This is a genomic window from Klebsiella sp. CN_Kp104 (genome assembly GCF_040064515.1).
Classification (GTDB): Bacteria; Pseudomonadota; Gammaproteobacteria; order Enterobacterales; family Enterobacteriaceae; genus Klebsiella; species Klebsiella aerogenes.
Window position 1 is genome coordinate 115,344 of sequence record NZ_JBEAII010000007.1, and the last position, 114,622, is coordinate 229,965.

105 protein-coding genes, 1 tRNA gene and 2 pseudogenes (2 of these 108 only partly in view) are annotated in these 114,622 nt (G+C 55.2%); 54 read left to right on the top strand and 54 right to left on the bottom strand.

All coding sequences use genetic code 11. The features are described 5' to 3' along the window. The 5 genes from eefB to nlpA all read left to right on the top strand — a co-directional run. Positions 1-1,458, top strand: the final stretch of a protein-coding gene (eefB, locus tag ABLU80_RS10485; protein WP_047048178.1) for a multidrug efflux RND transporter permease subunit EefB. Its footprint begins 1,650 nt before the window's first position; the window shows 1,458 of its 3,108 coding nt (coding positions 1,651-3,108); its start codon lies beyond the left edge, outside the window; its stop codon occupies positions 1,456-1,458. Positions 1,459-1,461: 3 nt separating this feature from the next. Further along, on the top strand, positions 1,462-2,826 hold the full coding sequence (eefC, locus tag ABLU80_RS10490) for a multidrug efflux RND transporter outer membrane subunit EefC (protein WP_348849956.1): 1,365 nt from the start codon (positions 1,462-1,464) through the stop codon (positions 2,824-2,826). A gap of 216 nt (positions 2,827-3,042) precedes the next feature. After that, positions 3,043-3,945 (top strand): N-acetylmuramic acid 6-phosphate etherase, encoded by a 903-nt coding sequence (gene murQ / locus ABLU80_RS10495; RefSeq protein WP_015369100.1) that lies wholly within the window; start codon positions 3,043-3,045, stop codon positions 3,943-3,945. 24 nt (positions 3,946-3,969) lie between these two features. Next, a complete protein-coding gene (gene murP, locus ABLU80_RS10500) occupies positions 3,970-5,403 on the top strand; it encodes a PTS N-acetylmuramic acid transporter subunit IIBC (protein ID WP_015369101.1) in 1,434 nt (477 codons plus the stop codon). A 188-nt stretch (positions 5,404-5,591) separates the two neighbouring features. Continuing rightward, complete coding sequence (gene nlpA, locus ABLU80_RS10505; RefSeq protein WP_015703853.1) at positions 5,592-6,401, top strand: lipoprotein NlpA; 810 nt, start codon at positions 5,592-5,594, stop codon at positions 6,399-6,401. Here nlpA and ABLU80_RS10510 read toward each other — a convergent pair whose 3' ends face one another. Beyond that, positions 6,402-6,944, bottom strand: coding sequence for an NUDIX hydrolase (locus tag ABLU80_RS10510; RefSeq protein WP_045362966.1), 543 nt, complete (start codon positions 6,942-6,944; stop codon positions 6,402-6,404). A gap of 167 nt (positions 6,945-7,111) precedes the next feature. Between ABLU80_RS10510 and ABLU80_RS10515 the strand changes: the two genes are divergently transcribed. Both ABLU80_RS10515 and ABLU80_RS10520 read left to right on the top strand, forming a co-directional pair. Beyond that, positions 7,112-7,891: an MBL fold metallo-hydrolase gene (locus ABLU80_RS10515; RefSeq protein WP_015703851.1), complete on the top strand. Its 780-nt coding sequence runs from the start codon at positions 7,112-7,114 to the stop codon at positions 7,889-7,891. A 21-nt stretch (positions 7,892-7,912) separates the two neighbouring features. After that, complete coding sequence (locus tag ABLU80_RS10520) at positions 7,913-8,866, top strand: helix-turn-helix domain-containing protein (protein WP_047048047.1); 954 nt, start codon at positions 7,913-7,915, stop codon at positions 8,864-8,866. Here ABLU80_RS10520 and ABLU80_RS10525 read toward each other — a convergent pair. The 3 genes from ABLU80_RS10525 to ABLU80_RS10535 form a co-directional block, all read right to left on the bottom strand. Then, positions 8,863-9,912 carry an NAD(P)-dependent alcohol dehydrogenase gene (locus tag ABLU80_RS10525; RefSeq protein ID WP_032709443.1) on the bottom strand — a complete coding sequence of 350 codons (1,050 nt, stop codon included), beginning with the start codon at positions 9,910-9,912 and terminating at the stop codon, positions 8,863-8,865. The two genes, ABLU80_RS10520 and ABLU80_RS10525, sit on opposite strands and share 4 nt — an antisense overlap. 157 nt (positions 9,913-10,069) lie before the next feature. Continuing rightward, positions 10,070-10,372 carry a putative quinol monooxygenase gene (locus ABLU80_RS10530; protein WP_015369108.1) on the bottom strand — a complete coding sequence of 101 codons (303 nt, stop codon included), beginning with the start codon at positions 10,370-10,372 and terminating at the stop codon, positions 10,070-10,072. Further along, on the bottom strand, positions 10,373-11,380 hold the full coding sequence (locus ABLU80_RS10535) for a zinc-binding alcohol dehydrogenase family protein (protein ID WP_348849957.1): 1,008 nt from the start codon (positions 11,378-11,380) through the stop codon (positions 10,373-10,375). It abuts the gene before it with no gap. A gap of 498 nt (positions 11,381-11,878) precedes the next feature. On the opposite strand from ABLU80_RS10535, the gene ABLU80_RS10540 reads away from it, so the two are divergent. Then, the gene (locus ABLU80_RS10540; protein WP_042893658.1) at positions 11,879-13,075 is read left to right on the top strand and encodes a hypothetical protein; all 1,197 of its coding nucleotides are present in this window, start codon (positions 11,879-11,881) and stop codon (positions 13,073-13,075) included. Between the two features lie 209 nt (positions 13,076-13,284). Here ABLU80_RS10540 and rhuM read toward each other — a convergent pair. The 4 genes and pseudogenes from rhuM to ABLU80_RS10560 all read right to left on the bottom strand — a co-directional run. Beyond that, a pseudogene (gene rhuM / locus ABLU80_RS10545) lies at positions 13,285-13,977 on the bottom strand (RhuM family protein); the annotation flags it as partial. A gap of 234 nt (positions 13,978-14,211) precedes the next feature. Continuing rightward, a pseudogene (locus ABLU80_RS10550) lies at positions 14,212-14,500 on the bottom strand (SymE family type I addiction module toxin). 71 nt (positions 14,501-14,571) lie between these two features. Next, positions 14,572-14,874: a DUF6680 family protein gene (locus ABLU80_RS10555; RefSeq protein WP_047079828.1), complete on the bottom strand. Its 303-nt coding sequence runs from the start codon at positions 14,872-14,874 to the stop codon at positions 14,572-14,574. Positions 14,875-14,991: 117 nt separating this feature from the next. Then, positions 14,992-15,086, bottom strand: a tRNA-Sec gene (locus tag ABLU80_RS10560). Between the two features lie 291 nt (positions 15,087-15,377). Between ABLU80_RS10560 and ABLU80_RS10565 the strand changes: the two genes are divergently transcribed. The 11 genes from ABLU80_RS10565 to ABLU80_RS10615 all read left to right on the top strand — a co-directional run bounded on the left by ABLU80_RS10565 (position 15,378) and on the right by ABLU80_RS10615 (position 27,110). Next, the gene (locus ABLU80_RS10565) at positions 15,378-16,772 is read left to right on the top strand and encodes a glycoside-pentoside-hexuronide family transporter (RefSeq protein ID WP_348849958.1); all 1,395 of its coding nucleotides are present in this window, start codon (positions 15,378-15,380) and stop codon (positions 16,770-16,772) included. A gap of 12 nt (positions 16,773-16,784) precedes the next feature. After that, entirely contained in the window at positions 16,785-19,103 is a 2,319-nt protein-coding gene (gene yicI / locus ABLU80_RS10570; protein WP_348849959.1) for an alpha-xylosidase, read from the top strand. 267 nt (positions 19,104-19,370) lie between these two features. After that, complete coding sequence (locus ABLU80_RS10575; RefSeq protein ID WP_348849960.1) at positions 19,371-20,942, top strand: transcription antiterminator; 1,572 nt, start codon at positions 19,371-19,373, stop codon at positions 20,940-20,942. Positions 20,943-20,952: 10 nt separating this feature from the next. Further along, complete coding sequence (locus tag ABLU80_RS10580) at positions 20,953-21,423, top strand: fructose PTS transporter subunit IIA (protein ID WP_015369118.1); 471 nt, start codon at positions 20,953-20,955, stop codon at positions 21,421-21,423. Between the two features lie 21 nt (positions 21,424-21,444). Next, positions 21,445-21,759: a PTS fructose transporter subunit IIB gene (locus ABLU80_RS10585; RefSeq protein ID WP_015369119.1), complete on the top strand. Its 315-nt coding sequence runs from the start codon at positions 21,445-21,447 to the stop codon at positions 21,757-21,759. Positions 21,760-21,782: 23 nt separating this feature from the next. Then, the gene (locus tag ABLU80_RS10590) at positions 21,783-22,874 is read left to right on the top strand and encodes a PTS fructose transporter subunit IIC (protein WP_348849961.1); all 1,092 of its coding nucleotides are present in this window, start codon (positions 21,783-21,785) and stop codon (positions 22,872-22,874) included. A gap of 11 nt (positions 22,875-22,885) precedes the next feature. After that, complete coding sequence (locus ABLU80_RS10595; protein ID WP_015369121.1) at positions 22,886-23,737, top strand: class II fructose-bisphosphate aldolase; 852 nt, start codon at positions 22,886-22,888, stop codon at positions 23,735-23,737. Between the two features lie 80 nt (positions 23,738-23,817). Further along, positions 23,818-24,678 (top strand): ketose-bisphosphate aldolase, encoded by an 861-nt coding sequence (locus ABLU80_RS10600; RefSeq protein ID WP_020077668.1) that lies wholly within the window; start codon positions 23,818-23,820, stop codon positions 24,676-24,678. Positions 24,679-24,727: 49 nt separating this feature from the next. Next, the gene (locus ABLU80_RS10605) at positions 24,728-25,645 is read left to right on the top strand and encodes an ROK family protein (RefSeq protein ID WP_045386569.1); all 918 of its coding nucleotides are present in this window, start codon (positions 24,728-24,730) and stop codon (positions 25,643-25,645) included. Beyond that, positions 25,642-26,316, top strand: a complete 675-nt coding sequence (locus ABLU80_RS10610; protein ID WP_015369124.1) for a D-lyxose/D-mannose family sugar isomerase — start codon at positions 25,642-25,644, stop codon at positions 26,314-26,316. The genes ABLU80_RS10605 and ABLU80_RS10610 overlap by 4 nt, the downstream gene beginning before the upstream one ends. Before the next feature lie 71 nt (positions 26,317-26,387). After that, complete coding sequence (locus ABLU80_RS10615; protein ID WP_047079833.1) at positions 26,388-27,110, top strand: SIS domain-containing protein; 723 nt, start codon at positions 26,388-26,390, stop codon at positions 27,108-27,110. A gap of 488 nt (positions 27,111-27,598) precedes the next feature. On the opposite strand, the gene ABLU80_RS10620 is transcribed toward ABLU80_RS10615, so the two are convergent. The 4 genes from ABLU80_RS10620 to ABLU80_RS10635 form a co-directional block, all read right to left on the bottom strand. Then, positions 27,599-28,978 (bottom strand): glycoside hydrolase, encoded by a 1,380-nt coding sequence (locus tag ABLU80_RS10620; protein ID WP_348849962.1) that lies wholly within the window; start codon positions 28,976-28,978, stop codon positions 27,599-27,601. Positions 28,979-28,991: 13 nt separating this feature from the next. Next, complete coding sequence (locus ABLU80_RS10625) at positions 28,992-30,551, bottom strand: PTS transporter subunit EIIC (protein ID WP_015703821.1); 1,560 nt, start codon at positions 30,549-30,551, stop codon at positions 28,992-28,994. Positions 30,552-30,743: 192 nt separating this feature from the next. Next, on the bottom strand, positions 30,744-32,453 hold the full coding sequence (locus tag ABLU80_RS10630) for an AsmA family protein (RefSeq protein ID WP_348849963.1): 1,710 nt from the start codon (positions 32,451-32,453) through the stop codon (positions 30,744-30,746). A 161-nt stretch (positions 32,454-32,614) separates the two neighbouring features. Beyond that, the gene (locus tag ABLU80_RS10635; RefSeq protein ID WP_015369129.1) at positions 32,615-34,006 is read right to left on the bottom strand and encodes a uracil-xanthine permease family protein; all 1,392 of its coding nucleotides are present in this window, start codon (positions 34,004-34,006) and stop codon (positions 32,615-32,617) included. Positions 34,007-34,293: 287 nt separating this feature from the next. On the opposite strand from ABLU80_RS10635, the gene gltS reads away from it, so the two are divergent. After that, on the top strand, positions 34,294-35,496 hold the full coding sequence (gltS, locus tag ABLU80_RS10640; RefSeq protein WP_015703819.1) for a sodium/glutamate symporter: 1,203 nt from the start codon (positions 34,294-34,296) through the stop codon (positions 35,494-35,496). A 114-nt stretch (positions 35,497-35,610) separates the two neighbouring features. Here the strand turns inward: gltS and glpK are convergent, their stop codons facing one another. Both glpK and ABLU80_RS10650 read right to left on the bottom strand, forming a co-directional pair. Next, positions 35,611-37,122, bottom strand: a complete 1,512-nt coding sequence (glpK, locus tag ABLU80_RS10645) for a glycerol kinase GlpK (RefSeq protein WP_015369131.1) — start codon at positions 37,120-37,122, stop codon at positions 35,611-35,613. A gap of 21 nt (positions 37,123-37,143) precedes the next feature. Further along, entirely contained in the window at positions 37,144-37,992 is an 849-nt protein-coding gene (locus tag ABLU80_RS10650) for an MIP/aquaporin family protein (RefSeq protein WP_015369132.1), read from the bottom strand. A 438-nt stretch (positions 37,993-38,430) separates the two neighbouring features. Between ABLU80_RS10650 and zapB the strand changes: the two genes are divergently transcribed. The 4 genes from zapB (at position 38,431) to ABLU80_RS10670 (ending at position 42,203) form a co-directional block, all read left to right on the top strand. Continuing rightward, on the top strand, positions 38,431-38,676 hold the full coding sequence (zapB, locus tag ABLU80_RS10655) for a septal ring assembly protein ZapB (RefSeq protein ID WP_020077673.1): 246 nt from the start codon (positions 38,431-38,433) through the stop codon (positions 38,674-38,676). A 152-nt stretch (positions 38,677-38,828) separates the two neighbouring features. Then, a complete protein-coding gene (locus tag ABLU80_RS10660; RefSeq protein ID WP_015369134.1) occupies positions 38,829-39,818 on the top strand; it encodes a sulfate ABC transporter substrate-binding protein in 990 nt (329 codons plus the stop codon). Between the two features lie 251 nt (positions 39,819-40,069). After that, positions 40,070-40,834, top strand: coding sequence for a CDP-diacylglycerol diphosphatase (locus tag ABLU80_RS10665; RefSeq protein WP_015369135.1), 765 nt, complete (start codon positions 40,070-40,072; stop codon positions 40,832-40,834). Between the two features lie 64 nt (positions 40,835-40,898). Beyond that, positions 40,899-42,203, top strand: coding sequence for an SLC13 family permease (locus ABLU80_RS10670; RefSeq protein WP_032709408.1), 1,305 nt, complete (start codon positions 40,899-40,901; stop codon positions 42,201-42,203). 97 nt (positions 42,204-42,300) lie between these two features. Here ABLU80_RS10670 and tpiA read toward each other — a convergent pair whose 3' ends face one another. After that, entirely contained in the window at positions 42,301-43,068 is a 768-nt protein-coding gene (gene tpiA, locus ABLU80_RS10675; protein ID WP_002922909.1) for a triose-phosphate isomerase, read from the bottom strand. 108 nt (positions 43,069-43,176) lie between these two features. Continuing rightward, complete coding sequence (locus ABLU80_RS10680) at positions 43,177-43,776, bottom strand: DUF1454 family protein (RefSeq protein WP_348849964.1); 600 nt, start codon at positions 43,774-43,776, stop codon at positions 43,177-43,179. Between the two features lie 112 nt (positions 43,777-43,888). Here ABLU80_RS10680 and ABLU80_RS10685 point away from each other — a divergent pair, with 112 nt between their 5' ends. Continuing rightward, complete coding sequence (locus ABLU80_RS10685; RefSeq protein WP_015369138.1) at positions 43,889-44,317, top strand: DUF805 domain-containing protein; 429 nt, start codon at positions 43,889-43,891, stop codon at positions 44,315-44,317. Here ABLU80_RS10685 and fpr read toward each other — a convergent pair whose 3' ends face one another. From fpr to gmk, 7 genes are all read right to left on the bottom strand, one after another. After that, the gene (gene fpr / locus ABLU80_RS10690; RefSeq protein WP_032709404.1) at positions 44,318-45,064 is read right to left on the bottom strand and encodes a ferredoxin--NADP(+) reductase; all 747 of its coding nucleotides are present in this window, start codon (positions 45,062-45,064) and stop codon (positions 44,318-44,320) included. Between the two features lie 95 nt (positions 45,065-45,159). After that, positions 45,160-46,170, bottom strand: a complete 1,011-nt coding sequence (gene glpX / locus ABLU80_RS10695) for a class II fructose-bisphosphatase (RefSeq protein WP_348849965.1) — start codon at positions 46,168-46,170, stop codon at positions 45,160-45,162. A 51-nt stretch (positions 46,171-46,221) separates the two neighbouring features. Further along, positions 46,222-48,303: an ATP-dependent DNA helicase RecG gene (recG, locus tag ABLU80_RS10700; RefSeq protein ID WP_015703814.1), complete on the bottom strand. Its 2,082-nt coding sequence runs from the start codon at positions 48,301-48,303 to the stop codon at positions 46,222-46,224. Positions 48,304-48,308: 5 nt separating this feature from the next. Then, a complete protein-coding gene (gene trmH / locus ABLU80_RS10705; RefSeq protein ID WP_015369142.1) occupies positions 48,309-48,998 on the bottom strand; it encodes a tRNA (guanosine(18)-2'-O)-methyltransferase TrmH in 690 nt (229 codons plus the stop codon). Between the two features lie 96 nt (positions 48,999-49,094). Next, entirely contained in the window at positions 49,095-51,215 is a 2,121-nt protein-coding gene (gene spoT, locus ABLU80_RS10710) for a bifunctional GTP diphosphokinase/guanosine-3',5'-bis pyrophosphate 3'-pyrophosphohydrolase (RefSeq protein ID WP_015369143.1), read from the bottom strand. Between the two features lie 18 nt (positions 51,216-51,233). Next, a complete protein-coding gene (gene rpoZ / locus ABLU80_RS10715) occupies positions 51,234-51,509 on the bottom strand; it encodes a DNA-directed RNA polymerase subunit omega (RefSeq protein WP_000135058.1) in 276 nt (91 codons plus the stop codon). A 54-nt stretch (positions 51,510-51,563) separates the two neighbouring features. Then, positions 51,564-52,187: a guanylate kinase gene (gene gmk, locus ABLU80_RS10720; protein WP_015369144.1), complete on the bottom strand. Its 624-nt coding sequence runs from the start codon at positions 52,185-52,187 to the stop codon at positions 51,564-51,566. Between the two features lie 256 nt (positions 52,188-52,443). Here gmk and ligB point away from each other — a divergent pair, with 256 nt between their 5' ends. Continuing rightward, a complete protein-coding gene (gene ligB, locus ABLU80_RS10725) occupies positions 52,444-54,123 on the top strand; it encodes an NAD-dependent DNA ligase LigB (protein ID WP_213796179.1) in 1,680 nt (559 codons plus the stop codon). A 1-nt stretch (position 54,124) separates the two neighbouring features. On the opposite strand, the gene ABLU80_RS10730 is transcribed toward ligB, so the two are convergent. From ABLU80_RS10730 to ABLU80_RS10740, 3 genes are all read right to left on the bottom strand, one after another. After that, positions 54,125-55,777 carry a phosphoethanolamine transferase gene (locus tag ABLU80_RS10730; protein WP_213796180.1) on the bottom strand — a complete coding sequence of 551 codons (1,653 nt, stop codon included), beginning with the start codon at positions 55,775-55,777 and terminating at the stop codon, positions 54,125-54,127. Between the two features lie 89 nt (positions 55,778-55,866). Next, a complete protein-coding gene (locus ABLU80_RS10735) occupies positions 55,867-56,484 on the bottom strand; it encodes a trimeric intracellular cation channel family protein (protein WP_015369147.1) in 618 nt (205 codons plus the stop codon). 206 nt (positions 56,485-56,690) lie between these two features. Continuing rightward, a complete protein-coding gene (locus ABLU80_RS10740) occupies positions 56,691-57,554 on the bottom strand; it encodes a YicC/YloC family endoribonuclease (RefSeq protein ID WP_015369148.1) in 864 nt (287 codons plus the stop codon). A 560-nt stretch (positions 57,555-58,114) separates the two neighbouring features. Here ABLU80_RS10740 and ABLU80_RS10745 point away from each other — a divergent pair. The 6 genes from ABLU80_RS10745 (at position 58,115) to pyrE (ending at position 64,470) form a co-directional block, all read left to right on the top strand. After that, entirely contained in the window at positions 58,115-59,815 is a 1,701-nt protein-coding gene (locus tag ABLU80_RS10745) for a lysophospholipid acyltransferase family protein (RefSeq protein ID WP_285178334.1), read from the top strand. A gap of 88 nt (positions 59,816-59,903) precedes the next feature. After that, a complete protein-coding gene (locus ABLU80_RS10750) occupies positions 59,904-60,869 on the top strand; it encodes an HlyD family efflux transporter periplasmic adaptor subunit (RefSeq protein WP_063446525.1) in 966 nt (321 codons plus the stop codon). After that, on the top strand, positions 60,862-61,779 hold the full coding sequence (locus tag ABLU80_RS10755) for an ABC transporter ATP-binding protein (protein ID WP_213796183.1): 918 nt from the start codon (positions 60,862-60,864) through the stop codon (positions 61,777-61,779). The genes ABLU80_RS10750 and ABLU80_RS10755 overlap by 8 nt, the downstream gene beginning before the upstream one ends. Then, a complete protein-coding gene (locus tag ABLU80_RS10760) occupies positions 61,766-62,905 on the top strand; it encodes an ABC transporter permease (protein ID WP_313902841.1) in 1,140 nt (379 codons plus the stop codon). Before ABLU80_RS10755 ends, ABLU80_RS10760 begins: the two co-directional genes overlap by 14 nt. Positions 62,906-62,999: 94 nt before the next feature. Continuing rightward, positions 63,000-63,716: a ribonuclease PH gene (rph, locus tag ABLU80_RS10765; RefSeq protein WP_015369149.1), complete on the top strand. Its 717-nt coding sequence runs from the start codon at positions 63,000-63,002 to the stop codon at positions 63,714-63,716. 112 nt (positions 63,717-63,828) lie between these two features. Beyond that, entirely contained in the window at positions 63,829-64,470 is a 642-nt protein-coding gene (gene pyrE / locus ABLU80_RS10770; RefSeq protein ID WP_015703811.1) for an orotate phosphoribosyltransferase, read from the top strand. Positions 64,471-64,562: 92 nt separating this feature from the next. On the opposite strand, the gene slmA is transcribed toward pyrE, so the two are convergent. The 3 genes from slmA to coaBC form a co-directional block, all read right to left on the bottom strand. Continuing rightward, positions 64,563-65,159: a nucleoid occlusion factor SlmA gene (gene slmA, locus ABLU80_RS10775; RefSeq protein ID WP_015369151.1), complete on the bottom strand. Its 597-nt coding sequence runs from the start codon at positions 65,157-65,159 to the stop codon at positions 64,563-64,565. Between the two features lie 124 nt (positions 65,160-65,283). Beyond that, positions 65,284-65,742, bottom strand: coding sequence for a dUTP diphosphatase (gene dut / locus ABLU80_RS10780; protein ID WP_020077682.1), 459 nt, complete (start codon positions 65,740-65,742; stop codon positions 65,284-65,286). Beyond that, positions 65,720-66,931, bottom strand: coding sequence for a bifunctional phosphopantothenoylcysteine decarboxylase/phosphopantothenate--cysteine ligase CoaBC (gene coaBC, locus ABLU80_RS10785; RefSeq protein WP_072205744.1), 1,212 nt, complete (start codon positions 66,929-66,931; stop codon positions 65,720-65,722). Before coaBC ends, dut begins: the two co-directional genes overlap by 23 nt. Before the next feature lie 177 nt (positions 66,932-67,108). Here coaBC and radC point away from each other — a divergent pair, with 177 nt between their 5' ends. The 4 genes from radC (at position 67,109) to mutM (ending at position 69,406) form a co-directional block, all read left to right on the top strand. Next, on the top strand, positions 67,109-67,774 hold the full coding sequence (gene radC / locus ABLU80_RS10790) for a DNA repair protein RadC (RefSeq protein ID WP_015369154.1): 666 nt from the start codon (positions 67,109-67,111) through the stop codon (positions 67,772-67,774). Between the two features lie 217 nt (positions 67,775-67,991). After that, a complete protein-coding gene (gene rpmB / locus ABLU80_RS10795) occupies positions 67,992-68,228 on the top strand; it encodes a 50S ribosomal protein L28 (protein ID WP_002436699.1) in 237 nt (78 codons plus the stop codon). A gap of 20 nt (positions 68,229-68,248) precedes the next feature. After that, a complete protein-coding gene (rpmG, locus tag ABLU80_RS10800) occupies positions 68,249-68,416 on the top strand; it encodes a 50S ribosomal protein L33 (RefSeq protein ID WP_002922510.1) in 168 nt (55 codons plus the stop codon). A gap of 180 nt (positions 68,417-68,596) precedes the next feature. Further along, on the top strand, positions 68,597-69,406 hold the full coding sequence (gene mutM, locus ABLU80_RS10805; protein WP_015369156.1) for a bifunctional DNA-formamidopyrimidine glycosylase/DNA-(apurinic or apyrimidinic site) lyase: 810 nt from the start codon (positions 68,597-68,599) through the stop codon (positions 69,404-69,406). A 78-nt stretch (positions 69,407-69,484) separates the two neighbouring features. Here mutM and coaD read toward each other — a convergent pair whose 3' ends face one another. The 7 genes from coaD to ABLU80_RS10840 all read right to left on the bottom strand — a co-directional run bounded on the left by coaD (position 69,485) and on the right by ABLU80_RS10840 (position 77,256). Then, complete coding sequence (gene coaD, locus ABLU80_RS10810; RefSeq protein WP_015703808.1) at positions 69,485-69,964, bottom strand: pantetheine-phosphate adenylyltransferase; 480 nt, start codon at positions 69,962-69,964, stop codon at positions 69,485-69,487. A 2-nt stretch (positions 69,965-69,966) separates the two neighbouring features. After that, entirely contained in the window at positions 69,967-70,737 is a 771-nt protein-coding gene (locus tag ABLU80_RS10815) for a glycosyltransferase family 2 protein (protein ID WP_020077684.1), read from the bottom strand. Then, a complete protein-coding gene (gene waaA, locus ABLU80_RS10820) occupies positions 70,737-72,011 on the bottom strand; it encodes a lipid IV(A) 3-deoxy-D-manno-octulosonic acid transferase (protein WP_015369159.1) in 1,275 nt (424 codons plus the stop codon). The genes ABLU80_RS10815 and waaA overlap by 1 nt, the downstream gene beginning before the upstream one ends. Positions 72,012-72,166: 155 nt before the next feature. Beyond that, positions 72,167-73,777, bottom strand: a complete 1,611-nt coding sequence (locus ABLU80_RS10825; RefSeq protein ID WP_348849966.1) for a sulfatase-like hydrolase/transferase — start codon at positions 73,775-73,777, stop codon at positions 72,167-72,169. Between the two features lie 6 nt (positions 73,778-73,783). After that, positions 73,784-74,755 (bottom strand): hypothetical protein, encoded by a 972-nt coding sequence (locus ABLU80_RS10830; protein ID WP_015369161.1) that lies wholly within the window; start codon positions 74,753-74,755, stop codon positions 73,784-73,786. 9 nt (positions 74,756-74,764) lie between these two features. Next, complete coding sequence (locus ABLU80_RS10835) at positions 74,765-75,748, bottom strand: glycosyltransferase (RefSeq protein ID WP_015369162.1); 984 nt, start codon at positions 75,746-75,748, stop codon at positions 74,765-74,767. Positions 75,749-75,885: 137 nt separating this feature from the next. Beyond that, positions 75,886-77,256, bottom strand: a complete 1,371-nt coding sequence (locus ABLU80_RS10840; protein WP_015369163.1) for an O-antigen ligase family protein — start codon at positions 77,254-77,256, stop codon at positions 75,886-75,888. A 239-nt stretch (positions 77,257-77,495) separates the two neighbouring features. Here ABLU80_RS10840 and ABLU80_RS10845 point away from each other — a divergent pair, with 239 nt between their 5' ends. Further along, on the top strand, positions 77,496-78,599 hold the full coding sequence (locus ABLU80_RS10845) for a glycosyltransferase family 4 protein (RefSeq protein WP_047079847.1): 1,104 nt from the start codon (positions 77,496-77,498) through the stop codon (positions 78,597-78,599). Here ABLU80_RS10845 and ABLU80_RS10850 read toward each other — a convergent pair. From ABLU80_RS10850 to rfaD, 5 genes are read right to left on the bottom strand one after another with little or no spacing between them, the layout of a single operon-like run. Further along, positions 78,578-79,687, bottom strand: a complete 1,110-nt coding sequence (locus tag ABLU80_RS10850; RefSeq protein ID WP_026612195.1) for a glycosyltransferase family 4 protein — start codon at positions 79,685-79,687, stop codon at positions 78,578-78,580. The genes ABLU80_RS10845 and ABLU80_RS10850 overlap by 22 nt on opposite strands. Continuing rightward, complete coding sequence (gene rfaQ / locus ABLU80_RS10855; protein WP_015369166.1) at positions 79,687-80,787, bottom strand: putative lipopolysaccharide heptosyltransferase III; 1,101 nt, start codon at positions 80,785-80,787, stop codon at positions 79,687-79,689. Before rfaQ ends, ABLU80_RS10850 begins: the two co-directional genes overlap by 1 nt. Beyond that, positions 80,780-81,766, bottom strand: a complete 987-nt coding sequence (gene rfaC / locus ABLU80_RS10860) for a lipopolysaccharide heptosyltransferase RfaC (RefSeq protein ID WP_047079848.1) — start codon at positions 81,764-81,766, stop codon at positions 80,780-80,782. The genes rfaQ and rfaC overlap by 8 nt, the downstream gene beginning before the upstream one ends. 3 nt (positions 81,767-81,769) lie before the next feature. Beyond that, positions 81,770-82,828, bottom strand: a complete 1,059-nt coding sequence (gene rfaF, locus ABLU80_RS10865) for an ADP-heptose--LPS heptosyltransferase RfaF (RefSeq protein ID WP_020077687.1) — start codon at positions 82,826-82,828, stop codon at positions 81,770-81,772. 9 nt (positions 82,829-82,837) lie between these two features. Next, entirely contained in the window at positions 82,838-83,770 is a 933-nt protein-coding gene (gene rfaD / locus ABLU80_RS10870) for an ADP-glyceromanno-heptose 6-epimerase (RefSeq protein ID WP_015369169.1), read from the bottom strand. A gap of 212 nt (positions 83,771-83,982) precedes the next feature. On the opposite strand from rfaD, the gene kbl reads away from it, so the two are divergent. The 4 genes from kbl (at position 83,983) to ABLU80_RS10890 (ending at position 88,076) form a co-directional block, all read left to right on the top strand. Beyond that, positions 83,983-85,176, top strand: a complete 1,194-nt coding sequence (gene kbl, locus ABLU80_RS10875) for a glycine C-acetyltransferase (RefSeq protein WP_015703795.1) — start codon at positions 83,983-83,985, stop codon at positions 85,174-85,176. A gap of 12 nt (positions 85,177-85,188) precedes the next feature. Then, a complete protein-coding gene (gene tdh, locus ABLU80_RS10880; RefSeq protein ID WP_015369171.1) occupies positions 85,189-86,214 on the top strand; it encodes an L-threonine 3-dehydrogenase in 1,026 nt (341 codons plus the stop codon). 175 nt (positions 86,215-86,389) lie between these two features. Beyond that, positions 86,390-87,118, top strand: coding sequence for a hypothetical protein (locus tag ABLU80_RS10885; protein WP_063446305.1), 729 nt, complete (start codon positions 86,390-86,392; stop codon positions 87,116-87,118). A 166-nt stretch (positions 87,119-87,284) separates the two neighbouring features. Further along, positions 87,285-88,076, top strand: a complete 792-nt coding sequence (locus ABLU80_RS10890; protein ID WP_032715316.1) for a glycosyltransferase family 2 protein — start codon at positions 87,285-87,287, stop codon at positions 88,074-88,076. 6 nt (positions 88,077-88,082) lie between these two features. Here the strand turns inward: ABLU80_RS10890 and ABLU80_RS10895 are convergent, their stop codons facing one another. The 3 genes from ABLU80_RS10895 to gpmM are packed head-to-tail and all read right to left on the bottom strand — an operon-like array spanning position 88,083 to position 91,859. Beyond that, a complete protein-coding gene (locus ABLU80_RS10895) occupies positions 88,083-89,030 on the bottom strand; it encodes a divergent polysaccharide deacetylase family protein (protein WP_348849967.1) in 948 nt (315 codons plus the stop codon). Between the two features lie 3 nt (positions 89,031-89,033). Continuing rightward, positions 89,034-90,305, bottom strand: a complete 1,272-nt coding sequence (gene envC, locus ABLU80_RS10900; RefSeq protein ID WP_020077691.1) for a murein hydrolase activator EnvC — start codon at positions 90,303-90,305, stop codon at positions 89,034-89,036. A 9-nt stretch (positions 90,306-90,314) separates the two neighbouring features. Further along, positions 90,315-91,859, bottom strand: coding sequence for a 2,3-bisphosphoglycerate-independent phosphoglycerate mutase (gpmM, locus tag ABLU80_RS10905; RefSeq protein WP_015703792.1), 1,545 nt, complete (start codon positions 91,857-91,859; stop codon positions 90,315-90,317). A 246-nt stretch (positions 91,860-92,105) separates the two neighbouring features. Between gpmM and ABLU80_RS10910 the strand changes: the two genes are divergently transcribed. From ABLU80_RS10910 to cysE, 5 genes are all read left to right on the top strand, one after another. Then, positions 92,106-92,537 (top strand): rhodanese-like domain-containing protein, encoded by a 432-nt coding sequence (locus tag ABLU80_RS10910; RefSeq protein WP_015369178.1) that lies wholly within the window; start codon positions 92,106-92,108, stop codon positions 92,535-92,537. Positions 92,538-92,641: 104 nt separating this feature from the next. Further along, positions 92,642-92,893 (top strand): glutaredoxin 3, encoded by a 252-nt coding sequence (grxC, locus tag ABLU80_RS10915; protein ID WP_015369179.1) that lies wholly within the window; start codon positions 92,642-92,644, stop codon positions 92,891-92,893. Between the two features lie 59 nt (positions 92,894-92,952). Next, positions 92,953-93,420, top strand: a complete 468-nt coding sequence (secB, locus tag ABLU80_RS10920) for a protein-export chaperone SecB (RefSeq protein WP_015369180.1) — start codon at positions 92,953-92,955, stop codon at positions 93,418-93,420. Continuing rightward, positions 93,420-94,439: an NAD(P)H-dependent glycerol-3-phosphate dehydrogenase gene (gene gpsA, locus ABLU80_RS10925; RefSeq protein ID WP_015369181.1), complete on the top strand. Its 1,020-nt coding sequence runs from the start codon at positions 93,420-93,422 to the stop codon at positions 94,437-94,439. Before secB ends, gpsA begins: the two co-directional genes overlap by 1 nt. Before the next feature lie 80 nt (positions 94,440-94,519). Next, positions 94,520-95,341: a serine O-acetyltransferase gene (gene cysE / locus ABLU80_RS10930; RefSeq protein ID WP_004106845.1), complete on the top strand. Its 822-nt coding sequence runs from the start codon at positions 94,520-94,522 to the stop codon at positions 95,339-95,341. Between the two features lie 448 nt (positions 95,342-95,789). Here the strand turns inward: cysE and trmL are convergent, their stop codons facing one another. The 5 genes from trmL to ABLU80_RS10955 form a co-directional block, all read right to left on the bottom strand. Then, on the bottom strand, positions 95,790-96,263 hold the full coding sequence (gene trmL, locus ABLU80_RS10935) for a tRNA (uridine(34)/cytosine(34)/5-carboxymethylaminomethyluridine(34)-2'-O)-methyltransferase TrmL (protein ID WP_045359275.1): 474 nt from the start codon (positions 96,261-96,263) through the stop codon (positions 95,790-95,792). Between the two features lie 125 nt (positions 96,264-96,388). Continuing rightward, positions 96,389-97,573 (bottom strand): FMN-dependent L-lactate dehydrogenase LldD, encoded by a 1,185-nt coding sequence (lldD, locus tag ABLU80_RS10940; RefSeq protein WP_015369183.1) that lies wholly within the window; start codon positions 97,571-97,573, stop codon positions 96,389-96,391. Continuing rightward, positions 97,573-98,346, bottom strand: coding sequence for a transcriptional regulator LldR (gene lldR / locus ABLU80_RS10945; RefSeq protein WP_015369184.1), 774 nt, complete (start codon positions 98,344-98,346; stop codon positions 97,573-97,575). Before lldR ends, lldD begins: the two co-directional genes overlap by 1 nt. After that, entirely contained in the window at positions 98,343-99,998 is a 1,656-nt protein-coding gene (gene lldP, locus ABLU80_RS10950; RefSeq protein WP_015369185.1) for an L-lactate permease, read from the bottom strand. Before lldP ends, lldR begins: the two co-directional genes overlap by 4 nt. A 300-nt stretch (positions 99,999-100,298) precedes the next feature. Next, positions 100,299-100,661 carry a YibL family ribosome-associated protein gene (locus tag ABLU80_RS10955; RefSeq protein ID WP_015369186.1) on the bottom strand — a complete coding sequence of 121 codons (363 nt, stop codon included), beginning with the start codon at positions 100,659-100,661 and terminating at the stop codon, positions 100,299-100,301. 275 nt (positions 100,662-100,936) lie between these two features. On the opposite strand from ABLU80_RS10955, the gene ABLU80_RS10960 reads away from it, so the two are divergent. After that, entirely contained in the window at positions 100,937-101,161 is a 225-nt protein-coding gene (locus tag ABLU80_RS10960) for a hypothetical protein (RefSeq protein ID WP_015369187.1), read from the top strand. On the opposite strand, the gene mtlR is transcribed toward ABLU80_RS10960, so the two are convergent. From mtlR to mtlA, 3 genes are all read right to left on the bottom strand, one after another. Further along, on the bottom strand, positions 101,150-101,746 hold the full coding sequence (gene mtlR / locus ABLU80_RS10965) for a mannitol operon repressor MtlR (RefSeq protein WP_116299764.1): 597 nt from the start codon (positions 101,744-101,746) through the stop codon (positions 101,150-101,152). The two genes, ABLU80_RS10960 and mtlR, sit on opposite strands and share 12 nt — an antisense overlap. Then, positions 101,746-102,894 (bottom strand): mannitol-1-phosphate 5-dehydrogenase, encoded by a 1,149-nt coding sequence (gene mtlD / locus ABLU80_RS10970; protein ID WP_213796188.1) that lies wholly within the window; start codon positions 102,892-102,894, stop codon positions 101,746-101,748. The genes mtlR and mtlD overlap by 1 nt, the downstream gene beginning before the upstream one ends. Positions 102,895-102,995: 101 nt before the next feature. Beyond that, complete coding sequence (mtlA, locus tag ABLU80_RS10975; protein WP_015369190.1) at positions 102,996-104,906, bottom strand: PTS mannitol transporter subunit IICBA; 1,911 nt, start codon at positions 104,904-104,906, stop codon at positions 102,996-102,998. 537 nt (positions 104,907-105,443) lie between these two features. Here mtlA and ABLU80_RS10980 point away from each other — a divergent pair. From ABLU80_RS10980 to ABLU80_RS11010, 7 genes are all read left to right on the top strand, one after another. Then, positions 105,444-105,809, top strand: coding sequence for a DUF3302 domain-containing protein (locus ABLU80_RS10980; RefSeq protein WP_015369192.1), 366 nt, complete (start codon positions 105,444-105,446; stop codon positions 105,807-105,809). A gap of 2 nt (positions 105,810-105,811) precedes the next feature. Continuing rightward, positions 105,812-106,948, top strand: a complete 1,137-nt coding sequence (locus ABLU80_RS10985) for an HlyD family secretion protein (protein ID WP_348849968.1) — start codon at positions 105,812-105,814, stop codon at positions 106,946-106,948. Between the two features lie 91 nt (positions 106,949-107,039). Continuing rightward, positions 107,040-107,648, top strand: coding sequence for a glutathione S-transferase (locus tag ABLU80_RS10990; RefSeq protein WP_032709384.1), 609 nt, complete (start codon positions 107,040-107,042; stop codon positions 107,646-107,648). 105 nt (positions 107,649-107,753) lie between these two features. Continuing rightward, positions 107,754-109,142, top strand: a complete 1,389-nt coding sequence (selA, locus tag ABLU80_RS10995; protein WP_047079854.1) for an L-seryl-tRNA(Sec) selenium transferase — start codon at positions 107,754-107,756, stop codon at positions 109,140-109,142. Then, positions 109,139-110,998: a selenocysteine-specific translation elongation factor gene (gene selB / locus ABLU80_RS11000; RefSeq protein ID WP_348849969.1), complete on the top strand. Its 1,860-nt coding sequence runs from the start codon at positions 109,139-109,141 to the stop codon at positions 110,996-110,998. The genes selA and selB overlap by 4 nt, the downstream gene beginning before the upstream one ends. A gap of 169 nt (positions 110,999-111,167) precedes the next feature. After that, complete coding sequence (gene yiaY / locus ABLU80_RS11005; RefSeq protein WP_015369197.1) at positions 111,168-112,319, top strand: L-threonine dehydrogenase; 1,152 nt, start codon at positions 111,168-111,170, stop codon at positions 112,317-112,319. A 170-nt stretch (positions 112,320-112,489) separates the two neighbouring features. Beyond that, positions 112,490-112,978 (top strand): 4Fe-4S binding protein, encoded by a 489-nt coding sequence (locus tag ABLU80_RS11010; protein WP_045390701.1) that lies wholly within the window; start codon positions 112,490-112,492, stop codon positions 112,976-112,978. Positions 112,979-113,015: 37 nt separating this feature from the next. On the opposite strand, the gene avtA is transcribed toward ABLU80_RS11010, so the two are convergent. Both avtA and ABLU80_RS11020 read right to left on the bottom strand, forming a co-directional pair. After that, positions 113,016-114,272, bottom strand: coding sequence for a valine--pyruvate transaminase (gene avtA / locus ABLU80_RS11015; protein ID WP_015369199.1), 1,257 nt, complete (start codon positions 114,270-114,272; stop codon positions 113,016-113,018). A gap of 172 nt (positions 114,273-114,444) precedes the next feature. Next, positions 114,445-114,622, bottom strand: partial view of an alpha-amylase gene (locus ABLU80_RS11020; protein WP_348849970.1) — the 3' end only. Its footprint extends 1,853 nt past the window's final position; only the last 178 of its 2,031 coding nucleotides appear in the window; its start codon lies off the right edge, out of view; its stop codon occupies positions 114,445-114,447.

A 114,622-nucleotide genomic window follows, 5' to 3' on the forward strand; every position in this document is an offset into this window, starting at 1 on the left:
GCGATGTGGAAACTTCCGGGCAGCTTTCTGCCGGTGGAGGATCAGGGCGAAATAATGGTCCAGTACACCTTGCCTGCCGGGGCGACGGCGGTGCGTACCGCCGAGGTGCGCCGTCAGGTGACCGACTGGTTCCTTACCAAAGAGAAAGCCAATACCGAGGTTATCTTCACCGTCGACGGCTTCAGTTTCAGCGGCAGCGGTCAGAACGCCGGAATGGCCTTCGTCTCATTGAAAAACTGGTCGCAGCGCAAAGGCGACGAAAATACCGCGCAGGCCATTGCGCTGCGCGCCAACAAAGAGCTGGGCGCGATCCGCGACGCCACCCTGTTCGCCATGACGCCGCCATCGGTGGATGGCCTTGGGCAAAGTAATGGCTTCACTTTCGAGCTGATGGCCAGCGGGGGTACCGATCGCGATAGCCTGATGAAGCTGCGCAGCCAACTGCTGGCCGCAGCCAATCAGAGCGGCGAACTGCAGTCGGTTCGCGCCAACGATCTGCCACAAATGCCACAGCTGCAGGTGGATATCGATAACAATAAAGCCGTCTCGCTGGGGCTGTCGCTCAGCGACGTGACCGATACGCTCTCCAGCGCCTGGGGCGGCACGTACGTCAACGACTTTATCGATCGCGGCCGGGTGAAAAAGGTCTATATCCAGGGCGAGAGCGACGCGCGCGCCGTGCCGTCCGATCTTGGTAAATGGTTTGTCCGCGGCAGCGATAACAGCATGACGCCGTTCACCGCGTTCGCCACCACCCATTGGGAATACGGCCCGGAAAGCCTGGTACGTTACAACGGCTCGGCCGCCTTTGAGATCCAGGGGGAAAACGCCGCGGGCTTCAGCTCAGGTGCGGCAATGGACAAAATGGAAAAACTGGCCAATAGCCTGCCGGCGGGTTCCACCTGGGCATGGAGCGGTATTTCGCTACAGGAAAAACTGGCCAGCGGCCAGGCGATGAGCCTGTACGCCATTTCGATTCTGGTGGTGTTCCTGTGCCTGGCGGCGCTGTATGAAAGCTGGTCGGTGCCGTTCTCGGTGATCATGGTCATCCCGTTAGGCCTGCTTGGCGCGGCGCTGGCGGCCACGCTGCGCGGCTTAAGTAACGACGTCTATTTCCAGGTGGCGCTGTTGACGACTATTGGCCTGTCGTCGAAGAACGCCATCCTTATCGTTGAATTCGCTGAATCCGCGGTGGATGAGGGCTATTCGCTCTCGCGGGCGGCGATCCGCGCCGCGCAGACCCGTCTGCGCCCGATTGTCATGACCTCGCTGGCATTTATCGCCGGAGTACTGCCGCTGGCCATTGCTACCGGCGCCGGGGCCAACAGCCGCGTGGCGATTGGTACCGGGATTATCGGCGGCACCCTGACGGCGACGCTGCTGGCGGTGTTCTTCGTCCCGCTGTTCTTTGTGCTGGTGAAGCGTCTCTTTACCCGCCCACGTCCTTCTCAGGAGTAAGTTATGTTTCGTTTGAGTTTAATGTTTATCGCGCTCCTGACCGCGGGCTGTGTCTCTCTTGACCCGCACTACGAGCGCCCGGCCGCGCCGGTGCCGGCGACCCTTCCCGGCGCGCACGGCGAATCAACGGCGGTGGTCGGCGACTGGCAAAAAGTGGTCAATGATGCGCGGTTAAAAAAAGTGGTCAGCATCGCGCTTAACAGCAACCGCGATGTGCAAAAGGCATTAGCCGATATTGAAGCCGCTCGCGCCCAGTATGGCGAAACGCGCGCATCGTTGTTTCCCACCGTCGATGCCGAGCTGAGCCATACCCGCAGCAAAACGATCGCCAGCGGCCTAAGTTCTACCTCGCAGGCTGACGGCGCGGTCTCGAGCTTCGAACTGGACTTGTTCGGCAAGAACCAGAGCCTGTCGCGCGCGGCGCGAGAAAGCTGGCTTGCCAGCGAATTCACCGCGCAAAATACCCGACTGACGATGATTGCCGATTTGACCACCGCCTGGGTGACGCTGGCGACGGATAATAGCAATCTGGCGCTGGCGCAGCAGACGATGGATAGCGCGGAGAACTCGCGCAAAATCGTCGCTCGCCAGATGGCGGTGGGCACCGCCTCCGCCGGTGATTTAAGTTCGGCGGAAAGCGTCTATCAGCAGGCGCGAGCCAGCGTCGCCAGCTATCGTACACTGGTGGCGCAGGATAAAAACGCCATTAACCTACTGGCCGGGGAAACCGTGCCGGAGAGCCTGCTGCCCGGTACGCTGGAGAGCCTGGGGGATAACAGCATCGCGCTGGTGCCGGCGGGGGTATCATCATCGGTACTGTTGCGCCGGCCGGATATTCAGGAGGCGGAACATAATCTCAAGAGCGCTAATGCCGATATCGGTGCGGCGCGAGCGAACTTTTTCCCGTCCGTTTCGCTGACCGCCAGCGCCGGGGTCGGCAGCGATTCACTATCGTCGCTGTTTAGCCATGGCATGCAGGTGTGGTCGTTCGCCCCGTCCATCAGCCTGCCGCTGTTCACCGGCGGCAGTAATCTGGCGCAGCTACGCTATGCGCAGGCTGAGAAAAAGGGGCTGATTGCCACCTACGAGAAATCCATTCAGAGCGCCTTTAAGGACGTTGCCGATGCGCTGGCGCGCCGGGAAACGCTGAGTGAACAGCTCGATGCCCAGCAGCAGTATGTTGCCGCCGAGCAGAAGTCGCTGGATATCGCGATGAAGAGTTATCAGGCCGGGGTCGGCGACTATCTGTCGGTGCTGACCGCCCAGCGGACGCTGTGGTCGGCGAAGGCGACGCTGCTGTCGCTGCAGCAGACCGACCTCAATAACCGCATTACGCTCTGGCAATCGCTGGGCGGCGGCGCCAGTTAATGTTCCTCTTCGGACGCGTTATAGCACCTTAATCACTCCTGGCACATGCGTTAACTCCAGATTGCGGTAATAAAATATTCCACCTTTATTACCGCAATATCTCTGGCTATACCTACAATTCTCCTATTATCCCAAGCGTATTAATCGTGATACTCTTCACATGAATGGAATAAAAAATTCCTTATACTGCGCGCAACTGAGAATAACGAGGTTTTTATGAGTATCGACCTGAGCAAACTGCTGACCGAGCGACGCAACGCCAACAGCGCCAACATTGACACCCTCTCCACTGTCGACATGCTGACGGTGATAAACCAGGAAGATCAGCAAGTGGCGCAGGCGATAACGCCTTACTTGCCGCAGATAGCGGAAGTCGTAGATAAAGTGGCGGCGGCGCTGCGGGCCGGGGGACGGCTGATTTACATCGGCGCTGGCACGTCGGGGCGTTTGGGTATTCTGGACGCCAGCGAATGCCCGCCGACCTTTGGCACCCGTCCGGAACAGGTGGTGGGGATTATCGCCGGCGGACATAAAGCGATTCTGAGCGCCGTGGAAAACGTGGAAGACAATAAAGCGCAAGGGGCGATGGATCTGCAAAACCTAAACTTCAGCAACCGTGATGTACTGGTGGGGCTGGCGGCCAGCGGGCGTACGCCGTACGTCATTGGCGCGATGGAATACGCCCATAGCCAAAATGCGTTTGTCGCTATCGTCAGCTGTAACCCGCACGGTGAAATGGCGCAGCTGGCGGATGTCGCAATTACCCCGGTGGTCGGCCCGGAAGTGGTTACCGGATCGACCCGCCTGAAAGCCGGCACCGCACAGAAACTGGTGCTGAACATGATCTCCACCGGGGCGATGATCCGCATCGGCAAGGTCTACAGCAACCTGATGGTGGATGTCGAAGCGACCAACGCCAAGCTGATTGAGCGCCAGGTGTCTATCGTGATGGAAGCGACCGACTGCGATCGCGCCACCGCGCAGAATGCGCTGGATGCCTGTGGCCGCCACTGTAAGACGGCGATTGTGATGGTGTTGGCTGACTTAAGCGCTGCAGAAGCGCAGTCGCTGCTGGCGAAAAACAACGGTTATATCCGCAAGGCGCTAAGCAACACCTGAGCGCCGACAGACAGGTAACAGGCAATGGCAAAAATAACTAAAGAGATGATAGCGCGGATCCTGGCTCACGTCGGCGGGGCCGCAAACGTGGCGCAGGCGGGTAACTGCATGACGCGCCTGCGCTTGACCCTGCGCGATGAAAGCCTGGCCGATAGCGCCGCCATTCGCCAGATTGACGGCGTGATGGGGGTTATCGTCAGCGATGAACAGTTCCAGGTGGTATTAGGTCCCGGCAAGGCGCAGACCGCCGCAGAAATGATGAACGGCCTGATGGAAGCGGCGCCGCAGGCAGCCACCTCGCTGGCGGATGTGGCAGCGGAGAAAAAGCAGGCGTTAAAGAGTAAGCAGACCAGCGGGGTACAGAAGTTTCTCGCGAAGTTCGCCACTATTTTTACGCCGCTGATCCCCGGCTTTATCGCCGTCGGGCTGTTGTTAGGCTTCGCCACGCTGGCGGAACAAATCTTCGTGCTGGAGAACGCGCATCCTAACGCCAGTCTGGTGGCGCTGATTGGTTATATGAAGGTATTCAGCAAAGGGATGTTTACCTTCCTGAGTATCCTGATTGGCTATAACGCTCAGAAAGCCTTCGGCGGTTCGGGCGTGAACGGCGCGATTATCGCCTCGCTGTTCGTGCTGGGCTACAACCCGGAAGCGACCAGCGGATTCTACGCCGGAATTTCGACCTTCTTCGGTCATGGTATCGACCCGCGCGGCAATATTATCGGCGTGCTAATCGCCTCGATTCTTGGCGCGTGGGTGGAGCGTCAGGTGCGGCGGATAATGCCCGCTAACCTCGATATGATCCTTACCTCGGCGGTGACGCTGCTGATTATGGGCGCGGTGACCTTTACGGTGATTATGCCGATTGGCGGCTGGCTGTTTACCGGTATGTCGTGGCTGTTCCTGCATCTTAACGGCAATCCGTTTGGCTCGGCGGTGCTGGCCGGGCTGTTCCTGCTGGCGGTGATGTTCGGCGTGCATCAGGGGTTTGTGCCGGTCTATTTTGCGCTGGTGGATGCGCAGGGCTTTAACTCGCTGTTTCCTATCCTGGCGATGGCCGGGGCTGGGCAGGTGGGTGCAGCGCTGGCGCTGTTCTGGCGCGCGAAGCGCGATTCGCTGCTGCGAACCCAAATCAAAGGGGCGATTATTCCGGGCTTCCTCGGTATTGGCGAACCGCTGATTTACGGCGTGACCTTGCCGCGCATGAAACCGTTTATCACCGCCTGTATCGGCGGCGCCTGCGGCGGCTTCTTCGTGGGCCTGATTGCCTGGCTGGGGCTGCCGGTGGGCCTGAACACGGTGTTTGGCCCGTCCGGGCTGGTGGCGCTGCCGCTGATGACCTCCGGTAGCGGAATTTATGCCGGGATGGCGGTGTACGCCGGCGGTCTGGCGGTTTCGTATTTATGCGGTTTTGTCCTCACCTGGCTGTTCGCCAGTAAAAACGTTGACCTGAGTTAAGCGTATTTCCACGGATATGGTTAGGCATTCGGCCGGTAGCCCCGGTAAGCGTAAGCGCTACCGGGGAAGGCGCTTAGACGATTTTCATCTTATTGATACCTTTTCGTGTTTAAAAATCGAGCACAAAATCGTTATAGTTTTGCTCGAAAAATAATAATGATTTTCCATGGACTGATGGGGTACTGATGATGAAATTGCGTTTACGCACGGCGGCGGCAGTGATGCTGGCTGGCCTGCTGTTAGCGGGCTGTGACCAGAAGAATGACAATGCCAAACACATAAAAGTCGGCGTGATTAACGGCGCGGAACAGGATGTGGCGGAAGTGGCGAAGAAGGTGGCGAAAGAAAAGTATGGCCTCGACGTCGAGCTGGTGGGCTTTAGCGGCTCGCTGTTGCCGAACGATGCTACCAACGCCGGGGAGCTGGATGCCAACGTCTTCCAGCATCGTCCCTATCTGGAACAAGACAACAAAGCGCACGGCTACCACCTGGTGGCCATCGGCAATACTTTCGTCTTTCCCATGGCCGGCTATTCGCGCAAGATTAAATCCGTTGCCGATATTAAAGATGGCGCGACCATCGCCATTCCCAATGACCCGACCAACCTCGGCCGCGCGCTATTGTTATTGCAAAAAGAGCAGCTGATTACCCTCAAAGCGGGTACCGGCCTGCTGCCGACGGCGGTGGATATCACCAGTAACCCGCGAAACCTGAAAATTATGGAGCTGGAGGGCGCGCAGCTGCCGCGGGTGCTGGACGATCCGAAGGTCGATGTCGCCATTATCAGTACCACCTACCTGCAGCAAACCGGGTTATCTCCGGTACGCGACGGCATCTTTATTGAAGACAAAAACTCGCCGTACGTGAACATCATTGTGGCGCGTGAAGACAATAAAGATGCCGAAAACGTGAAAGAGTTTATGCAGTCGTACCAGTCGCCGGAAGTGGCGAAGGCGGCAGAAACCATCTTCAACGGCGGCGCGGTACCGGGCTGGTAATCATCTACGCTGCGCCATCAGGTGCAGCAGCGGCACCAGAGACAGCCCGTCCGGCATTTCGCCGCGGGCGATCAGCTGGTTTATCTCCTCGAAGGTAAACCAGCCGGTTTCCATCACTTCATCCTGATCTGCGTCCATGCCAACCCAGCTTAAATCGGTGGCGAGCCAGGTGATAAACAGCTGGTCGCTGCTGCCGTATGACGGGTTGTAGCGGATGATTTCCTCAGCGTGTTGCGCCTGCCAGCCGGTCTCTTCGCGCAGTTCGCGCAGCGCGGCGACGGCGGGTTCTTCGCCTTCATCGACGCCGCCTGACGGGATAGCCCACACCACCTTATCGATCAGATAGCGGTAATGGCGAATTAGCAGCACTTTGTCATCCTGGAGCGCCACAATCCCGACCGCCGGGCGCGGATAGTGAATGGAATAAAAGTCGCGCCGCTCGCCGGGGGCGACATCAATACCTACCTTGCGCATGCTGAACCATGGTGTTTCGGCGATGATCTGCGGATTATGCATATCGGCGGCGGTCAGTTTCTTTTTCATCCTGCCATTCCTGTAGAAAGTTTAATCTTCAGAACAACATAGCCGGCTGCGATTGGCAACCGTCGCAGGTTGGCCCGATTCCATCGATCATTGCCCAAATGCCCATATTACGCCAGGCTGGTACGCAATACGATGTTCGTCAGATTACCCCACAGAGGAACGCTAACATGAACATCACTCATATCCGTAATGCTACACAGATTATTGAATACGCAGGTAAAAAATTCCTGATCGACCCGATGCTGGCGGACAAAGGCGCCTGGCCGGGATTTCCAGGAACCGCGCGCAGCGAGCTGCGCAATCCGCTGGTGGCGCTGCCGTTTTCCCGTGAAAAAATTATCGACGTCGATGCGGTTATCGTCACCCATACCCATGACGATCATTGGGACGAGGCGGCGATCGCCACGATCCCAAAAACTCTGCCGGTTTTCGTCCAGCATGAGGCCGACGCCGCGCTGCTGCGCAGCCAGGGATTTCAGGATATCCGCCTGCTGTCGGCAAACAGTGAATTTGCCGGCGTAAATCTGCAGAAAACCACTTCCGGGCAACATGGCAGCGACCGTACCTATGCGGTACCGGCGATGGCTGAACGTCTGGGCGAGGCCTGCGGCGTGGTGTTCCGTCATCCGCAGGAAAAGACGCTGTGGCTGGTTGGCGATACCATCTGGCGCGATGAGATTGAAGCCGACATGCTGAAGCTGCGCCCGGATGTGGTGGTGCTGAACGCCGGCTACGCTCACGTTATCGGCTTTGGCCCGATCATCATGGGCAAAGAGGACCTGCTGAAGGCGCATTTCGCCCTGCCGGAAGCGAAAATCATGGCCATCCACCTGGAGGCGGTCAACCATTGTCTGGTGAGCCGCGAAGAGATGCGCCAGTACGTCGCGGATAATCAGATTGCCGGGGTAGTGAGTATTCCGCAGGATGGGGAAACCGTTGTTTATTAACCTGCTCAAGGGGAAGGGATGATGACATTAACCGACGTGGCGATTGTCGCCGTAGAAGGCTTTAGCCCGTTTCATTATGCCGTCCCCTGCATGCTGTTTGGCGATACGGTCTCGGAAACCAAACGTTTTAATCTGCAGATTTGCGCCGAACAGCCGGGATTACTCAGCGCCCGCGACGGCTTTGCGCTGTACGCCAGCGGCGATTTTACCGCGATGGAACAGGCGGATATCGTGGTGGTGCCCTACTGGGGCGAGGTCAACCAGCGCCCGCCGCAGGCGTTGATCGCGAGTTTGGTTCGAGCGCGCGATAACGGTGCGGAAATCGTCGGCCTGTGCCTCGGCGCGTTTGTCCTTGGCTACGCCGGGCTGCTCGACGGTAAGCGGGCGGCGACCCACTGGGAGTTCGAGCAGGATTTCCAGCGCCTGTTTCCGCAGGTTCAGCTTGATATCAACGCCCTGTACGTCGATGACCAGAAGGTGATTACCTCGGCGGGGACCGCCGCGGCGCTGGATTGCTGCCTGTATATCATTCGCCAGCGTTTTGGCAGCCTCGCCGCCAACCAGATCGCCCGGCGGATGATCGTGCCGCCGCACCGCGAGGGCGGCCAGGCGCAGTTTATCGCCCAGCCGGTGCCGCGCAACACCCGCGATGCGCGGATTAATTGTCTACTGGATTATCTGCAGCAGCACATTGCCGAGCCGCATAATCTTGATTCGCTGGCCGAGGTGGTGGCGATGAGCCGCCGTACCCTGACCCGCCACTTCGCCAGGGCGACCGGGATGAGCATTGCCGACTGGTTGACCGCTGAACGTCTGCGCCGCAGCCAGAGCCTGCTCGAAGCGGGGGATTTGCCGGTCGAGCAGGTGGCGGAAGCAGTGGGCTATCTCTCCGCCGTGACCTGGCGCCAGCAGTTTAAAGCGCGTTTTGGCGTTAGCCCGACGGAGTGGCGGCGGACTTTCCGCCGCGGCGTTTAGCCGGCGAGAGTCGAACTGTCGATCACGAAGCGATATTTCACGTCGCCCTTGACCATTCTTTCCCAGGCTTCGTTGATCTGATCGGCGCGAATCAGCTCAATATCGGCGACGATGCCGTGTTCGGCGCAGAAGTCGAGCATCTCCTGGGTTTCCGGGATACCGCCGATCATCGAGCCGGCAATCGAGCGGCGGCGGAAGATCAGATTGAACACTTCCGGCGATGGATGCGGCGTGGCCGGGGCGCCAACCAACGTCATGGTGCCATCGCGTTTCAGCAACGTGGTGAAGGCATCGAGATTGTGCGGCGCCGCCACGGTGTTGAGGATGAAATCGAAACTTTTGACGTGGGCCGCCATTTCGTCTTCGTTGCGCGACACCACGACCTCATCCGCGCCCAACGCTCTGGCCGCGTCGCGCTTGGATTCCGAGGTGGTAAAGGCCACCACGTGGGCCCCCATGGCGTGGGCCAACTTGATCCCCATATGTCCCAGACCGCCGATGCCGACGATGCCGACTTTTTTGCCCGGCCCGGCGTGCCAGTGGCGTAGCGGCGAATAGGTCGTGATCCCGGCGCACAACAGCGGCGCGACGGCGGCGAGCTGCGCTTCGGGATGGTTTATCCGCAGTACGTAGCGTTCATTGACCACGATCTGCTGTGAATAACCGCCCAGCGTATGCCCCGGCGCGTCCTGGGTCGGCCCGTTATAGGTCAGCACCATATGGTCACAGTAGTTCTCCAGCCCTTCAGCGCACTCCTCGCACTGCTTACAGCTATCCACCATACAGCCGACGCCCACCAGATCGCCGACGGCGTAACCTGAGACGGCATCGCCGACCGCCGTCACCCGGCCAACGATTTCATGGCCCGGCACGCAGGGATACAGCGTCCCGGCCCATTCCGCTCGCGCCTGATGGAGATCGGAATGGCAGACGCCGCAGTATGCAATAGCGATCTGCACATCTTGTGGGCCGGGTTCGCGGCGGGTGATAGACATCGATTCGAGCGGCTGGCTGGCGGAGTACGTACCTATAGCGTTGATCTGCATAGCATTACCTCTTGTGCAATAGCGTGATAAATCAAGCGGAAGGGGGTGAGTGTTTTTTGCGCGGCAAGGGTAAGCTTAGCCTGGTTAGGGCAGGATGAGAAAAGCGCAGTTCGAAGGGTTAAAGAAGGCGCCTCACCGAGGTGAGGCGCTCGTGATATCAAGGCGCGATGGGTGTCAGATAATCCAGCCGCAGCGGCTCGGCGAGCAGGCTCTCCATCTGGCCGATAAAGGCCTGGAAGTAGGGCTGGGCGATATGCTCATCCAGCGCCTGCTGGTCGCGCCAGGACTCACGCATGTAGAAGGTATCCGGCGCGTCGCGCAGCTGAAACAGCGCGTAGTCGAGATTGCCCGGCTCCTCGCGGGTTGGCAGCAGCAGCGCCTGCAGCGCGTCGCGCAGGGCCTCGGTTTGCCCGGCTTTCGCCTTCAGAACCGCGATAAGCGCAATGGTGTCGTCGCGCATTTAGAAACCCTCCAGCACGATTTTGCCGACCGAGCGCCCGGTTTCCAGCTTAGCGTGGGCTTTTTGCAGGTTGGCGGCGTTGATGGTTCCGTAGTGCTCGCCAAGGGTGGTGCGCAGCGTGTTATCGTCAATCAACGCGGCGACGCGGGTCAGTAGCTGATGTTGGGCGATCATGTCATCCGTCTCAAACATTGAGCGGGTGAACATAAATTCCCAGTGCAGCGAAATGCTTTTCGCTTTCAGCGGCACCACGTCCAGGCTCTCCGGGTCATCAATCAGCGTCAGCTTACCCTGCGGGGCGAGCGCGGCGATCAGTTCGTTAAAATGCTGATCGGTATTGGTCAGGCTGGCGACGTGGGTCACGGCATGAATGCCGATTTTCGCCAGTTCTTCACCGAGCGGCTTGCTGTGGTCAATGACGTGATGCGCCCCGGCCTCGCGTACCCACTTCTGGCTTTCCGGGCGCGATGCGGTACCAATTACCGTCATGTTGGTGAGTTTGCTGGCCAACTGGGTGAGGATAGAGCCAACGCCGCCCGCCGCGCCGACAATCAGCAGCGTATCTCCGTCGTTACCGCCTTCCTGCACGCCAAGGCGGTGGAACAGCAATTCCCAGGCGGTGATAGCGGTCAGAGGCAGCGCGGCGGCGGCGGCATTCTCCAGCGAGCGCGGCTTCAGCGCCACGATGCGTTCATCAACCAGTTGCAGTTCGCTGTTACTGCCGGGACGGCCCAGCGCGCCGGCGTACCACACTTCATCGCCCGGCGTGAATAGCGTCACCGCATCGCCAACGGCTTTCACCACGCCAACCGCATCCCAGCCCAGCACCCGCGGGGTATCGGCATTAAAACTGGCGCGCACTTTGGTGTCGACCGGGTTCACCGAAATGGCTTTGACCTCGACCAGTAGATCGTGCCCCTGCGCCTGCGGATCCGGCAGATCGATATCGCGTAAAAAGGGGATGTTGCTGCCGTCGGCGGCGGCATGGGTAATGGCAATGGCTTTCATAGGTTCTCCGGTCTACAAAAAGGATTCATGGTGCGAATGCGTCGAGGATAGACCGCTCTACCGTCGGGAAAAACGGCCCGGCGGCGATAACAGTTATATAAAAAAAGTGAAAATCGGCGACACCACCCATCCTGCGCCCGCCTGTCACTACAGATAAACAGTGCGATGGTCAGGTACCAGGACCATGATGGTTCAACAATATAAATTATCACAAGCATAGCGTTTCATATTTGAGAAAGTTTCCTCCTCCATGTCGCAAATATTAATATCACTCCGGCAGAATAATAATATTGCGTTATGGCTCAAGGTTTATACCTTGACTCCCGACATCCTGCGTGCGATTTTTCTTCTATCAAATAATAAACAGAGTTTCATATTTGGAACAAAAATAAAACCATCGTGCTATTTAATTAAGAGTTTCACCACTGAGACAAAATAATAAGTCGATATTAATCGACGGTCTTCTATCGCTTATAAAAATAAAGTGAGGGATGTGCTATGCGTAAAATACTCCTTTCGCTGCTGCTGGCTGCCGTGACCAGCGGGCTGGCGCTGGCGGACGACGGTAAGCCGTTCCCGCATATCGGCTGGCGCAGCGCGGATAATCTCGCCGGGCTGGATTTCGGCGGCGCGCTGCGGGCAAACTATCGCTATGAAGACTGGAAAGGCAGTAATTATCGCAACCCGCCGCATCTGCGTTTTGATACCTTCCGTATCGACAGCAGCGGCTTCTATGATAATTATTTCTTTGATGCCGGGTTCTGGTTTCAGGATCACCGTAAATACGCCATCGACCGCGCTTACGTAGGGTATCGCTTCGACAATAATAATAATATCCAGCTGGGGATCCCCGGCAAACCATTTGGCCTTGAACCTTATCCGCAATTTGGCTGGTCCTATGGTATTCCGTTTTATTTAGGCTTTGGCGTTAGCGCCGGTAGCGGCGTGAACTATCAATATCATGATAATAACTGGTCACTGGATGTGGCCTATTTCCCATGGATGGAACCGGAGAATTTGCGCTATGCGCCGGACGTTGGCGATTACGATCGGCTGAAAAACACTATCTATCCGACTCAGCATCAACAGCATAATGAAAAGCGCGACCAGGTGAACGTGCGTATTGCGCGGGATTTTCACGGCGGCGGCTGGAATAACGAGCTGGGCGGCTCGCTGGCGCTGGCGCGGTTGCACAACCGCGAGACCGACGACGACGGCACCTTCTGGGCGGCAGGCGTGCACGGCATGTTACATAACGGGCCGTGGCAGCTGACCTCGCAGTTGATTCGCTACCAATACGATCCGAAGAACCCGGCGGGCGTCAGCGACGATACGATTCTGATGGGCGGCAACGGCCTGACGCCGGCCTACCTGATACCGGCAAAAGCGACGACCGCGTCGCTGAACGTCGCCCGCGATGTCGACGTGAAGTGGGGCGGCGTATCGAAGCTGCGTTTTTACAACGACTACAGCGTGCTGTGGAAAGATAAAAGCGGCTGGAGCGATTCGCAGATGAACACCCTTGGCGTACAGGTCTTTGCGCTGCCGGTGATGTTCTGGGTCGATCTCAGCTGGGCGAAGAACGTTAATCCGTGGGGCGGCGCGCTGAACGCCACCGGCTGGACCAGCACCCAGTCCGAGGGCAGCGGCAAATGGTACTTCCGCACCAACGTTAATATTGGTTATTACTTCTGAGGCGGGAATTTTCCCTGCTCGCGCTGCGCTCAGCAGGGCTACGGTTCTGCGCCGTCTGGTAGCCCGGGTAAGGCGCTAGCCGCCACCCGGGGACCTTTCTTGCTCGCGCTATCGGGTATGTTGCAGCGTGCCGTTGACGCTTTTCAATGAGTTAGCCCCCATAAGCCCCAGATGATTTTGCTTGTGAGGGGGTAGGGGATCCTGAGCTACTCACCTCTATAGCTGGTCAGCCCCATATGCGGCTGACTGGCGTCAGCACGTTGATGAATGAGTTCAGCGGCGGTATATCCGGTGCAGGCAAAATGTAACTTGTTCTGGATTGTTTGAAAAAACTGCGTGGTTTCTTTTAGCGATGGTTGATAGTCAGCCGCTAATGCAAAAATCTCTCGCACCCGCAAATAAACGCGGCGTTCGCTGGCGCGAATATCGCGGATACGCTCCAGCATCTCATCGAAATAGTCGGGCACTGCCGATGAACCCACAGGCGGATTCTTCAGCCGCTCATCGTCCATCACAAAACCTTTGATCAGGTATTCCTGGAGCGTCTGGGTCGCCCACTGGCGGAACTGCGTGCCGCGAGAGGAGCGAACGCGATAGCCAACAGCGAGTATGGCTTCAAGGTTGTAATGGTCTATCTCTCTGGAAACCTGGCGTTTTCCTTCCAGGCGAACTATCCGGAATTTCCGGATAGTTGAATTTCGAGCAAGTTCACCTTCAGAGAAGATATTGATTAAATGCTCATTAATAGTCCGAACGTCTTTATCGTACAGTTCAGCCATTGTCGCCTGGGATAACCAGATTGTGTCTGACTCAAAGCGGCATTCAACGCGCACTTTCCCATCACCGCTGGCAAACATAATGAACTCACCTGCTGGGGACGACGTTATATTTTCCTTTGCCATATGGTCTCCGGGTCAACCTGTTCACAACGGTAGAGTATGTCAGAAGCGGGGCAGAAATTTCATTAGACGAACGATTAATCTGGCGCATTTGCGAGCGGTTATCCGGAAAGTGAAGGTATTAAGACGCGGGAATTTTCCCTGCTCGCGCTGCGCTCAGCAGGGCTACGGTTCTGCGCCGTCTGGTAGCCCGGGTAAGGCGCTAGCCGCCACCCGGGGTTTTTCTTGCTCGCGCTATCAGGTATGTTGCAGCGTGCCGTTGACGCTTTTCAGCGATTGTTGAATATGCCGTAATTCGGCTGTTAGTTTCTCTTCTTTATCGCTGAGAGGCAGCAATACAATGCAGCCATCCATCACCTTAACCGTGACCGGCTTCCCGGTATCGAATCCCGCTTCGCGTAGCCACTTGCCGGAAAGGGTAAGACTTGGTGTACTGGTATCCCGGCCATTGGGCCGATAGCCAACCAGCAGCTGACGTTCGGTTCCGCTAACGATGATATCTGGGGGTAGAATGCAAATCAGCCATAATCAACTCCTTGATAGTTGGTGAGGTTAGCTCTCATCAGGTATTGCGAGTACTTGATGGGGTCGATTAATTTAACTCTCCACTCGGCTGGGAACACCAACAATCTCCATTTTTATAACCCCTTCATAAGTGAATATTGATGTCAGACCTTTCCTTACCCGACCATAAAAAGCAATATCGATCATATTAAGTGCTCTGACATGTTCATTTGATAGCCTTGCGTTCTGCGACCTGGTGGCCATCAATTGTTTAAAAATATCTATTTTGAGCGTCTTTCTATCAGTATATCTTTTAATAAATTTCTGAACTTGAACGGCAACAACAGGGCTGATTAAAGTCACTATCACCGTTGTGATCGATAGCATTAAACTCATTTTAGAATCCATATTTTTATAAGATATAAAGTTAGAATAAAAAAAAGAATTCAATAGGATAGGCTAACTGTAAGATATTGGATACATGCCGAATGGCCGATAGAGGATGAGAAACTTTGGCGGAAGATCACAGGAGTTGAACCTGCCCGGGACCGCTGGCGGCCCCAACTGGATTTGAAGTCCAGCCACCTCACCGGAGATGACGATCTTCCGCGCCTCGATTGCTACATGGAGGCGGGCGCATTATAGCTACTTTCAGGCATTTACCACATACCTAAACGCACTTTTTTACTGTTAAAACTGGACTTTGCAGAACAGTCTGAGACAAATCCGTTCAAAATCCATGGGTTACACTTTTTCACACTCTTTCGGGCTACCGCGATCACAGAAAACAAGAAACGTAATTTGATAACGAGATATCGCAATTCATCTTACTGCGCCAAAGGTTTAAAAAAACCGTAACCGGTACCAATCCGCGGTGCCGCTAAGGGAATAGTGCGCAAATGAAAGATCATATTCTGTCCGTCAAAGAGAAAATTGGCTACGGTATGGGTGACGCCGCCAGCCACATCATTTTTGATAACGTCATGTTATACATGATGTTTTTCTACACCGATATTTTCGGTATCCCCGCCGGCTTTGTCGGCACCATGTTCCTGCTGGCGCGGGCGCTGGATGCGATTTCCGACCCGTGCATGGGCCTGCTTGCCGACCGTACCCGCAGCCGCTGGGGTAAGTTCCGCCCGTGGATCCTCTTCGGCGCTATCCCGTTCGGCCTCGTCTGCGTGCTGGCTTACAGCTCGCCGGATTTAAGCCACAACGGCAAGCTGATCTACGCCGCCGTGACCTACACGCTGCTGACCCTGCTCTACACCGTAGTGAATATCCCCTACTGCGCGCTCGGCGGCGTGATCACCGACAACCCGACGCAGCGCATCTCGCTGCAGTCCTGGCGCTTCGTGCTGGCGACGGCGGGGGGCATGCTCTCCACCGTGCTGATGATGCCGCTGGTCAACTTTATCGGCGGCGAAAATAAAGCGCTGGGCTTCCAGGGCGGCATTGCGGTGCTCTCGGTGGTCGCCTTCCTGATGCTGGCCTTCTGTTTTTTCACCACCAAAGAGCGTGTCGAAGCGCCGCCGAGCAGTACCTCGATGCGTGAAGACCTGCGCGATATCTGGCGCAACGACCAGTGGCGCATCGTTGGCGTACTCACCATCCTCAATATCCTCGCGGTCTGCGTTCGCGGCGGCGCGATGATGTACTACACCACCTGGATCATGGGCTCGGCGGCGCTGTTCACCGTCTTCCTCACCACCTACTGCGTCGGCAACCTGATTGGCTCGGCGCTGGCGAAGCCGTTGACCGACTGGAAATGCAAAGTCAGCGTCTTCTGGTGGACCAACGCCCTCCTGGCGGTGCTCAGCGTGGCGATGTTCTTCGTACCGATGGACGCCGAAATCACCATGTTCGTCTTTATCTTCATCATTGGCGTACTGCACCAGCTGGTGACGCCAATCCAGTGGGTGATGATGTCCGACACCGTCGACTACGGCGAATGGTGCAACGGCAAACGCCTGACCGGCATCAGCTTCGCCGGCACCCTGTTTGTGCTTAAGTTGGGGCTGGCGCTGGGCGGCGCGCTGATCGGCTGGATGCTGGCCGGCGGCGGCTATGACGCCGCCGCTAAAACCCAGAACAGCGCCACCCTCACCATCATTATCGCCTTGTTCACCCTCGTTCCGGCGGTGTGCTACCTGCTGAGCGCGGTAATCGCCAAACGCTACTACACGCTAAAAACGCCGTTCCTGAAAAAAATGATGGCCGAGCTGGCCGAGGGCGCGCGTCGCAACGAACAAGAGTTCACGGCAGCCCCGATCGAAAAAGAATGGCAAAACTAAGAGGACGTTTTAATGAAAATCAGTGATGGAAACTGGCTCATTCAACCAGGGCTCAACCTGATCCAACCCGTACAGGTTTACGAGGTGGAGCAGCAGGGTAATGAAATGGTGGTCTATGCCGCGCCGCGCGATGTCCGCGAACGCGCCTGGCAGCTGGATACGCCATTGTTCACCCTGCGCTTTTTCTCGCCTCAGGAAGGGATAATCGGCGTGCGCATGGAGCACTTCCAGGGCGCGCTGGATAACGGCCCGCACTATCCGCTGAACGTGCAGAAAGACGTCCATGTCGAAATAGAAAATACGGCCGAGTTCGCCGAGCTGAAAAGCGGCAGCCTCAGCGTGCGGGTGACGAAAGGTGAATTTTGGGCGCTGGATTTTCTGCGCGACGGCGTGCGTATCACCGGTAGCCAACTGAAAAACAACGGCTACGTGCAGGATAGTAAGACCCAGCGCAACTACATGTTTGAGCGCCTCGACCTCGGCGTCGGCGAAACCGTCTACGGCCTCGGCGAGCGCTTTACCGCGCTGGTGCGCAACGGCCAGACGGTAGAAACCTGGAACGAAGACGGCGGCACCAGCACCGAGCAATCCTACAAAAACATTCCGTTCTACCTGACCAACCGCGGCTACGGCGTACTGGTGAATCATCCGCAGCGCGTCTCCTTCGAGGTGGGCTCGGAGAAAGTCTCTAAAGTCCAGTTTAGCGTTGAAGGCGAATATCTCGAGTACTTCGTGATCGACGGCCCGACGCCGAAAGCGGTGCTTAACCGCTATACGCAGTTCACCGGCCGTCCGGCGCTGCCGCCGGCATGGTCGTTCGGTCTGTGGCTGACGACCTCGTTCACCACCAACTATGACGAAGCGACGGTAAATAGCTTTATCGATGGCATGGCCGAGCGCCATCTGCCGCTGCACGTCTTCCACTTCGACTGCTTCTGGATGAAGGCCTTCCAGTGGTGCGATTTTGAATGGGATCCGCTAACTTTCCCGGACCCGGAAGGGATGATCAAGCGCCTGAAGGCGAAAGGGCTGAAGGTCTGCGTGTGGATCAACCCGTACATCGGCCAGCGCTCGCCGGTGTTCAAGGAGCTGAAAGAGAAGGGGTACCTGCTGAAGCGCCCGGACGGTTCGCTGTGGCAGTGGGATAAGTGGCAGCCGGGGCTGGCGATTTATGACTTCACCAACCCGGAAGCCTGCCAGTGGTACGCCGACAAGTTAAAAGGTCTGGTAGCGATGGGGGTCGATTGCTTCAAGACCGACTTCGGCGAGCGTATCCCGACCGACGTGCAGTGGTTTGACGGTTCCGATCCGCAGAAAATGCACAACCACTACGCATTCATCTATAACGAGCTGGTGTGGAAGGTGCTGAAAGAGACCGTCGGCGAGCAGGAGGCGGTGCTGTTCGCCCGCTCCGCCTCGGTTGGGGCGCAGCAGTTCCCGGTGCACTGGGGCGGTGACTGCTACGCCAATTACGAATCGATGGCGGAAAGCCTGCGCGGCGGGCTGTCGATCGGCATGTCCGGCTTCGGCTTCTGGAGTCACGATATCGGCGGTTTCGAAAACACCGCGCCGGCCCACGTTTATAAGCGCTGGTGCGCCTTTGGCCTGCTCTCCAGCCACAGCCGCCTGCACGGCAGCAAATCCTATCGTGTGCCGTGGGCCTACGACGAAGAGTCCTGTGACGTGGTGCGCCACTTCACGCAGCTGAAATGCCGCATGATGCCGTATCTCTATCGCCAGGCGGCGCTGGCCAACGAGTTCGGCACTCCGATGTTGCGCGCGATGATGCTCGAATTCCCGGACGATCCGGCCTGCGACTATCTCGACCGCCAGTATATGCTCGGCGATTCGGTCCTGGTGGCGCCGGTGTTCTCTGAAGCGGGCGAGGTGAAGTTTTATCTGCCGGAAGGGCGCTGGACGCACCTGTGGCATAACGATGAATTGCCGGGTAGCCGCTGGCATAAGCAGCGTCACGATGCACTGAGCCTGCCGGTCTACGTTCGTGACAACACCCTGCTGGCGCTGGGCAACAACGACCAGAAACCCGATTATGCCTGGCATGAAGGCACCGCCTTCCAGCTGTTCCAGCTTGGCGATGGCAATGAAACGGTCTGTCAGGTTCCGGCGGCCGACGGTTCCGCGATCTTCACTCTGAAGGCGAAGCGCCAGGGTAACACCATCACCGTGAGCGGCGAAGGCGAAGCCCGCGGCTGGACGCTGTGTCTGCGCAATATCCCGCAGATAGCGGGCGTGGAGGGTGGGACTCAGGCCGGCAGTGAACTGGGCGTGGTGGTGAGCGCCGAGGACAATGCGCTGACGATTTCGCTGTAAATAACAACTCCCGCAGCATATCGCGGGAGTTATTCTTTCTGCGAATTTGAGATCGTTATCACGTATATTAATGACTGAAATGTGATCTGACGTATAAATATTGGTCCTTTCTCTGTCTTGTCTTATTTCTGTCCGGATATCCGGACACGATTTAGTATTGTTGTTTACTCCCCGCCTCCCTATATTTATCCTCAATGATTTTCATAGAGATCGCGTCGTATAGCGATATCTTATTGGCATTAATCTGCTATGCAATAAGGGTAAATAATGCAAATGGTTACCTCGCGACAGAACAGATTATTAAAATTTCTCTTGCCTAAACGAGAATACGTTACGTTATTAAAAATGGCTGAATACTTAAATGTTTCAGAAAAAACAGTTCAGCGTGACTTACGTTTTCTTGAACAATGGCTTTCTGACTGGAAAATCAGTATTGATAAACGTGCCGGCGCGGGCGTCATGCTATTGGCTGATAACGTCGCCGATCTGTTGCAATTAGACCAGTTACTCAGTAGCGAAAGCGATGATACAGATGCCATGATGAATAATTCCCGGCGTGTGAAAATTGCTTCTCACTTATTAAGTGAAACGCCGCGCGAAACATCGATCAGTAAATTGTCTGAACGTTATTTTATTAGCAGCGCCTCAATTGTGAATGATTTAAAAGTGATCGAATCATGGATTAGGCCACTGGGTCTGATGCTCATTCGTAGCCAGAGCGGCACTCATATTGAGGGGAGTGAATCCCATGTTCGCCAGGCTATGGCCTTATTAATTAATGGTGTTATTAACCATAATGAACCAGGAAATATTATTCACTCCCGTCTGGATAGCGGTAGCTATAAAGCCCTGGTGCATTATTTCGGTGAAGAAGATGTTATCTTTGTGCAGTCGCTTCTTCAGGATATGGAACGAAAATTAAGTTGGTCGCTGGGCGAGCCGTATTACGTCAATATTTTCACCCATATCCTGATTATGATGTATCGCATCACCCGCGGCAATGCATTACCGCGCCGGGAACAGGGACATCCGTTATTTGATGAGTCCATCTTTCGTATCGCGCAGAATATGCTGCAAAAAATTGAGGCCCGCATTGCCCACCCTTTACCAGAGGACGAAAGCTGGTTTATTTATCAATACATTATTTCGTCCGGCATGCTGGTGGAAGAGCGTGATGATGTCAGCATGCTGCGCAATATACGCTCCAGCGATGAGGCCCGGCAAATCACCTCCCGGCTGATCGCCCTGTTTTCCTCGGTGGTTGATATCGATCTGACGCATGACACCGCGTTATATGAAGGGTTGCTCATTCATATCAAGCCGCTGCTCAACCGGCTGAATTATCGTATCTATATCCGTAATCCGCTGCTGGAAGATATCAAGGGCGAATTAACAGAGGTGTGGCCATTAACTCTGCGGGTGGTGAATCAGGTATTTGCCGCCTGGGGCGAGAACGCGGTTTCGGAAGATGAAGTGGGTTATTTAACCGTGCATTTCCAGGCCGCGATGGAGAGGCAGGTGGCCAGAAAGCGGGTACTGCTGGTGTGTTCGACCGGGATTGGTACCTCGCATCTGTTGAAAAGCCGGGTCCTCAGGGCCTTTCCTGACTGGACCATCGTCGGCGTACTGCCTGCGGGTAGTCTACATACGCTACAGCGACAGGATGATATTGAATTGGTCATTTCAACCATTCATCTGCCGGAGATTGCGTTACCGGTAGTCTATGTCACGGCTTTTTTTAACGATGCCGATATTAAGCGGGTAACAGAAAAAGTTATCACCGAGAAATTACACCATGCTGCAACGTCAACTGCCAGCAATGAAATTTTATATCCATGAGGTAAATAATATGGACATCAGCCGGATTTTAAATACTAAGCGTGTATTGCTGGATATGAAGGCCACGACTAAAGCGGAAGTTATTGAAGAATTAACCGACCTGCTGCAGAAAGATGGGGCCATAAGCTGTCGCGAAACGTTTATTCAGGACGTTTGGCAGCGTGAGTCGGAAGGTTCGACCGGATTTGAAAACCACATCGCTATTCCTCATGGAAAATCATCCGCGGTGCTGAATACTACGCTCGCCATTGGCCGTACTCGTCAGGATATTGCCTGGGAAACGCTTGATGGAAGCCAGGTTCGTTGCATTATTTTATTTGCCGTCCGTCTGGAAGATCAAAATACCACCCATATCCGCTTACTCTCCCAGGTCGCTGGAGCGTTGGCCGATGATGACATTATTGCGCAATTGCTCGAAGAAACCAGTCCGCAGAAGATTATTGATCTCTTTAGTCAATATGCTGAATCGGATGTTTACTAACAATAACTAGTGGAGTCTGAGATGAATATTGTCTGTGTTGCCGCCTGTACGGCGGGTATTGCTCATACTTATATCGCACGTGAGAAGTTAATGAAAGGCGCGAAAGCGCTGGGCCACAATGTCAAAGTTGAAACTCAGGGAACAATAGGTACTGAGAATGAACTGACAACCGAAGATATCGCTGCCGCCGATGTCGTTATTCTTGCCGTTGATGTGAAAATTAAAGGCGAAGAGCGTTTTAAAAACAAACGAATTGTCCGCGTGAAAACGGAGGTCGTTATTAAGTCACCGATTCAGTTTATCGAAAAGGTCGAGAAATCCTTAGCTAATGCCTGATCCTTATTCTGGAGGGATCTACCATGAGTGAGAATAAACCACCTGTCTCGCAGGAAATTAAAAAGCATTTGTTAACGGGTATTTCATGGATGATACCGCTGATTGTTGCCGCCGGGATCTGCATTGCGCTCGGTCAGGTTCTGGGCGGTACCAATGTCGCCGAGAAAGTCGGCACCATTCCATGGATGTTGAATCAAATCGGCGGCTGGGGGATGGGGCTCATCGTCCCGCTCATCTGTGCGGCGATTGCCTATTCCATTGCCGACAGACCTGGTTTTGCCCCTGGACTGATTGTTGGGTTTGTCTGCGGGCAAATCCACACCGGTTTCATCGGCGGAATGCTGGGCGGTTTCCTGGTGGGCTATACGGTGCTGCTGTTAAAGCATTACGTGCGGTTGCCAAAATCGATGCAAGGGCTGATGCCCATTATGGTGCTGCCGGTATTAAGCACCATTATCAGCGGTCTGTTGATGATGACCCTGATAGGCAAGCCGATTGCCTGGCTGCAGGAGGCCTTGATTCATCTGTTGGAGTCGATGCAGGGCGGTTCACGATTCCTGATGGGGGCCATTCTTGGCGCGATGGCCACCTTTGATTTTGGCGGGCCGGTGAATAAAACCATGTCGTTATTCGCCGATGGCTTGCTGGTGAGCGGGGTCTATGGGCCGGAGGCGGTCAAGTTTGTCGGCTCCATGATCCCACCGTTCGGTATTACGTTGTCCTTCCTGCTGACCCGCCATAAATATACCCGTGCCGAAAGTGAAGCGTTAAAGGCCGCCTTCCCGATGGGTATTTGCATGATCACCGAAGGGGTGATCCCTATCGCGGCCCGCGATCTGCTGCGGGTGGTGGGATCCTGCGTCGTGGCTTCAGCGGTGGCAGGCGGCTTGATTATGACCTGGGGTGTGGAAAGCCCGGTGCCACATGGCGGTATGTTTGTGGTGCCGCTATTCACCCATCCACTGCTGTTTTGTCTGGCGCTGGCGATTGGGACGGTTATCTGTGGCGTGATGTTGTCGCTGTGGAAAAAACCGGTCACGGAGCGTGATGAAGAGTTTGATGAACTGAGCGACCAAAAAGTCGCCGATGATGAAATCACCTTTACCCTTGAGTAAACGGAGGCCCTATGTTTGCCGATATGAAGCAGATGGTTGAGAAAGCCTGGCGTGAACAGTATGCCCTGCTGGCGATTAACTGTATGAATCTGGAGAGCGCCCGCGCCGCGGTACGCGTGGCGGAAAAATACCGCGCGCCGATTATTCTCAATCTCTATCAGGGCCATCTGGCGCATTTTCCGCCAGCGACAGCGATGGCGGTGGCCAGGACCCTTGCCGAAGAGGCCAGCGTTCCCGTGACCTTGAGTCTCGATCATGGGAAAGAACCGGTGAAGATCCGCCAGGCTTTTCGCGCTGGATTCAGCGGGTTGATGATCGATGCTTCTGCATTTCCACTTGCGGAAAATATCCGCCAGACCCGCGAAGTCACCACTCTGGCTGCCAGCATCGGGCTGTGTGTTGAAGGGGAATTGGGGCATCTGGCTGATGCTCCACGCTATGACTCTGCGACGAACGCCGACCTGATGACGCAACCTGAGGACGTCGCCCCGTTTATCGAGCAAACCGGTATCGACTTACTGGCGGTCTCCGTCGGCACGGCCCACGGCATGTATGCGCCTGGGGTCACGCCCGCGCTGGACTTTGACCGTCTGGCGCAGGTGCAGCGAGCCTCTTCGGTGCCCCTGGCCCTGCACGGCGGCAGCGGCACGCCATTTGATCAGCTTGCCTGCTGCCCGGCATTTGGCGTGGCGAAGATTAATGTCGGCGCGGCGGTGTTTGAAGCAGGTAAAGCCGCACTACTCCATACCCTTTGCCATGACAGCTCTATTGAACTGGCCGATGCCATGGCGGTGATGGAACACGCCAGCGCTGAAGCTATCGTCCCTTACTTACAAGCATCCGGCGCGATAAACCGCGCCTGATTCACTTATCAGTCACGCCCTTTATGCCAGCGCATATTCGCCCTGGCAGGGCGAACTACACCCTGAAACTGGAGAAGACCATGTTAGTTTCCATGCAAGAAATACTTAAACCGACTCGTGAACACGGCTTTGCCATCGGCGCATTTAACGTTGCGGACAGCTGCTTTATTCGCGCCGTCGTGGAAGAGGCGGAAGCGACAAATACTCCCGCCATCATTTCAATTCACCCCAGCGAGCACGACTTTGTCGGCGATTCCTTTTTTAGCTACGTGCGGGATATCACCCAGCGTAGCCGGGTGCCGTTTACATTACATCTCGATCATGGCGCCTCGGTGGAGCATGTGCTGCGTGCGATCCAGTGCGGTTTTACCTCGGTGATGATCGATGGGTCGCTGCTTCCCTATGAAGAAAACGTCGCTCTAACGCGGGAAGTGGTCAGGCTGGCGCATGCGGTTGGCGTCTCTGTCGAAGGTGAACTGGGGACCATCGGCCAGACGGGAACGTCGGTAGAGGGCGGAGTGTCGAAAGTGACTTATACCGACCCGGCGCAGGCGCAGGATTTTGTCACTCGTACCGGCGTCGATACCCTGGCGGTGGCGATTGGTACCGCGCACGGCATCTATCCAAAAGGGATGCAACCTGAATTGCAGATGCACATTCTGCGCGATATTGCCGGACGAGTGTCGATCCCGCTGGTACTGCACGGCGGCTCCGCCAATCCGGATGCGGAAATTGCCGAGTCGGTCACGCTCGGAGTAGGGAAAATCAATATCTCCAGCGATATGAAACACGCTTACTTCCTGAAAGTACGTGAAATTTTGAGTAAAGAGAGCTGGTGGGATCCGAATGTGATTTATCCGGAACCGATTCATGCCGCACGTGAAGTTATTCGCCACAAAATGAAGTTGTTTGGTTCCACCGGCAAAGCAAGCTTGTATTGACCCAGTCGGAAGGCGGGAGTACCCGCCTTCCAATCGGCAGGAGGCAAAGATGAATTACCTCGGACTGGATATCGGTGGGACGAAAATCGCCGCCGTCGTGATGGATGAGCAGGGACGGGAGCGGGGGCGTTACCGCTGCGCAACACGCAAAGAAAACCGTCAGGCATTTATATCGTGCATCGTGGATTTCGTTGCCGATATTCGCGCACGGACGGGATCGCCGATGGCTATTGGCATCGCGTTGCCGGGCAGCGTTTCGCCACAGCATGGCGCCATTCGTAACGCCAACATTCAGGTAATTAACGGCTATCGTTTACAGGATGCGCTTGAACAGGCGCTCGGTCAGCCGGTGGTGTTAGCCAACGATGGCAATTGTTTCGCCTTATCAGAAGCATGCGATGGCGCCGGAGAAGGGTTTTCATCGGTTTTCGGCATGACGTTAGGGACCGGCTGCGGAGGTGGTATTACCCTGGAGCGGCAGCCTTTCGTCGGCGCCTCAGGTATTGCCGCAGAGTGCGGGCATATCGCCTTGCCCGGCTATTCTCCTGAGGAGGATGGGCCGCCGACACGTTGTTATTGCGGCAGATTTAACTGTGTGGAGTCTTTTATTTCCGCAACGGGGCTACGTGAACGCTATCGACTGCTCAGCGGAGAGCGTTTGTCGAGCGAGCAGATTCTCGCCCGCGCGCAGGCGGGAGAATCCGCCGCTTGCCATCAGATCCACCGCTTTCGTCAACAGCTGGCGCGGACGCTGGCGACTATTGTCAATATCATCGACCCCGGCGTGATTGTGTTGGGCGGCGGTTTATCCAACGCGCCGCAGCTGGTAGCGGATTTACCATCGGCGGTTGCACCGCTTGTCTTCACCGACCATTTTTCCACCCCTATCATTTCTGCGCGGCATGGCGACAGTAGCGGTATGCGCGGCGCCGCCTGGCTTGCCGTGCGAAGCGGAGTTAAACCATGAAACGTTCCCAGATTAACTATGCGATAGATAAAGCGCTGGCGATGGCCGAAACTTTTCGCATCAGCCTGCCGGAATTTGCCCACTTTACGGCGTCAAGCTGGCCGCAGAAGCGGCATGAAGGTTGGCATGAAGTCCAGGATCTACAGCTTGGATGGGATGTGACGGATTTCGCCAGCGGTTGCTTTCGCGAAACGGGCCTTACGCTGTTGACGTTACGCAACGGTTCTTTATCCGACCCGCGTTATACCAAACCCTACGCGGAAAAAATGTTGCAGATTCAGCAAGATCAGCAAACCCCCTGGCATTTCCATTACCACAAAATGGAGGACATCATTAACCGCGGCGGCGGCGACCTCTGCATGCAACTGGCCTGGGCGACACAGGACGAACAGTTAGACCAACAGCGCCATGTTAGCGTGATGATCGATGGCTGCCAGCGTACGCTGAAACCCGCTGAGACGCTGGTGCTGCATCCGGGGCAGAGCGTCTGTCTACCGGTGGGCCTCTATCATCGCTTCTGGGCCGAAAAAGGGATAGTGATGGGTTGGGAAATTTCAATGGTTAATGACGACCATACGGATAATCGTTTTCTCGAGGCGGGCGGGCGCTTTCCCTCCATTGAGGAAGATGAACCTGCAAGATGGCTGCTGTGCAGTGAATACCGGCAGTGACGTTGAGAGCCATCCCACAGACCGATTTGCTCTCCGGTGGTAGCGTAATCTGCCGCTGAGAGGAGCCCGTAATGGACTTAGAAAATATCTTTCGTGACGTGAAGTTGAGTAAAACCGAAATGACCGTGCTGCGTTTTATTCAAAATGACCCGCAGCTATGTATCCGCGAAGGGATCCGCACCGTCGCGGAGCGCTGCTACAGTAATCCTTCTTCGCTGGTGCGGCTGGCGAAGAAGCTTAAGTTCAGCGGCTGGCTGGAGCTGGTCTATTTCATCAAGTTCAATATCACCATGCCAAAGCTCGATGTCACCAACGATATCGATTATATGAGCATTCAGCCGGCAGAAGCGCTGACGCCGCTGCTGGCAGGCCTTGAGCAGCAGCGTATTTTGATCCACGGCAGCGGCTTTTCGCAGCTGATCGCCCAGTATATTTATAATAAGTTTCTCGTTACCGGCGTGCACGCCAGCCTGGCATTGTGGCCCGATTACGAAATCCTTGAGCAAAAAAACGCTGCCCGCTTTGATTCCATCTGGATCATTTCTAAATCCGGACGCAGCAGTTCGGCGTTAAATTGGGTTAAGGCGCTGGAAGGCAAGGAGATAAACCTGGTTTGCTTTACCGGCGATTATCAAAGCCCGCTGGCGCAGGCCGCGAATACGGCGTTTATTATTCATGACCCTCAGAAGTTCGACGATGATATTTACTGGAGCAACCCGTTTTTTGGCTACTGCATATTGGGCTTTGAGCGGTTGTTAAAAATGTGGTTTACCAGCGTACGTAGCAATAGGTAGCCCCGCTAAGCGTAGCGCCGCCGGGCAATATCCGCGGATATGGAGCCGCTTTTGCGCCGGGTGGCGGCTTCGCCTTACCCGGCCTACAGTCCGTGCGACCTGCCTTTAATGTCTTCACCACGCTGGCTGAAACTGCCAGTGCTGGTGGCCTCAAAATCGCTGAGACGTTCCCGGAAGGCCGGGGCAGCCCGCATGGATGCGGGCTGAGGGCCGTGATTTGCAGGGACGCTGCCTCGGCCCGACCCGAAGCCTGCCGGGATAAGTCGAAGGTACCACGAAGTGGCGATTTTGGCGGCCAGAGCCCGGGAGTACAGAGGGCGGCGGCGACTGGCCGCCCTCTGTGCGCTCCCTGCGCCACGGAAAACATATTGCAGAAAAATTAACCGGGAGCGCAATATCCTCTGGAGCGAAACGAGATAAACGCTTTTCTCAAGCTAAAAGGTTGCAAACCGATAACAGTATCTACTCAATCGAGCGGGGGCGACTCGTTACCGCCACCCGGCGAACTGTTCATCGTCGAGATAGGCCTCAACCAGCTTCTTCGCCAGCGAATATGAACCGACCAGCGGATGAGCCATCAACGCCTGCACCGCCAGCGATTTGTCCTGCTGCAGAATTGCCGCCACCGCCAATCGTTCATACTCCTTCACGCTGGCAATCATATTTTTCTGCGCCGTCGGCACTTTAACCGGCGTCACCGGCTTAAGACCCTCTTTGCTCAGATCGCAGCTGATTTCAATCACATCGTCGGGGCGTAAAAAATCGAGCGTGCCGTTATTTTGTAGCGACACCACGATGCGTTTGGTGGTGGTGCTGTTGACCGCCTCCAGAATATCCAGCGCCACCCCGGCGTAGCCGCCGGTATCCGGCTCTTCGATAAACTGCCGCAGCGTTAACGGCTCGCGGGTATGGAATTTTTCCTGCTGCGACTCGTTTTGCATATAGCTGTTTTCGCGGCGTAGGTAGTGCTTCATCCAGATGGTAAAGGCCGCCTGCGGCTCCGCTTTAACATCCACGCCGCTGAGCTCCTGACGCATATCGTGGTTGATACGGGCAATCTGCTCGCCGCGTGTCTCCGGCGCCTGTTGAATCGCCCGTAGCGCCACTTCGCGATAGTAGTAGTAATAGAGATACTCGTTAAGCAACTGGTTATCGCACAGTTTGACCAGCTCCGGCGAGAAGTACTGCATCGCCGTTTTGCGGTATAAATCCGGGTTAGCGACCAGCTGCGCGGTAACCTCTTCCCCGCGCACGGTGAAGTGCGTAAACCAGGAAAAGTGGTTTAAACCGTAGCATTCCACGCTCAGGTCGTGCGGGTCGCAGCCGAGGATCTCCGGCAGCTCGCGGATGAGTTCCGACGGCGCATCGCAAATCCCGTACACCCGGCGTTTGAAACCGGATTTGATAATCGCCTCGGTGACCAGCCCGGACGGATTGGTAAAGTTAAACAGGATCGCGTCTTTATCGGCATGTTCTTCGATCAGCCGACAGTAGCGTAGGATCGCCGGGATCGAGCGCATCGCCATGGCAAAACCGCCCGCGCCGGTGGTCTCCTGGCCCAGCGTGTTATGCTCCAGCGCGATTCGCTCGTCGCGGATGCGGCTCTCATCGCCGCCGACGCGCAGCGTGGTAATCACGTAATGGGTACCCTGCAGCGCGGCGACCGGATCGCTTGTGGTAGTAAAATGAATATCCGGTCGAATGGTATTAAATACATAGCGGGCGATTTCACCAAATAGCGATAAATTCTCCGCTGAGCTATCCTGAAATACCACTTCCGTTAAACCAATGCGGTGCGCGTTATAAGCCAGCGACTTTGCCAGAAATGCAGAGCGCACGCCGCCCCCGCCTAATACGGTTAATTTCATACATCACTCCCAATTAATTTTCTGCTAGCCAGCTATCAACCCGGGAACGGACTTGCCCGACTTTGACGCCATAAATAACCTGAACTTCATTACGATTGCGTACTACGCCATTTGCGCCAGTGCTTTTTAATATTTCATCATCAACTAATGTCATATTATGGACAACCACCCGCAGGCGCGTGAAACAGTTATCAACGGAGATAATATTGGCTTTACCGCCTAAGCCATTAATAATTTCATCCGTCATCGACTGCGGGCCGCTGACTTTTTTACGGTAGTCCGCCTTACTGTATAGCTTGACGTTATCGTCATCCTCGCGGCCCGGCGTTTTCAGATTTAACTTCACGACCAGCGTGCGGAATATCGCGTAATAAACGATAAATTGGCCAATACCGATCAGCACGTACCCCGGCCAGCGGGTTAACGACACCGGCAGCGGCAGGTTGTAGATCAGAAATTCAATCAGGCCGGAGGCGCCCCACGGCCGCACGGTGAAGATGTCGCAAATTGCCTGCGAAGCGGCGGTTAACGTCGCATGGATCACCCACAGCAGCGGCGAGACAAATAAGAATGTGAATTCAATGGGTTCGGTGATGCCGGTCAGCATCGAGGTGATAATCGCCGGCAGCAGAATCGCCTTTGCCATCGCTTTCTTCTCCGGCTTCGCGGTGTGATAAAACGCCAGCGATGCGCCCGCCAGGCCAAAGATGGTGGTCATCCCCTGTTGCGAGAAACGTAATGCATCGTTCATCACCGGCGTCAGATCGGGATGGCGCATATAGGCGAGGAAAATCGCCTGGGTGCCGGAGACGACCTGGCCATCGACATTCAGCGTGCCGCCGATTTGTGTGAGCTGGAAAGGCGACCACACGAAATGGTGTAAGCCGGTGGGAATAAGGAATTTTTCAAAGAAGCCGTAGACAAACACTCCCGCGACGCCGGCATTCTTCATAAACCCGGTCAGGGCGCTAATGCCGTGGGTCATAAAAGGCCAAATCCAGGTAAAAGCAATGGCATAGCAGATAATGACTGGCGTCATGGCGACCAGCGTCAGCTTCGCCCCGCCGTACATCGATAGCGCGCCGGGCAGCTCAATATTGGAGACTTTATTATGTACCCAGGCAATGGTGCAGCCAAGAATGATTCCGAGGAATACTCCCATATCGACGACCACAAAGCCTAATAGCTGCGTTTGCCCGGTACCGTAATATTCGCCGTTAATTTTTTCCGCCACCGCATGAGTATGTTCCAGCCATGAATGGTTGGCGCCGAGAAACATGATAAAACACATCACCGAGACAAGTGCGACCTCTGTTTTTTTATCTTTTGCCAGGCCGTAACTTATTCCCACGCAAAACAATAATCCGAGGTTACCGAATAATGGCCAGAAGGTATCGCCAAGCAGTTGCCCTAATTGATGAAGGAAACTGGTTTCAGCAATAAGAGTCGGGTTAGTTAAGACGGAACTGAGAGCCAGAATTAATCCAATGACCGGCAAGAACAATACTGCGCCGATCATGGCCCTGGAGAATTTTTGCATATTCTCCAGAATACGTTGACGTATTACAGACATGGTTGTTCCTTTTATTTTTGTAGGTACAGGGGATCATTATTTTTATCAACTTCCACTATTTTGGTTATAGCAACTCTGATATTTGAAAGGAACCTGTTGCGGGAAATAGGCACAGATAGCCGCTGATTGCGTACAGGTTTCAGGGAGGGGGATTAGCCCTCTTCCGCCGGGAAGAGGGCAAGAGGAAAATGGCTACGGCGTTACGGGAACCGACGCGGCGGGCGCGTTGCTAACCTCGCCGTTGCGCATCACCTGCGCCGCCTGCTGCTTATCCATATTGGTGGCGCTGAGCTGGCCGTTGACGCTCGGTTTCAGCGGCGCATTGGCCTGCACGCTACCGTTCGCGGTTAGCTGGAAGTTGCCGTCGCCGCTAATCGGCAGCGCAGGCCAGCCCCAGGCCTGCAGAATATTCAGCGGCACGCCGCGGCCGTTCAAGCTCAGATTGACCTGGCGTTGCGGCAATTGTGACACCGCGGCGGTCGCCTGCAGAATGCCGCGCTCGGTAAAGGCGCTCAGCTCGCTGATGTTGACCGTAGAAGCGTTCGCGTTCAGCTTCAGCGACGGACGGCGCACGTCGATGCGGTTGAAGGTCGCGGCGGCGGCATTGAGGGTGGCGCTGCCATTCCACACGCCCCACTGACCATCTTTCACCAGCTGTAATTCGCTGCCGTAACCGTCCAGCGCGGTGATCTGCCATGGGAAGGCTGGGTCGATATCGATAATCAGATTTCGGCTGGCGCTGAATTTCTTCAGCGTCAGGCTTTGCAGCCAGCCCGGCATCGGCTCCATCCACAGCTGTTTCCAGTTGGACGGTAGCGTATATTCCAGCCCGGCGAAGACGGCATCGTCGAGCACCAGCGCATTACCGGCGCGCAGCCAGTTGCCGGAGGTACGCACCATGCCGCCCTCCCAGCGGGAGCTGAACTGGCGTAGCGCAATGCCCTGCGGCGAGAATTCGGCATTGACGATGGGATCGAGGAAATTCAGCGAACCGTAGATAAACTCGCTGGCGTTCATCGATAGCGTCCCGTCGTCGCTCTGCCAGCCGTTATGGCTCAAGGTTAGATTGCGCAAGTTGAAGTCGAGGTCGGTCACCGCCCAGCCTGGCCCCTGCAAACGAGCATCGGTCACATCCAGCCGGCCAATCTGCAGCGACGGCACCGAGGTGAGCGGCGCAAGGAACTCATTCAGCGGTTTGGCGCTCTGCAGACGAATTTCATTCAGGCGCAGGTTATCAACCAGCCAGCTACCGTCGGCGCGGCGTTTGGCGTTACCGGTCAGCGTGCCGCGCGCGATATCGGCGCCAAGGGTGTTCAGGGTCACCTCGCCGTTATCCATTGCCCCCTGGATCAGGACGTTGCTGGCTTCGATGCCGTTAATATTCATCGAGCCCGCGCTCATCTGAATTTGCGCTTTTCTGCCCAGCACGTCGCCCGCTTCCGGCTGCCACGGCATCACGCCACCGGTCACCCGCTGCGCGCTCAGGTTCCACTCGCTGTCCGGGCTGTTAAAAGCCATATCGCGTAGCTGCAGGCGGTCGGCGGCAAACGGCATCGAGGCGGAAGCCGGAGAAAGATTCAGCGTGCCGTCGCTGAGGACGATTTCATCAGCGTGCAGCGGGTCGCTGAACTGGCGGGTGCTAAAACCGATATCCACCGTTTTGGCGACCAGCGTCGGCGGCTTGCCGTCGCGGCCAAAGGTGACATTTTGCAACTGCAGATGTAGTGGGGAAGAGAAGTCATGCGCCATCTTATCGAAGGCGATTTTCCAGCCGGTGCTTTCGCTTAACCAACTGCTCGCCTGGCGCGCCCCCCAGCGGGTTTGCAGCGCAAAGTAAGCGGCGACGATAACGACCAGCAGGGCGATCAGCAGCCAGAGAATCAGCTTTCCAAGAAATTTCATGATCTTCCATCCTGATAAGTACACATCACCGTGTTATGCACGATTTATGCGCAATCCTCAAGGCGGGAATAGTGAAATGAGATGAAGGGAGGTGAAGAGATGTTACAGCCGGCGCGCTCCCTGGTCGCCGTGGCGATACCGGGGAGCGCAACTTCAATGCGTTAGTTCTTCTCAGGCGGAAAGATTAAATTCAGAACAATCGCCGTGATACCGCCAGCGGCAATACCGGAAGAGAGCAGGTTTTTCAGCCAGTCCGGTGCGAACTGCAGGATCAGAGGCTGCTGCGATACGCCGAGACCCACCGCCAGAGAGAGGGCGATAATCAGGATAGCGCGGCGATTCAGCGGCTCGCGGGAGACGATGCGCACGCCGGATGCGGCAATGGTACCGAACATCACCAGCGTCGCGCCGCCAAGTACCGGTTCAGGAATATGCTGCACAAAGCCGCTTACCGCCGGGAACAGGCCGAGCACAATCAGCATCAGCGCCACCACAAAGCCCACATAGCGGCTGGCGACGCCGGTCAGTTGGATCACGCCGTTGTTCTGGCCGAAGCAGGAGTTCGGGAAGGTATTGAAAACGGCGGAAACAAATGAGTTCAGGCCGTTCGCCAGTACGCCGCCTTTCAGGCGTTTCATATACAGCGGGCCGGAGACCGGTTGTTCAGAAACGTCGGAGGTGGCGGTGATATCGCCAATCGTTTCCAGCGAGGTGATCATAAAGACCAGCATCAGCGGCAGCAGCAGGCTCCAGTCGATGCCCAGGCCGTAATAGAGCGGCGTAGGGATAGTGATCAGGCTGCTGTTGGTAGGCGCGGTGTTAGCCGGCAGCATATCGAGGAACCACGCCGCCAGATAACCGGCAGCCATCGCGATCACCAGCGAGGCGATGCGCAGGTACGGGTTGCGCTGGCGGTTGAGGATAATAATCAGCGCCAGCACGATGCCCGCCAGCAGCAAGTTTTTCGGCGCGCCGAAGGTGTGGTCGGCCATCGCCGCATAGCCGCCGCCGATAGAAGTCAGGCCAACCTGAATGAGCGACAGGCCGATAATCATCACCACCACGCCGGAGACCAGCGGCGTAATAATGCGGCGCGCCAGATGCAGAACCCGCGAGAGGACCATTTCGGTGCAGCTCGCCAGCATCAGGGTGCCGAACAGCGCGGCCATCATCGTCGGCACGTCGGCGCCGCCGGTTTTCAGCGCGGTGCCGCCCATAATCAACGGGGCGACGAAGTTGAAGCTGGTGCCCTGGATGGAGAGCAGGCCGGAGCCAACTGGTCCCCAGGCTTTAATCTGAATAATGGATGCCACGCCGGAGGCGAACAGCGACATGCTGATGATGTGTTGCGTATCTTCGGCCGGGAGGCCGAGCGCCTGACAGATAAGCAGCGCCGGGGTGATGACCGCAACAAACATCGCCAGCAGGTGCTGGAATGCGGCAAACAGCGTTTGCGGAAGCGGCGGACGGTCTTCGAGGCGATAGATTAATTCGCTGGCTGGTTTATGCGCAACCGGTTGCGCATTTTCTGACTCTGCGGTCGTAACGGACATCACAAACAATCCCAAGGTGGCAAAGCGGGAATTTTATCGGACTGTAGACCAAAAGCAAACGTTTGCCACGATTTGGCGCAAAAAATATCCTCACTGAATAGATGTAACAAATTAATTAACATTTTGTATGCTTGATCGCATCAACGCTAATACAAAATATCTTTTTCTGTCATTTTTTGCGCACTTCTGCTTAAAATCGCTCTTCGACTCCTCAAGATGAGAAGTAATCGACACCGGGAATACCGTCGCGTGTGAATGAATCATGCGCCCATAAGGAGCTCTTTTTTATGTTGCATCTCGATACCTTATCGACGCTCGTTGCCGCAACCATGGTGTTGCTTTTAGGGCGAAAGCTCGTTCAGAACGTCCCATTCCTCAAAAAATATACCATTCCTGAACCCGTCGCCGGCGGCCTGCTGGTGGCGCTGGCGCTGCTGGTTTTGAAAAAAAGCATGGATATCGAAATTGATTTCGATATGAGCCTGAAGGACCCGCTGATGCTGGCGTTCTTCGCCACTATCGGCCTTAACGCTAACCTTGCCAGTCTGCGGGCGGGCGGCAAAGTGCTTGGCACTTTCCTGATTGTGGTGGTGGGCCTGCTGCTGCTGCAGAACGCTCTCGGTATCGGCATGGCGAAGCTGCTGGGGCTGGATCCGCTGATGGGTCTGCTGGCCGGTTCTATCACGCTTTCCGGCGGTCACGGCACCGGGGCGGCGTGGAGTAAATTATTCGTTGAGCGGTACGGTTTTGCCAACGCTACCGAGGTCGCCATGGCTTGCGCAACCTTCGGCCTGGTGCTCGGCGGCCTGATCGGCGGGCCGGTGGCGCGTTATCTGGTGAAGCACTCTTCCTCGCCGGACGGTACACCGGACGACCAGCTGGCGCCGACGGCGTTTGAGAAGCCGGATATGGGCCGCATGATCACCTCGCTGGTGCTGATTGAAAGTATTGCGTTAATCGCTATCTGCCTGACCGTAGGGAAGGTGGTTGCGCAACTGCTGGCGGGTACCGTGTTTGAATTACCGACCTTCGTCTGCGTGCTGTTTATCGGCGTGATCCTCAGCAACGGCCTGGCGCTGGCTGGGCTGTATCGCGTGTTTGACCGCGCGGTATCGGTACTGGGCAACGTCAGCCTGTCGCTGTTCCTCGCGATGGCGCTGATGAGCCTCAAGCTGTGGGAACTGGCGTCGCTGGCGCTGCCGATGATTATTATTCTGGCGGTGCAGGCGGTGGCGATGGCGCTGTATGCGGTGTTTGTGACTTACCGAATGATGGGTAAGAACTATGATGCCGCCGTGCTGGCAGCCGGTCATTGCGGGTTCGGGCTTGGCGCGACGCCGACGGCGATTGCCAATATGCAGGCGATTACCGACCGTTTTGGCCCGTCGCATATGGCTTTCCTGGTGGTGCCGATGGTGGGGGCGTTCTTTATCGACATCGTCAACGCGCTGGTGATTAAGCTGTACCTGTTGTTGCCGATATTTGGCTGATAAAAAACCCGGAGGCGGTGCTGCGCACCTGTCCGGGCTACAAGATCGTGCTGTTTGGGGTTTTGTAGCCCGGCTAAGGCGTTTACGCCGCAAGCCGGGAATACCTCCACAATCTTACGCTTCGTCGTGCTCTTCCCACGCTAACGCGCGTTTCACCGCTTTCTTCCAGCCGCTGTAGCGGAAATTACGCTCGGTGGTTTCAATACCCGGGCGGAACTCACGTTCAATCACCGCTTTCTCCTGCAGCTCGTCGAGATTTTGCCAGAAGCCGACCGCCAGACCTGCCAGATAGGCGGCGCCCAGCGCCGTGACTTCACGCACTTCCGGGCGTTCCACGCGGGTGCCGAGAATATCGGACTGGAACTGCATCAGGAAGTTGTTGGCGACCGCGCCGCCGTCCACGCGCAGGGCGTGCAGACGAATACCGGAGTCGGCCTGCATCGCTTCCAGAACGTCACGCGTCTGATAGGCGATAGATTCCAGCGTGGCGCGGATAATATGGTTGGCGTTCACTCCGCGGGTCAGGCCGAAAATCGCGCCGCGCGCATACGGATCCCAGTATGGCGCGCCAAGACCGGTAAAGGCCGGCACCACATACACGCCGTTGGTGTCCTTCACCTTAGTGGCGAAGTATTCAGAATCGAAAGCATCGTTGATGAGTTTCATTTCATCACGCAGCCACTGAATCGACGCTCCGGCCATAAACACCGCGCCTTCCAGCGCGTAGTTCACTTCGCCGGTCGGGCCGCAGGCGATGGTGGTCAGCAGGCCGTGGGTTGAGGTCACCGCCTTTTCACCGGTGTTCATTAACATGAAGCAGCCGGTACCGTAGGTGTTTTTCGCCATCCCTTCTTTCACACACAGCTGGCCAAACAGCGCCGCCTGCTGGTCGCCGGCGATGCCGGAGATAGGAATACGGGTGCCGCCTTTACCGCCGATGTTGGTCTGGCCGTAAACTTCAGAAGACTTACGCACTTCCGGCAACATGGCGCGCGGGATATCCAGCGCGTCGAGCATTTTGTCGTCCCAGTCCAGTTCATGGATGTTGAACAACATGGTACGCGAGGCGTTGGTGTAGTCGGTGACGTGCACGCGCCCCTGGGTCATTTTCCAGATAAGCCAGGTATCAACGGTACCGAACAGCAGCTCGCCGCGCTTCGCGCGCTCGCGGGCGCCTTCGACATGGTCAAGGATCCACTTCACTTTGGTGCCGGAGAAGTACGGGTCCACCACCAGACCGGTGGCTTTACGGATGTACTCTTCCATGCCGTCGCGCTTGAGCTGCTCGCAGATATCCGCGGTGCGGCGACACTGCCAGACGATAGCGTTGTAAATAGGCTTACCGGTCTCACGTTCCCATACGATGGCGGTTTCACGCTGGTTGGTGATGCCGATGGCGGCAATTTCGTCGGAGTTGATGTCGGCTTTCGCCAACACTTCGACCAGCGTCGAGCTCTGCGATGCCCAGATTTCCATCGGGTCGTGTTCTACCCAGCCAGGCTTCGGATAAATTTGTTCAAATTCACGCTGTGAAACGCTGACGATATTGGCATCGTGATCCATCACGACGGCGCGGGAGCTGGTGGTGCCCTGGTCGAGCGCAACGATATATTTTTTCTCGGTCATAATAGGTGTCCCGTAGTCAGATTACAGCGAAGCTTTTTGTTGCGACGCGGAAGAAGCGGATTCTTTTTCTTCCTCGACGCAGGTGTCGCAAGGCAGATGGCGGCCAATGAATTTGCGGTAGCTGAATGCGCCCAGCGCCGCGCCGACCACCGGTGCGCACAGCGGCACCAGGAAATAAGGAATATCTTTGCCGCCGGTGAAGGCGACGTTACCCCAGCCTGCCAGCCAGGCGAAGGCTTTCGGTCCGATATCACGCGCCGGGTTCATCGCGAAGCCGGTCAGCGGACCCATAGAAGCACCGATAACGGCAATCAGCAGACCAATCAGCAGCGGCGCCAGCGGGCCGCGCGGCACGCCGTTGCCGTCGTCGGTCAGCGCTAAAATCACGCCCATCAGGATAGCGGTAATCACCATTTCTACCGCGAAGGCCTGCACAAAATTGATATGCGGGTTAGGGTAGGTCGAGAAGATACCGGCGAGCTCAAGGCTTTCCACGCTGCCGCGTACCATGTTGTGGGTGTGTTCGAAATCGAAGAAAAGATTGTAATAAAGCCCGTAAACTAATGCCGCAGCGCAAAAGGCGCCGGCGAATTGAGAAATAATAAAAGGAACAACTTTGCGCCCATCAAAGCAGGCGAATAACCATAAGGCGATGGTGACTGCCGGATTAAGGTGCGCGCCGGATACGCCCGCGGTCAGGTAGATAGCCATAGCCACCCCCAGACCCCAGATGATGCTGATTTCCCACTGACCGAAGCTGGCTCCTGCGACTTTGAGCGCAGCTACGCACCCAACGCCGAAAAAGATCAACAACCCGGTACCGAGAAACTCTGCGATGCACTGGCCTTTTAGTGTTGATGTCTGGCTCATAATCGGATCCTGAAGCGAAGTGATTATTGTAAGTATGTTGGTCGCGGACGACCACGGTGCCTTGTAGGCATAGTGTTAATTTATCGTTAACGAGCATAAACGAGAAATATCGAAATTTAAATTTGTGTCCCTCGTCAAGAAAATGAGCGTTTTCGCGCCATAAACGCGTGTTGCGGCACATTTACCCACCTTTTTCTGCGTATTTTGTTATCTCATTGATTAACAATCGCCAGAGAAGTTCGGGGCAATTGCCGCGAACGCACCAGGTAAAGACTGAAAAGTGTTGCAAACCGCAATCTGCGCGGGTTGTCGCTGGACAGGTGAGGCGGGGATTCATACAATCGACGACAACACCGCTATTGTGCGCTAATTCGTTAAGGCGGGACCGCGTATACGAAACACGAGTTTCTATCAACGCCTTGCAAGATCAGGAGAGGTATGACGATGTCATTAGAAGTGTTTGAGAAATTAGAATCTAAAGTTCAGCAGGCGATTGATACCATCACTCTGTTGCAGATGGAAATCGAAGAGCTGAAAGAAAAGAACACCACGCTGGCGCAGGAAGTGCAGAGCGCGCAGCACGGCCGCGAGGAGCTGGAGCGTGAAAATAGCCAGCTGAGAGAACAACAGCAAGGCTGGCAGGATCGTCTGCAGGCGCTGCTGGGCCGCATGGAAGAAGTCTAATCGCTTCCCGCCCCTTCCCGCCCGGGAAGGGGTTTTCTCTATCCCCCGCTTTATATCTCCAGGTTATAGCCAATCTTTTTTTATTCTTTAATCATTGATTCGCTTTCTGGCACGCTTAGTTCATCACAACACGACATAAAGAGAGCGGTGCGATGAATAAGTGGGGCGTAGGGTTAACTCTGTTGCTGGCATCCGCCAGCGTGCTGGCAAAAGATTATCAGCTGTTGAACGTCTCGTACGATCCGACGCGCGAGCTGTACGAACAGTACAATAAAGCGTTTAGCGCGCACTGGAAGCAGGAAACCGGCGATAACGTGGTGATCCGTCAGTCGCACGGCGGCTCCGGCAAACAGGCGACGTCGGTTATCAACGGGATTGAAGCGGATGTCGTCACCCTGGCGCTGGCCTACGACGTAGACGCCATTGCCGAACGCGGTCGTATCGATAAAAACTGGCTGAAACGCCTGCCGGATAACTCCGCACCGTATACCTCAACCATCGTGTTCCTCGTCCGTAAGGGCAACCCAAAACAGATCCATGACTGGAACGACCTGATTAAACCTGGCGTATCGGTCATCACCCCGAACCCGAAAAGCTCCGGCGGCGCCCGCTGGAACTATCTGGCGGCATGGGGCTATGCCCTGCATCAGAATCACGGCGATCAGGCTAAAGCGCAGGAGTTCGTGAAAGCGCTGTATAAAAACGTTGAAGTGCTGGATTCCGGCGCGCGCGGTTCCACCAACACCTTCGTAGAACGCGGGATCGGCGACGTGCTGATTGCCTGGGAGAACGAAGCGCTGCTGGCGACGAAAGAGCTGGGCAAGGACAAGTTTGAAATCGTGACGCCGAGCGAGTCCATTCTGGCCGAGCCGACGGTTTCCGTCGTCGATAAAGTGGTGGATAAGAAAGGCACTCGCCAGGTGGCGGAAGCGTACCTGAAGTATCTCTACTCGCCGGAAGGCCAGGAGATTGCGGCGAAGAACTTCTATCGTCCGCGCGATCCTGATGTGGCGAAGAAATATGCCAACGAGTTCCCGAAACTGAAGTTGTTTACCATCGATCAGGAGTTCGGCGGCTGGACGAAAGCGCAGAAGGAGCACTTCTCCAACGGCGGTACCTTCGACCAGATTAGCCAGCGTTAATCCTCTTGTCCCTGCTGGCGCTACGCTTAGCAGGGCTACAGTTCTGCGCCGTCCGGTAGCCCGGGTAAGGCGTCAGCCGCCACCCGGGAGTCCCTGCTTGCGCTACGCTTAGCAGGGCTACAGTTCTCCGACCTTTGGTTGCCCGGGTAAGGCGACAGCCGCTACCCGGGATAACTCCCCGCCAGCCATCTGTTTTTATTTAGTCATCAAATTACGTTACTCTTCCGGTTCAGGCTTAACAGGGAACGATAATGAGAAGAGTAAGATACCTTTTATGGGCGCTGCTGGTGGTTATTCTGGCGGCGCTGGCTGGCGGCTACTATTGGCTGCATTCCGGTAACCCGAACGCGTTACGTCATATTGTCCTGCAGCAGTGCGTACCCAATCAGCAGCAACATCAAAACCCGTCGCCGTGCGCGGAAGTGAACCTGAAAGGCGGCTACGTGTTGTTTAAAGATCGCAACGGCCCGCTGCAATATCTGCTGATGCCGACCTACCGTATTAACGGTACCGAAAGTCCGCTGCTGTTGGATCCGCTAACGCCGAATTTCTTCTGGCAGGCCTGGCAGGGGCGCGAAATTATGAGCCAGCGCCGCGGCGCGCCGATTGATGATAACGCGGTATCGCTGGCGATTAACTCGCGCAGCGGGCGCACGCAAAACCATTTCCATATTCATATCTCCTGCCTGCGTCCCGATGTCCGCGCGCAGTTAGATAATGATGCGGCGACAATTAGCAGCCGCTGGCTCCCTTTGCCGGGCGGTCTGCAGGGCCATGAATATCTGGCGCGTCGGGTAACGGAAGCCGAGCTGGCTCAGCGCAGCCCGTTCCTGATGCTGGCGGAAGAGGTACCGGAAGCGCGCGAACATATGGGGCGTTATGCGTTAGCGATGGCGCGGCAAAGCGACGGCTCGCTGGTGCTGTTGGCGACAGAGCGTAACCTGCTGACTCTCAACCGTGCTTCGGCGGAAGAAATTCAGGATCATAGCTGCGCAATTCTTAACGCAAACCACTAGTTCTGGCGTTTACCTGTCTTTCCTGTCGTCGTATTCTTGCTGAAAAAAACGACAGGAGACAGGCATGTCGCTCTGGCTAACCCACCCGCTGTTCCTCCCTTCGCTGATCGTCGGCATCACCATTGTGCTCTGGGCGACTTCGCTGTTACCGGAATTTATCACCGCGCTGCTGTTCTTCGCGGCGGCGATGATGACCAAAATCGCTCCGCCGGAGGTTATCTTCGGCGGTTTTGCTTCCTCTGCGTTCTGGCTGGTGTTCAGCGGCTTTGTGTTGGGGATCGCCATCCGTAAAACCGGACTGGCGGATAGAGCGGCGCAGGCGCTATCGGCGCGGCTCACCGACTCCTGGCCGCGGATGGTCGGCAGCGTCGTATTACTGAGTTATGCGTTGGCGTTCGTGATGCCATCAAATATGGGGCGCATCGCGCTGTTGATGCCGATCGTGGCGGCGATGGCCCGGCGCGCGGGGATAGCCGACGGCACGCGCGGCTGGTACGGCCTGGCGCTGGCGGTGGGCTTTGGCACCTTCCAGCTATCTGCGACCATTTTGCCTGCTAACGTGCCAAATCTGGTGATGAGCGGGGCGGCGGAAGGCTCTTACGGGATCCATTTGAATTACGTTCCCTATTTACTGCTGCATACGCCGGTGCTTGGCTGGTTGAAAGGGGCGGTGCTGGTGGCGCTGATCTGCTGGCTGTTTCCCGGCAAGCCGCATCCGCCGCGCGAGCTGGCGCCGCAGGCGCCAATGAGCCGCGATGAAAAGCGTCTGGCGTGGCTGCTGGCGGTGGTACTGACGTTATGGGTGACAGAGAGCTGGCACGGCGTCGGCCCGGCGTGGACCGGCCTGGCGGCAGCGGTGGTCACGCTGCTGCCGCGAGTAGGATTTATCAGCGGTGAGGAGTTCGCCAGCGGGGTGAATATGCGCACCTGCATTTATGTTGCCGGCATTTTGGGACTGGCGATTACCGTGACCCAAACCGGGATTGGCGGCGCGGTGGGTAACGCGCTGCTGCAGGTGATGCCGCTGGATAAAGATAATCCGTTCACCAGCTTCCTGGCGCTGACCGGAATTACCAGCGCGCTGAACTTTATTATGACCGCTAACGGCGTCCCGGCGCTGTATACGACTTTTGCGCAGAGCTTTGCCGACGCGACCGGCTTTCCGCTGCTGAGCGTGATTATGATTCAGGTGCTGGGTTATTCCACGCCGCTGCTGCCATACCAGGCGTCGCCGATTGTGGTGGCGATGGGATTAGGTAAAGTCCCGGCGAGAGCGGGGATGTTGCTATGTCTGGCGCTGGCGGCGGTGAGCTATTTGATTTTGCTGCCGCTGGATTACGCGTGGTATCAGCTATTGGGGAAATTGTAGCGATAATATAAAACCCGGCTCGCGCTGCGCTAAGCCGGTTTTTCATTTGGCGAATTTTTCAGCAACCCCGGCGGCGTTTCACCACCGGGAAAGCGAATTACGCTTTTTTCGCCGCTTCTGCAGCTTTAACGATCACCGCGAAAGCGTCTGCTTTCAGGGAGGCGCCGCCAACCAGCGCGCCGTCGATGTCCGGCTGGGTGAACAGCTCTGCGGCGTTGCCGGCGTTAACGGAACCGCCGTACTGGATGATGACCTGCTCAGCGATTTTAGCGTCAGCTTTAGCAATGTGGTCACGGATGAATTTGTGTACCGCCTGAGCCTGCGCTGGGGTAGCGGATTTACCGGTACCGATAGCCCATACTGGTTCATAAGCGATAACCACGCCTTCAAAAGCGGCTGCGCCCTGAGTTTTCAGCACCGCGTCGATCTGACGTGCGCACACTTCTTCAGTTTTGCCCGCTTCGTTTTCAGCTTCGGTTTCACCGATGCACAGAACCGGCGTCAGACCCTGCTCTTTCAGTACAGCGAATTTTTTCGCGATCAGTTCGTCGGATTCTTTGTGGTAGGTACGGCGTTCGGAGTGGCCGATGATGATGTACTGCGCGCCGATATCTTTCAGCATTTCGGCGGAGGTTTCACCGGTGAATGCGCCGGACAGGTTCACGTCAACGTTCTGCGCGCCCAGGTGGATGTGGCTGCCTTCTGCCGCACGCTTAGCCAGGTCGAGATACATTTCCGGCGGCGCGATTGCCACTGCACAGCCGCTTACGCCGGCCAGTTCAGTACGCAGGTTAGCAACCAGTTCGTTTACCATGTGGCGGCTGCCGTTCAGTTTCCAGTTACCCATCACTAAAGGATGTCGCATTTTAATTCTCCACGCTACTAAGCGAATTAAGGAATATAGCCGCCCCAGAGGGCAGCATGGTCTGTGAAACAGTATAGAGACTCGTCACTGGAAAGGCTTTGCTTTTTGTCATTTATTGTTGTCTTCCAGCGTTTCAGATAGCGCCAGCTTAATCGGTTCAATGGCGAAAGTTAGCCCCTTTTCCCCGTGATCTGCCACTACATAGCGCACCGCGCCTTCGGTTTCGGTGTAGTAGCGTTTGCCTTTGCCGGTGGTCAGCAGTTTTTGCAACTTTTGCTGGCTCTGCAGTGGACTTAGCGTCGGTACAAAGGCGCGAAGAATGGCGCTCATATACTCCTGCGCTTTCGCTTTCGCCGCTTTTTGCTCCGGCCCCTGAATCGGCAGCCAGGTTATCTGCATCGATTTAATCTTTAGCGTGCCGCGCTCCAGCGCGGTAGAGGCATACAGATTCTCGTTAATCTTGGTAGCGGCGCGGGTCAGGTTGGCTTTATCGCGGCTGGAGGCGATAGAACGAAACTCGTTAAGCGGCAGTTTCGGATTATCGGCATTAAATTTCTCGCGGAACTCGCTGATGCCGACATCAAAAATCGGCGCGCTGGGTAAAAGATAGGGGGCGGTGGCGGCGGATTCTGTTTCTGCGGACAACGCCATCGGGCCGACAGATAACGCTGTCAGCCCAATCAAACTTAAGATTGCCCACTTCTTCATGCCTGTCTTTCCTTTTTTTGCCTGCCGACGATTAAAACGGGAACCGTCACGCTTGTCAAAAAGTGACGCCTTCAGGGTAAACTACGCGAATGATGATGATAAGGAATAAAACATGACCCTACAGCAGTGGTTATTCTCAATTAAAGGCCGTATTGGCCGCCGGGATTTCTGGATTTGGATCGTTATCTGGGTGTTAACCATGAGCGCGCTGTTTACCCTCGCGGGCAGCAATTTGCTGAGTTTACAGACCGCGGCGTTTATTCTCGTCTGCCTGCTCTGGCCGACGGCGGCGGTGGTGGTGAAGCGTCTGCACGATCGCGGGAGATCCGGCCTCTGGGCGCTGCTGATGATTTTGGCGTGGATGCTGCTGGCGGGCAACTGGGCGATGTTGCCGCAGGTCTGGCAGTGGGGCGTTGGGCGCTTTGTACCGACGTTGATTATCGTCATGATGTTGATCGACCTGGGCGCGTTCGTCGGCACCCAGGGCGAGAATAAGTTTGGCAAAGAGACGCAGGATGTCCGCTGGAAAGCGGACGCCTGATTACCAGTAGTGCTCTGCTGTCATATGGCCCGGTCGGCGACGCAGATGTTTGGTCATCTGCCGGGTCTCTTTCAGCAACTGCTGGGTATCACGCACCATCTGCGGGTTACCGCACAGCATCACGTGGCTGGTATCGGCGGTCATCGGCAGACCGACCGCCTCTTCCAGCGCACCGGTTTCAATCAGAAACGGCACCCGGCCGGTCAGAGAACCTTCCGCTGTCTCGCGGCTGACCACGGTCTGGATACGCAATTTGCCGGCGTAGCGCTGCTCCAGCTCGCGCATTTGCGGTAAATAGCTGAGGTCGGCTGCGTAGCGCGCCGCATGCACCAGCACCAGGTTTTTGAAGCGATCCAGGTCTTTCCCTTCTTCCAGAATCGACAAATAGGGGCCGATCGCCGTACCGGTGGCGAGCATCCACAGCGTGTCGCAGTCCGGCACCTCTTCCAGCACGAAGAAACCGGCGGCTTCGCTGACTATCTGAACGTCGTCCCCGGGTTTCAGCGCGGCCAGTCGCGGGCTGAGTTTACCCTCCGGAACGGTGACCAGGTAGAACTCAAGATCGGGATTGCTGGGGGCGTTGACGTAGGAGTAGGCGCGCTGCACGCGCTCGCCGTCAACATCCAGGCCCAGTTTAGCAAACTGCCCTGCGGTGAACGGCTCAACGGGCGCGTGAATGGTGAGGCTAAACAGTGCATCGGTCCAGTTTTGCACTTTTACAACTTTACCTGTAACCCAGTTTGCCATTGCGTCTCTCCTTTCAATCTCGTCAGTCTATCTTCACCGCGACGGGAGAAGATTTCCAGCCCGAAAAGGCTGGAAAGCTCGATTGATCAAATGTTTTACAGGATGTGTTGCTGGACGTCCGGGTCTTTTCGGTCGAGGTAATGAATAGACTGAATACGGCGGATAGTCCGCGATTTACCGCGGATCAGCAGCGTTTCAGTGGTCGCCATATTGCCCTTGCGGGTAATGCCGTCCAGCAGATCGCCTTTGGTAATCCCGGTGGCGGAGAAGATGACGTTATCGCTGCGCGCCATTTCATCAAGACGCAGCACTTTACCCGCTTCGATACCCATAGTTTTGCAGCGCGCCAGTTCGTTTTCACCGATACGGCGGTTCTCTTCGCTGTCGCCCTTCACGTGGTGGCGAGCCAGCAGGCGGCCCTGCATATCGCCGTCCAGCGCGCGGATCACCGCCGCCGAAACCACGCCTTCCGGCGCGCCGCCGATGCCGTACAGCACGTCGACTTCGCTATCCGGCATACAGGTGAGAATGGAGGCCGCCACGTCGCCATCGGGGATTGCGAACACGCGTACACCCAGCCGCTGTAGTTGCGCAATGACCGCGTCGTGGCGGGGTTTTGCCAGCACGGTGACGGTCAGTTCGCCGAGCGGTTTGTTCAACGCGCGGGCGATGTTGCGCAAATTCTCTTCCAGCGGCAGATTGAGATCGATAGCGCCTTTAGCGCTGGGGCCGACAATCAGCTTTTCCATATACATATCCGGCGCGTTGAGGAAGCAGCCTTTATCGCCGACCGCCATCACTGCCAGCGCGTTGGCCTGGCCCATGGCCGTCATGCGGGTGCCTTCAATTGGGTCGACGGCGATATCCACCGCGTCGCCTTTGCCGGTACCCACTTTTTCGCCGATATAGAGCATCGGCGCTTCATCGATTTCGCCCTCGCCGATGACGATGGTGCCGTCGATATTGACGAGGTTAAGCATAATGCGCATGGCGTTAACCGCTGCGCCGTCGGCGGTATTTTTATCGCCGCGGCCCAGCCATTTATAGCCCGCCAGCGCGGCGGCTTCGGTGACACGCGAAAATTCGATGGCCAGTTCTCGTTTCATAATCCACTCGTTGTGTAGAAAAGTTGCCCGTAGCGCGGCAAGAAGGACGCGCTACGCGTTGGAATAGCGTTCGGTTTCCGGCATCCAGCGCTCAATCAGCGCCTGTGCTTGCAGCGGATAGCGTTCGTGAATATGGCGAGCGATACGCTGAACATCGGGGATCATGGCCTGATCGCGCAGCAAGTCCGCTACTTTAAATTCGGCGTTGCCGGTCTGGCGGGTGCCGAGAAGCTCGCCGGGGCCGCGGATTTCCAGGTCTTTCTGGGCGATGACGAAACCGTCGTTGCTGTCGCGCAGCACCTGCAGGCGCTTCTGCGCCGTTTTGGAAAGCGGCGATTTATAGAGTAGCACGCAGTGGGAGGCGACGGCGCCGCGCCCAACGCGCCCGCGTAGCTGGTGCAGCTGCGCCAGACCAAGACGCTCCGGGTTTTCAATAATCATCAGGCTCGAGTTAGGGACGTCAACGCCGACTTCAATCACGGTGGTGGCGACCAGCAGGTGCATCTCGCCCTGCTTGAAGGCCTGCATCACGGCCTGTTTCTCCGCTGGTTTCATCCGCCCGTGGACGAGGCCGATATTCAGTTCCGGCAGCGCCAGTTTGAGCTCTTCCCAGGTGGCTTCCGCCGCCTGGGCTTCCAGCAGATCGGACTCTTCAATCAACGTACAGACCCAATAGGCCTGGCGACCTTCCTGGGTGCAAGCGTTACGCACGCGGTCGATAATGTCGCTGCGGCGCGTGTCCGGGATAGCGACGGTCGTTACCGGGGTACGGCCCGGCGGCAGCTCATCGATAACCGAGGTATCGAGATCGGCATAAGCGGTCATCGCCAGGGTGCGCGGAATCGGCGTAGCGGTCATGATCAGCTGATGCGGGTGGAAGCCCTGCTGCTGGCCCTTTTCCCACAGCGCCAGGCGTTGATGAACGCCAAAGCGGTGCTGTTCGTCGATAATCACCAGCGCCAGGCCGTTAAACTGCACCTGCTCCTGAAAAATGGCGTGGGTGCCGACAATCATCTGCACTTCACCGTTGGCGATGGCTTCCTGCTGCGCCTGGCGCGCTTTGCCTTTCTGTTTGCCAGCCAGCCAGCCGACTTCAATGCCCAGCGGCGCGAACCAGCTGCGGAAATTATTGGCGTGCTGCTCGGCGAGCAGTTCGGTCGGCGCCATCAGCGCCACCTGCTTACCATGGGCGATAGCGCGCAAGGCGGCCAGCGCGGCAACCAGCGTTTTACCGGATCCGACGTCGCCCTGGACCAGGCGCATCATCGGCACGTCCAGCGCCATATCGCGCTCGATCTCCGCGGTGACGCGCGCCTGCGCACCCGTTGGTTTAAAGGGCAGGGAAGCCAGAAGCTGGGTTTTCAGCGTGTCGTTGGCGCTGAGCGGCAGCGCATGGTAGCGCTGGGCGCCGGCGCGAAGCGCCAGCATGCTGAGATTATGCGCCAGCAACTCTTCCAGGATAAGACGCTGCTGTGCCGGATGTTTACCGCTCTCCAGCTCGCTGAGCTGTAGCGACGGCGGCGGGCGGTGCAGCGTACGCAGCGCCTCCGGCAGGCTCATCATCCCCTGCGCCAACTCCGGCGGCAGCAGTTCGCTAATCGCGCAGGTTTCCAGCAGCTCAAGCGCCTGATCGGTGAGTTTGCGCAGCGTCGCCTGCTTAATGCCTTCAGTGGTTGGGTAGACCGGAGTGAGGGTTTCCTGCAGCTCCGGGGTACTCATATCACCCTGTACGCGATATTCCGGGTGGATCATCTCGGCGCCAAACTTGCCGCGTTTAGCTTCGCCGTAGGCCAGCACGCGACGACCGGTCGCCAGGCTGTTTTTCATCGCCGCGTTGAAGTTGAAAAAACGCATGGTCAGGATGCCGGAGCCGTCGCTGATCTGACAGGTCATCATCCGGCGGCCGCCGAAGGTGATATTGCTGTTGAGCACTTCACCCTCTACGGTTGCGTAGACGCCCGGCAGCAGTTCGCCGATTTGATACAGGTGGGTTCGGTCTTCATAGCGTAGCGGCAGGTGAAGTAGCAGGTCCTGAACCGTATGCAGACCGATTTTCGCTAGTTTGCTGCTCTGTGCGGCGCCAACGCCGGTCAGCGAGTTGAGCGGGACGGCATCTAACAGGCGGCCTGACATTGGATTTACCTCGCCGCCTGCATCGTTGCCCACCACGAGGCATCGGCTTCGACTTCACCCTGCTCGTTGACGTGGGGATAAGGCAGCCCTTTTTGTTTGGCGACGCGCGCCAGCACCGGGTAACCGCCTTCAAATAGCAGCCGCTGCTGCTCTTCAGGCGGCAGCATGCTATTAGCGCGTTGGTACATTCCAGCGTTCTGCCGCTGACGCTGCGCTTCGTAAAGGATCAGCGCGGAGGCGACGGAGACGTTCAGCGACTGCACCATACCGACCATAGGGATAATGATGTCCTGGTCTGCCAGCGCCAGCGCTTCCTGGGTGATGCCGGTTTTCTCCTGGCCCATCAGGATACAGGTCGGGCGCGTATAGTCGATTTCGCGAAAATCGATGGCTTTGTCGGAAAGGTGCGTCGCGAGGATTTGCATGCCCCGGCCTTTTAAGTGGCTGACGGCATCGCCGATAGTGCGGTGTGTTTTCACCTGCACCCAACTATTGCTGCCGGCGGCGGCAGAGGCCATGGTGCGCATACGGCTGCCAGGCCAGATGGCGTGTACTTCGTGTACGCCGATGGCGTCTGCGGTGCGGATGACCGCAGAGACGTTATGGGGTTTATGGACCTGCTCCATGCAGACCGTCAGATCAGGCTGACGCCTGGCGAGCATCTCGCAGATACGCGCATAACGCTGTGAATTCATTCTACTTAATCCTTCGAACTGCCTCGGCGTTAGCTGCACTCACTCACCCCAGTCACGTACTTCAGTACCTTCCTGGGGATTCGATTTTTGTAAAAGCTAATTTCGGTTACGAGTGACTTTAATCACGTCCGGCATGACGCGAATTTTGCGCATGATATTCGCCAGATGCACACGATCGCGCGCGGTCAGGCGGATAAAGGCGCTGTAAACGCGGCCATCTTTTTCTTCCGTATTCAGGCTCTGAATATTGGAAGACGCGGTGTTGATTGCGGCCGTCAGGTTAGCCAGCGCGCCCTGGTGGTTGAACATATCCACCTTAATTTCGGCGATAAATTCCTGCGCAGTTTCTTTATCCCATTCGACCGCCATAAACTTCTCAGGCTCTTTCTGGTAGCCGCGGATGTTACGACAGGATTCATGGTGGATAACCAACCCTTTGCCTGGGCTGACGTGGGCGATGATCGGATCCCCCGGAATCGGACGACAGCACTTGGCGAAAGTAATCAGCACGCCATCGGCGCCCTTGATCGGCAGATGGCCGTGATTCGACGCGTTGGCCGGCACCGGTGCGGCAGAGGCTTCGCCCTGCTGCAGGTTTTTCGCCACCACCACGCTCATCGCGTTACCGAGACCGATTTCCGCCAGCAGATCGTCAAGCGTGGCCAGCTTCATGCGGTCAAGTTCGCGCTGGATGTTCTCTGGCGGGATCTCTGCCAGCTTGCGGCTGCCGCCTAACGCGTGGTTAAGCAGCCGGCGGCCAAGGCTGACCGAATCGTCGCGCTTAAGGTTCTTCAGCAGTTGGCGGATCTTGGCGCGCGCTTTTGAGCTGACGACAAAGTTCAGCCATGCGGCATTCGGGCGTGCGCCCGGCGCGGTAATGATTTCGACAGTCTGGCCGCTGGAGAGTGGTTGCGACAGCGGATAGGGCTGACGGTCGACGCGCGCGCCGACGCAGGCATGGCCGATATCGGTATGCACCGCATAGGCGAAGTCCACCGGCGTGGCGCCGGCAGGCAGTTCGACAATGCGCCCTTCCGGGGTGAAAACGTAAATCTCATCCGGGAACAGATCGGATTTAACGCTCTCGATAAATTCAAACGAGCTACCGGCGCTCTGCTGCAGTTCCAGCAGGCTTTGCATCCAGCGCTGAGCGCGGATTTGCGCGGTCGTGCTGCTTTCGCCCCCGTGCTCTTTATAAGCCCAGTGCGCCGCAACCCCCATCTCCGCCATCTGGTCCATATCTTCGGTACGGATTTGTACCTCGACCGGGACGCCGTGGGGGCCAATCATCGAGGTGTGCAAAGATTGATAGCCGTTCGCTTTTGGAATGGCGATGTAATCTTTGAAACGACCGGGACGCGGCTTGTAGAGGCTGTGCATTTGGCCCAGCACGCGATAGCAGATATCGGGATCGTGAACAATAACGCGGAAGGCGTAAATATCCATGATCGAGTGAAAACGCTGCTCTTTAAGCACCATTTTGCAGTAAATGGAGTACAGATGCTTTTCGCGACCGCTGACGCGGCAGGGAATTCCCGCTTCCTGTAAACGCCCTTCGATTTCAGAGAGGATCTTTTGAATCATCTCTTTACGATTACCGCGCGCTGCTTTAACCACTTCTTTGATGACGCGGTAGCGGTTAGGGTACAGCGCTTCAAAGCCCAGCTCTTCGAGCTCGGTTTTGATGTGATGGATACCTAGACGGTGCGCCAGAGGGCTATAAATTTCCAGCGTTTCGCGGGCGATGCGGCGGCGTTTATCCGGGCGTAGCGAGCCCAGGGTGCGCATATTGTGGGTGCGGTCGGCAAGCTTGATGAGGATGACGCGGATATCCTGCACCATCGCCATGATCATTTTGCGGAAGTTTTCGGCCTGAGCCTCTTTCTTATCGCGGAACTTGAGCTTATCAAGTTTCGACACCCCCTCTACCAGTTCGGCGACGCTTTTACCAAAAAGCTGTTCCATGTCCTGGTAGGTGGCAGGGGTATCTTCAATCACATCATGCAGCAGCGCGGCCATCAGCGTTTCGTAGTCGAGTTTCATCTCGGCCAGAATACAGGCCACCGCTACCGGGTGCGTGATATAGGGTTCACCGCTTGAACGTGTCTGACCCTCGTGAGCGTCACGTGCAACGAGATACGCCTGCCGAAGGCGCTTGATTTGCTCTTCCGGCAGGTAGTTTTGAATCAGCTGATTCAGGCTTTCAAACAGATACAAGGGCGACCCGCTGTGTGATTAACGACGACCTTCAGCAATCGCGGTAACGGCTTGTAATTCAGCGGCTTCCTGCTCTTGCTGTTCCTGGCGCTCACGTACGTCAAGGATCTGGTTGTTGATCAGACCTTCTTCGATTTCGCGCAGTGCGATAACGGTGGTTTTATCGTTTTCTTCCGGTACCAGCGGATCCTTTCCGCCTACCTGCATCTGACGAGCGCGACGCGCGGCGACCAGTACCAGGTCAAAACGGTTACCAATTTTCTCTACAGCGTCCTGAACAGTTACGCGTGCCATACTTAAAATGCTCCACAGGTGAAGAAATGACTGGGCATGATACTGAATGTGGGTTCAGTCTGCCAATAGTTTGGTGATTAAAGCGCCATGTCGCTGCTTTTGGCGGCTCATGCGCAGACGTTCAGCGCGGATAATGTTTTTCAGATCGCCTAAAGCGGTATCAAAATCATCATTCACAATAAGGTAATCATATTCCGCGTAATGGCTCATTTCTGCAACTGCCTGCGCCATACGTTTTGCGATGACTTCCTCGCTGTCCTGACCGCGGCCGCGCAGGCGGCGGTCAAGCTCGTCTTTTGACGGCGGCAGAATAAAGATACTGCGCGCGCCGGGCATTTTATTACGAATTTGCTGGGCGCCCTGCCAGTCGATATCGAGGAAAACATCGACGCCGGTCGCCAGAACCTGCTCGATAGCTTCACGAGAGGTGCCGTAATAGTTGCCAAAAACCTCAGCGTGCTCAAGGAAAGCGTCTTCGCTAATCATCGACCTGAATTTATCGTGATCGACAAAGAAATAGTGTTCACCGTGAACTTCACCCGGGCGCGGATTGCGCGTGGTATGCGACACAGAAACCTGGGAGTCGTACAACGGTTGGGTTTTCAATAAAGCCTGAATCAGGCTGGATTTACCCGCGCCGCTAGGGGCGGAAACAATATAAAGCGTGCCTTGAGCCATGAGTGTCTTTTGTATGTGATTGTCGAAAGAGATCCTACATACGAGCCTATTATACACGCCGCCGCTGCGTGACGCAGTCATTGTCACACTTTTTGCCGCTGTTTCTTTCATTTTGCCTGCCGCTTTCCTGATTTCTTAAGCGGTTGCAGCAACCATGCGTAAATTCTGGAAAGCCGCTCGCAGCGTGATGATTTGCCTGTCGCCGCGGCTCCGGTCTTTAGCGCACGATGCCGCAAGGTAGAACAAGGAGGGAAACATGCGCAGATGGCTGATAGCGGCAGCGTTATGGATGGCGGCGGCAAGCCCAATGGCGGCCTGCCCGGCGTGGTCTTTGCAACGCGCGGAGCAGGAGATAGGCCACCTCAGTCGGCAAATTGCCGACTGGAAAGAGGCCTACTGGCAGCAGGGAAGCAGCGGGGTCAGCGACGAGGTCTACGACATGCTCTCGGTCCGGTTGGCGCAGTGGCGGCGCTGCTTCGGTGAGAAGGCGCCGCCTGGAGACGAGCTGCCGCCGCCACGCGGCGAAGTCAAGCATCCTATCGCGCATACCGGCGTGCGCAAACTGCCTGATGCCACGAGCGTTGGCCGCTGGATGCGCGATAAAACCGACCTGTGGGTACAACCGAAAGTCGACGGTGTCGCGGTGACGCTGGTTTATCGCGGCGGTAGGTTTATACGGGCGATTAGCCGCGGCGACGGTCTGGCGGGTGAAGACTGGACGGCAAAAGTGCGCCAGATCCCCGGCGTACCGCTGACCACCTCCGGGACGCTGGCGAATAGCGTTCTGCAGGGCGAGATTTTTCAGCGGCGAGAGGGGCATATACAAAAGGGGATGGGCGGTATGAATTCACGGGCGAGAGTGGCCGGGATACTGATGCGCAAAGCACCGTCGGCGGCGTTGAGCACGCTGGGGGTGTTTATCTGGGCCTGGCCTGATGGCCCGGCCCGGATGTCTACCCGTCTGGCGCTGCTTGCTGACGGTGGGTTTCCTGTAGCGCAGCGCTATTCCCATCCGGTTAAAGATTGGCAGCAGGCTGCCGCCTGGCGGGAGCGCTGGTTTACCTCGCCGCTGCCCTTTGTCACCGACGGTATCGTAATCCGTACCCAGAGAGAACCCGCCGGTGACGGTTGGCTTCCCGGACAGGGGTTCTGGGTGGCGGCCTGGAAATATCAGCCAGTTTCACAAGTGGCGGAAGTGAGCACAATCCAGTTTGCCATCGGGCGTAGCGGTAAAATAACTGTTGTGGCGCATCTACAACCGATAAAGCTGGACGACAAGCTCGTGCGGCGGGTCAATGTCGGTTCGGTGGCCCGCTGGCGGCAGTTAGATCTCGCCCCAGGCGATCAGATCCTGGTGAGCCTTGCGGGGCAAGGGATCCCGCGGCTGGATGATGTAGTATGGCGTGGCCTGAACAGAACGAAGCCGTTGGTGCCTGATACTCGCTATCACTCTCTTACCTGTTTTGAAAACTCCGATGAATGCCGGGAGCAGTTCATCGCGCGATTGGTTTGGATAAGCTCCGAGCAAGGATTAGGCATTGATAGCCTGGGAGAAGCAGGATGGAGACAGCTTGCTCAGTCGCGCCATTTCCAACATATCTTCTCCTGGCTTGAGTTGACGGTGTCGCAGTTGGAAAACATTCCTGGCTTAACGGCAACCCGCGCAGAGCAACTTTGGCATCGCTTTGCACTAACACGGCGCGCACCCTTTCATCGATGGATAAGCGCGCTTGGTGTGCCGCTTCCGCGCGCTGCCATGCGGGTCTTAAAAGATAATTCATGGCGGCTAATTGAGAAGCGTGATGTCACGAGCTGGCAAACGTTACCCGGCGTTGGGCCAAAGAATGCTCAACGGCTTGTTGAGTTTATTCACCATCCGGTCATCAAGTCGATAGTGCTAAAACTTGGTCAACTGGAGGTGGACGGTTTTTCGTAATCTATAGCGAATTTCTTTTTACTTTACGCCATGGGGTCTTTTGGTCCGGTGCGCTGAATGTATTGCGTAACTGGTCATAATTGAATATATGCCGTCCGCCGTCCATGACCGAAATTTGCGATTCGGGTTGATAGCACTTCTCGAGGAGAGAATCACAATTTTCGATACCGGTGCTGATACCTAACCAACTTAACATCAGGGCGTAGTTGTTGGTGGTTGGCCAGCGTTCGTTTACCCAGCCAATACGTCGTTTCTGGTTGGCCAGGGCGCTTTGGCTATACCAAATGAACTGTGGCACGTCATAAGCCTCTTTACTGGGATTACGGGAACCGTGCATATACAGTGAAGCCAGATCGGGATTTTTTTCCAGACCATGGTCGGAAAAATAAATTAGAGAAGAGGCGCTATTTTGTATGCGCTTAACGACTTCGCCGATAAAAGAGTCGGTGAATCGGATGGCGTTATTGTAGCAATCCTCGTATTTATCACCGGTATTGAGAATTGCGGCGGACTGTGGATATCGGTCGCAGGCCATTTCATGGCTACCGTTAATATGTAAAAAAATGACTTTTTTGCCCGGCACTTTTAATGCTTCATCCAGCGCGGGAAGCAGGTCACTATCGTATTGGGTATGTATCCATTGATGCTTTTCGCTGGTTGAGGCGATCGCCACAATATAGTTATTACTTTTTCCTGAGTTGCCCTGCGCACTGATCCACTCGGTATAAAAGCCGGATTGCCGGGAAATATTCACGATATTATCGGCCATCGAGTCGGCGGTAAAGTTATCCGGGTCGGCCTTACTGAGGACCATAGGTACAGCAAGTACCGTGGCGGAGGCAGGCGCGATAGCGTGTTTAAAAATAAGCGCGTTTTGGGTAAATGCGCTGGCAACCGGTGTCGTTTGCTGGGAGAAACCGTAGAGCTGCATGTTACTTCTGCGTGCGGACTCGCCAACAATGACAACATAAGTGTCGATGCCCGTATCATGTGCCTGTAGCGCAGGATAGTGAGGCGTTGACTGCGTAATGTGTTCGGCTAGTGAATTATCGCGATCGGCGATGACGAATTCAGAAGCAGTATACAACGGAGTGTTAACCAGAATTCGCGAACTAAGCGGGTAATAAACCTCTAAATCCTGGTTCTTTTTGATGATGCTGGAGATGGAGAAATAGCCCATAAAGAGCGCGAGTAGAATAACGCTGATACCTTTGGTTCGCGTTGATAGCTTCTCGCTGAGCAACTTCACCGCCCACCAGGTAATCACGAAGTAGAAAGCCGCTATTGGCAGAATATAGAGGTACAAACCGGCTATGCTTTTCGCTTCAGAATAATTAGTTGCCAAAATACTCATGGCGAAAACGGTATTGAACTCGCTTTTGTAGATATCCCAGGTACTGAAAGCGATGGCGAAATTAAGCGTCAGGGCGCTGGTTAACAAAAAGAGAATGACTTTCCCGGATGTATAGCGATAAATCCACGACACGCTTAGTAACAAAAGCGTGTTGCAGATGGCGATGCGCAATGCAAATCGGATGGGCTGCGTGAAAAAAACAGGCCAGAGCTGGATGAGGATAGATATCGCCAATAAGGCGATAAAGTGCCCAGAAAATTTTCTGTTGATGGTCAGAGCAAGGCTTTTAGCAAATGACATTAGTGCTTAACATGGGCTTTAGTGAAATAAGGTCGGTATTATAAGTCTTTTCTGATTGTTGGTGGGGGCTATATGTGCCCTCCAGTCAATTAGTGTGACCCATGTCGGTAATAAAAAACCGGTAGACCTAATTTTAAACGTATAGCCAGCAGCCGGGTGGTAAAGCCAAACAGAAGCGTTGTGATAACCACCACGTCATGGTCGCTTATGTAATGCTGTAAGGCGATGTACAGAATAGCTGCGGCAAAAGAGATGCCAGCGTACAGCTCTTTCTGAAACACCAGCGGGATACGTTTACAGAACATATCGCGCAGCACGCCGCCAAAGACGCCGGTGATCACGGCGGCAATAGACGCGATTATCGGCCCTTCGCCCATATCCAGCGCGATTTGCGCGCCAATAATCGAGAACACAATCAGACCCAGGGCATCCAGCACCAGAAACAGGCGGCGCAGGTGTGGCATTACCGGCGCGGCGATAGTCGTGAGGACGGCGGCTACCGCCACAATAATGACGTATTCCGGATGCTTCACCCAACCGAGCGGATAATGGCCGAGAAGGATATCGCGTACAGAACCCCCGCCGAGCGCGGTAGCGGTGGCGATAATAATCACCCCAAAGGTGTCCATACGGCGACGCCCGGCTGCTAAAGCGCCAGTCATCGCTTCCGCCGTAATACCAATCAGATAAAGAACATGAAGCAGCATAAATCCCCCACAATGATGGGCAAAGGGTAGCGATTTGTGCGGCAGATCACGATTGAGTTTTTCTAAAGCGAGCTCATTTACATGAAAAAATCTAATGCAAAAATGAAGGGGTAGTCCCCTTATATGGGATTATGTATATTTTTCTTTTTTAAAAGTGATAAGAAAAAATAATGCTGGCCCGTAAGGCGAGCCAGCAGGAGAGGACATTACTCGATATTCTGAATCTGCTCGCGCATCTGCTCGATCAGCACCTTCAGCTCGATCGCTGAATTGGTTACGTCGGCATTGATGGATTTTGACGCCAGAGTATTCGACTCGCGGTTGAACTCCTGCATCATGAAGTCGAGGCGGCGACCCACGGCTTCTTTCTTCTTCAGAATGTTGTAGGTCTCTTTAACGTGCGCTTCCAGGCGATCGAGCTCTTCGGCGACGTCGATACGCTGAGCCATCAACACCAGCTCTTGCTCGAGACGGTTGTTTTCCAGCTGCACTTCGGCGTCTTCAAGCTTGGCGACCAGGCGCTCGCGCTGCCACTGCAGGATTTCCGGCATATGGGCGCGGACTTTGCTGACTTCGGCGCTGACGCCTTCCAGGCGTTGTTCGATCAGCGTTTTCAGTGCCTGACCTTCGGTTTCACGGGCGACGATAAAGTCGTCCAGCGCGCCGTTCAGGGCGTTGAGGATTTCAGCGGCAATCGCATCAAGGTCCTGTTCTTGCGCCGCCATCACTCCAGGCCAGCGCAGGATATCAACCGGGTTGATCTCGCCTTCATCGCTCTGCATTTTTACCCAGTTCGCGGCGTTCACCAGCTGCTTCGCCAGGTTCTCATTGAGGATCAGTTCACCCTGGGCGCTGGGATCCTGCTCAAAACGCAGGGTACATTCGATTTTGCCGCGAGTCAGACGAGAGCGGATGCGCTCGCGAACCACGGGTTCCAGGCTCCGGAACTGTTCCGGCAGGCGGAAGTAGGTTTCCAGATAGCGTTGGTTTACCGAGCGCAGTTCCCACGCGGCGCTGCCCCAGTCACCCTTGATTTCACGCCGGGCATAGGCGGTCATACTGCGGATCATAGACGTTCCTGTTTTCGTAATAATGAATGCAACGATTATAGCTATGCGAGCGATGACTTAACAGGAATAGTGATGACATTCCTGGATGACGATTGTTTAAAGGGGTGTAGTTACCATATATTTTAAAATTTTAACGAATTAATCATAAAGATATGTGATTTGGAAATGCTTGTAGTATTGAATTATTGCGAACTACTGTAGTTAATGTTTTATATTATTTAATGTGGATATAAAATCCAGATAACTCTATATAAGTTGTTTTACTGATAGAAAAGCCATTCGGGACGGCGAACTCGTGTTAAATATAACTCCGGAAAATGGACTTATGTACAATCTTGAAGCATCACATATGTTTTTTTGAATTTTATACGATGAGTGTATTAACTTTACCATTGTTTATATTATTACCGTGAATATTACGACTCCAATTATATCTAGTGATTTTATATTGGCACTTTTTAATTTTTGGCGGTATTACCTTGCCCGACAGAAAGATCGCTAGTATAGTCGTTTTAACTAGTATAGCCGTTTTAAATGAGTTCTATAAAAAGGATTTTAATATGGACGCTATGTTGGACAGAGTCATTAGAGAGTTTTTCCCTAATACAAATGTTCCATCCTGGAAAAAATTGGTTTTCAGAGTCGCATTTGGCAGTAAGGCATTTTCTCGTTTAACGGATGACGAGCAGTTAGTTAATAAAAATGGAGTGCCATGGGTCAGTTCTATCATTGATTTTTTTAAAGTGCGATGTGAAACGGAACTCTCTGATTTTAATAATATACCCCGGAACGGTGCTACGGTTATTATTTCAAATCATCCTACGGTTTTGGATGGTCTTGCCTTAATACATACTGTCTCCAGGGTCAGGAAAGATATAAAAATAGTGGCTAACCACATTTTGCCAATGATATTCCCACAAGTATCAGAACTTACCATTGGCATTAAGAATATGGCAGGTAAAATGAGCCATAAGAAATTCAGAGAGATGAACGAGCACCTGAGGAATGGCGGCGTATTGATTATTTTTCCTGCAGGTAAGCTGGCTAACTGGTCTCTTTCTGGATTGCAGGAACATAAGTGGAACCCAGGGTTTTTACAGCTGGCGATGAGAAATAATGCAGCGCTGGTACCTGTTCATATTACAGGATCAAACAGCAAAACTTATTATTTTACTGCAACAGTCTGGCGGCAACTGTCAAATATAATGATTATTCGTGAAGCTTTACGCCACCATGATAAGACCATGAAAATCAATGTAGGGCAGCAAATATCCTTATCTTCGTTTAAACGATATAATAAAGATCTTTCTGCTGCGGCAAGTGTATGCTTGATGCATCTCCAGAGCATGGGGAAGAATGGACCCGCGCTTGTCGATACAATTTCGCCACAAGAATTAATAGAAAGCAGAGAGAGTTTAATAAGTACCATAGAAAAATGCGAAGTTTTAAGACAGTTTAATGATGGCAAAAAATTATTGATATATCGCCAAAATACTAGCGGTACCTCACCCATTATTGATGAATTAGGGCGCTTACGCGAAAGTTGTTATCGTGATATTGGCGCAGGGTCCGGTAAAGATAGAGATAACGATATTTTTGATGAAAGCTATTACCATATCATTTTGTGGGATCCTTCTGATGTTGAAATATTGGGCGCGTATCGTCTAATACCCGTTGGTGAGCAGTTAGCGCGACATGGGATTACAGGCCTCTACAGCAACAGTCTGTTTAAATATCATGATAGTGCATATTGCTGTTTAGAAAAGTGTGTGGAAATAGGTCGTGGCTTTATCCAGAAGCCCTATCAAAAAAGTAATGTACTCGATTATTTATGGCGAGGGATATTTGATTTTATAAAAAGATATCCTGACTATAAGTATTTGTTAGGTGTATTGACCATTCCCGGGTCTTTTCCTGAAGATGTGCAAAAACTCATTGTGTCATTTTATAATATATATTTTTCTACCTCAATTGACTTTTGTACGCCAATAGAATTATTTACTGCAGAAGATACGCAAAGTGATAGTCCTTTTTCCGGAAAAGATTTTAGAGATGACTGGTGTGTGCTTAACCATCTACTGAGAGAAAAAGGTTATGAACTACCATGGCCTTTTAAACAGAGTGCTAAGTGGTTTTCTCCAGGTGGGTCGTCGATCATGTCATTCACAAAAGATAACTCTTTTAACTCGATAGCAGGATTAAACCTGAGTGCTATTGATAAACTGAATGAAATATACTTTAAACACTATTTAAAAGAGTAAGCTGACGACGACGTTCAGGTTCTGGATGATAGCAATTCAATTTCAAACTTCAGTAATGAAAAAATTATATGCGTACGGATGCGTTTTAATGCAAAAGCCAGTAAATATATTTTTTGTGTTGATAGCTATGCTGATGATAACGGGGTGTGATAACAAACCAGATAACATTCTATCTGGTTATTCACATGGCGATTTTGTATATCTCTCTTATTCTGGTAATGAAAAAATAGAACGGCTCTTGATTAATAAAGGAGATAATGTAACAACAGGACAGGAGTTAGTTAAGATGGAGTCCTTTGATACTCAAAACATTCTTCTGCGGGCTGAGGAAAAACTTTCAGCAGAGAGCGCATTGTTACGAAATTTAGAGTCGGGAGAACGGCCCGAAGAGCTAGATATTATACGTGCCCAGATTAAAAAAGCACGATCGGCAGAATCCCAGGTAAAACGCCAGCTTGGGCGGTATCGTAATCTTTATGCCAGCCATGCTATATCGCTAGCGGAATGGGAGGATATCAGGGATGAGTTAACGCAAAAAGGCGCGCAGGTCGAAGAGTTAATTAATCAACTCAAAGCGCGGCAATTGCCTGCTCGTCAGGATGAAATTAGCCAACAGCTCTCGTTGGTGGCTGTGGCAAAACACGAACGTGATAAGGCGCTTTGGGATGTTCAGCAAACGACTATTGTTTCTCCGGTAAATGCCAAAGTTTTTGATATCATTTATCGTGCCGGGGAGCGCCCCTCCTCGGGTAAATCAATAATCAGTCTGTTACCTCCTGATAATGTAAAAGTACGCTTCTTTATACCCGAAGCGATGCTCGGTAAATTTAAAGTTGGAGATAAGGTAAGGCTTAAATGCGATGGTTGCGCAGAGCCTATACCTGGAGTTATTAATTATATCAGTCCTGAAGCAGAATTTACGCCGCCGGTAATTTATAGTACGAAACGCCGTGAGAAGCTCATTTTTATGGCTGAGGCGATTCCCGCACCGAACCAGGCTGAGCGGATGAAAATCGGCCAGCCGTTTGATGTGGAGATTATTTCGGATGAATAATCTTTGTATTGATGTACGAAATCTCAATAAACATTTTGGCGAGCATCATGTTGTAAAGGATTTCTCCCTTCAGGTGGAAAAAGGCGAGATTTATGGTTTCCTTGGCCCGAACGGTAGCGGAAAAACGACATCGATTCGTATGATGTGTGGGTTGATTACGCCAGATTCAGGAGAAGGCACTTGTCTGGGGATGGACATCTTTACTCAGCGGGAAAAAATAAAAAAGAATATAGGTTACATGACCCAGTATTTCTCAATGTGGGGAAATTTAACCATCCGGGAAAACTTACTTTTTATTTCGCGGTTATATAGCCTCGACCAGCGTAAAGCCCGAGTTGAACGTGCGCTTGAAGAGTTAGGTCTCACTACCCGACAGCACCAACTGGCTAAGGAGCTTTCTGGCGGCTGGAAGCAAAGAATGGCCCTCGCCGCTTGCATGTTGCATGAACCTGTTTTGCTGTTTTTGGATGAACCCACCGCTGGCGTGGATCCAAAGGCGCGGCGGGAGTTCTGGCAAATGTTGCACCAGCTATCTGACAGGGGGATCTCGATCCTGGTTAGCACCCATTATATGGATGAGGCCGAGCGCTGTCATAAGGTTGCCTATCTGTCTTATGGCCGCCTACTGGCAAATGGCACTATTGCGTCTATTATTGCGTCCCAGAATCTTATCACCATGCGAACGGGCGGCGCCGGTCTGACGGTGCTTGAAAACCAGCTACAGCGCTTGCCGGATATTGAGCAAACGGTCATTTTTGGCAATCAGCTTTATATTACTTCCAGAGATGAAGCGAAGTTAAAATCCACTCTTTTTGCATTTACACAACAGGGCTATGAGTTCTGCCGGGTTGAAACCAATCTGGAAGATGCATTTACCTACTTGATGAAAAATGATCGTGAAAAAAATTAATTTAAGCTTCTCCTTAACTCGTTTAATTGGTGTGATTATTAAGGAAATCCACGAATTACGTCGCGATAAAGTCAGTATCAGTATGGTGCTCCTGACACCTATTTTTCAGCTGATCATACTTGGTTATGCCATCAACATGGACCCACATAATCTTCCTACCGCATTATTAAATTACGATACCGAAAGGATGAGTCAGATATTTGTGACGGAAGCACAAAATACAGGGTATTTTTCGATGATTCCCGTCGATTCTGAAGAGGCGGCGCAGAAAGCGTTTGTTCGGGGGGATGTTACCTTTATTGTGACTATTCCTGAGGGATTTACACGCAAGATGCTTCGTGGAGAAAAGCCTCAACTACTCATTCAAGGGGATGCTATCGATCCGATAACCACGGGGAATGCGCTAAGCGCACTTGTGCAGGTTGCGAAATCGATGTTTCAGAAAGATTTGCCGGGTAATATGCGTATAGCGCAAAAAGAGGATGATTTCGAGCTTATTATCCATCGAATGTTTAACCCGGAGGGGATTACTCAGTTTAATACTATACCAGGTATTATGGGGTCGATACTCAGCACAACATTGATTCTGATGACAGCCCTGTCTATTACCCGTGAACGAGAAAATGGTGCGTTAGAAAATTTACTAGTTTCTCCGTTGTCCGGGCTTGAGGTCATTATTGGGAAGATAACACCTTTTGTTATCATTGGCCTGTTTCAGGCGACGTTAATCCTGATTGCCGCCGTTCTGTTGTTCGATATTCCCCTTTACGGTAGCGTTTTCCTGCTGTTTTTTGTGTTGTTAATTTATGTCTTTCTTTGCCTTTCAATTGGCATTGGTATTTCTGGAATGGCACAAAACCAACTGCAGGCGCTGCAAATGTCGTCATTTTATTTTATCCCTTCAATTATGCTTTCCGGTTTTATCAGTCCTTTTATTAGTATGCCTGATTGGGCGAAAGCCATTGGCTCTTGTTTACCGCTGACCTATTTCATCCGACTGGTTAAGGGCATCATGCTGAAAGGATATTCTGCGACGGCATTATTACCCGATCTTTTGCCGCTGATCGGTCTGGCAGTGATTGTGATTGGCGTGGGGTTGAAATCTTATCGTAAAACGCTGGACTAACATTATGTGCTCGCCCGGCAGGTGTTGGCATAGGCTTTTCGCCATGAAATTCGTATAATGCGCCCTCACATTCGTTTCAAGCCGGAGAGTAATCATGCGTCCAGCAGGCCGTAGCGCTAATCAGGTGCGTCCAGTAACCCTGACCCGTAACTATACAAAACATGCTGAAGGCTCCGTGCTGGTCGAATTTGGCGACACCAAAGTGCTGTGCACTGCCTCCATCGACGAAGGCGTACCGCGCTTCCTGAAAGGTCAGGGCCAGGGCTGGATCACCGCCGAATATGGCATGCTGCCGCGCTCCACCCATACCCGTAACGCTCGCGAAGCCGCAAAAGGCAAGCAGGGCGGCCGCACGATGGAAATTCAGCGTTTGATTGCCCGCGCGCTGCGCGCTGCGGTGGATCTTAAAGCGCTGGGCGAGTTCACCATTACGCTCGATTGCGATGTGCTGCAGGCCGATGGCGGTACCCGTACCGCGTCCATTACCGGCGCCTGCGTTGCGCTGGCCGATGCGCTGAACAAACTGGTTGCTGCCGGTAAACTCAAAACCAACCCAATGAAGGGAATGGTGGCCGCCGTTTCCGTTGGTATCGTTAATGGCGAAGCCATTTGCGATCTGGAGTACGTGGAAGATTCCGCCGCGGAAACCGATATGAATGTGGTAATGACCGAAGACGGTCGCATCATTGAGGTGCAGGGCACGGCGGAAGGCGAGCCGTTCACCCATGAAGAGCTCCTCACTCTCCTGGCGTTAGCGCGAGGGGGAATCGAATCTATTATTGCGACGCAGAAAGCGGCGTTAGAAAATTAATGATTAAGGCGACTGATAAGTCGCCTTTTTTTTGCGCTTTATCCCTCATTACACCTGCGAAGGATAGGGCGCGTAGTCCGACAATGATGACAGTACTAAAAGGAGCGAATCCATGAAGCCGTATCAGCGCCAGTTTATTGAGTTTGCGCTTAGCAAGCAGGTTCTTAAGTTTGGCGAATTTACGCTGAAATCCGGGCGTAAGAGCCCCTATTTCTTCAACGCCGGCCTGTTTAATACCGGGCGCGATCTGGCTCTGCTGGGCCGTTTCTACGCCGAGGCGCTGGTGGATTCCGGGATCGAGTTCGACCTGCTGTTCGGCCCGGCCTATAAAGGCATCCCAATCGCCACCACTACCGCCGTCGCACTGGCTGAACATCATGACCGTGACCTGCCGTACTGCTTCAACCGTAAAGAAGCGAAGACCCACGGTGAAGGCGGCAACCTGGTCGGTAGCCCGCTACAGGGCCGCGTGATGCTGGTGGACGACGTGATTACCGCCGGTACCGCAATTCGTGAATCAATGGAAATTATTCAGGCTAATGGCGCTGAGTTGGCCGGCGTGCTGATCTCGCTTGACCGCCAGGAACGCGGCCGCGGCGAGATCTCCGCGATTCAGGAGGTGGAACGTGATTATGGCTGCAAAGTGATTTCTATCGTCACTCTGAAAGATCTTATCGCCTATCTGGAAGAAAAGCCTGAGATGGCTGAGCATTTGGCATCGGTACGCGCTTACCGCGAAGCCTACGGCGTCTGATGCAGAAACCGGCAGCCTGGCTGCCGGTATAGCCAGAGCACGCTGAGAAGGTGAATGATGAGCCATGCAGCCTTGCGGCTGCATATTGAGATTTACTGCAGTTGCGCGGCGACCAGCGGCCAGCGGGCATCGAAATCATCCGTAGGGCGGTACTTGAACTCGCTACGCACAAAACGCGACAGCATGCCTTCGCAAAATGCCAGCAGCTGGCTTGCCAGTAGCGTCTCGTCGAGGGTGTAGCCTTCTCCCTCACGCATTTTCTTTTCACGCATCACCTGACGCAATTGAACTTCGATACGTTCAAATAGCTGGTTGATACGACCCTGCAGACGGTCCTGTTCGAACATTAAGGCGTGGCCGGTGAGGATACGCGTCAGCCCAGGATTACGCTCGCCAAACCCAAGAATCAGCAGAACAATCAGGCGCAGACGAGCCGTAGTGTCCTTTTCATCTTTCAAAATCAAATTGATGCGCGTAATCAGACTGTCTTCAATGAACTCGATCAGGCTGTCAAACATGCGGGTTTTACTGGGAAAATGACGGTATAACGCCGCTTCGGAAACACCGACGGAGGCCGCCAGTTTCGCCGTGGTAATACGTTGACTACCATCGCTGGATTCAAGCATCAGCGCCAGAGACTGAAGTATTTCTTCGCGACGATTCCTTTTCGCAGTTTGTTTTTCTGCCATGTTTTAAAATACCCCTGAAAATAAGCACTTGTCAGGCAGGCATCCACAAAGCGACCGCAAACCTTAGTTTGCGGTGATGTTATTGCATTATGCGCTTTGGGATGCGGGTTCCGTATAGCCGGGCTTATTTGCGCCCTGAGTGGCCGAAGCCGCCTTCGCCGCGGTCGGTGGCGTCAAATTCTTCCACCAGATTAAACTCCGCCTGTACCACCGGCACAAAGACCATCTGCGCGATGCGCTCGCCCGGCTCGATAGTAAAGCTCTGCTGGCCGCGGTTCCAGACGGACACCATCAGCTGGCCCTGGTAGTCGGAGTCGATAAGTCCGACCAGGTTGCCCAGCACGACGCCATGTTTATGGCCCAGGCCGGAACGCGGCAGAATCACCGCCGCCAGAGACGGATCGGCGATATGAATCGCAAGGCCAGTCGGCAGCAGGGTGGTTGCGCCCGGCGCCAGCTCTACGGCGTCGTCAAGACAGGCACGCAGGTCAAGTCCGGCTGAGCCGGAGGTGGCATAGGTTGGCAACGGAAATTGCTTGCCAACACGCGGGTCCAGAATCTTAACGTCGATTTTTTTCATCATAACGGGTAACGATCTCGTCGAGTAATAATTGGCCCAGGAATTCCTTGCGCTCAAGTGGTAAGCGCTTATCCCCATCCTGCCAGAAAAGGTGTAATGCGTTGTTATCGCTATTAAAACCTTGATTTGGCTGAGAAACATCATTGGCGCAAATCAGGTCGAGATTTTTACGGGCACGTTTTTGCCGGGCGTATTCTTCCACATTATTTGTTTCGGCGGCAAATCCAACAACGTACGGGCGGTTGTTTTTTAGTGCAGCAACCCCGGCAACGATGTCCGGGTTTTTGACCATTTTTATTGTTAATTCATCGCCTTGCTTTTTTATTTTCTCGTCGGCGACGATTGCTGCGCGGTAGTCGGCAACGGCGGCGCAGCCGATGAAAATATGCTGCTGCTGCGCACCGTTTTGCACCGCAGCTTCCATTTCCAGCGCGGTGCCAACATCGATGCGTTGCACAAACGGCGGCGTCGGCAGCGATACCGGGCCGCTAACCAGCGTGACGTTCGCACCGCGTTGTGCGGCGGCGGCGGCAATCGCGAAGCCCATTTTGCCGGAGCTATGGTTGGTGATGTAGCGCACTGGGTCCAGCGGCTCGCGGGTTGGGCCCGCGGTAATCATGATGTTGAGATGTTGCAAATCTTTGACAGGCGAGAAATGCTGCGCCGCCATCTCCACGATAGTGAGCGGATCGAGCATGCGGCCCGGGCCAACGTCACCGCAGGCCTGGCTGCCGCTATCCGGGCCCCATACCAATAGGCCGCGTGAGGCAATAGTGGCAAGGTTGTGCTGGGTGGCGGCGGCGCGATACATCTGTTGGTTCATCGCTGGAACGACGACCACCGGCGAGGGCGTAGCCAGGCAAATCGTGGAGACCAGATCGTTCGCCATACCGGCGGCGACGCGGGCGATTAAATCGGCGGTTGCCGGGGCAAGGATAACCAGATCGGCCCACTTGCCCAGTTCAATATGGCCCATTGCCGCTTCGGCAGCCGGATCCAGCAGGCTATCGGAGACCGGATAACCGGAAACCGCCTGCAGGCTCAACGGGGTAATAAAGGCCTTGGCGGCTTCCGTCATGGCGACGCGTACATCGGCGCCGCGTTCTCGCAGTCGGCGCACCAGTTCCGGCGTTTTATAGGCGGCGATGCCTCCGCTCACGCCAAGAACGATTTTTTTACCAGCCAGACTCATCATGATTTTGTCCTGTTGAAATACACCAGAATCCGCGCATCTTATCACAATCCCGGTGGCATCGTGCGTATGCCGGACACTCACTTTGCGAGGGGCTACGCAGGCCTTGAAATCACCGGTCGGCAGCGCGAAAAGGGTATGCCAGGATGGGCGAGGAACGGGAAAGGAGACAGGGTAATGGATATACAGGAATCATTGATGCCGCGGGAAAAAATGCTGCGCGACGGTATTGAAACGTTGAGCGACGTTGAGTTGCTGGCGCTGTTTTTGCGTACCGGCACGCGTACCCAGGATGTGCTGACTTTTTCACACAGCTTGCTACAGCGCTTCGGTTCGCTGTACGGGCTGTTATCGGCTGAGATAGAACAATTTGCAGATATCGACGGTATCGGCATTGCGAAATATGCGCAACTTAAAGGTATTGCCGAGCTGGCGCGGCGTTATTTTAGCCTGCGGATGAGAGAGGAACCGTCGCTGGTCACGCCGCTCATGACGCGAGAATTTTTACAAAGCCAGCTCGCCGATGAAGAGCGGGAGATCTTTATGGCGATCTTTTTAGATAATCAGAACCGGGTATTGAAACATAGCCGCCTTTTTTCTGGTACTCTTAGCCACGTAGAGGTGCATCCGCGAGAAATTGTACGCGAAGCAATCAAAGTGAACGCCGCCGCGGTGATCCTTGCCCATAATCATCCTTCAGGTAGTCCTGAACCGAGTAAGTCGGATAAGTTGATGACCGACAGGGTGGTTAAGTGTTGTAGATTCATGGAGATACGCGTGCTTGATCATCTGATTATTGGCCGCGGCGCGTACGTCTCTTTTGCCGAACGTGGCTGGATTTAGCCCCGATCATGCGATCTATCGGGATCTTTGTCTGTTCGGGACTTGAGCACACCGCCGAGTCAGCGTATACTACGCCACCTTTGAGAATCTCGGGTTTGGCATTTGGGCCTGGCAATCGAGAGTTCAATAGAACTATGCGATGACCGGGCTGTAAAGCCTGACGAGGCGCCAATACCCCATACGAAGCTCGAGCTAATTTGATTTTTGGAGAATAGACATGTCCCGAGTCTGCCAAGTTACTGGCAAGCGTCCGGTGACCGGTAACAACCGTTCCCACGCACTGAACGCGACTAAACGCCGTTTCCTGCCGAACCTGCACTCTCACCGTTTCTGGGTTGAGAGCGAGAAGCGTTTTGTCACCCTGCGCGTATCTGCTAAAGGTATGCGTGTAATCGATAAAAAAGGCATCGATACAGTTCTGTCTGAACTGCGTGCCCGTGGCGAAAAGTACTAAGTACTTAGAGGAAATAAATCATGGCTAAAGGTATTCGTGAGAAAATCAAGCTGGTTTCTTCCGCTGGTACTGGTCACTTCTATACCACCACGAAGAACAAGCGTACCAAACCGGAAAAAATGGAACTGAAAAAGTACGATCCGGTTGTACGTCAGCACGTTATCTACAAAGAAGCTAAAATCAAATAATTTTAGTCTCCTTGTACTAAAACCCCGCCCCGGCGGGGTTTTTTGTTTTATGCTTCATCCTTCGAGCTACAGGTGCGTTGGCTGCATGCGTTCAGTCTGGCCGCTTGCTTTATTAAGCCTTCCGGCCTCTCTTCCCGCTGCCTCCCTGTCACCCGAAACTGTGTGGTTAAGAGGAAAAAAATGCCTGAATTACCCGAAGTCGAAACCAGCCGTCGCGGCATTGAGCCGCATCTGGTGGGCGCTAACATCCTGCATGCCGTAGTGCGCAACGGGCGCCTGCGTTGGCCAGTATCCGAAGAGATTTACCGCCTCAGCGACGAACCGGTGCTGAGCGTGCGCCGACGCGCCAAATACCTGCTGCTGGAGCTGCGTCACGGCTGGATCATTATTCATCTTGGCATGTCCGGCAGCCTGCGCATCCTCAGTGAAGAGCAGCCGGCTGAAAAACACGACCACGTCGACCTGGTGCTGAGTAACGGTAAAGTGCTGCGCTATACCGATCCTCGCCGCTTTGGCGCCTGGTTATGGACTAAAGAGCTGGATGGTCATCCGGTGCTGGCGCATCTCGGCCCGGAGCCGCTAAGCGATGAATTCAACGCCGACTATCTCCAGCAGCGTTGCGCGAAGAAGAAAACCGCCATTAAACCCTGGCTGATGGATAACAAGCTGGTGGTGGGCGTGGGGAATATCTACGCCAGCGAATCGCTGTTTTCCGCCGGGATCCATCCCGATCGGCTGGCCTCGTCGCTCTCGCATCAGGAATGCGAGTGGTTAGTGAAGATGATTAAGCTGGTGCTGCTGCGCTCGATTGAGCAGGGTGGAACGACGCTGAAGGATTTCCTGCAAAGCGACGGTAAACCGGGATATTTCGCCCAGGAGCTGCAGGTATATGGCCGCAAAGGCGAGCCGTGCCGGATCTGCGGCACGCCGATTATCGCCAGCAAACACGCTCAGCGCGCGACCTTTTATTGCCGCCAGTGTCAGAAGTAGTGGAGAGGGTTGGGGATTATGCCCGGCCAGATAAGCTGGCAGCCCCGCTACGCGCAGCGCGAGCGGGGGCAGGAAATGCTACTTCAGCTTATTTAACAGCGCCTGATGTACGTTAGGCGGCAGGAAGTGGGAGACGTCGCCCTGGTGGCGCGCCACTTCCTTAACCAGCGATGAAGAGATAAACGACCACTCTTTGCACGGCATCAGGAACACGCTTTCCAGCGTGGGCATCAAATGGCGGTTCATGTGCGCCAGCTGCATTTCATATTCGAAATCCGCCACTGCCCGCAGGCCGCGAATTAAAATATTCGCCTGCTGCGCGCGGGCGAAATTGGCCATCAAATCGCTAAAGCCAATCACCTCAACGTTGACCAGATGCGCCGTTGCCTGCTCCGCCAGCGCAATGCGTTCATCGAGGCTAAACATCGGTTTTTTGCTCGGGCTGGCGGCGATGGCCAGCAAAACCTTATCAAACATACCCGCCGCACGGGTGACGATATCGATATGGCCGTTGGTGATAGGGTCAAAGGTGCCCGGATAGATCGCTTTTGTGCCCATAATTACACTTTCTCCGAGTAGCCGCGGCTGAGTGCCCACAGCTCGGTGTATTTATTAAACGTGTATTGCGCATTGACTACCGCCAGCAGCCAACCCTGTTTTCCATCCAGCACGCCGCCGCGCAGCAGCAGCGTTTTCACGAAGGCGCCCAGCGTATGGCTGAAAATCCCCGCCATCGAGGTTTTCTTGCCCTTCTGATGGCGCTCAAGCGCCCAGGCTGCGGCATACGCCAGCTGTTTCTGCTGGAAGCCGGAGAAGTCGCGGCAGGTCAGGTGCAGCAGATCGCCGCTGAGCGGCACGACTTCGGCGCCGAGGCTATCCAGAGATTCATGCACCAGATTATCGTTATAGCGGTAACGCGCGCGTTCGTACAGGCGCATCACCCGATCGGGATACCAACCGCTGTGGCGCATAAAACGCCCGAGGAAGTAGTTACGCCGGGCGATACTGTAGATAACGCCGCGCTGCGGCGCGTCCAGTACCTTGAGAATAGCCGCTTTCAGTTCAGGCGTAACGCGCTCGTCGGTATCAATCATCAGCACCCAGTCGTGAGTGGCGTAATCCTGTGCGCGCTGGCGCTGAATGCCATAGCCTCGCCAGTCGGTATTGCTATAGACCCGCGCGCCGAGGCTACGGGCCAGTTCGACGGTATTGTCGGTACTGCCGGAGTCCAGCACCACCACTTCATCCGCCCAGCTTACCGACGCCAGGCAATCGGCGAGCAGGTCGGCGGCGTTTTTGGCGATCATCACGACGGAGAGTCGGGTCGACATTAGTGGCTCCGCTGCGGCAGGTAGGGTTGCAGTAACTGTAGCAGACGCGACAGCGCGCCCTGGTTTTGGTGTAGCACTTCCACCGCGTGGCGGCCGTACCACAGTCGATAATCTTCGTCCGTCAGCAGGGTAGAAACCTCTCTGACCAGCGAGTCGGCGTCCGTGACGGTGATCAGGCCATCATCCTGCTGCAGCTTGGCGCAGATATCTTTAAAGTTGAAGGTATGCGGGCCCATCAGCACCGGAATAGCATGGGCGGCGGGTTCGAGCGGGTTATGCCCGCCACGTTCAACCAGGCTGCCGCCGACGAACGCCAGGTCGGCAATGCCGTAGAGCAGCATCAATTCGCCCATGGTATCGCCAATCACCACTTGGGTGCTGTTCGACGGAATTTCACCGGTGCTGCGCATGGTGAAGCTCATCCCGGCCTTTTGCACCATATCGCGAGCGTCGCCGAAGCGTTCCGGATGGCGCGGCACGAGGATCAACAGCAGGTCGGGGAAGGTTTCCAGCAGTTTTTTATGTGCCTGCAGGATGATTTGTTCTTCGCCGTCGTGAGTGCTGGTGGCGATCCACACTTTACGGTGCGGCGCCCACTGGCGACGCAGGGTAACGGCGCGGGCCGCCAGTTCCGGGGTGACGGAAATATCGAATTTCAGGCTGCCGGTCACCGCCAGTTGGTTACGTTTGAGGCCAAGCGCGAGGAAGCGGTTGCCGTCCTCTTCATTTTGCGCGGCGATAAGCGTAATACGGCTTAACAGGCGGCGCATGAAGCCGCCGAGTTTGGCATAACCTTTCGCAGAACGCTCTGACAGGCGCGCGTTGGCGATAACCAGCGGGATTTTACGTTTGTGCAGCGCGGCGACCATGTTCGGCCACAGCTCGGTTTCCATCACGATGACCAGTTTCGGCTGTACGCTGTTGAGGAAACGGTTCATGGCGCAGGGTAGGTCATATGGCAGATAGACGTGATGAACATCTTTACCGAAGGCAGACATCGCTCGCTCTGAGCCGGTTGGCGTCATGGTAGTGACGGTGATGGGCAGTGAGGGATAGCGATGGCGTAGCGCGCGTACTAACGGGATCGCCGCCAGCGTTTCACCGACGGAGACGGAGTGCAGCAGAATGCCATCCGGCACTACCTTGTTTTGACAGAAGCCATAACGTTCAGCCCAGCGTTTTCGGTAGGCCGGCGCCTTACGGCTGCGCAGCAGCAGTCGCAGCCACACCAGCGGCTGAATGAGGTAGAGTAGGGTGGTATAAAGCAATTCCAAACTATTTATCCGTTTTAGGTTTTTTGCGGGCAAATTCTAAGCATTTAACCCGCGTAAAGCTATCTCTTTGGCGCTTTCCCAGTCCTTTTGTTGTCTTCCATACCCGATGTTGGCAAAGGTGGGCAATGATTGCCCACCTTCTATACGCCGCAGAATTATTGTTCCGCAGGAGGGAGTGCATTCAAATGATAGGTTACACGCTCAGAAAGACCGCGAATATCGCCGCCAGTAATAAAGTAACTGTCATCTTTCTGATTAGGGTTTTCAATGGTGTACCCTAACATTTTGTTGATCAGCGTTGCCAGTTGATAGTGGTTCAACGGCATCTGAGGCGCAATATTGTGCATTGAATAGGCCGGGTCGTTACTAAAGTAGAGGAACGGAACCTGCGCGATTGGCATTGAAACGATAGAGTGGCCAAATAAGCCGCCATCGCCGACGCGTTCACCGTGATCGGAGGTGACGAAGACCAGGACGGGTAATTTCGACTTGGCCATAACCGCGCGAATCGCCGAGGCCAGTTCACGATCGTAAAGGCGAACCGCGTCATCATACTCGTTTTTCTTCTGGGTGACTTCATCGCCGGCTTCCGGTGTTGAGAAGCGGGCAAATCCCTGTGGAATGTTGCGGTCGTAAGGGATATGTGGCGCCCGGCTGTTAAGAACCATCAGGAACGGCTTCGCCCAGTTAATATCGGCTTTTTCTACTGAGGGGGTAAGAACCACATCAGCGCCGATTTCTGGCGCCGGTCGCACCTGTGTATCTTCCCACAGGTTGAGCGCGTGGATGCCAATCCAGTTACTTAAGCCTTCCAGCCCTTGGGCAGAGATAAATGCCGTTTGATAACCACGCTTCTGCGCATTAACAAAAATGTTCGCTGATTTATTCTTGTAGGCGGCGTAGTTGTCAGGCTCGCGCAGGTTATTGACCAACATCGGAATAGCCACGCGAGTAGAGACGGCATTGGAGACGATTAGCCGTCCGGTTCCCTGATATTGCTCCATAAGCGCTTTCAATTCAGGGGTGGTATCTCGTTCATAACCCAACGCGCTAATGTGGTGCGGGTTCAGGCTTTCACCGATAGCGAGAATAATAGAGTAGCGGCCGACCTGGCTTTGCGGGATCGGCGTGACTTTATACGGCTCGTAGGTTGTTAGTTTCTGGTTATCACCGGAAATCGCCTCTGGTATCAGGCGAATAGCGCTGTAGCTCATGGCCGAAAGGCCGTTACGCAGAAGCGAGTGACGCAGATCCGGGTTGAACTTATACATCTGGCCGTTGATCGCTTTGTAAAACTGGCCGACAAACATCACCAGAATCGCTACCAGACATGGCATGGCCAGCAGCTTAGGCCACTGCGGCGCAAAACGGCGCGTAAAGAACAGGGCAAAAACAACAGCGATAAACATGATAACGAAGTAAATTCCCAACGTGCCGAGGCTGTCGGTAATGCCGCTGGCGATATCTTTGGTTTCGACGAACGCCAGCCATACCTCGCTTGGGCCATAGAACTGGCCATAAAACTGATAGTAAATCGCTTCGCTAATTTGCACGATGAAGGTAATCGCCAACAGCAAGCGGGTGATTAAGAAGCGTATACTTACCGCCGCCAGCAGCGAAATAATCAGATAAAGCGAGAGGTCTCCAGCCTTCGGGCTATAGACGTGGTCCTTTAACAGGATAATGATTTCTGGCAGCGCGAACAGCACGGCAAAAGCGACCGTCAGCAGTAATGTACGTATAAGATTGCGGTGTAAAGTCATCATCGTAACTCAGTACTTTTTGGTCAAAGGACGAATCGCTTTGCCAAAACCAAAGCGGAGGGCGCGGACCGGCATTGAACGTGCATTCAAACCCTTGCGCCAGATATCTTCAAAAAGCGCCATCCAACGGGCGGCAACGGCTTCCCTTGAATAGACCTGAAGCCGTTTCTCCCCTTGTTCGCGCATCTTTTGATAGAGCTCGGGGTCGTTCTTTAACTTCATGATCGCTGCGAAGGCTTCGTCCGGATTCTTAGCTATCAGATAGTCGAGTTCGCTTTCGCGAATTGCCCGGAACGATTGTTCATCGTCGCAAATCATTACCGTTTTGCCCAACCAGTTATTGATAAGCTTGCTGGCCGGTTTGCGCGCTAGCTTATGGTCATGTGATTTACGGAAACTCACACAAATATCGACATCGCGGTAGTCTGTCCAGTTGTTGAACGAGATACGCAAGGCAATACCTTGTTCAGCCAGGCGTTGTTTAAATTCATCGCTTTGATATTCCGCCGGGAAACTATCGACGCGCCCGAAATAGGCCACGGTTTGAATAGTGTTATCCGTGCGCTCGCGCGGCTGAACACCCGGCTGCGGCCAATAAGGGACGAAGATACGATTACTGTGACCGTCAACTTCCGGATTTTGGTCAACGACATAATCCGCGCCGATAACCGGTGGTCGGTCAGCGCGCGCGACGACGGTGACACCTCGCCAGGGCTTGACGCGAGAACCGAAATCATCGTTATGCATCAGATTGATAGCATCGGGGCGGCATTCAGAGCCGAAAGAGCATTCTATCGCGTCGCCATAATAATAATTGAGGGCCAGCGTCGTCTGGAATGTCCAGCCACCGCGTCCGCCGCAATAAAAACGCTCTGGAATGGTGTTGGGATCGACCCGGTTATCGAGCAGCGTCTGGAAGTCAGCATAATTTTTAGCGATAAAATCGCTGCGAGAAACGGCGTGCAATTTAAGCTTATTCATAGGTTCGCTTTATTTGACCAGTTTTTTTAAACGAAAATAACGACGTCCCAGACGCCAGCGGAGGCGTAATCCACGCGCATTTTTCCAGATCATCGACCAGATGCCGCGGTCAAAGAGTTCTTGCGTAATTTCCCTTTTTTTGGCGAGGTCTTCGATATTATTGATGCTATGCAGAATACCTAAACCCTCTTTAGCGATTTGCCAATGACAGCCGGGAACGCGTTTCACCTGTTCCGGGTAGCGCTGATTAATGGCATCCAGCATTGTCAGTATTTTCATATAGTGACGTGAAGAGCGCATCCGCGTATCGTCGGTACCAGGGGTATGGGATACCGAAGCTGAGTGGATCAGATAATCATAAAAGACTTCATCGATGTACTGCACGCGTTTGGCTACCAGCAGTATTTCGGTCGTCCAGGGAATATCCTGATGGCGTAGCCCCGGTTCGAAAGAAAAATTATTTTCTTTAATCAGCGCGTGGCGATAAATATTTAGCCAGGTGACGTGCAAAAACTTGCGCGACTCCAGCGCCATATTTAGCCAATCCGGCCCCTCAAGGACGCCAGTGGACGCAAGACGGTCTGAAGGGAATATTTTTTTGCTGGGACGCCCATCATCATAAATGTAATTACCGTTACAGGTAGCGACGTCAAGGTTGTTCTGGTGGGCGATCTCCAGTAAACGGGAATACATCCCCGGGTAGATTACGTCATCGATATCGGGGAAGGCGACATACTCTCCCCGCGCTACCGCAAGACCGCTATTACGTGCCGCGGACACGCCGCCGTTGGCCTGATCGATGACGTGGAACTGGGCAAACTCACCGGCGTAGTGGTTGATAACAGAAGCAGAGTTGTCCGTTGAACCGTCATTAACGACGATGATTTCAAGGCCGCTAATTTGCTGAGCTTTTATGCTGTCAAAAAATGCGCTCAGGAATTTCTCACCGTTATAAACCGCGACGATAAGGCTCAGGACAGGAATGTCTGACATGCTTACTCCGTGATAAAAGCGGGACGTCTAGTGCTACGCTTGGACACTGTTTGTGTTGCAGAGTTCGGATATGAACTGCGCCAGCGCTCTCTATTATCTATGATGCGATAAAGAAAGCCACTGGCGCGGAGGTATGGTTAGTCGTTTGGCGAATAATTCTCACGCGGTCGCAGCGCGGCGATGCCGATGAGCAAACCAGTCAACATCATATATTGCTCGAGATAATGGTCTTTGAGATTGTGGTCGACCATGGTTCGCGAGAAGAAGCCGATGGTAAACAGCAGCAGGAATAACCCAACCATAGTTTTACCATGGCGGAATTCACGCCAGCCGATATACCAGCAGCCCGCCAGTAAGATAAGCCAGCCGGCAATCCCGACCACGCCGTTCTGCAGGCCAAATTCGATTAGCCCATAATGGCTGTGCGGAATCGTAATATGCATATCCTGAGTATCGCGACGCAGAATATAGCGAAACGCCTCTTTGCGAGGGCCAATTCCTGCCGGGTGCTCGCCAACAAGCTTCCAGCCTTGATGGAAGAAGCTGGCTCGGCAGCCGTTAGAGTGATCGATCTCTTTACCCTGGGCGTTGAGCGGGATAGTGCCGTCAACGCGGTTATAGCAGAAGCTGGTAAATGGCGCGTTCCAGCCAGCGACCGCATCGCTTTCCAGACTCTGCCAGCGCGGATCGGTTTTCCAGGAGGCGTAACCGAGGAAAATCGCGGAGCAGAACAGAGCGACTAACAGGCCTAAAGTAAGTACGACGCGGCTGCGGCGCTGGGCGTTCAGGCTAAGCAGGATAAAGGTCGAGAACAGGCTGCCGACCAGCCCTATTGTGCCCCAGCGCGTATCAACCAGTGCGGTACAGATGAGGTTAGAGATCAACAACAGCGTAACGATCGGGGTATTCAGACACAGGAAGCGTTTTTTGATTAACGCTCGGGCCAGTAATTCCGCCAGCAGGAAGCCGGTTATCATATTGACCTGGAAGCTCATACGGGTGCGGTTATAAACAATCCGCGTTTCGCCCCAGTGGATATAGCCATCGCGCCAGTACAGCCAGGCGGAATCCAGGAGATGAATACAAATCACGCCCCAGAAACACAGCACGATCAGTGTGAACAGCCGTGCGCTGGTTAGGGAAGGGAACTGGGTTTGCAGTACCGGCATCAGAATCAAACCGGAACAAAACAGCAGGACCGGGCGCAGCCATTGTCCATCCCAGGTACCGACCATTTCTTTTAGATCCGGGGCGACGAACAGGCCGTTGAACAAGATATAAAGCGTTAGTAGCCAGAGGGTAATCAATACAAACTTTATTTGGTGTGTATCAAGCTTCTGGCGAGCGGTGCGGCTGGTAAAGAATAGGCCGAAACTGCATAAAATAATGGTGTAGATAAAACCATTGCGGTTGAAAAGGAGTTGGTCGTTAGGAATCGGCCAGACAAAACATAATGCCAGGACGTACAAAAACGTCAGTCCTGCAAAAAAATTACGGGTTTTAGTCATAGTTTAGAGGCGGGTTTGACAAACCAGCTTTCCGGCAGCGTGAGTTAACAATATGACAGAAGCTGAAATGCCAGCCACCGTCAATAATCCGTGGATGGGAAAACTAACATACATCGTACTTATGAAGAAGAGGGATAATTGTAAGCGGTCGCGCATTCCTCGTTGCGTTCCTCACAGACCATGCACATCTCCGCTCTCGATGTATATACTATCGCTCCACTGTCAGGAACTGGAAAAGTATGCACATCGTTCACACTGAAGCCGATGGCGGCAAGGGCGGCCAGCCTCTGCGCATCATTAATGAATCGTTAGGTATGGTGGCCCGGGGTCACACCGTGACCATACTGTGCCCGGAATCTGCGCCGTTGCATCAGATGGCGCAGGCGGCAGGATTAACCGTCGTCACGATGCCATTAAAGCGTAAAAATCTGAGTAATCTGATGCGGCTGCGGCGCTGGCTGTTGGAACAGGAAAATAATATCGATGTTATTAACAGCCATAACTCAGCCGATACCTGGCTGGTGGCGTTGGCTAACTTGACTCTGGCAAATCCTATTCCGTTAGTGCGTACGCGCCATGCCTCCGGCGTTCCGCGTAATAACTGGACAACGCGTTGGCTGTTTCGCACCGCCTGTGCGCACATCGTTACGACTGGCGAAGCGCTTCGTCATCAAATGACGGCGCTGGGCGTACCGCTTGAACAAACCACTTCAGTACCGAGCGGTGTGGATACGCAGCGTTTCTATCCTGATGACAAATATGATGCTCGAGCGTATTGCGAGCTCTCGCAGAACGATTTTTGGCTAGGTGTCGTATCGCATCTGCGCCCTAACAAAGGCCACAGCGTGTTGCTGAAAGCGTTAGCGCAAATAAACGATCCCACGGTGAAGCTGGCGATTGTCGGTGAGGGGCCGCACCGCGAGGCCCTGGAGGAGCAGATTATTCAGCTCAATCTGCTATCTCGTGTGGTGATGGCAGGGCATCGCCCTGACCCGCAGCGCTGGTTCCCGGCTTTTGATGTGGCAATTAGTCCTTCTCATGATATGGAAGGCGTGCCGCAGGGGGTCTTACAGTCTCTGGCTTCGCGGATAGCGACGATTGCTACTGATGCTGGTGGTACTGGTGATGCGGTTATCGACCGCCGGACGGGGTTACTTATTGCGCAGAATGATGTTGATGCGCTACGGGAAGCGATCGTTACTCTCTATCAGGACGCATCACTGCGCCGCCAGTTAGCGGAGCAGGGCTATGAGTATCTCACAACCCATTTTACTCGCGAATGTATGTTAGAGGCGATGGAAAGCGTTTTCCGCTCGGCGGCTCAGCGTAAAAGATCGCGATAAAGCGCCTGCAGTTCTTCCGCCATGCGTTCAAGCGTATAGGGGGCGGCGGTGGCGCGTGCGTTGGCCGCAAAATCAACGTTGCGCTCGCGGCCCTTTAACCATTCGCCGATGGCATCCTGATAGCCAATGACGTCGAGCGCATCGCATACCCAGCCGTTGATGCCTTGTTCAATCCACTCCGCTGCGCCACAGCCGAAACTGGTTAGCAGCGGTAGTCCGCAGGCCATAGCCTCGACGCAGACGTTAGGGAATGGATCGTACAACGTAGGTAAGATCAGAGCGTCGGCCGAACCATATACCTGGCGTACATCGGAAACCGGACCGAGAAATTTGACGCGATCGGTAATCTTCAACCGCTTCGCCAGCGCGCTAAAACGATGCGCATGTTTATCGCGCCCGGCGATCAGCAACCAAACGTCAGCATGAGCGGCGACGGCGCGCAGCGCTGTCGCGACGCCTTTCCGCGAAAATCCTGATCCGACATAGGCCAGTACCGGCGCTGACTCGGGGATCCCCAGTGAGCTACGCAGGGACAACGCTTTAACGTCCGGATGAAAATGCGCGGTATCGACACCGTTGTAGATAACGGTTAGCCGATCGTCGGCGAGTTGAAAGCGGCGCGCGATATCATCGCGAACCATTTTTGAATTACAGATAACTTTGCGTAACGCGGGGTGTGTGAACATCTCCCGCTCAGCGCTGAGAATATAGCGATGGTAATGGCTAAAGGACTGCGCCAGACGAGAGAGCGGCGAAAGGATGCGGTTATATTGCTCAAGCCAGGCCGCGTGCACGCCATCGCCAGCGCGGAAGATCGTCGCACCGGGGATGCGCTCATGGCACTGTACGATATCAAAGTCTGCGAAATGAGCGGCAGCGGCCTGAGCGAAGCCGCGTTCACGTACCGTGCGGTTACGGAAAGGGGGATTTACCGTCAACGTTTTCCAGTTTGCCGACTCCTCCCATGAGCGGGCGATCAGCGTGACGTCCAGCGCGGAATCCTGCGCTAACACGTTAAGCGCGCGCGAGACAAAACGCTCTGCGCCGCCGTTAGGGTTCCAGGTTTGGCGAACGATAGCCAGTTTCATCATGGAGATTCCAGTAACAGAGTGTCAATCGCGCTCAGGACTTGCTGCGGAGTAATAGCAGTGATGCAGTCCGAAACCTGACTGTCGCCGCAGCCGGCTTTGCCGCACGGCTGGCAGGTAAACCCGGCGGTAATCACACGATATGGCACGCCCCACGGCGACCACTTGATAGCGCCGGTTGGGCCGAAAATGGCCACCGTCGGCGTTCCGACCGCGCTGGCTAAATGCATCGGCATTGAATCAACGCCGAAGTAGAGACGGGCGTGCTTCATCAAGGCGCCAAGCTCTTTCAGATTTAACTGTCCGCTCAAATCGAAAACCGGCTGGGTGAGAGCGGCGCGCAACTCGTTCATGTAGGCCGTTTCTTCTTTCGACGGCGCGGCAGAAAGAATAACAGGCAAACCGCGTGCGGCCAGGGTGTCAATGGTCCTTGCCAGTTTGTCGATTTGCCAGGCCTTAAACATCCAGCGCGAGGTCGGGTGCACCAGAATATAGGATTTACTGCTAAGGCCGAAGGCGTCGAGTTTTTCAGCGATCGATTTCTCAGCCGCCTCTCCTGGTACAAAGAGCGTATTTTTGTCCGCCGCGTTTTGCGGGTGGATACCGATACGACGCAACGCATCGAGATTCACCTCAACCATATGACGAGAGTTATCCTGAATCGCCGGATACAGCGTGGTAAATGATTTTACCCAACGACGACGCGCCAGGCCGCTGCGCTTATCGGGTTTGAAACCGACCGACACGCGGGGCTTCAGGCGACGCGCCAGACGCGCGCCGTGCCAGTGTTCGGTCAGGTTAATCAACACGTCATACTGACGCGCTTTTAGCGTATTGAGCAGTTCGCGATATAAGCGAAACTGCGCGAGCCAGCCTTTTTTTCGCCACTGGCGGCCAATCGTATGCACCTGATTAATATACGGATGACTGGTCAACATCGCCTGAGTATCGTCATACACCAGGGCATCCACTTCGGCGTCTGGCCAGTTTTTTTTCATTACCGTAAAGACTGGCGATGTTAAAAGTACATCGCCATGGTGGCGAAGCTTGATGATCAGCACGCGTTTAGGCGGACGTTGCTCTGAAAAAAAATCAGACATAGGCTTTCTCTGCTACCAGCAATGGCTCTATTTGTGCAAAAACCGCAGCAGCGTCTAAATCGGCAAGCTGCGATGAGTTAACCGGGCGGATAATATGCTGATTTTTACCATATCCGCCAATCAGTCCCGGATCGGTTGGGCCGTAGAGCGTGAAATTGGGTTTATCGAGCGCGGCGGTCAAATGGCTCAGGCCAGTATCGACGGAAACCACGCCGCGTGCGCCAGCCAGAATCTGGGCGACCTGCTCAAGACTCATGCGCGGCAATACGTCGACGTTCTTGCGCCCTTCCGCCAGCCGTTTTGCCCGCGCCTCTTCATGCGGCGCGCCCCACGGCAGTTTGATCCGTACGGCGCTATCTGCCAGCAGATCGAGAAGCTCTTGCCAGCGCGCTTCCGGCCAGTGTTTATCATCGCGGGTGGTGGCGTGCAGGAAGACCAGATACGGCTCTGCTACCGGTGAGTCGGGGCGAATAAAGTGGCGCGCGATGGCGTAATCACCCTGCGTCTGCGGCCGGGCATAGCCGAGGCTTTTGGCGAACAGTTCGCGCGTACGCTCTACCGCATGCTGTTGAACGGCGATATGGTGGCGACGGTTATAAAACAGGCTCGCCAGCGGCTCGCGGGCGGACTGCCAGTCCATGCCATGTTTAATGCCATGCGCCAGACGCGTCACCAGCGCGGCGCTTTTCACCAGCCCCTGGGCATCGATAATAGCATCGTAGTTGACGGCCTTTACGGCCTCGCGAAAGGCTTTTCTTTCCGCTTTGATAGGCGCGGAAAACCAGGCTTTGCGCCAGCGGCGAATCGCCACCGGAATCACCCGCTCGACGGTCTCATGCCATGAAGGGATCTGTGCGAAGCCCTCTTCAACCACCCAATCAAAGCGGATGCCGGGAATGGCCTGCGCAGCGTCGGTTAGCGCGGGCAGCGTGTGTAGTACGTCGCCCATGGATGAGGTTTTTACGATCAATACCCGCATCCGTTACGCTTCCTCGTGCTCGGTTTTTTCCGCTAACAGTTCGTTCAGCTCCTGCAGGACGCGTTCTGGAGTGATGTCGATCAGGCTCTGATGATAACCTTCAGCGGCATCCCCTTTGCGCACTTTGTGGTAGCCGCTAATCAGGCGAATAACCCGTGCTTTGTGCGACAGCGGCGGGGTAAAGTCCGGGCTGCTCGGGCCGTACAGCGCCACCAGCGGGCGGTCCAGGGCGGCGGCGACGTGCATCAGCCCCGAATCGTTGCTGACCACGGCCTGACAGGCGGCAATCAGGATCACGGCCTGTTCCAGCTGGGTTTCGCCAGCCAGATTACGGCACCAGGCCTGCTGCTCGCTGCTGAGCGCGGCGATGATCTCTTTGCCGGCATCGTTATCTTTTGCTGAGCCGAAGAGCGCTATCTGATAACCATCGTCAATGAGCTTTTTCGCCAGCGCGGCGTAGTGATAATGCGGCCAGCGTTTTGCAGGGCCGAATTCTGCGCCGGGGCAGAAGCCGATAATTGGCCGATCGTTTGAGAGATTAAAGGCGTTGCAGGCCTGTGATTTTTCGCCGTCGTTGACCTGCAGGTGCGGCCACAGCAGCGGCTGTGGAAGGTCTTTAGCGCAGCGCATGACGCCGTTGTCGTAGGCCAGCGCTACGTAGCGCTCCACCATCAGCGGCCAGGCGTCTTTATCCAGCACGCGGGCGTCGTTGAGCAGGCCGTAGCGCATTTCGCCGCGCCAGCCGGTGCGCAGCGGGATGTTGGCAAAGAAAGGCACCAATGCCGATTTAAACGAATTCGGCAGCACATAAGCGCGATCGTAACGACGATCGCGCAGGCTGTGGCCGAGTTTGCGGCGTTCGCCGATAGCCAGCGCGCCGTGGCCCAGCGGCATGGCAATCGCTTCATTGACTTCCGGCATGCGCGATAACAACGGACGGCACCATGCCGGTGCCATCACGTCGATAATCGCCTGGGGATAGCGCGCCCTGAGCGTACGATAAAGACTTTGCGACATCATCATGTCGCCCACCCAAGACGGGCCTATCACCAATATTTTCATGCTTGTTTCTTACGCGTCGCGGTTGAGCCAGGCCATATATTCCGTTACGCCTTCGGCAACGGTTTTGAACGGTTTGTCATAGCCCGCTTTACGCAGGTTAGTCAGATCGGCCTGGGTGAATGCCTGGTAGCGGCCTTTCAGTTTGTCCGGGAACGGGATGTACTCAATGCTGCCTTTCTTATGGTACGCCAGGGTCGCATCGGCGACGGCCTGGAAGGATTCCGCGCGGCCAGTACCGAGGTTGAAGATACCGGAAACACCATTTTCCCAGAACCACAGGTTCACCGCGGCGACGTCGCCGACATAGACGAAGTCGCGTTTGAATCCATCGCTGCCTTCGAACAGTTTCGGATTTTCGCCATTATTCAACTGGGTATTGAGGTGGAAGGCCACGCTCGCCATGCTGCCTTTGTGGCCTTCGCGCGGCCCGTAGACGTTGAAATAACGGAAGCCGACGATCTGCGAATCTGCTTCCGGCAGGATCTGACGGACGTATTCGTCGAACAGGAATTTTGAGTAGCCGTAGACGTTCAGCGGTTTTTCGAATTCGCGGGATTCGATAAAGTCGCTGGTGCGCCCGCCGTAGGTGGCGGCGGAAGAGGCGTACAGGAACGGGATTTCACGCTCCAGGCAGTAGTGCAGCACCTCTTTGGAGTACTGATAGTTGTTATCCATCACATACTTGCCGTCCCACTCGGTGGTGGAAGAGCAGGCGCCTTCGTGGAATACCGCTTCGACCTCGCCGAACTCTTCGCCAGCCATAATCTGGATCAGAAAATCTTCTTTATCCATGTAGTCAGCGATGTCCAGATCCACCAGGTTTACGAATTTGGTGCCGTCTTTCAGATTGTCTACAACCAGAATATCGGTGATGCCTTTGTCATTCAGGGCTTTAACGATGTTGCTGCCGATAAAGCCTGCGCCGCCGGTTACGATGATCATAACTGTACCTTTGAAGTAGAGGGTCCGGAGACAATCCGGACACGAATACTCATATCATATCACTACATCCGAAAGGCTTCAGCCATTCGCCGAAAAGGTGCTGGCCACGCGTGATTTATGCTGCAAATAATTCATTCAGGCATGCATCATCTCGTATCAACGTATAGCTTTGGGTAATATGTGCCAAATTTTGCCGAATCTGGAGAGTTGCAATGCGTGGTGATTTCTACAAACAGTTAACCAATGACCTGGATACCGCGCGCGCGGAAGGGTTGTTTAAAGAAGAACGTATCATTACTTCGGCTCAGCAGGCGGACATCACCGTCGGCGACAGCCACGTCATTAACTTCTGCGCCAACAACTATCTGGGCCTGGCGAACCACCCGGAACTGATCGCCGCGGCGAAATCCGGCATGGACAGCCACGGCTTCGGGATGGCCTCGGTGCGCTTCATCTGCGGTACCCAGGACACGCATAAGCAGCTTGAGAAAAAACTGGCGGATTTCCTCGGTATGGAAGACGCGATTCTCTACTCCTCTTGCTTTGATGCCAACGGCGGCCTGTTTGAAACGCTGCTGGGGCCGGAAGACGCTATTATCTCTGATGCGCTGAACCATGCGTCGATCATCGACGGCGTGCGCCTGTGTAAAGCGAAGCGTTTCCGCTATGCCAACAACGATATGCAGGAGCTGGAAGCGCGTCTGAAAGAAGCGCGCGAAGCTGGCGCTCGCCACGTGCTGATCGCCACCGATGGCGTTTTCTCGATGGACGGGGTGATCGCCAACCTGAAAGGCGTCTGTGACCTGGCGGATAAATATGATGCGCTGGTGATGGTCGATGATTCTCACGCCGTGGGCTTTGTCGGCGAAAATGGCCGCGGTTCCCATGAATATTGCGACGTGATGGGCCGCGTCGACATCATCACCGGTACGTTGGGTAAAGCGCTGGGCGGCGCGTCAGGCGGTTACACCGCCGCGCGCAAAGAAGTCGTTGAGTGGCTGCGCCAGCGTTCCCGTCCTTATCTGTTCTCCAACTCCCTGGCGCCGGCCATCGTCGCCGCTTCCATCAAGGTGCTGGAGATGGTGGAAGCGGGCAGCGAACTGCGCGATCGCCTGTGGGCTAACGCGCGCCTGTTCCGCGAAAAAATGACCGCCGCAGGCTTTACCCTCGCAGGCGCCGACCACGCGATCATCCCGGTGATGCTCGGTGAAGCCACCATCGCGCAGGAATTCGCGCGTGAACTGCAGAAAGAAGGTATTTACGTCACCGGTTTCTTCTATCCGGTGGTTCCAAAAGGCCAGGCGCGTATTCGCACCCAGATGTCGGCGGCGCATACCCCTGAACAAATTGAACGTGCGGTGGAAGCCTTTACCCGCATCGGCAAACAACTGGGCGTCATCGCCTAATAAGGGTGTGAGATGAAAGCGTTATCCAAACTGAAAGCGGAAGAAGGCATCTGGATGACCGACGTACCGGAACCGGAAGTCGGCCATAACGATCTGCTGATTAAAATCCGTAAGACCGCGATTTGCGGTACCGACGTGCACATCTATAACTGGGACGAATGGTCGCAGAAAACCATTCCGGTTCCGATGGTGGTGGGGCATGAGTACGTTGGCGAAGTCGTGGGTATCGGTCAGGAAGTTCGCGGCTTTAAGCTTGGCGATCGCGTTTCCGGCGAAGGGCATATCACCTGCGGACATTGCCGCAACTGCCGTGGCGGTCGTACCCATCTGTGCCGTAATACCATCGGCGTGGGGGTAAACCGCCCGGGCTGTTTCGCTGAATATCTGGTGATCCCGGCCTTCAACGCTTTCAAAATCCCGGATAATATCTCCGACGACCTGGCATCCATCTTCGACCCGTTCGGCAACGCTGTGCATACCGCGCTTTCCTTCGACCTGGTCGGTGAAGATGTTCTGGTTTCCGGCGCTGGCCCGATCGGCGTGATGGCCGCGGCGGTGGCGAAACATGTCGGCGCGCGTAACGTGGTGATTACCGATGTTAACGAATATCGTCTGGAGCTGGCGCGTAAAATGGGCGTCACCCGCGCGGTTAACGTCGCTAAAGAGAATCTTAACGACGTGATGGCCGAGCTGGGGATGACTGAAGGCTTCGACGTGGGTCTGGAGATGTCCGGCGCGCCGCCGGCGTTTCGTACCATGCTTGATACCATGAACCACGGCGGACGTATTGCGATGCTGGGTATTCCTCCGTCGGATATGTCTATCGACTGGACCAAGGTTATATTCAAGGGGCTGTTTATCAAAGGGATTTACGGCCGCGAAATGTTTGAAACCTGGTATAAGATGGCGGCGCTGATCCAGTCTGGCCTCGATCTTTCGCCGATTATCACCCACCGTTTCGGTATTGATGACTTCCAGAAAGGCTTTGACGCGATGCGCTCCGGCCAGTCTGGCAAAGTGGTACTGAGCTGGGATTAAGCGAATTATCGTCAGGATGACGATAATAAGCATTCTTGCTGCCCATGAATCATGGGCAGCTTATCCTTTTCATATATATCGATAATAAAGTTATTGTTATTACTACGGTCACTATTGAACTGGTGTCGGGTTTATTTATATTCTGCCATATCTTCATATAACAAGGATGAGATATATGGCCCTCTCTATTTTTATTAGCCGTCTTTGGCGATTGAAGAATATTATCTTACCGGTGCTACTGCTTTTTATGAGCTTTGGCATTTTGGCTGAACAAAGGCTTGAGCATGGCGTGCTGCAAGCCTACTGGAAAGCGCAATGGAGTGATAATGCTACCATTAATGTTCCTGCCCTCGGATTTCGCTATTATTGGCTTGATGACCAGGGTAACTTAAAAAAAGTTATCCATATTTATATGAAAGGCACGATGAAAGAACAACTGGCGTTTATTCGCCAGAATTTTAGTGAGATCCCGGAGAATTTTATCAGGTTTCGCGAGTGGCATGTTAACCAGTCGGGCAGTCTGTTGGTTAATAATGTCGCGCAGTATGCCGAATGCAACAGTGAGAACTATAGCGCCTTATTGCTTTCTTTTATTCCCTCGCAAAATAAACCATTACCCAATATGGACGATATGAATGCGCAGATCTCCTGCGGCGGGGACGGACGCTATCCCTGGTTAACGACTTACCATTTACATCATGAATGGAATAAAGATTCTTTTAAAGAGTGGCCAGATGATAATGCGAATAATACATATTCCGTTATGCGTGATGACGTGGTGATTAAAATACGTACTATCAACAAGTTCTGGGTCTATGCCGCCCTTTACGATGACAGCAAAACGGATGGTATGAGTGAAAAACGAGGGTACATCAGGGTAAGTCATCTGAAACCAGATAATTGATAGCCGAAGAAAAGATGAAAGTGGCTAAAATTTATCGCGAGGTAGATTTATTTAGATTTGGATAACATTTCTAAAATAATACGTATCTATCGCACTATTTCTGCATCGATTTTTTACCTATTCGTTTATACAGTTAGTTTACTCTTCGTTTAATCGCATAAACACTATGTTTAAACTCTCAGTATGCTTGCTGACCTGTAATTCGGCCCGCTTATTACGGGAAGTATTGCCGCCGTTGTTGCGGGTGGCAGATGAGTTTATTGTCGTTGATTCCGGCAGTACGGATGAAACGCTACAGATATGTCAGCAGTTTGGCTTAACGGTTCACCATCACCCCTATGCCGCCCACGGCATGCAGATGAACTATGCGACCTCGCTGGCGACTCATGACTGGGTGCTGTGCATGGATAGCGACGAAATCCTCGATGATGAAGTGGTTGCGGCGATTCTGGCGCTTAAGGCGGGAGAGGAGCCGGATCCGAGCTGCGCGTGGCGCTTGCCGCGCTACTGGTTCGTGCTTGGCGAACAGGTGCGGACCATCTATCCCATCTCATCGCCGGATTACCCGGTACGTCTGTTCAACCGCCAGCGGGCCAGTTTTAACCAGCGTCCGGTAGACGATCAGGTGGTCGGCCATCTGACGTCGACCAGGCTGCCGGGCTTTGTCCGCCACGATACCTTCTATTCACTGCATGAAGTGTTTAACAAGCTCAACAGCTATACCACCCGGCTGGTGAAGATGCAGAAGGTCAGGCCGTCGCTCAGCCGCGGGATTATCAGCGCCATCGGCGCGTTTTTTAAGTGGTATTTATTCAGCGGCGCCTGGCGTAGCGGCAAGGTGGGGGCCGTAACCGGTTTGTACGCCACCTTGTACAGCTTCATGAAGTATTTTAAAGCCTGGTATGCCTACAATGGTAAGCAGCAGGGAACCGTGACGGAGAAGCGCACGGATCCCTGATGAAGATTAGTTGGTGGGGCTGTCCCAGCCCTGCCATTTCAGCTGGTAATACTGGACCAGCGCGCTCTGGCTGATGCTTTCGCTGAGGATGCTAAAGAAGCGGCTGGCGTTCACCGGCTCCAGTGGACGCTTCGGTTTGCAGTACTTCACACCGTGGAACGGGTTACGCGGCTTCTGCTGTTGCGGCGCGTTTGGTTGGACGGGCGTGTTCGGCGTCGAGTTGTCGACCTGCGGTTCGTTCAGCAGGCTGCTCGGGCGCACCAGCGTGATATCCGGCGGCAGGTTATAAACCATTTGCTGTAGTACCCGTACCGTTGAAGGGTGTGGGTGACCAATGGCGATTGCCGAACCATTACGCCGCGCCAGCGCGATGGCGCGATTGAACTGAGTGCGGATGTCCGCCTCGTTCTGGGTGTCGTCGAGAAACACTTTGCGTTTAATCACCTTCACGCCGGTACCCTGGGCGGCGCGCATGGCCTGGGTGTTGCCGATGGTCACGCTATCGAGAAAATAGAGATTGTAGCGTTCCAGCGCCTGCATCACCTTCTGCATGCCGAACAGGTTTGAGGTCATGGCGCTACCCATGTGGTTGTTCAGCCCGACGGCGTAAGGCACTTTCCCGTAAGCCTCACGGATAATACGTTCGATCTCATCGCTGCTCATATCCGGGCGCAGCGTGTCTTTTTCCAGCGGTTGCTTGCTGAGCGGCGCCATCGGCAGATGGATCAGCACTTCATGGCCCAGATTATGCGCTTTAGTGGCCATTTCCCGGGCGTGGGGGGCATTCGGCAGTACGGCGACGGAGATGGTGGGCGGCAGCGCCAGCACCTTATTTTCCGTCTGCGGGCGATAGCCGAAATCATCGATAACGATAGAGAGTTTACCGGCAAAAACCGGCGTAGCCATAGCCAGCGAACCGGCTACAGCAAGTGCAATCATGCGAAATTGAAGCAAAACTTATCTTCCCAACCACGGCTGTGGATTGACCGCCTGACCCTGGCGGCGAATTTCGAAATAGAGCGACGGACGACCCTGACCGCCGCTACTGCCTACCAGCGCGATAGCCTGGCCCGCGCGGACCTGGGTACCGACGCTAACCAGCGCGCTTTGGTTATAGCCGTAAAGACTCATGTCGCCTTTGCCGTGTTCAACGACCACCACCAGGCCGTAGCCCTGTAGCCAGTCGGCGAGGATCACCCGGCCATCGGCAATGGCTTTGACTTCGGTGCCTTCAGACGCAGCGATAACCATCCCTTTCCAACGTAGTTCACCTTGCAGCTGTTCGCCATAACGATGAAGAATTGTTCCGCGTACCGGCCAGAAGGCCTGCCCGCGCGGCGCGCCGAGGCCGCCGGTTCGCGACATCAGCGAACGTTCGCTTTCGGTTGGTTTATAGGTGGTGCCTTTGCGCGAGGCCTCCTGCTGGCGGTCACGTACCGCCTGGGCATCACGAGCTTCGCGGTCGGCGCGGGCTTTGGCTGCCGCTTCCGCTTGGGCGATGCGGCCGCGCAGGCGCGATTCGTTAGCGCGCAGTTCGCTGAGCTGCTGTTGGCCTTTCTGAATGGAGGATTCGAGGCTGGAGAGCGTCTTTTTACGCTCGTTGCGCGCCTGCTCAAGCTTGGCCTGCTGCGCTTTTTGCTCGTAAACCAGCGTTTGCTGCTGGCTTTGTTTTTCTTCCAGCATCGATTTCTGCACCGCGACTTCTTCGCGCGTCTGCTTGAGCTGGGCGATGGTTTCCTGACGGGCCTGGTTAAAGTAACCAAAATAGGCCTGCAGGCGCTGGTTACGCTGCCCCTCTTCACCGCTGAGGATCATCTGCATGCCGGTGTGCGGCCCCTGGCGGAACGCGGCGTCGAGCTGCGCGGCGAGATTCCGTTCCTGGGAGGCGCGCTGGCGCTCCAGCTTAGCGATAGACGCGTTCATGTCGTCAATCTGCTTATTGAGCTGGTTGAGGGTATCCTGAGTTTCACGAAGTTTGCGCGCGGCGGCGGAGATCGCTTCTTCCTGCGCTTTTAGCTGGGCCAGCAGAGAGGAGCGTTGCTGCTGCTGTTGCTGAATCGCGCGCTGTTTGGCGGCGATATCGGCCTGAATGGATTTCAGCTGGTCGCGGTCATCGGCGTGAGCGGATGCGGCGCACAGCAATACGCCAGCGCTAAGCGCGCTGGCGTAAAGAACGGATCGAACAGCCGTTGCGATCCATGTATTTGAATAAGTCGCCTTTCCCCTCATGGGGAAGGATTATTCCACGATGAACAGCGGCTTGCCAGTCATCTCTTGCGGGATTTCCATTCCCATTAGCGACAGCATGGTTGGCGCGATGTCGGAAAGCTTGCCGCCTTCGGCCACTTTCACCGTTTTGTCGCCAACGTAGATCAGCGGAACCGGCAGGTTAGTATGCGCGGTGTGCGCCTGTCCGGTCGCCGGATCGCGCATCTGTTCGGCGTTGCCGTGGTCGGCGGTGATCAGCAGCTGGCCGCCGACGGATTCAACGGCCGCGGCCACTTGCTCAATGCAGTGATCCAGCGCTTCAACCGCTTTCACGGCGGCTTCCATCACCCCGGTATGGCCTACCATATCGCCGTTCGGGTAGTTGCAGATGATGGTGTCATACTGACCGCCTTTGATGGCCGCAACCAGTTTCTCGGTCAGCTCGGCGGAGCTCATTTCCGGCTGCAGGTCGTAAGTGGCGACCTTCGGCGAGTTAATCAGAATACGGTCTTCGCCTTTAAACGGATTTTCTACCCCGCCATTAAAGAAGAAGGTCACGTGCGCATATTTCTCGGTTTCGGAGATGCGCAGCTGGGTTTTGTCGTGCTTCGCCATCCACTCGCCGAAAGTGTTAACCAGTGAGGCTGGTGGATACGCGCAAGCGACTTTGATGTCGGCGGCGTATTCGGTCAGCATCACGAAATCGAGGTTAACCACTTTCTTACGCGCGAAGCCGTCGAAGTCGGCGTTAACGAAGGCGCGGGTGATTTCGCGCGCGCGGTCAGCGCGGAAGTTCATGAAGATCAGCGCGTCGCCGTCTTCCATTGCGGCATCGGCCTGGCCGGCGGCGCGGATAACGGTCGCTTTGACGAACTCGTCGTTTTCGTCACGCGCGTAGGCTGCCTGCAGGCCAGCCACGGCGGTGTCGGCCTGGAATTCACCTTTGGCCAGCGTCATCAGGTCATAGGCTTGTTCTACGCGATCCCAGCGGTTGTCGCGGTCCATGGCGTAGTAGCGGCCAATGATAGAGGCGATACGGCCTTTGCCCAGCGCGGTGAATTTAGCTTCGAATTTAGCCAGCGTGGCTTCAGCGCTGCGCGGCGGCGTGTCGCGGCCATCGAGGAAAGCGTGCAGATAGATTTTCTCTGCGCCGCGTTCGGCGGCCAGTTCTACCATCGCCATGATGTGGTCTTCGTGGCTGTGAACGCCGCCAGGCGACATCAGGCCCATGATGTGTACCGCTTTACCGGCGGCGACGGCTTTGTCGACCGCGCCGGTCAGCACCGGGTTGGCAAAGAAGGTGCGTTCTTTGATTTCAACATCCAGACGGGTCAGATCCTGATACACGATACGGCCCGCGCCGAGGTTTACGTGACCCACTTCGGAGTTACCCATCTGGCGGTCAGGCAGGCCGACTTCCAGACCGGATGCATCAATCAGGGTGTGCGGGCGTTTTGCCCACAGTGCGTCCATTACCGGCGTTTTCGCGCTATAAATGGCGTTATCCTGCTGGTCTTCACGGTAGCCGTAGCCATCCAGAATCACCAGTACCATAGGTTTTTTAGTAACCGACATTGCGACAACCTCATGCTCAAAGACAGAAAATTTGCGTAATTTTACTACAGCTGAATCGATCAAATCACCGTAAAAGATCAAAGAAAGGGAAGGGGTGACGCCACAGTCGATGGCGAAGTCGGTTTTTTTTTCGTGACGGGCCGCAGAAAATACATTACATCGCGCTCACTGGCTGTATTTGCCGCAATGCACAGGTATACTCCTTCCCTGGTTTTTTTATCACTTAGTCGGGAGTTGTAACCCCCCATGCAAGAAATTATGCAATTCATCGGCCGTCACCCGGTCCTGAGCATCGCGTGGATCGCGCTGCTGGGTGCGGTACTGTTCACCACCTTTAAAGGCTTGATGTCAAAAGTTAAAGTCATTACTCGTGGTGAAGCGACGCGTCTTATCAACAAAGAAGAAGCCGTTGTTGTCGACCTGCGTCAGCGTGACGACTTCCGTAAAGGCCATATCGCCGGCGCTATCAACCTGCTGCCTGCCGATATCAAAGCAAATAACGTCGGCGAGTTGGAAAAACACAAAGCACAACCCATTATTGTTGTGGATGGGTCCGGCATGCAGGCGCAAGAACCTGCCAGCCTGCTGAATAAAGCCGGATTCGAAAAAGTCTTTGTACTGAAAGAAGGTATCGCAGGCTGGAGCGGCGAGAACCTTCCGCTGGTACGCGGCAAATAATTTACCCCCGCGTCGTTATGGCGCAGCGGTTCCCCCGATAACCTCTCAGGCGGCGGGGAGCCTCTGCGGCGTAAAATCCCTCGGGGTAAAAACAGGAGTGAGTCATGGCCAATATTGAGATCTATACCAAAGCGACCTGCCCGTTCTGCATCCGCGCTAAAGCGCTGCTGAACAGCAAGGGCGTGACGTTCAACGAACTGCCTATCGATGGCGATGCCGCAAAGCGTGAAGAGATGATCCAGCGCAGCGGCCGGACGACGGTTCCGCAGATTTTTATTGATGCGCAGCACATTGGCGGCTGTGACGACTTGTATGCGCTTGATTCACGTGGTGGACTTGATCCCCTCTTGCGCTAATTTTTACGCTTTCCCCATCCAGGGGCGCGTATTTAAGGACAACACGAAAGGGTTTTACTATGTCAGAACAAAACAGCACCGAAATGACTTTCCAGATTCAGCGCATCTACACCAAAGACGTTTCCTTCGAAGCGCCAAATGCGCCGCAAGTTTTCCAGAAAGATTGGCAGCCGGAAGTTAAACTTGATCTGGATACCGCTTCCAGCCAACTGGCTGAAGGCGTTTATGAAGTGGTGCTGCGTGTCACCGTAACGGCATCGCTGGGCGAAGAAACCGCATTCCTGTGCGAAGTACAGCAGGGCGGTATCTTCTCCATCGACGGCATCGATGGCAACCAGATGGCGCACTGCCTCGGCGCGTACTGCCCGAACATTCTGTTCCCGTACGCTCGCGAGACCGTTACCAGCCTGGTTTCCCGCGGCACCTTCCCGCAACTGAACCTTGCGCCGGTGAACTTTGACGCGCTGTTTATGAACTATCTGCAACAGCAGGCTGGCGAAGGTGCTGAACAACATCAGGATGCCTGATGAACGCGCTTAATGCTGCAATGACTGTGATCGGTGCCGGTTCTTACGGCACCGCTCTTGCCATCACCCTGGCAAGAAATGGCCACGAGGTCGTACTTTGGGGCCATGACCCGAAACATATCGCGACGCTGCAACACGATCGCTGCAACGCCGCGTTCCTTCCCGATGTGCCCTTCCCGGACACGCTGCGCCTTGAGAGCGATTTAGCGACGGCGCTGGCCGCCAGCCGCGATATCCTCGTGGTGGTGCCGAGCCACGTCTTCGGCCAGGTTCTGCGCCAGATTAAACCGCTGATGCGTTCCGATGCGCGTCTGGTGTGGGCGACGAAAGGTCTGGAGGCCGAAACCGGCCGTCTGCTGCAGGACGTGGCGCGTGAAGCGCTGGGCGATGACATCCCATTAGCGGTCATCTCCGGTCCGACTTTTGCCAAAGAGCTGGCCGCCGGCCTGCCGACGGCGATTTCGCTGGCGGCGACGGATCCGCAGTTTGCAGAAGACCTTCAGCGCTTGCTGCACTGCGGTAAAAGCTTCCGCGTCTACATCAACCCGGATTTTATCGGCGTGCAGTTGGGCGGCGCGGTGAAAAACGTTATCGCCATCGGCGCCGGGATGTCTGACGGCATCGGCTTTGGCGCGAATGCGCGTACGGCGTTGATCACCCGTGGGCTGGTGGAAATGTCCCGTCTCGGCGCGGCGCTAGGCGCCGATCCGGAAACCTTCATGGGCATGGCCGGGTTGGGCGACCTGGTACTGACTTGTACCGATAACCAATCGCGAAACCGCCGTTTTGGCATGATGCTCGGACAGGGCATGGACGTGCAAAGCGCGCAGGACAAGATTGGCCAGGTGGTTGAAGGCTATCGCAATACCAAAGAGGTTCGCGTTCTGGCGCAGCGTTTAGGCGTCGAAATGCCAATAACCGAGGAAATTTATCAGGTATTGTATTGCGGAAAAATTGCGCGCGAGGCAGCATTGACCTTATTGGGTCGCGCACGCAAGGACGAACGCAGCGCCAACTAGCCGCAGGGAAAGTCTGTTACCTGTATGACCCGGTCAGCGAAGAACTGACCGGTCATAATTCTTATCGTCTGGAGTATGCAATGCCGTGTGAAGAACTGGATATCGTCTGGAACAATATTAAAGCCGAAGCCCGGGCTTTGGCCGACTGTGAGCCGATGCTCGCCAGTTTTTACCACGCAACGCTACTCAAGCACGAAAATCTGGGCAGCGCCCTGAGCTATATGCTGGCGAATAAGCTGGCCTCGCCGATTATGCCTGCTATCGCTATTCGCGAAGTGGTGGAAGAGGCCTATGCCGCTGACCCGGAGATGATCGCTTCCGCCGCCTGTGATATCCAGGCGGTACGTACCCGTGACCCTGCGGTCGATAAATACTCAACGCCGCTGTTGTACCTGAAAGGCTTCCATGCGCTGCAGGCCTATCGTATCGGCCACTGGCTGTGGAATCAGGGTCGCCGCGCGCTGGCTATTTTCCTGCAAAACCAGGTCTCCGTCTCTTTCCAGGTCGATATCCATCCGGCGGCGAAGATTGGCCGTGGGATCATGCTCGACCACGCCACCGGTATCGTGGTCGGTGAAACGGCGGTGATTGAAGACGACGTATCCATCCTGCAGTCTGTGACCCTCGGCGGTACCGGTAAAACCAGCGGCGACCGTCACCCGAAAATTCGCGAAGGCGTGATGATTGGCGCCGGGGCGAAGATCCTCGGCAATATCGAAGTCGGGCGCGGGGCGAAGATTGGCGCCGGCTCCGTGGTACTGCAACCTGTGCCACCGCATACCACCGCCGCAGGCGTACCGGCGCGCATCGTCGGCAAGCCGGAGAGCGACAAGCCGGCGATGGATATGGATCAGCATTTTAATGGGATTCACCATACTTTCGAGTACGGCGACGGGATTTGATGTATTGCCATTTGCCGCCGCGAAGCTCAAAAATGTAGATATCAGCTATCACTTTGCAACTGTTTCGCTCCTGGATAAACGGTTGTTCTGTGCTGTTTCCGAGCACATTGCGCTCCCGATATTTCTTCTGCGTTATGTCTTTCATGGCGCAGGGAGCGCACAGAGGGCGGCCAGTCGCCGCCGCCCTCTGTACTCCCGGGCTCTGGCCGCCAAAATCGCCACTTCGTGGTACCTTCGACTTATCCCTGAAGGCTTCGGGTCGGGCCGAGGCAGCGTCCGTGCAAAACACGGCCCTCAGCCCGCATCCATGCGGGCTGCCCCGGCCTTCCGGGAACGTCTCAGCGATTTTGAGGCCACCAACACCGGCAGTTTCAGGCAGTATTGATGCGGTTGTAGCGCGAGTAGCCCGGATAAGGCGCAGCGCGCCACAATCCGGGACCCACTCAGGTTAGCTGCGCAACACGGCGCCAGGGTATCCTAACTGGCGCCAGGCTTCATACACCACCACCGACACCGCGTTTGACAGGTTCATGCTGCGGCTGTCCGGCATCATCGGAATACGGATTTTTTGCTCCGCCGGCAGGGCATCGAGGATGCTGGCCGGCAGGCCGCGCGTTTCCGGACCAAACATCAAGAAATCACCATCCTGATAGCTTACCGCGCTGTGGGCGGGCGTGCCTTTGGTGGTGAGGGCGAACAGGCGCTGTGGCTTCGCGCTGGCGATGAACGCCGCATAATCCGCGTGGCGCTGTACGGCGGTGAACTCGTGATAATCCAACCCGGCGCGTCTCAGGCGTTTATCGTCCCAGGTAAAGCCCATTGGCTCAATGATATGTAAATTGAAGCCGGTGTTGGCGCACAGGCGGATGATATTGCCGGTGTTCGGCGGGATTTCTGGTTCGAATAACACGATGTTCAGCATACTGCCCCCTTAATAGCGGGGGGCAGAATAGCAGATATTTGTTGAACCCTCACCCCGACCCTCTCCCTGAGGGAGGGAGAGAAAACCGATTACAGCAGAGGCGGCGTAAGGGAAAACGCGGGGAATTACGCGGCGTTGCCCTGCTTGAGCGCATCGAAGGTCTGCAGCGCTTCGGCATTCTGCACCAGCGAATCGCGGCTGATTTCACTGATGGATTTCGCCCCGGTCAGCGTCATCGCCACTTTCATCTCTTTCTCGATAAGGTTGAGCAGATTCGCCACCCCCTGCTTGCCGTGAGTCGCCAGCGCGTACAGATATGCGCGGCCCAGCAGCACGCTGTCGGCGCCAAGGGCGATCATCCGCACCACGTCGAGACCGTTGCGGATACCGCTGTCGGCGAGAATAGTGATGTCGCCTTTAACCGCATCGGCAATGGCGGGCAGGGCGCGGGCGGAAGAGAGCACGCCGTCAAGCTGGCGGCCGCCGTGGTTGGAGACGACAATGCCGTCAGCGCCGAAGCGTACCGCATCGCGGGCGTCCTCCGGGTCGAGGATCCCTTTGATCACCATCGGGCCGTCCCAGAAGTCGCGGATCCACTCCAGGTCTTTCCATGAAATCGACGGATCGAAATTATTCGCCAGCCAGCCGATGTAATCCTCAAGCCCGGTCGGTTTGCCGAGGTAGGCGGAGATATTGCCCAGGTCGTGCGGGCGGCCGTTGAGACCGACGTCCCATGCCCACTGCGGATGAGTGACGGCCTGCCAGTAGCGGCGCATGGCGGCGTTTGGGCCGCTCATGCCAGAATGGGCGTCGCGATAGCGCGCGCCGGGGGTCGGCATATCCACGGTAAAGACCAGCGTGGAGCAGCCTGCGGCTTTGGCGCGCTCCAGCGCATTGCGCATAAATCCGCGATCGCGCAGGACATACAGCTGGAACCACATCGGGCGTTTGATGGTCGGGGCGACCTCTTCAATCGGGCAAACAGAAACGGTAGAGAGGGTAAACGGGATGCCTTTGTCGTCCGCCGCGCCCGCTGCCTGCACTTCGCCGCGGCGCGCGTACATACCGCACAGCCCGACCGGCGCCAGCGCCGTTGGCATCGCCAGCTTTTCGTTGAATAACGTGGTCTCCAGGCTCAGATCCGACATATTGCGCAGAATGCGCTGGCGTAGCGCCACGTCGGAGAGGTCTTCAACGTTGCGGCGCAGGGTATGTTCGGCGTAGGCGCCGCCGTCGATATAGTGGAACAGAAATGGTGGCAGGATACGCTGTGCGGCGGCGCGATAGTCGCTGGCGGCGGAAATAATCATCACGAGTTCTCCCTGGAATTTTCATTGTGGTCACCGGGCAGGCGGGTAATACGCGCCTGGCGGGCCTGGTCTTCATCAAAACGTTTAATGGTGGCGTGGACAAAACCGAGGTGGGCCATCATCGCCTGGCGGGCGCCTTCCGCGTCGCCAGCGAAGATCGCTTCCATTACCGCCTGATGTTGTTCGGTCAGACGCGCGAACACCGGCGGCACCAGATACATGCGCTGGCGGCTCTGCTTCACCGAGGATTGCAGAAGCTCGAAGAAACCGCGCATGGTTTGCAGCAGCACCACATTATGTGAGGCTTCAGCGATCGCCAGGTGGAAGCGAACATCCGCCTGTGAGGCGAGATCCGGGTCATCGCTGAGGGTGGCTTCAAAACAGAGGCGGATTTTTTCTTTTTCGGCGTCGGTGGCCCGCATCGCCGCATGCCAGGCGGTGCTGGCTTCAATAGCGTGGCGGGCTTCGAGAATATCAAAACTGTAGTCGGGGTCGTCGGCGAGCAGCGTTTTCAGCGGCTGGACGATGTTTTGCTCCGACCAGGGCTCATGCTGCCAGCGCACGAAGGTGCCGCCGCCGCGACGGCTAAGCAGCACCCCTTCGTTGACCAGCATCGCCAGCGCTTCACGCAGCGAATTGCGTGAAACACCGAGCTGGACGGCAAGCTGGCGCTCGGCGGGCAAACGCATGCCCGCCTCCAGCTGTTGTTCTTCTATCAGCGCCCGGACGCGATTTGCGACGTCGTCAGCCAGGCGTTTTGGCATCACTTTCACGGAATCATCCAGGTTAAGACATAAGCCTGCAGGGTGGTAATCAGGCCCACCATGCAGGTGAATATCAGGCTGTGCTTGACGGTAAAGCGGAACAGGTCCGACTCTTTACCCACCAGGCCTACCGCGGCGCAGGCAATGGCGATCGATTGGGGCGAAATCATCTTGCCTGTCACCCCACCGGTGGTATTCGCGGCGACCAGCAGAATATCGGAGACGCCGATTTGCTGGGCAGCCGTCGCCTGCAGCGCGGCGAATAGCGCGTTAGACGAGGTATCTGAACCGGTCAGGAAAACCCCCAGCCAGCCGAGGAACGGCGAGAAGAAGGTAAACGCGTGGCCGGTATGCGCCAGCGCCAACGCCAGCGTCGATGACAGCCCGGAGTAGTTCGAGATAAAGGCGAACGCCAGCACCATACCGATGGAGTAAATCGGCAGCGCCAGCTCTTTCAACGTCCCGGCGAAGGTGGTCAGCGCATCCTTTGGCTTCATACGCAACCAGACGATAGACAGTATAGCGGCGAACAGGATGGCGGTGCCGGTCGCCGACAGCCAGTCGAATTTGTACACCGCGGCGTACGGCGTCGCGGCGCTCACCACCGGCGGCATACGGGCGACCATTTTGTCGAGGAACGGTACCGGGATGTTAACCACGAAGTCATACATCGCCCCGCCCGGCGCAAACAGCGCTTTAAACGGCGGTACGCTCCACAGGGTGACGGTGGCGGTGAGGAACAGGAACGGCGACCAGGCGCGAATGACCTGACCGGCGGTGTAATGCGTGCGCGCCAGCGTTTGATCAACCTGCGCGGCGCCCATATCGCCAAAGCGGAAGATACGTACCGGCTGCCAGCGCTTGAGGAACAGCGTCAGGCATACCAGCGACACCAGCGAAGAGATGATGTCCGGCAGTTCCGGGCCGAGGAAGTTAGAGCTGAGGTACTGCGCGATAGCGAACGAGCCGCCTGCGACCATCACCGCAGGCCACGTCTCTTTCACCCCGCGCCAGCCGTCCATAATTGCCATGATCCAGAACAGCACGATAATGGTCAGGAACGGCAGTTGGCGGCCAACCATCTGGCCGATGGCGAAGCTATCGATGCCGGTCACCTGGCCGGCGACCAGAATCGGGATCCCCATGGCGCCGAAGGCCACCGGCGCGGTGTTAACAATCAGGCACAGCCCGGCGGCGTATAGCGGATTGAAGCCGAGCCCAACCAGCAGCGCGGCGGTGATCGCCACCGGCGCGCCGAAACCGGCGGCCCCTTCGAGGAAGGCGCCGAAGGAGAAGCCGACAATCAGCATCTGCAGGCGCTGATCCGGTGTAATCGAAAGAATCGACGAGCGGATAATGTCGAACTGCCCGGTCTTTACCGAGATTTTATAGACGAAGACCGCGGCGATAATAATCCACGCGATAGGCCACAGGCCGTAGAAGAAGCCGTATACCACCGACGATAAGGCGCGATCGACCGGCATTTTGTAGAACAGCAGGGCGACAAGCAGCGCGATGGCTACGGTCCAGGTGGCGGCGATATAGCCTTTAAGCTTGAGCTTAATCAGGGCGAAAAAGAAAAACAGAATCGGCAGTGAGGCGATAAGGCTCGATAGCCAGATATTACCAGCCGGATCGTAATTTTGTTGCCAGAGGTTCATGCAGGTCTCCATCGGGCCACATCCAGTGCATCAGGTTGGGTCTGCGCCCATTGCCGATCACACCGTTTGTAAAATTGGCCCAGCCAAATTGCGATTGTAGGGTTAACGACAATTGATGGTTAACCAAATGTTATGGCATAGCAACGCGTTTGTGATGCAAAGTGATGGATATGTGAACCGATTGACGGTTTAAGAAATAATTGGTTGGGCCAATTTGGCAAGGAAGGGGAAATTGGCTGTGAGTTCACGGCCCGGCAGGGCTACCGGGTAATAGACGATGAACTCACAGCGGGCAAAAGATTAAAACTCGCTCTTCGCGAAGCCGGTCATCTCTTTGAGGCCCATTTCGCGGCCCAGCGCGGTCATCGGATGGACGACAACCAGTCCGCGCACGCTTTTCTTCAGCTTGCCCATATCGGCCTGCTCTTTTTTGGTGATGGCGCGGCGGTGCGGCATGCTCATCAGTTTCTGCGCTTCTTTGCTCAGCTTCTGCGACTGAACGGAACGCAGGCGTTCGATTTCCGTTTCCAGGGTCGCTTTTTCTTTTTCCAGCTCCGCGTATTTATCGGCGGCTTCGACCAGCGACAGGTCGGCCTGCTGGTGGCGGATGGCGTCGAGACGGTCGCTCAAACGCTTGATTTCATTCTTTTCGACTTCTTTCATGGTAATTTTATCTGTGAATAAAAGGGCTTCGACGTTACATAGTATGGGCCGGGCGGGCCTTTGTTGATAGTTTTTTATCGAAATACTCGTGGCTTCACCGCCGTAAGCATGAGACCTGATACATTATAACTATCTGAATAGTAGCGATATTGTAATTTTAATTAAGCTGTTTATCATTTTTGTGAAGCCTGACGACCATTCAGCACGTTTTCCTCAACTTGCTCCCTTTTTTTCGCCAATCCTTAATAAGATCCCCCTGAACAGAGGAGAGCGTGATGGCGAAAATCGGCGACGGCGTACCACGTATCATTGATAAAACGGTAGATTTCATGGCCTCGAGCCAGGCGTTTATGGAATATCTGAAAAAATGCCCGCGTTTACAGCGGATACCGCGCGATATTCCTGAGGATAAAAAAGCGCTATTTCTGAGTCGTCTGGAGTATTACCGGCAGCTGTACCGGCCGACGTGCGACCAGCAAGAAGCGGAGTCAGAGCGTTGATTTCTGGAAGGCTTTTTTTAAGCTGATTCGGGAAATCAGCTCAGTCAGAGACAACACCATCGTAGAACGTATCATCTGCTGGTAGCGCAGTTTCTGCATTGCCAGCAGTTCCTTATCGCTCTCATCAAACAGCGGCGTTGGCGGAAGCGCGGCGACGCAGTGCAGCTCGCCTAACGGCCCGAGAATTTCATCGTCGGTGAAAGCGTACTCATTGCCGTCATGATTGAGCTCTTCACGCAAGGCCATCAATAGCTCGGCATCTTCGTATTCGGCGCGGCTTATCACCCCAAGGCCGTAGATAAGCTTCAGGCGTACGGAAAGATCGCCCAGCGGCCCACTGCCGTCCAGCAATGGCTCCACTGCGTATTTCACCGCGTAATCGTCTTTGCGGAATACCTGAAGCACCAGAATATTGACCGCCTCCGTCAGGAGTTCGACGGCGGCTATCAGGAAACTTCTTACGGTCTTACCAGCATTTAAACGCTCAAGTACGCGGTTTTCAAATGCCTGTGTTTCTTCCATTATTGCCTGCATATCTGACAGGAGTGGTATTGGGCGCGGCATCGGCCGCGCCAGGTTGTACATCATTTTACCGCGTTGTAGTCGTTAACGGCCTCCGACACTACAGCGCTTGCCGCATCCAGACCGGAAATCTGCGCCAGCGCGGCCTGTGGCCCTTTTTCGGCAATCAGCGCCGCCAGTTCCTGAGCCTGCGGATCGTCTTCGCTGCGGAAATGCATGGCCGCGGCAATCCCTTTTACCAGATTCCGGTGCGGCAGGCCGTATTCCAGCGTGCCAAGCAGCGGCTTGATCAAACGATCGCCCGCGCTCAATTTACGCAGCGGCTGGCGGCCGACGCGCTCCACATCATCTTTCAGATACGGGTTCTCAAAGCGACCGAGGATCTTCTGGATATAAGCCGCGTGTTTCTGCGCATCAAAGCTGTAGCGTTTAATCAGCACCGCGCCGCTCTCTTCCATTGCGCCTTTCACGACGGCGCGAATGTGCTCATCGAGAATCGCGTCGCGAATCGTTTGATGGCCCGCCAGTTTCCCGAGGTAGGCGGTTATAGCATGCCCGGTGTTTAAGGTGAATAGCTTACGCTCGACAAATGCCATCAGGTTATCGGTTAATTCCATTCCTGGGATGTTCGGCAGCTCGCCCTTAAACTGGGTTTTATCCACAATCCATTCGCTGAAGGTTTCAACGGTGACTTCCAGCGGATCGTGGGTGGCGGAAGCCGACGGCGGCACGATGCGGTCTACGGCGGAGTCGACGAAGCCGATATGCGCTTCAACCCACGCTTTGTCCTCTTCCGCCAGCGCGTTAAACACATGGCCTTTCAGCTGGCTGGTGCCGCGTACCATGTTTTCGCAGGCGATGATATTCAGCGGGCGTTCAATACCCTGCGCTTTACGTTTCACCAGGCCTTTGGCGATGGCAGGGGCGATACGCTCCAGAACGACGGGGCCGACCGCGGTGGTCACCAGGTCGACATCGGCGATCAGATCCACCACCTCATCGCCAATGCTGCTGACGGCATTCACGCCGGAGACGGTATCAACCTGTTCGTTTTCACCCACCACGTGGACCTGATAGCTATGACGGGCATTCAGGGCATCAAGGACCACCTGATTAACATCGGCGAACGTAAGGGAGATACCGGCGTCAGCCAGCAGTTTGCCAATGAAGCCACGTCCGATATTACCTGCGCCAAAATGTAATGCTTTCATAGTATTAACCTTCAATTAATGTTTTTACCTGAGAGGGCTGGGGTGAGGCTTTTCCCTCACCCCAACCCTCTCCCAAAGGGAGAGGGAATGGAGCGTTGTGGTTATTTATTCAGCAACGACAGGACTTCTTCGACGCTGGTGGTTTTCGCCAGCCGCTCAATCACGGTTTCATCATCCAGCGCGTTAGTCAGGCTGGTGATAACGTGAATGTGTTCGTTGTTGCGGGCGGCGATACCGATGACCAGACGCGCGACTTCATCTTCTTCTTCGCCGAAGCGCACGCCTTCCGGATACTGGCAGAAGACGACGCCGGTTTTCAGTACCCGGTCTTTCGCTTCAATGGTACCGTGCGGTACCGCGATAGATTCGCCAAGATAGGTTGAGGTCAGCTTCTCGCGGTCGAGCATCGCCTGCACGTATTCCGGCTCAACGTATCCGCCTTTCACCAGTTGTTCACCGGCGAAGCGAATGGCCTCTTCTTTGGTCGCCGCTTTGCGCCCGAGGAAGATGTTATCCGCGCCCAGCTGGAACAGGTTTTTGTCAGTATTATCAAAGCTATCTTTCAGGCTATCGGTGACTTTTACTTCGTTGTCGATGTGGCGCTGCGCCGCTACCAGACGCTCGGTCAGGCTGGTATACAGGCCGCTGTCGAGGAAGTTGGTCAGCGAAATATGCTGTGCCTGCGGTACCTGGCGCATGGCGCGCTCGGTCAGGTCGCGGTGGGTGATCACCAGGTCGACATCCGGCGGCAGGTTGTTAATCGCGCTGTTAGTGACAGAGATATTGCTCAGTCCGGCATCCTGGACTTTCTTACGCAGTACCCCGGCGCCCATGGCGCTGGAACCCATACCGGCGTCGCAGGCAACGATGATTTTACGCACGTGGCTAAGGTCGTTAGCCACGTCGCCCGCCGCCAGCGGCGTCGCCGCGCCTTTGGACTCGGCTTTCATGTCGTGCATGCGACGGGTTGCGGCTTCGATATCGTCTTCTTCTTTCACTTTGCTGGTTTTCAGCAGAATGGCGGAGACAATAAAGGAGACCGCCATCGCCGCAATAATGGCCGCGATGTTAGCGAAGTAGGCGCCTTTTGGCGTCATCGCCAGTACCGCCAGAATGGAACCCGGGGAAGCCGGGGAAACCAGGCCGCCGTTGAGGATAGTCAGGGTGAAGACACCGGTCATACCGCCGAGGATAACGGCCAGAATCAGACGCGGGTTCATCAGCACGTACGGGAAGTAAATTTCGTGGATACCGCCCAGGAAGTGGATGATTGCCGCACCGCCCGCAGACTGCTTCGCGCTGCCGCGGCCAAAGAACATGTACGCCAGCAGAACGCCCATCCCCGGACCCGGGTTAGCTTCAATCAGGAAGAAGATGGATTTGCCAAGCTCATGGGACTGCTGAATACCCAGCGGCGAGAAGATACCGTGGTTAATCGCGTTATTGAGGAACAGGATTTTCGCCGGTTCAACAAAGATAGACGCCAGCGGCAGCATGTCGTGCGCCACCATGAAGTTAACGCCAGCCGCCAGCAGTTTTGACAGCACTTCAACCGCCGGGCCGATGCCGAGGAACGCCAGAATGGCAAGGATCATCCCGATGATGCCGGCGGAGAAGTTATTCACCAGCATTTCGAAACCGGATTTGATCTTACCGTCTACCCAGGCGTCAAATTTCTTAATGCAGTAGCCACCGAGCGGGCCGGCGATCATTGAGCCGAGGAACATCGGCATATCCGCGCCAACAATAACGCCCATGGTGGTGATAGCGCCGACGACGCCGCCGCGTTCACCGCCAACCAGCTTACCGCCGGTATAACCGATCAGTAGCGGCAGCAGGTAGGTGATCATCGGGCCGACCAGCTTCGCCAGCGTCTCGTTCGGCAACCACCCTGTTGGGATAAATAACGCGGTGATAATCCCCCACGCGATAAACGCGCCGATATTCGGCATCACCATATTGCTGAGGAAACGACCAAAGCTTTGCACCTTGATCTTGATATCGGATGACATAAAACACCCCTTCTTCTGTTTTGCTTATCGCGCAGGCTGAACGCCCGAGGTTTGTTGTTAATGTGGCGGCAGAGGTAGCCGGACCCTGATTGATAGTGCGAAATCTGGCACTGAATCGTTAAGCTGTCCAGCGAGCGGCTTTTTATGTGATTTTGGTCACATAAATATAGGTGTCTGGTACTTATATGTAGTGATCGTCATCACAAAAATGATGTGTAAAAAAACAACAACAGGCGATGAAAGCCCCTGAATCGCATATTTATGTGATATTCGTCACATTATACCTTTGCGATTTTGTTATTTGTTTGTGATGAGTATCACAAAATATTTTGCGCTTAATTCCGCCAGGTGTGATCTGCCGCAGGTTCTGCTTTCCCAGCGGCCAACGATGTAACTTTGCAACCCGCCTGCGCGAAGAACATTTTTTGCCGCTGATGGCGGAAATGAAAACGGTGAATTATGCTCAAATTGTCAGCCAGCCGCCGCTTCGTCGGCGCTCACAATTCCAATAATCTATTAGCGTGAATCGAGGAAATTATGTTTCTCAATTATTTTGCGCTGGGCGTTCTAATCTTCGTTTTCCTGGTTATTTTTTACGGGATTATTATTTTGCACGATATTCCGTACCTGATTGCGAAGAAACGTAATCATCCGCACTCCGATGCGATTCACGTCGCGGGGTGGGTCAGCCTGTTTACGCTGCACGTAATATGGCCATTTTTATGGATCTGGGCCACTCTCTATCAGCCGGCGCGCGGCTGGGGAATGCAGCATAAGCCGAATGAAGCAGGGACTGATGGCGCTGACAGCGAGCTGGCGCAACTCAATCAGCGTATCGCTGAACTCGAACATAAAATCGCGCATCTGCAGCCGACAGCGCCGCCATCCTCGACGGAGAAATAATCATGGACCTGTTGATCATTTTGACGTACGTGGCCATTGCGTGGTCGGTATTTAAAATATTCCGTATTCCGGTAAATAAATGGACGGTCCCGACCGCGGCCCTGGGCGGCGTATTTATTGTTAGCGCGCTTATTTTATTAATGAACTATAACCACCCTTATACTTTTACCGCGCAGAAAGCGGTTATTTCCATTCCTATTACGCCGCAGGTTACCGGCATTGTTAGCAGCGTGACCGATAAAGCCAACCAGCGGGTGAAAAAGGGCGAGGTACTATTTACTATCGACCCGGTGCGCTACCAGGCTCGTGTCGACAGGCTGCAGGCCGATCTGGTCACCGCTCTGCACAGTATCAATACCCTGAAAGCCCAACTGCAGGAAGCGCAGGCGAACACCGTGCGCGTCTCCGCCGAGCGCGACCGGCTGTATAAAGATTATCAGCGCTATTTGAAAGGCAGCCAGGCGCGGGTCAACCCATTTTCGGAAAGCGATATCGATAATGCGCGGCAAAACTATCTTGCCCAGGATGCGTTGGTGAAAGCCTCGGTTGCCGAGCAGGCGCAGATTCAGAGCCAGCTGGATAGCACGCTGAATGGCGAACAGTCGCAGGTGGTGAGCCTGCGCGCGCAGTTGGCGGAAGCGAAATATAACCTCGATCAGACCACCGTCCGGGCGCCGAGCGATGGTTACATTACCCAGGTGCTGATTCGCCCGGGAACCTACGCCGCGTCGCTGCCGCTGCGCCCGGTGATGGTCTTTATTCCGCAACAGAAACGGCTAATTGTCGCCCAGTTCCGCCAGAACTCGTTGCTCAGGCTGGAGGCCGGCGATGATGCCGAAGCGGTGTTTAACGCCCTGCCAGGTCAGGTATTCCACGGTAAACTGGTCAACGTATTGCCGGTGGTGCCGGGCGGGACTTATCAGGCGCAGGGTTCGCTGCAGTCGCTGAGCGTCACGCCGGGTAGCGATGGCGTGCTGGCGACAATTGAACTGGATCCCGATGCGCAGGTCGATGCGCTGCCCGACGGCATTTACGCCCAGGTGGCGGTCTATTCCGACCATTTCACCCACGTGTCGGTGATGAGAAAAGTGCTGCTGCGCATGACCAGTTGGATGCACTACCTCTATCTCGATCATTAATGCGATCGGCGGCAGGTTGAGACAACGTCGCGCCTGCCATTTGCCTGCGCCTGAACCATACTGATCTTTTCGTTGGCGAAAGGAGCAGGCAATGAAACTGATCGGCAGCTATACCAGTCCTTTTGTACGCAAAATTTCCGTTATCTTGCTGGAAAAGGCGATCCCCTTCGAGTTTGTGAACGAATTCCCCTATAACGACGTCAACGGCGTGGCGCAGTACAACCCGCTGGGAAAAGTCCCGGCGTTGCTGACCGATGACGGCGCGTGCTGGTTTGATTCGCCCATTATTGCGCAATATCTGGAACTGCTAAACGTCGCGCCGGCGATGCTGCCCGCGGAACCTCTGGCGGCGCTGAAGATGCGCCAACTGGAAGCCTTGTCTGACGGCATCATGGAGGCGGCGATCGCGCTAGTGCGGGAAAAAGCGCGTCCGGCGGCCCAGCAGTCAGAAACCGAACTGCTCCGCCAGCGGGAAAAAATCGCCCGCGGCCTTGATATGTTGGAAGGGTACGCCGCCGACGGTACCTTGCGTCACGGTGAGCTGAATCTGGCGACCATTACTGCCGCCTGCGCCATTGCTTATCTGAATTTTCGTCGCGTGGCGCCCGGCTGGTGCGCGACGCGGCCAAAACTGGTCAAACTGGTCGAGACGTTATTTCAGCGAGCCAGTTTTGCCCGTACCGAACCGCCAGGGAGTTGACCCAGGCAGGTAACAGTTTCCTCGCGCAGGCGTTACAATCGCCACTCATTGTTGACTCCCTCTCCCGTCGGGAGGGGGGAAAATAACTTATCATCAGGTTCACTCATGTCTACCGATACTCGCGCGCTTTATACCCGGCTTCCGGCCATTGACCGTTTACTTCGCGATCCCGCTTTTGCTTTACTGCTCGATCGCCATGGCCATTCGCAAATCGTGGCGCTGCTGCGCCAGATGTTGGATGAGGCGCGGGAGCATATCCGCCAGGCGCAGGCATTGCCAGAGTGGTGCGACGACTGGCCGCAGGAGACCGCCAGCCGGCTGAACCATAGTCAGCAGAGCGCGCTGCGTCCGGTATTCAACCTGACGGGCACCGTGCTGCACACCAATCTGGGGCGCGCCATCCAGGCGGAAGCCGCGGTGCAGGCGGTGGCGCAGGCGATGCGCGCGCCGGTCACGCTGGAATACGATCTCGACGATGCCGGGCGCGGTCATCGCGATCGGGCGCTGGCCGATCTGCTGTGCCGGATCACCGGCGCGGAAGATGCCTGTATCGTCAATAACAACGCGGCGGCTGTGCTGCTGATGCTGGCGGCGACGGCCAGCGGGAAAGAAGTGGTGGTCTCGCGCGGCGAGCTGGTCGAGATCGGCGGCGCATTCCGCATCCCCGACGTCATGCGCCAGGCCGGTTGTTTGCTGCATGAAGTGGGCACCACTAATCGCACCCACGCCAAAGATTATTGTCAGGCTATCAATGAGCAGACTGCGCTGCTGATGAAAGTGCATACCAGCAACTACAGCATTGAAGGCTTTACCAAAGCGGTCGATGAGGCGGAGCTGGCGGAAATGGGCCGCGAACATGGCGTGCCGGTGGTGGCCGATCTCGGCAGCGGCTCGCTGGTGGATTTGAGCCAGTACGGTTTGCCGAAAGAACCGATGCCGCAGGAATTGATTGCGGCGGGCGTGAATCTGGTGAGCTTTTCCGGCGATAAGCTGCTCGGCGGACCGCAGGCGGGGATTATCGTCGGCGATCGGGCGCTGATCGCGAAGTTACAGAGTCATCCGCTTAAGCGCGCGCTGCGGGCGGATAAAATGACGCTGGCGGCGCTGGAGGCGACTCTGCGGCTGTATCTGCATCCGGAAGCGCTGGCCGACGAGCTGCCGACGCTGCGCCTGCTAACCCGCCGCGCCGAGGATATCCGCCAGCAGGGCGAGCGTATTCAGCCTGCGTTAGCGGCGCACTATAGCGATTTTGACGTGCGCGTCGAAGCGTGTTTATCGCAGATCGGCAGCGGGTCGTTGCCGGTCGACCGACTGCCCAGCGCCGCGTTAACCTTTACGCCGCGCGATGGTCGCGGCAGCCAGCTGGAAGCGCTGGCCGCGCGCTGGCGCGCCTTGCCGATACCGACGATCGGCAGAATTTATGATGGCCGCTTATGGCTGGATCTGCGCTGTCTTGAAGATGAACCCCGGTTTATGGAGATGTTATTGAGATGATTATTGCCACCGCCGGACATGTGGACCACGGCAAAACCACGCTGCTGCAGGCGATTACCGGCGTCAACGCCGATCGTCTTCCGGAAGAGAAATCGCGAGGGATGACTATCGATCTCGGCTACGCCTATTGGCCGCAGCCTGATGGCCGGGTGTTGGGTTTTATCGATGTGCCGGGGCATGAAAAGTTTTTGTCCAACATGTTGGCTGGCGTGGGCGGGATCGATCACGCGCTGCTGGTGGTGGCCTGCGATGACGGCGTGATGGCGCAAACCCGCGAGCACCTGGCAATTCTGCAGTTAACGGGAAAACCGACGTTAACCGTTGCGTTGACCAAAACGGACCGTGTGGACGCGGCGCGGGTTGCCAAAGTCCGGGCACAGGTGGAATCCACGCTGAGCGAGCTGGGGTTCGACGACGTGGCTTTCTTCGCCACCGCGGCGACGGAAAACCTCGGCATTGCCGAACTGCGCAGCCATTTGCTCCAGCTGACCGAGCGCGCGCATCCGCAACAGCAGCGTTTTCGTCTGGCGCTGGATCGCGCCTTTACCGTTAAGGGCGCGGGGCTGGTGGTGACCGGGACGGCGTTATCCGGCGAGGTAAAAATCGGCGATACCCTCTGGCTGACCGGCGCCAATAAACCCATGCGCGTCCGCGGGCTACATGCGCAGAATCAGCCGGTTGAACAGGCGCGGGCCGGGCAGCGTATCGCGCTGAACATCGTCGGCGACGCGCAAAAAGAGGATCTCAGCCGCGGCGACTGGCTGCTCTCGGCGCAGCCCGCAGAACCTTGCGAGCGGGCGATCGTCGAGCTCACCTGTCACGCGCCGCTCAGCCAGTGGCAGTCGCTGCATATCCACCATGCCGCCAGTCATATCACCGGCCGCGTTTCGTTACTGGAAGGCAATCTGGCCGAGCTGGTGCTGGATACGCCGCTGTGGCTGGCGGACAACGATCGCCTGGTGTTGCGCGATATCTCCGCCCGTTTGACGCTGGCCGGCGCGCGGGTGGTGACGCTGAATCCGCCGCGCCGCGGTAAACGCAAGCCGGAGTATCTGCAGTGGCTTTACGCGCTGGCGGCGACGCGGGGCGACGATGCGCAGGCGTTGGATATTCATTTGCAGCGCGATGCGGTGCGTCTTGACGAGTTTGCCTGGGCGCGGCAGCTGAGCGCCGACGGCCTGACGGCATTAATTAACCGTCCGGACTACCTGCAGGCCGGGAATAGCCTGCTTAGCGCGCCGCTGGCCGCCCGCTGGCAGAAAAAACTGCTCGACGCGCTGGGCCGTTATCACGACCAGCATCGCGATGAGCCGGGGCCGGGGCGTGAACGCCTGCGGCGGATTGCGCTGCCGATGGAAGATGAAGCGCTGGTGCTGTTATTGATTGAACAGATGCGCAGCAGCGGCGTCATTCAAAGCCATCACGGCTGGCTACACCTGCCGGAACATAAAGCCGGGTTTACCGATGAGCAGCAGGCCATCTGGCAGCGTGCGGAATCGCTCTTCGCCGATGAGCCATGGTGGGTACGTGACCTGGCGCGCGATCTGAACGTCGAAGAGTCGTTGATGCGCGCGGTGCTGCGCCAGGCGGCGCAGCAGGGGATGATTACGGCGATCGTGAAAGATCGTTATTATCGCAACGATCGGATTGTTGAATTTGCGCAATTGATCCGCCGCCTGGATCTGCAGCGTGGTTCTACCTGCGCGGCGGATTTTCGCGATACGCTGAATATTGGCCGTAAACTGGCGATTCAAATTCTCGAATATTTCGACCGCATTGGCTTTACCCGCCGTCGGGGCAACGATCATCTACTTCGCGATGCGCTGTTATTCCCTGAAAATAAAAACGGCGAATAATCACGCAAATGAAAAATTAAGCCGGTAATGTTTAACAGTACGTTAAAAATGAAAATATTAACGTACTGTTTTTCATCAAATTTCTTGCCAGAAATGGCGTTCAGGTCATGTTTTTTATTTCGACATCCTCGTACCCTTCCATGATATTCACCTAAATGAAGGAATCATCATGGCTGCATCGACTTTTTATATTCCGCCAGTAAACGTTATTGGCGCTGGTTCTGTTACTGAAGCGATGAATACTATCCAGCAATACGGATATCGTCGGGCATTAATTGTCACCGACGCGATGCTGAATAAATTAGGTATGGCGGGTGAAGTACAAAAGGCGTTACAGGAGCGGGATATTTTCAGCGTGGTGTATGACGGCGTGCACCCGAACCCGACGACTCTGAACGTCGAAAGCGGTCTGGCGCTGCTGAAAGAGAATAACTGCGACTGCGTGATTTCCCTGGGCGGCGGTTCCCCGCACGATTGCGCGAAAGGTATCGCGCTGGTCGCGGCAAATGGCGGCAACATCCGTGACTATGAAGGGGTGGACCGTTCGGCAAAACCGCAATTGCCGATGATCGCTATCAATACCACCGCCGGTACGGCTTCCGAAATGACCCGCTTCTGCATCATTACCGATGTCGATCGCCACATCAAAATGGCGATTGTCGATAAGCACGTGACGCCGGTTCTGTCGGTTAACGACTCCTCGCTGATGATGGGGATGCCGAAATCGCTGACCGCCGCCACCGGTATGGACGCGTTGACTCACGCTATCGAAGCCTATGTTTCTATCGCGGCGACGCCGATCACCGATGCCTGCGCGTTGAAAGCGATGACCATGATTTCACAGAATTTAACTCACGCAGTGGAAGATGGCGGCAATGAACAGGCGCGTGAAGCGATGGCCTATGCGCAGTTCCTTGCCGGTATGGCCTTCAACAACGCGTCGCTGGGCTACGTCCACGCAATGGCGCACCAGCTGGGCGGCTTCTACGATCTGCCGCACGGCGTCTGCAACGCCGTACTGCTGCCGTTTGTGCAGGAGTACAACTGCAGCGTCGCCGCCGCGCGTCTGCGTGACTGTGCGCAGGCGATGGGCGTGAACGTTGCCGGGCTAAACGACAAACAGGGCGCGGAAGCCTGCATCGCGGCCATCCGCGAGCTGGCGCGTAAAGTCGGCATCCCGGCTGGTCTGCGCGATCTGAACGTTAAAGAAGAGGATATCCCGCTGCTGGCCAGCAACGCGCTGAAAGATGCCTGCGGTTTAACCAATCCGATTCAGGCGACTCACGAAGAAATCATGGCGATTTTCCGCGCCGCGATGTAATCCTAAAAACTCCCCGGCGGCGATACGCCGCCGGGTGAAGCGCCATTCCCCCCGGTTTTACCCAAATTTGATGTCGCATTTGCCTAAAACGTTGCTGATTCCATTCAGGATCAAAGCGCATAGCGGGGCTTTTCTGGCACGCTGCGTTTTTATCCCGAATGGAGTTGAGGATGAACCGGTTTATTATCGCCGATGCGCAAAAGTGTATCGGCTGCCGAACCTGCGAGGTGGCCTGTGTGGTGTCGCATCAGCAGGGGCAGGATTGTTCTACCGTTTCTGCGAGACGCTTTGCGCCGCGGATTCGGGTGGTTAAGAGCGATGAGCTATCAACGGCGACGCTGTGCCGTCAGTGCGAGGATGCGCCCTGCGCGAACGTCTGCCCGGAAGGGGCAATACGCCATGAAGGTGATGTCTGGCGAGTCGATCAACGGCTATGCATTGGTTGTAAAAGCTGTATGGTGGCATGTCCTTATGGGGCGATGACGGTGATGTTGACCGACGAAGGCGTGCAGGCGCTGAAGTGCGATCTGTGCGCGCACCGGCAAACGGGACCGGCGTGCGTAGCGGCCTGTCCGACTCAGGCGCTGCGCTGTATTGAGCCCGCTGAGCTGGAAAGATTAAGCGCCGAGCGCCGCCGTTGGGCGGCGCAGGCAATGTAATCGGATGTTCCCGGTCAGTCATGGCCGGGAAACACCATCAGGCGTCTTGCTCCTGCCAGGCGCGCTCAATCTCTTCGGCAAGAATTTTCACTCCCGCCTCGATTTTCTCCGGGTCCGGCACGTAGTTCATACGCATGCACTGATGCGTATGCGGCCACGGCTTGTCCAGCCCCGGGAAGAAGTAATCGCCCGGCACCATCAGCACGCCGCGTTGTTTCAGGCGCTGATAAAGCAGCTCGGTGGAGATCGGCAGATCCTTAAACCACAGCCAGAGGAAAATCGCCCCTTCCGGTTTATGAATCAGGCAGCGTTCTTCCGGCAAATAGCGGCGAATGGTAGCGATAGTTTCCTGAACACGCTGATAATAGAACGGTTTAATCACCGTCTCCGACAGCCGCAGCAGGTCTTTACGCTTGATCATTTCACACATCATCGCCGGCCCAATCCCGCCCGGGGCGAGGCTGATAATGCCGTTCATATTGCTGATGGCGGTAATGATTTTCTCGTTGGCGATGATAATGCCGCAGCGCGTGCCCGGCAGACCGAGCTTGGATAAGCTCATGCACAGCACGATGTTCGGATTCCACAGCGGGCGCGCTTCGCTAAAAATAATACCCGGGAAAGGCACGCCATAGGCGTTATCAATAACCAGCGGCACGCCGTGCTGATTGGCGAGGGCATCCAGCTTAATAAGCTCTTCGTCGGTAATGACGTTGCCGGTCGGGTTGGTTGGCCGGGAGACGCAGATCATCCCCGTCTCTTCGGTGATCTGCAGATGTTCGAAGTCCACGTGATACTTAAACTGGCCTTCCGGCAGCAGCTCAATGTTGGGACGGGTGGCGACAAACAGATCCTCTTCCAGCCCGGAATCGGCGTAGCCGATATATTCTGGCGTCAGCGGGAACAGCACCTTACGGGTAGTGCCGTCGGCACGGCGGCCGGCAAACAGGTTAAATAAGTAGAAAAACGCGCTCTGGCTGCCATTCGTTAGAGCAATATTCTGTGGTTCGATCTCCCAACCTAATTCTTCACGCAGCATTTGCGCAAGCAGGGTCAGAAGCTCGCTTTTCCCTTGCGGACCATCATAATTGCAAAGCGCATCAAGGGCTTTGCCGTTATCCAGCATATCGGCCAGCAGGCTATTGAAGTATTCATTCATCTCCGGGATTTGCGCGGGGTTGCCGCCGCCCAGCATGATAGCGCCCGGTGTGCGCAGGCCGTCATTGAGGTCTTCCATCAGGCGGGTGATGCCTGAATGACGGGTGAATTTGTCGCCGAAAAGTGAAAATGTCATCGCGGATATTCTGTTGGTCTTCTGGAAAGGGAATTACCATAACGCCAGCATCAGCGCGGTGCAAATCGGCACAGGAGGGAGCGATTTAATTTTTGTTCTGCTAATAGGATGAATTTTAGTAATTTGTGCTGCAAAGGCTCCCGCCAGCGGCAAGGAGCCCGGTAAGCGTCTGCTATTGCTGTCCGACCCAGACAACCATCACTTTATCAGCGCTGCTTTCACGCACGAAACCATAGCCCTGCTCTAGCGTCAGCGTCTGTTGTTTACCCATACCAATGGCCGGATGGCGGGCGCGGAATTGGGCGATTTTTTGCCAGTGCGCGACGTTACCGGCCGCGTTGCCGGCAACA

Bases quoted from the DNA above. Each gene is read 5' to 3' on its own strand.
- eefC (WP_348849956.1), top strand. From the start codon at position 1,462: ATGTTTCGTTTGAGTTTAATGTTTATCGCGCTCCTGACCGCGGGCTGT.
- murQ (WP_015369100.1), top strand. From the start codon at position 3,043: ATGAGTATCGACCTGAGCAAACTGCTGACCGAGCGACGCAACGCCAAC.
- murP (WP_015369101.1), top strand. From the start codon at position 3,970: ATGGCAAAAATAACTAAAGAGATGATAGCGCGGATCCTGGCTCACGTC.
- nlpA (WP_015703853.1), top strand. From the start codon at position 5,592: ATGAAATTGCGTTTACGCACGGCGGCGGCAGTGATGCTGGCTGGCCTG.
- ABLU80_RS10510 (WP_045362966.1), bottom strand. From the start codon at position 6,944: ATGAAAAAGAAACTGACCGCCGCCGATATGCATAATCCGCAGATCATC.
- ABLU80_RS10515 (WP_015703851.1), top strand. From the start codon at position 7,112: ATGAACATCACTCATATCCGTAATGCTACACAGATTATTGAATACGCA.
- ABLU80_RS10520 (WP_047048047.1), top strand. From the start codon at position 7,913: ATGACATTAACCGACGTGGCGATTGTCGCCGTAGAAGGCTTTAGCCCG.
- ABLU80_RS10525 (WP_032709443.1), bottom strand. From the start codon at position 9,912: ATGCAGATCAACGCTATAGGTACGTACTCCGCCAGCCAGCCGCTCGAA.
- ABLU80_RS10530 (WP_015369108.1), bottom strand. From the start codon at position 10,372: ATGCGCGACGACACCATTGCGCTTATCGCGGTTCTGAAGGCGAAAGCC.
- ABLU80_RS10535 (WP_348849957.1), bottom strand. From the start codon at position 11,380: ATGAAAGCCATTGCCATTACCCATGCCGCCGCCGACGGCAGCAACATC.
- ABLU80_RS10540 (WP_042893658.1), top strand. From the start codon at position 11,879: ATGCGTAAAATACTCCTTTCGCTGCTGCTGGCTGCCGTGACCAGCGGG.
- ABLU80_RS10555 (WP_047079828.1), bottom strand. From the start codon at position 14,874: ATGAGTTTAATGCTATCGATCACAACGGTGATAGTGACTTTAATCAGC.
- ABLU80_RS10565 (WP_348849958.1), top strand. From the start codon at position 15,378: ATGAAAGATCATATTCTGTCCGTCAAAGAGAAAATTGGCTACGGTATG.
- yicI (WP_348849959.1), top strand. From the start codon at position 16,785: ATGAAAATCAGTGATGGAAACTGGCTCATTCAACCAGGGCTCAACCTG.
- ABLU80_RS10575 (WP_348849960.1), top strand. From the start codon at position 19,371: ATGCAAATGGTTACCTCGCGACAGAACAGATTATTAAAATTTCTCTTG.
- ABLU80_RS10580 (WP_015369118.1), top strand. From the start codon at position 20,953: ATGGACATCAGCCGGATTTTAAATACTAAGCGTGTATTGCTGGATATG.
- ABLU80_RS10585 (WP_015369119.1), top strand. From the start codon at position 21,445: ATGAATATTGTCTGTGTTGCCGCCTGTACGGCGGGTATTGCTCATACT.
- ABLU80_RS10590 (WP_348849961.1), top strand. From the start codon at position 21,783: ATGAGTGAGAATAAACCACCTGTCTCGCAGGAAATTAAAAAGCATTTG.
- ABLU80_RS10595 (WP_015369121.1), top strand. From the start codon at position 22,886: ATGTTTGCCGATATGAAGCAGATGGTTGAGAAAGCCTGGCGTGAACAG.
- ABLU80_RS10600 (WP_020077668.1), top strand. From the start codon at position 23,818: ATGTTAGTTTCCATGCAAGAAATACTTAAACCGACTCGTGAACACGGC.
- ABLU80_RS10605 (WP_045386569.1), top strand. From the start codon at position 24,728: ATGAATTACCTCGGACTGGATATCGGTGGGACGAAAATCGCCGCCGTC.
- ABLU80_RS10610 (WP_015369124.1), top strand. From the start codon at position 25,642: ATGAAACGTTCCCAGATTAACTATGCGATAGATAAAGCGCTGGCGATG.
- ABLU80_RS10615 (WP_047079833.1), top strand. From the start codon at position 26,388: ATGGACTTAGAAAATATCTTTCGTGACGTGAAGTTGAGTAAAACCGAA.
- ABLU80_RS10620 (WP_348849962.1), bottom strand. From the start codon at position 28,978: ATGAAATTAACCGTATTAGGCGGGGGCGGCGTGCGCTCTGCATTTCTG.
- ABLU80_RS10625 (WP_015703821.1), bottom strand. From the start codon at position 30,551: ATGTCTGTAATACGTCAACGTATTCTGGAGAATATGCAAAAATTCTCC.
- ABLU80_RS10630 (WP_348849963.1), bottom strand. From the start codon at position 32,453: ATGAAATTTCTTGGAAAGCTGATTCTCTGGCTGCTGATCGCCCTGCTG.
- ABLU80_RS10635 (WP_015369129.1), bottom strand. From the start codon at position 34,006: ATGTCCGTTACGACCGCAGAGTCAGAAAATGCGCAACCGGTTGCGCAT.
- gltS (WP_015703819.1), top strand. From the start codon at position 34,294: ATGTTGCATCTCGATACCTTATCGACGCTCGTTGCCGCAACCATGGTG.
- glpK (WP_015369131.1), bottom strand. From the start codon at position 37,122: ATGACCGAGAAAAAATATATCGTTGCGCTCGACCAGGGCACCACCAGC.
- ABLU80_RS10650 (WP_015369132.1), bottom strand. From the start codon at position 37,992: ATGAGCCAGACATCAACACTAAAAGGCCAGTGCATCGCAGAGTTTCTC.
- zapB (WP_020077673.1), top strand. From the start codon at position 38,431: ATGACGATGTCATTAGAAGTGTTTGAGAAATTAGAATCTAAAGTTCAG.
- ABLU80_RS10660 (WP_015369134.1), top strand. From the start codon at position 38,829: ATGAATAAGTGGGGCGTAGGGTTAACTCTGTTGCTGGCATCCGCCAGC.
- ABLU80_RS10665 (WP_015369135.1), top strand. From the start codon at position 40,070: ATGAGAAGAGTAAGATACCTTTTATGGGCGCTGCTGGTGGTTATTCTG.
- ABLU80_RS10670 (WP_032709408.1), top strand. From the start codon at position 40,899: ATGTCGCTCTGGCTAACCCACCCGCTGTTCCTCCCTTCGCTGATCGTC.
- tpiA (WP_002922909.1), bottom strand. From the start codon at position 43,068: ATGCGACATCCTTTAGTGATGGGTAACTGGAAACTGAACGGCAGCCGC.
- ABLU80_RS10680 (WP_348849964.1), bottom strand. From the start codon at position 43,776: ATGAAGAAGTGGGCAATCTTAAGTTTGATTGGGCTGACAGCGTTATCT.
- ABLU80_RS10685 (WP_015369138.1), top strand. From the start codon at position 43,889: ATGACCCTACAGCAGTGGTTATTCTCAATTAAAGGCCGTATTGGCCGC.
- fpr (WP_032709404.1), bottom strand. From the start codon at position 45,064: ATGGCAAACTGGGTTACAGGTAAAGTTGTAAAAGTGCAAAACTGGACC.
- glpX (WP_348849965.1), bottom strand. From the start codon at position 46,170: ATGAAACGAGAACTGGCCATCGAATTTTCGCGTGTCACCGAAGCCGCC.
- recG (WP_015703814.1), bottom strand. From the start codon at position 48,303: ATGTCAGGCCGCCTGTTAGATGCCGTCCCGCTCAACTCGCTGACCGGC.
- trmH (WP_015369142.1), bottom strand. From the start codon at position 48,998: ATGAATTCACAGCGTTATGCGCGTATCTGCGAGATGCTCGCCAGGCGT.
- rpoZ (WP_000135058.1), bottom strand. From the start codon at position 51,509: ATGGCACGCGTAACTGTTCAGGACGCTGTAGAGAAAATTGGTAACCGT.
- gmk (WP_015369144.1), bottom strand. From the start codon at position 52,187: ATGGCTCAAGGCACGCTTTATATTGTTTCCGCCCCTAGCGGCGCGGGT.
- ligB (WP_213796179.1), top strand. From the start codon at position 52,444: ATGCGCAGATGGCTGATAGCGGCAGCGTTATGGATGGCGGCGGCAAGC.
- ABLU80_RS10730 (WP_213796180.1), bottom strand. From the start codon at position 55,777: ATGTCATTTGCTAAAAGCCTTGCTCTGACCATCAACAGAAAATTTTCT.
- ABLU80_RS10735 (WP_015369147.1), bottom strand. From the start codon at position 56,484: ATGCTGCTTCATGTTCTTTATCTGATTGGTATTACGGCGGAAGCGATG.
- ABLU80_RS10740 (WP_015369148.1), bottom strand. From the start codon at position 57,554: ATGATCCGCAGTATGACCGCCTATGCCCGGCGTGAAATCAAGGGTGAC.
- ABLU80_RS10745 (WP_285178334.1), top strand. From the start codon at position 58,115: ATGGACGCTATGTTGGACAGAGTCATTAGAGAGTTTTTCCCTAATACA.
- ABLU80_RS10750 (WP_063446525.1), top strand. From the start codon at position 59,904: ATGCAAAAGCCAGTAAATATATTTTTTGTGTTGATAGCTATGCTGATG.
- ABLU80_RS10755 (WP_213796183.1), top strand. From the start codon at position 60,862: ATGAATAATCTTTGTATTGATGTACGAAATCTCAATAAACATTTTGGC.
- rph (WP_015369149.1), top strand. From the start codon at position 63,000: ATGCGTCCAGCAGGCCGTAGCGCTAATCAGGTGCGTCCAGTAACCCTG.
- pyrE (WP_015703811.1), top strand. From the start codon at position 63,829: ATGAAGCCGTATCAGCGCCAGTTTATTGAGTTTGCGCTTAGCAAGCAG.
- slmA (WP_015369151.1), bottom strand. From the start codon at position 65,159: ATGGCAGAAAAACAAACTGCGAAAAGGAATCGTCGCGAAGAAATACTT.
- dut (WP_020077682.1), bottom strand. From the start codon at position 65,742: ATGATGAAAAAAATCGACGTTAAGATTCTGGACCCGCGTGTTGGCAAG.
- coaBC (WP_072205744.1), bottom strand. From the start codon at position 66,931: ATGAGTCTGGCTGGTAAAAAAATCGTTCTTGGCGTGAGCGGAGGCATC.
- radC (WP_015369154.1), top strand. From the start codon at position 67,109: ATGGATATACAGGAATCATTGATGCCGCGGGAAAAAATGCTGCGCGAC.
- rpmB (WP_002436699.1), top strand. From the start codon at position 67,992: ATGTCCCGAGTCTGCCAAGTTACTGGCAAGCGTCCGGTGACCGGTAAC.
- rpmG (WP_002922510.1), top strand. From the start codon at position 68,249: ATGGCTAAAGGTATTCGTGAGAAAATCAAGCTGGTTTCTTCCGCTGGT.
- mutM (WP_015369156.1), top strand. From the start codon at position 68,597: ATGCCTGAATTACCCGAAGTCGAAACCAGCCGTCGCGGCATTGAGCCG.
- coaD (WP_015703808.1), bottom strand. From the start codon at position 69,964: ATGGGCACAAAAGCGATCTATCCGGGCACCTTTGACCCTATCACCAAC.
- ABLU80_RS10815 (WP_020077684.1), bottom strand. From the start codon at position 70,737: ATGTCGACCCGACTCTCCGTCGTGATGATCGCCAAAAACGCCGCCGAC.
- ABLU80_RS10825 (WP_348849966.1), bottom strand. From the start codon at position 73,777: ATGATGACTTTACACCGCAATCTTATACGTACATTACTGCTGACGGTC.
- ABLU80_RS10830 (WP_015369161.1), bottom strand. From the start codon at position 74,755: ATGAATAAGCTTAAATTGCACGCCGTTTCTCGCAGCGATTTTATCGCT.
- ABLU80_RS10835 (WP_015369162.1), bottom strand. From the start codon at position 75,748: ATGTCAGACATTCCTGTCCTGAGCCTTATCGTCGCGGTTTATAACGGT.
- ABLU80_RS10840 (WP_015369163.1), bottom strand. From the start codon at position 77,256: ATGACTAAAACCCGTAATTTTTTTGCAGGACTGACGTTTTTGTACGTC.
- ABLU80_RS10845 (WP_047079847.1), top strand. From the start codon at position 77,496: ATGCACATCGTTCACACTGAAGCCGATGGCGGCAAGGGCGGCCAGCCT.
- ABLU80_RS10850 (WP_026612195.1), bottom strand. From the start codon at position 79,687: ATGAAACTGGCTATCGTTCGCCAAACCTGGAACCCTAACGGCGGCGCA.
- rfaQ (WP_015369166.1), bottom strand. From the start codon at position 80,787: ATGTCTGATTTTTTTTCAGAGCAACGTCCGCCTAAACGCGTGCTGATC.
- rfaC (WP_047079848.1), bottom strand. From the start codon at position 81,766: ATGCGGGTATTGATCGTAAAAACCTCATCCATGGGCGACGTACTACAC.
- rfaF (WP_020077687.1), bottom strand. From the start codon at position 82,828: ATGAAAATATTGGTGATAGGCCCGTCTTGGGTGGGCGACATGATGATG.
- rfaD (WP_015369169.1), bottom strand. From the start codon at position 83,770: ATGATCATCGTAACCGGCGGCGCAGGCTTTATCGGCAGCAACATCGTT.
- kbl (WP_015703795.1), top strand. From the start codon at position 83,983: ATGCGTGGTGATTTCTACAAACAGTTAACCAATGACCTGGATACCGCG.
- tdh (WP_015369171.1), top strand. From the start codon at position 85,189: ATGAAAGCGTTATCCAAACTGAAAGCGGAAGAAGGCATCTGGATGACC.
- ABLU80_RS10885 (WP_063446305.1), top strand. From the start codon at position 86,390: ATGGCCCTCTCTATTTTTATTAGCCGTCTTTGGCGATTGAAGAATATT.
- ABLU80_RS10890 (WP_032715316.1), top strand. From the start codon at position 87,285: ATGTTTAAACTCTCAGTATGCTTGCTGACCTGTAATTCGGCCCGCTTA.
- envC (WP_020077691.1), bottom strand. From the start codon at position 90,305: ATGAGGGGAAAGGCGACTTATTCAAATACATGGATCGCAACGGCTGTT.
- gpmM (WP_015703792.1), bottom strand. From the start codon at position 91,859: ATGTCGGTTACTAAAAAACCTATGGTACTGGTGATTCTGGATGGCTAC.
- ABLU80_RS10910 (WP_015369178.1), top strand. From the start codon at position 92,106: ATGCAAGAAATTATGCAATTCATCGGCCGTCACCCGGTCCTGAGCATC.
- grxC (WP_015369179.1), top strand. From the start codon at position 92,642: ATGGCCAATATTGAGATCTATACCAAAGCGACCTGCCCGTTCTGCATC.
- secB (WP_015369180.1), top strand. From the start codon at position 92,953: ATGTCAGAACAAAACAGCACCGAAATGACTTTCCAGATTCAGCGCATC.
- gpsA (WP_015369181.1), top strand. From the start codon at position 93,420: ATGAACGCGCTTAATGCTGCAATGACTGTGATCGGTGCCGGTTCTTAC.
- cysE (WP_004106845.1), top strand. From the start codon at position 94,520: ATGCCGTGTGAAGAACTGGATATCGTCTGGAACAATATTAAAGCCGAA.
- trmL (WP_045359275.1), bottom strand. From the start codon at position 96,263: ATGCTGAACATCGTGTTATTCGAACCAGAAATCCCGCCGAACACCGGC.
- lldD (WP_015369183.1), bottom strand. From the start codon at position 97,573: ATGATTATTTCCGCCGCCAGCGACTATCGCGCCGCCGCACAGCGTATC.
- lldP (WP_015369185.1), bottom strand. From the start codon at position 99,998: ATGAACCTCTGGCAACAAAATTACGATCCGGCTGGTAATATCTGGCTA.
- ABLU80_RS10955 (WP_015369186.1), bottom strand. From the start codon at position 100,661: ATGAAAGAAGTCGAAAAGAATGAAATCAAGCGTTTGAGCGACCGTCTC.
- ABLU80_RS10960 (WP_015369187.1), top strand. From the start codon at position 100,937: ATGGCGAAAATCGGCGACGGCGTACCACGTATCATTGATAAAACGGTA.
- mtlR (WP_116299764.1), bottom strand. From the start codon at position 101,746: ATGTACAACCTGGCGCGGCCGATGCCGCGCCCAATACCACTCCTGTCA.
- mtlD (WP_213796188.1), bottom strand. From the start codon at position 102,894: ATGAAAGCATTACATTTTGGCGCAGGTAATATCGGACGTGGCTTCATT.
- mtlA (WP_015369190.1), bottom strand. From the start codon at position 104,906: ATGTCATCCGATATCAAGATCAAGGTGCAAAGCTTTGGTCGTTTCCTC.
- ABLU80_RS10980 (WP_015369192.1), top strand. From the start codon at position 105,444: ATGTTTCTCAATTATTTTGCGCTGGGCGTTCTAATCTTCGTTTTCCTG.
- ABLU80_RS10985 (WP_348849968.1), top strand. From the start codon at position 105,812: ATGGACCTGTTGATCATTTTGACGTACGTGGCCATTGCGTGGTCGGTA.
- ABLU80_RS10990 (WP_032709384.1), top strand. From the start codon at position 107,040: ATGAAACTGATCGGCAGCTATACCAGTCCTTTTGTACGCAAAATTTCC.
- selA (WP_047079854.1), top strand. From the start codon at position 107,754: ATGTCTACCGATACTCGCGCGCTTTATACCCGGCTTCCGGCCATTGAC.
- selB (WP_348849969.1), top strand. From the start codon at position 109,139: ATGATTATTGCCACCGCCGGACATGTGGACCACGGCAAAACCACGCTG.
- yiaY (WP_015369197.1), top strand. From the start codon at position 111,168: ATGGCTGCATCGACTTTTTATATTCCGCCAGTAAACGTTATTGGCGCT.
- ABLU80_RS11010 (WP_045390701.1), top strand. From the start codon at position 112,490: ATGAACCGGTTTATTATCGCCGATGCGCAAAAGTGTATCGGCTGCCGA.
- avtA (WP_015369199.1), bottom strand. From the start codon at position 114,272: ATGACATTTTCACTTTTCGGCGACAAATTCACCCGTCATTCAGGCATC.